The sequence below is a fragment of the Stutzerimonas sp. genome (genome assembly GCF_982611455.1).
The window spans coordinates 1-112,632 of record NZ_CEXBBO010000006.1 but is presented as its reverse complement, the minus strand read 5'-3'; the positions used below and the strand labels follow the sequence as shown (position 1 = coordinate 112,632).

101 protein-coding genes and 1 pseudogene (1 of these 102 only partly in view) are annotated in these 112,632 nt (G+C 61.6%); 53 read left to right on the top strand and 49 right to left on the bottom strand.

Annotated elements, in window-relative coordinates:
• Together AC2LD7_RS05950 and AC2LD7_RS05945 are read right to left on the bottom strand one after the other, a co-directional pair.
• Positions 1-1,643 carry the 5' portion of a putative bifunctional diguanylate cyclase/phosphodiesterase gene (locus tag AC2LD7_RS05950; protein WP_484596904.1) on the bottom strand. Its footprint begins 418 nt before the window's first position, so 1,643 of the gene's 2,061 nt are visible here — the first part of the coding sequence; it begins with the start codon at positions 1,641-1,643; its stop codon lies beyond the left edge, outside the window.
• Between the two features lie 176 nt (positions 1,644-1,819).
• A complete protein-coding gene (locus AC2LD7_RS05945; RefSeq protein WP_484596903.1) occupies positions 1,820-2,443 on the bottom strand; it encodes a TetR family transcriptional regulator C-terminal domain-containing protein in 624 nt (207 codons plus the stop codon).
• 260 nt (positions 2,444-2,703) lie between these two features.
• On the opposite strand from AC2LD7_RS05945, the gene AC2LD7_RS05940 reads away from it, so the two are divergent.
• A complete protein-coding gene (locus AC2LD7_RS05940) occupies positions 2,704-3,522 on the top strand; it encodes a substrate-binding periplasmic protein (protein ID WP_484596902.1) in 819 nt (272 codons plus the stop codon).
• Positions 3,523-3,561: 39 nt separating this feature from the next.
• On the opposite strand, the gene AC2LD7_RS05935 is transcribed toward AC2LD7_RS05940, so the two are convergent.
• The gene (locus AC2LD7_RS05935) at positions 3,562-5,022 is read right to left on the bottom strand and encodes a sensor domain-containing diguanylate cyclase (RefSeq protein ID WP_484596901.1); all 1,461 of its coding nucleotides are present in this window, start codon (positions 5,020-5,022) and stop codon (positions 3,562-3,564) included.
• Between the two features lie 199 nt (positions 5,023-5,221).
• Here AC2LD7_RS05935 and AC2LD7_RS05930 point away from each other — a divergent pair, with 199 nt between their 5' ends.
• Positions 5,222-7,153: a methyl-accepting chemotaxis protein gene (locus AC2LD7_RS05930; protein WP_484596900.1), complete on the top strand. Its 1,932-nt coding sequence runs from the start codon at positions 5,222-5,224 to the stop codon at positions 7,151-7,153.
• 229 nt (positions 7,154-7,382) lie between these two features.
• On the opposite strand, the gene AC2LD7_RS05925 is transcribed toward AC2LD7_RS05930, so the two are convergent.
• The 9 genes from AC2LD7_RS05925 to puuE form a co-directional block, all read right to left on the bottom strand.
• Positions 7,383-8,204 (bottom strand): outer membrane protein OmpK, encoded by an 822-nt coding sequence (locus AC2LD7_RS05925; RefSeq protein WP_484596899.1) that lies wholly within the window; start codon positions 8,202-8,204, stop codon positions 7,383-7,385.
• A gap of 81 nt (positions 8,205-8,285) precedes the next feature.
• The gene (locus tag AC2LD7_RS05920) at positions 8,286-9,785 is read right to left on the bottom strand and encodes a nucleobase:cation symporter-2 family protein (protein ID WP_484596898.1); all 1,500 of its coding nucleotides are present in this window, start codon (positions 9,783-9,785) and stop codon (positions 8,286-8,288) included.
• A gap of 222 nt (positions 9,786-10,007) precedes the next feature.
• A complete protein-coding gene (locus AC2LD7_RS05915; protein ID WP_484596897.1) occupies positions 10,008-11,558 on the bottom strand; it encodes a cation:proton antiporter domain-containing protein in 1,551 nt (516 codons plus the stop codon).
• Between the two features lie 129 nt (positions 11,559-11,687).
• Positions 11,688-13,037 (bottom strand): nucleobase:cation symporter-2 family protein, encoded by a 1,350-nt coding sequence (locus AC2LD7_RS05910; RefSeq protein WP_484596896.1) that lies wholly within the window; start codon positions 13,035-13,037, stop codon positions 11,688-11,690.
• Between the two features lie 208 nt (positions 13,038-13,245).
• Complete coding sequence (locus tag AC2LD7_RS05905; protein WP_484596895.1) at positions 13,246-14,529, bottom strand: urate hydroxylase PuuD; 1,284 nt, start codon at positions 14,527-14,529, stop codon at positions 13,246-13,248.
• An 83-nt stretch (positions 14,530-14,612) separates the two neighbouring features.
• Positions 14,613-15,125, bottom strand: coding sequence for an ureidoglycolate lyase (locus AC2LD7_RS05900; protein WP_484596894.1), 513 nt, complete (start codon positions 15,123-15,125; stop codon positions 14,613-14,615).
• Between the two features lie 246 nt (positions 15,126-15,371).
• Positions 15,372-16,367, bottom strand: coding sequence for an allantoicase (gene alc, locus AC2LD7_RS05895; RefSeq protein ID WP_484596893.1), 996 nt, complete (start codon positions 16,365-16,367; stop codon positions 15,372-15,374).
• Positions 16,368-16,407: 40 nt separating this feature from the next.
• A complete protein-coding gene (gene uraD, locus AC2LD7_RS05890; RefSeq protein WP_484596892.1) occupies positions 16,408-16,923 on the bottom strand; it encodes a 2-oxo-4-hydroxy-4-carboxy-5-ureidoimidazoline decarboxylase in 516 nt (171 codons plus the stop codon).
• Entirely contained in the window at positions 16,920-17,852 is a 933-nt protein-coding gene (puuE, locus tag AC2LD7_RS05885) for an allantoinase PuuE (protein WP_484596891.1), read from the bottom strand. Before puuE ends, uraD begins: the two co-directional genes overlap by 4 nt.
• A 353-nt stretch (positions 17,853-18,205) precedes the next feature.
• On the opposite strand from puuE, the gene uraH reads away from it, so the two are divergent.
• The 4 genes from uraH (at position 18,206) to radC (ending at position 22,041) form a co-directional block, all read left to right on the top strand.
• Positions 18,206-18,559 carry a hydroxyisourate hydrolase gene (uraH, locus tag AC2LD7_RS05880; protein ID WP_484596944.1) on the top strand — a complete coding sequence of 118 codons (354 nt, stop codon included), beginning with the start codon at positions 18,206-18,208 and terminating at the stop codon, positions 18,557-18,559.
• Between the two features lie 275 nt (positions 18,560-18,834).
• Entirely contained in the window at positions 18,835-20,034 is a 1,200-nt protein-coding gene (locus tag AC2LD7_RS05875) for a tyrosine-type recombinase/integrase (RefSeq protein WP_019436914.1), read from the top strand.
• Positions 20,035-20,048: 14 nt separating this feature from the next.
• Positions 20,049-21,197 (top strand): PDDEXK nuclease domain-containing protein, encoded by a 1,149-nt coding sequence (locus AC2LD7_RS05870; RefSeq protein WP_019436913.1) that lies wholly within the window; start codon positions 20,049-20,051, stop codon positions 21,195-21,197.
• 334 nt (positions 21,198-21,531) lie between these two features.
• The gene (gene radC, locus AC2LD7_RS05865) at positions 21,532-22,041 is read left to right on the top strand and encodes a RadC family protein (RefSeq protein WP_019436912.1); all 510 of its coding nucleotides are present in this window, start codon (positions 21,532-21,534) and stop codon (positions 22,039-22,041) included.
• 127 nt (positions 22,042-22,168) lie between these two features.
• On the opposite strand, the gene AC2LD7_RS05860 is transcribed toward radC, so the two are convergent.
• The 4 genes from AC2LD7_RS05860 to AC2LD7_RS05845 all read right to left on the bottom strand — a co-directional run bounded on the left by AC2LD7_RS05860 (position 22,169) and on the right by AC2LD7_RS05845 (position 28,458).
• Positions 22,169-23,431 carry an ATP-binding domain-containing protein gene (locus AC2LD7_RS05860; protein ID WP_023081476.1) on the bottom strand — a complete coding sequence of 421 codons (1,263 nt, stop codon included), beginning with the start codon at positions 23,429-23,431 and terminating at the stop codon, positions 22,169-22,171.
• Complete coding sequence (locus AC2LD7_RS05855) at positions 23,428-25,218, bottom strand: ATP-dependent nuclease (RefSeq protein WP_033946832.1); 1,791 nt, start codon at positions 25,216-25,218, stop codon at positions 23,428-23,430. Before AC2LD7_RS05855 ends, AC2LD7_RS05860 begins: the two co-directional genes overlap by 4 nt.
• A 229-nt stretch (positions 25,219-25,447) precedes the next feature.
• Complete coding sequence (locus AC2LD7_RS05850) at positions 25,448-27,211, bottom strand: coiled-coil domain-containing protein (RefSeq protein ID WP_019436909.1); 1,764 nt, start codon at positions 27,209-27,211, stop codon at positions 25,448-25,450.
• Between the two features lie 53 nt (positions 27,212-27,264).
• Positions 27,265-28,458 (bottom strand): DUF4297 domain-containing protein, encoded by a 1,194-nt coding sequence (locus tag AC2LD7_RS05845; RefSeq protein ID WP_232482158.1) that lies wholly within the window; start codon positions 28,456-28,458, stop codon positions 27,265-27,267.
• Positions 28,459-29,112: 654 nt separating this feature from the next.
• Between AC2LD7_RS05845 and AC2LD7_RS05840 the strand changes: the two genes are divergently transcribed.
• From AC2LD7_RS05840 to AC2LD7_RS05825, 4 genes are all read left to right on the top strand, one after another.
• Positions 29,113-29,943 (top strand): DUF932 domain-containing protein, encoded by an 831-nt coding sequence (locus AC2LD7_RS05840; RefSeq protein ID WP_019436907.1) that lies wholly within the window; start codon positions 29,113-29,115, stop codon positions 29,941-29,943.
• An 81-nt stretch (positions 29,944-30,024) separates the two neighbouring features.
• Positions 30,025-32,109, top strand: a complete 2,085-nt coding sequence (locus AC2LD7_RS05835; protein ID WP_033946834.1) for a ParB/RepB/Spo0J family partition protein — start codon at positions 30,025-30,027, stop codon at positions 32,107-32,109.
• A gap of 61 nt (positions 32,110-32,170) precedes the next feature.
• On the top strand, positions 32,171-32,380 hold the full coding sequence (locus AC2LD7_RS05830) for a hypothetical protein (RefSeq protein WP_023081473.1): 210 nt from the start codon (positions 32,171-32,173) through the stop codon (positions 32,378-32,380).
• 774 nt (positions 32,381-33,154) lie between these two features.
• Positions 33,155-33,469 carry a DUF736 domain-containing protein gene (locus AC2LD7_RS05825; protein ID WP_033946835.1) on the top strand — a complete coding sequence of 105 codons (315 nt, stop codon included), beginning with the start codon at positions 33,155-33,157 and terminating at the stop codon, positions 33,467-33,469.
• A 248-nt stretch (positions 33,470-33,717) separates the two neighbouring features.
• Here the strand turns inward: AC2LD7_RS05825 and AC2LD7_RS05820 are convergent, their stop codons facing one another.
• Positions 33,718-34,758, bottom strand: coding sequence for a DUF4917 family protein (locus AC2LD7_RS05820; RefSeq protein WP_033946837.1), 1,041 nt, complete (start codon positions 34,756-34,758; stop codon positions 33,718-33,720).
• 152 nt (positions 34,759-34,910) lie between these two features.
• Positions 34,911-35,207: a helix-turn-helix domain-containing protein gene (locus AC2LD7_RS05815; RefSeq protein WP_033946838.1), complete on the bottom strand. Its 297-nt coding sequence runs from the start codon at positions 35,205-35,207 to the stop codon at positions 34,911-34,913.
• Positions 35,208-35,470: 263 nt separating this feature from the next.
• Here AC2LD7_RS05815 and AC2LD7_RS05810 point away from each other — a divergent pair, with 263 nt between their 5' ends.
• From AC2LD7_RS05810 to AC2LD7_RS05770, 9 genes are all read left to right on the top strand, one after another.
• Positions 35,471-35,818 (top strand): DUF2958 domain-containing protein, encoded by a 348-nt coding sequence (locus tag AC2LD7_RS05810; RefSeq protein ID WP_033946840.1) that lies wholly within the window; start codon positions 35,471-35,473, stop codon positions 35,816-35,818.
• A 321-nt stretch (positions 35,819-36,139) separates the two neighbouring features.
• A complete protein-coding gene (locus tag AC2LD7_RS05805; RefSeq protein ID WP_033946842.1) occupies positions 36,140-36,946 on the top strand; it encodes a DUF2285 domain-containing protein in 807 nt (268 codons plus the stop codon).
• A gap of 83 nt (positions 36,947-37,029) precedes the next feature.
• A complete protein-coding gene (locus AC2LD7_RS05800) occupies positions 37,030-37,311 on the top strand; it encodes a helix-turn-helix domain-containing protein (protein ID WP_033946844.1) in 282 nt (93 codons plus the stop codon).
• Between the two features lie 26 nt (positions 37,312-37,337).
• Positions 37,338-38,186 (top strand): replication initiator protein A, encoded by an 849-nt coding sequence (locus AC2LD7_RS05795; protein ID WP_202965909.1) that lies wholly within the window; start codon positions 37,338-37,340, stop codon positions 38,184-38,186.
• Between the two features lie 289 nt (positions 38,187-38,475).
• Complete coding sequence (gene parA / locus AC2LD7_RS05790; protein ID WP_033946851.1) at positions 38,476-39,114, top strand: ParA family partition ATPase; 639 nt, start codon at positions 38,476-38,478, stop codon at positions 39,112-39,114.
• Positions 39,111-39,398: a hypothetical protein gene (locus AC2LD7_RS05785; RefSeq protein ID WP_028968586.1), complete on the top strand. Its 288-nt coding sequence runs from the start codon at positions 39,111-39,113 to the stop codon at positions 39,396-39,398. The genes parA and AC2LD7_RS05785 overlap by 4 nt, the downstream gene beginning before the upstream one ends.
• The gene (locus tag AC2LD7_RS05780) at positions 39,395-39,940 is read left to right on the top strand and encodes a DUF2840 domain-containing protein (protein WP_033946853.1); all 546 of its coding nucleotides are present in this window, start codon (positions 39,395-39,397) and stop codon (positions 39,938-39,940) included. The genes AC2LD7_RS05785 and AC2LD7_RS05780 overlap by 4 nt, the downstream gene beginning before the upstream one ends.
• The gene (locus tag AC2LD7_RS05775; RefSeq protein WP_033946855.1) at positions 39,937-40,536 is read left to right on the top strand and encodes a S26 family signal peptidase; all 600 of its coding nucleotides are present in this window, start codon (positions 39,937-39,939) and stop codon (positions 40,534-40,536) included. The genes AC2LD7_RS05780 and AC2LD7_RS05775 overlap by 4 nt, the downstream gene beginning before the upstream one ends.
• 460 nt (positions 40,537-40,996) lie before the next feature.
• On the top strand, positions 40,997-42,991 hold the full coding sequence (locus tag AC2LD7_RS05770; RefSeq protein WP_044316560.1) for a relaxase/mobilization nuclease domain-containing protein: 1,995 nt from the start codon (positions 40,997-40,999) through the stop codon (positions 42,989-42,991).
• Between the two features lie 17 nt (positions 42,992-43,008).
• Here AC2LD7_RS05770 and AC2LD7_RS05765 read toward each other — a convergent pair whose 3' ends face one another.
• Positions 43,009-43,902: a LysR family transcriptional regulator gene (locus AC2LD7_RS05765; protein WP_033938353.1), complete on the bottom strand. Its 894-nt coding sequence runs from the start codon at positions 43,900-43,902 to the stop codon at positions 43,009-43,011.
• A gap of 151 nt (positions 43,903-44,053) precedes the next feature.
• Here AC2LD7_RS05765 and AC2LD7_RS05760 point away from each other — a divergent pair, with 151 nt between their 5' ends.
• The 16 genes from AC2LD7_RS05760 (at position 44,054) to AC2LD7_RS05685 (ending at position 58,714) form a co-directional block, all read left to right on the top strand.
• Positions 44,054-44,812 (top strand): SDR family NAD(P)-dependent oxidoreductase, encoded by a 759-nt coding sequence (locus AC2LD7_RS05760; protein WP_037039090.1) that lies wholly within the window; start codon positions 44,054-44,056, stop codon positions 44,810-44,812.
• A 61-nt stretch (positions 44,813-44,873) separates the two neighbouring features.
• On the top strand, positions 44,874-45,818 hold the full coding sequence (locus AC2LD7_RS05755) for a LysR family transcriptional regulator (RefSeq protein ID WP_044316559.1): 945 nt from the start codon (positions 44,874-44,876) through the stop codon (positions 45,816-45,818).
• Positions 45,815-46,078 (top strand): EexN family lipoprotein, encoded by a 264-nt coding sequence (locus tag AC2LD7_RS05750; RefSeq protein ID WP_044316558.1) that lies wholly within the window; start codon positions 45,815-45,817, stop codon positions 46,076-46,078. The genes AC2LD7_RS05755 and AC2LD7_RS05750 overlap by 4 nt, the downstream gene beginning before the upstream one ends.
• Positions 46,079-46,312: 234 nt before the next feature.
• On the top strand, positions 46,313-48,325 hold the full coding sequence (locus AC2LD7_RS05745) for a conjugal transfer protein TraG (protein WP_104098154.1): 2,013 nt from the start codon (positions 46,313-46,315) through the stop codon (positions 48,323-48,325).
• Entirely contained in the window at positions 48,322-48,798 is a 477-nt protein-coding gene (locus tag AC2LD7_RS05740) for a CopG family transcriptional regulator (protein WP_484596890.1), read from the top strand. The genes AC2LD7_RS05745 and AC2LD7_RS05740 overlap by 4 nt, the downstream gene beginning before the upstream one ends.
• A complete protein-coding gene (gene trbB / locus AC2LD7_RS05735; RefSeq protein ID WP_044316550.1) occupies positions 48,795-49,868 on the top strand; it encodes a P-type conjugative transfer ATPase TrbB in 1,074 nt (357 codons plus the stop codon). The genes AC2LD7_RS05740 and trbB overlap by 4 nt, the downstream gene beginning before the upstream one ends.
• Positions 49,865-50,251 carry a TrbC/VirB2 family type IV secretion system protein gene (locus AC2LD7_RS05730; RefSeq protein ID WP_044316549.1) on the top strand — a complete coding sequence of 129 codons (387 nt, stop codon included), beginning with the start codon at positions 49,865-49,867 and terminating at the stop codon, positions 50,249-50,251. The genes trbB and AC2LD7_RS05730 overlap by 4 nt, the downstream gene beginning before the upstream one ends.
• A complete protein-coding gene (locus AC2LD7_RS05725; protein WP_044316548.1) occupies positions 50,248-50,517 on the top strand; it encodes a VirB3 family type IV secretion system protein in 270 nt (89 codons plus the stop codon). Before AC2LD7_RS05730 ends, AC2LD7_RS05725 begins: the two co-directional genes overlap by 4 nt.
• A gap of 10 nt (positions 50,518-50,527) precedes the next feature.
• On the top strand, positions 50,528-52,975 hold the full coding sequence (gene trbE, locus AC2LD7_RS05720; RefSeq protein WP_484596889.1) for a conjugal transfer protein TrbE: 2,448 nt from the start codon (positions 50,528-50,530) through the stop codon (positions 52,973-52,975).
• A complete protein-coding gene (trbJ, locus tag AC2LD7_RS05715; protein WP_044316546.1) occupies positions 52,972-53,703 on the top strand; it encodes a P-type conjugative transfer protein TrbJ in 732 nt (243 codons plus the stop codon). Before trbE ends, trbJ begins: the two co-directional genes overlap by 4 nt.
• Positions 53,704-53,714: 11 nt before the next feature.
• Positions 53,715-54,041, top strand: coding sequence for a hypothetical protein (locus tag AC2LD7_RS05710; RefSeq protein ID WP_484596888.1), 327 nt, complete (start codon positions 53,715-53,717; stop codon positions 54,039-54,041).
• Positions 54,038-55,432: a P-type conjugative transfer protein TrbL gene (gene trbL / locus AC2LD7_RS05705; protein WP_484596887.1), complete on the top strand. Its 1,395-nt coding sequence runs from the start codon at positions 54,038-54,040 to the stop codon at positions 55,430-55,432. The genes AC2LD7_RS05710 and trbL overlap by 4 nt, the downstream gene beginning before the upstream one ends.
• An 18-nt stretch (positions 55,433-55,450) precedes the next feature.
• The gene (gene trbF / locus AC2LD7_RS05700; protein ID WP_044316453.1) at positions 55,451-56,155 is read left to right on the top strand and encodes a conjugal transfer protein TrbF; all 705 of its coding nucleotides are present in this window, start codon (positions 55,451-55,453) and stop codon (positions 56,153-56,155) included.
• Complete coding sequence (gene trbG / locus AC2LD7_RS05695; protein ID WP_484596886.1) at positions 56,152-57,156, top strand: P-type conjugative transfer protein TrbG; 1,005 nt, start codon at positions 56,152-56,154, stop codon at positions 57,154-57,156. The genes trbF and trbG overlap by 4 nt, the downstream gene beginning before the upstream one ends.
• Positions 57,157-57,158: 2 nt before the next feature.
• Positions 57,159-58,439 carry a TraB/TrbI/VirB10 family type IV secretion system protein gene (locus AC2LD7_RS05690; protein ID WP_484596885.1) on the top strand — a complete coding sequence of 427 codons (1,281 nt, stop codon included), beginning with the start codon at positions 57,159-57,161 and terminating at the stop codon, positions 58,437-58,439.
• Positions 58,436-58,714 (top strand): DUF2274 domain-containing protein, encoded by a 279-nt coding sequence (locus AC2LD7_RS05685; protein ID WP_484596884.1) that lies wholly within the window; start codon positions 58,436-58,438, stop codon positions 58,712-58,714. Before AC2LD7_RS05690 ends, AC2LD7_RS05685 begins: the two co-directional genes overlap by 4 nt.
• Here AC2LD7_RS05685 and AC2LD7_RS05680 read toward each other — a convergent pair.
• Positions 58,689-59,588 carry a LysR substrate-binding domain-containing protein gene (locus AC2LD7_RS05680; RefSeq protein WP_484596883.1) on the bottom strand — a complete coding sequence of 300 codons (900 nt, stop codon included), beginning with the start codon at positions 59,586-59,588 and terminating at the stop codon, positions 58,689-58,691. The genes AC2LD7_RS05685 and AC2LD7_RS05680 overlap by 26 nt on opposite strands.
• A gap of 103 nt (positions 59,589-59,691) precedes the next feature.
• Here AC2LD7_RS05680 and AC2LD7_RS05675 point away from each other — a divergent pair, with 103 nt between their 5' ends.
• On the top strand, positions 59,692-60,582 hold the full coding sequence (locus AC2LD7_RS05675; RefSeq protein WP_044316287.1) for an alpha/beta fold hydrolase: 891 nt from the start codon (positions 59,692-59,694) through the stop codon (positions 60,580-60,582).
• 991 nt (positions 60,583-61,573) lie between these two features.
• On the opposite strand, the gene AC2LD7_RS05670 is transcribed toward AC2LD7_RS05675, so the two are convergent.
• A complete protein-coding gene (locus AC2LD7_RS05670) occupies positions 61,574-62,200 on the bottom strand; it encodes a LysE family translocator (RefSeq protein WP_484596882.1) in 627 nt (208 codons plus the stop codon).
• A 227-nt stretch (positions 62,201-62,427) separates the two neighbouring features.
• On the bottom strand, positions 62,428-63,774 hold the full coding sequence (locus AC2LD7_RS05665; RefSeq protein WP_484596881.1) for an NCS2 family permease: 1,347 nt from the start codon (positions 63,772-63,774) through the stop codon (positions 62,428-62,430).
• A 367-nt stretch (positions 63,775-64,141) separates the two neighbouring features.
• Here AC2LD7_RS05665 and AC2LD7_RS05660 point away from each other — a divergent pair, with 367 nt between their 5' ends.
• Complete coding sequence (locus AC2LD7_RS05660) at positions 64,142-64,897, top strand: GntR family transcriptional regulator (RefSeq protein ID WP_484596880.1); 756 nt, start codon at positions 64,142-64,144, stop codon at positions 64,895-64,897.
• A 287-nt stretch (positions 64,898-65,184) separates the two neighbouring features.
• Here AC2LD7_RS05660 and guaD read toward each other — a convergent pair whose 3' ends face one another.
• From guaD to xdhA, 4 genes are all read right to left on the bottom strand, one after another.
• Positions 65,185-66,489, bottom strand: coding sequence for a guanine deaminase (gene guaD / locus AC2LD7_RS05655; RefSeq protein WP_484596879.1), 1,305 nt, complete (start codon positions 66,487-66,489; stop codon positions 65,185-65,187).
• Between the two features lie 132 nt (positions 66,490-66,621).
• Positions 66,622-67,464, bottom strand: coding sequence for a xanthine dehydrogenase accessory protein XdhC (xdhC, locus tag AC2LD7_RS05650; protein ID WP_484596878.1), 843 nt, complete (start codon positions 67,462-67,464; stop codon positions 66,622-66,624).
• Between the two features lie 245 nt (positions 67,465-67,709).
• Positions 67,710-70,103, bottom strand: a complete 2,394-nt coding sequence (xdhB, locus tag AC2LD7_RS05645; RefSeq protein ID WP_484596877.1) for a xanthine dehydrogenase molybdopterin binding subunit — start codon at positions 70,101-70,103, stop codon at positions 67,710-67,712.
• The gene (xdhA, locus tag AC2LD7_RS05640) at positions 70,096-71,535 is read right to left on the bottom strand and encodes a xanthine dehydrogenase small subunit (RefSeq protein ID WP_484596876.1); all 1,440 of its coding nucleotides are present in this window, start codon (positions 71,533-71,535) and stop codon (positions 70,096-70,098) included. The genes xdhB and xdhA overlap by 8 nt, the downstream gene beginning before the upstream one ends.
• Positions 71,536-71,946: 411 nt before the next feature.
• On the opposite strand from xdhA, the gene AC2LD7_RS05635 reads away from it, so the two are divergent.
• Positions 71,947-73,038: a calcium:cation antiporter gene (locus tag AC2LD7_RS05635; RefSeq protein ID WP_484596875.1), complete on the top strand. Its 1,092-nt coding sequence runs from the start codon at positions 71,947-71,949 to the stop codon at positions 73,036-73,038.
• Between the two features lie 32 nt (positions 73,039-73,070).
• The gene (locus AC2LD7_RS05630; RefSeq protein WP_484596874.1) at positions 73,071-73,583 is read left to right on the top strand and encodes a nucleoside 2-deoxyribosyltransferase; all 513 of its coding nucleotides are present in this window, start codon (positions 73,071-73,073) and stop codon (positions 73,581-73,583) included.
• 1 nt (position 73,584) lies between these two features.
• Here the strand turns inward: AC2LD7_RS05630 and AC2LD7_RS05625 are convergent, their stop codons facing one another.
• The 6 genes from AC2LD7_RS05625 to AC2LD7_RS05600 all read right to left on the bottom strand — a co-directional run bounded on the left by AC2LD7_RS05625 (position 73,585) and on the right by AC2LD7_RS05600 (position 80,194).
• Positions 73,585-74,940 (bottom strand): 8-oxoguanine deaminase, encoded by a 1,356-nt coding sequence (locus AC2LD7_RS05625; protein WP_484596873.1) that lies wholly within the window; start codon positions 74,938-74,940, stop codon positions 73,585-73,587.
• Positions 74,941-75,173: 233 nt separating this feature from the next.
• On the bottom strand, positions 75,174-75,875 hold the full coding sequence (locus AC2LD7_RS05620) for an ABC transporter ATP-binding protein (RefSeq protein ID WP_484596872.1): 702 nt from the start codon (positions 75,873-75,875) through the stop codon (positions 75,174-75,176).
• Positions 75,876-75,877: 2 nt separating this feature from the next.
• Positions 75,878-76,645 carry a high-affinity branched-chain amino acid ABC transporter ATP-binding protein LivG gene (gene livG, locus AC2LD7_RS05615; protein WP_484596871.1) on the bottom strand — a complete coding sequence of 256 codons (768 nt, stop codon included), beginning with the start codon at positions 76,643-76,645 and terminating at the stop codon, positions 75,878-75,880.
• A complete protein-coding gene (locus AC2LD7_RS05610) occupies positions 76,642-77,898 on the bottom strand; it encodes a high-affinity branched-chain amino acid ABC transporter permease LivM (protein ID WP_484596870.1) in 1,257 nt (418 codons plus the stop codon). The genes livG and AC2LD7_RS05610 overlap by 4 nt, the downstream gene beginning before the upstream one ends.
• Positions 77,895-78,818 (bottom strand): high-affinity branched-chain amino acid ABC transporter permease LivH, encoded by a 924-nt coding sequence (gene livH, locus AC2LD7_RS05605; RefSeq protein WP_484596869.1) that lies wholly within the window; start codon positions 78,816-78,818, stop codon positions 77,895-77,897. Before livH ends, AC2LD7_RS05610 begins: the two co-directional genes overlap by 4 nt.
• A 257-nt stretch (positions 78,819-79,075) precedes the next feature.
• The gene (locus AC2LD7_RS05600; RefSeq protein WP_484596868.1) at positions 79,076-80,194 is read right to left on the bottom strand and encodes a branched-chain amino acid ABC transporter substrate-binding protein; all 1,119 of its coding nucleotides are present in this window, start codon (positions 80,192-80,194) and stop codon (positions 79,076-79,078) included.
• 199 nt (positions 80,195-80,393) lie between these two features.
• Between AC2LD7_RS05600 and AC2LD7_RS05595 the strand changes: the two genes are divergently transcribed.
• Positions 80,394-80,711, top strand: a complete 318-nt coding sequence (locus AC2LD7_RS05595) for a DUF2288 domain-containing protein (protein WP_484596867.1) — start codon at positions 80,394-80,396, stop codon at positions 80,709-80,711.
• Between the two features lie 6 nt (positions 80,712-80,717).
• On the opposite strand, the gene phnE (AC2LD7_RS05590) is transcribed toward AC2LD7_RS05595, so the two are convergent.
• The 4 genes from phnE (AC2LD7_RS05590) to AC2LD7_RS05575 form a co-directional block, all read right to left on the bottom strand.
• Complete coding sequence (gene phnE / locus AC2LD7_RS05590; RefSeq protein ID WP_484596866.1) at positions 80,718-81,485, bottom strand: phosphonate ABC transporter, permease protein PhnE; 768 nt, start codon at positions 81,483-81,485, stop codon at positions 80,718-80,720.
• Positions 81,482-82,315: a phosphonate ABC transporter, permease protein PhnE gene (gene phnE / locus AC2LD7_RS05585; protein ID WP_484596865.1), complete on the bottom strand. Its 834-nt coding sequence runs from the start codon at positions 82,313-82,315 to the stop codon at positions 81,482-81,484. Before phnE (AC2LD7_RS05585) ends, phnE (AC2LD7_RS05590) begins: the two co-directional genes overlap by 4 nt.
• Entirely contained in the window at positions 82,309-83,169 is an 861-nt protein-coding gene (locus AC2LD7_RS05580) for a phosphonate ABC transporter ATP-binding protein (RefSeq protein WP_484596864.1), read from the bottom strand. The genes phnE (AC2LD7_RS05585) and AC2LD7_RS05580 overlap by 7 nt, the downstream gene beginning before the upstream one ends.
• Positions 83,170-83,231: 62 nt before the next feature.
• Positions 83,232-84,083: a putative selenate ABC transporter substrate-binding protein gene (locus AC2LD7_RS05575; RefSeq protein WP_484596863.1), complete on the bottom strand. Its 852-nt coding sequence runs from the start codon at positions 84,081-84,083 to the stop codon at positions 83,232-83,234.
• Between the two features lie 273 nt (positions 84,084-84,356).
• Between AC2LD7_RS05575 and AC2LD7_RS05570 the strand changes: the two genes are divergently transcribed.
• From AC2LD7_RS05570 to AC2LD7_RS05560, 3 genes are all read left to right on the top strand, one after another.
• Positions 84,357-84,677 carry a hypothetical protein gene (locus AC2LD7_RS05570; RefSeq protein ID WP_484596862.1) on the top strand — a complete coding sequence of 107 codons (321 nt, stop codon included), beginning with the start codon at positions 84,357-84,359 and terminating at the stop codon, positions 84,675-84,677.
• 171 nt (positions 84,678-84,848) lie between these two features.
• On the top strand, positions 84,849-85,907 hold the full coding sequence (locus AC2LD7_RS05565) for a M4 family metallopeptidase (protein ID WP_484596861.1): 1,059 nt from the start codon (positions 84,849-84,851) through the stop codon (positions 85,905-85,907).
• 9 nt (positions 85,908-85,916) lie between these two features.
• Positions 85,917-86,240, top strand: coding sequence for a protealysin inhibitor emfourin (locus AC2LD7_RS05560; RefSeq protein ID WP_484596860.1), 324 nt, complete (start codon positions 85,917-85,919; stop codon positions 86,238-86,240).
• A gap of 782 nt (positions 86,241-87,022) precedes the next feature.
• Here AC2LD7_RS05560 and AC2LD7_RS05555 read toward each other — a convergent pair.
• From AC2LD7_RS05555 to AC2LD7_RS05545, 3 genes are read right to left on the bottom strand one after another with little or no spacing between them, the layout of a single operon-like run.
• Positions 87,023-87,652, bottom strand: coding sequence for an FMN-dependent NADH-azoreductase (locus AC2LD7_RS05555; RefSeq protein ID WP_484596859.1), 630 nt, complete (start codon positions 87,650-87,652; stop codon positions 87,023-87,025).
• 30 nt (positions 87,653-87,682) lie between these two features.
• Entirely contained in the window at positions 87,683-89,776 is a 2,094-nt protein-coding gene (locus AC2LD7_RS05550; RefSeq protein WP_484596858.1) for a protein-disulfide reductase DsbD family protein, read from the bottom strand.
• A gap of 34 nt (positions 89,777-89,810) precedes the next feature.
• Complete coding sequence (locus AC2LD7_RS05545) at positions 89,811-90,857, bottom strand: TlpA family protein disulfide reductase (protein ID WP_484596857.1); 1,047 nt, start codon at positions 90,855-90,857, stop codon at positions 89,811-89,813.
• Positions 90,858-91,017: 160 nt separating this feature from the next.
• On the opposite strand from AC2LD7_RS05545, the gene pdxR reads away from it, so the two are divergent.
• The 5 genes from pdxR to AC2LD7_RS05520 all read left to right on the top strand — a co-directional run bounded on the left by pdxR (position 91,018) and on the right by AC2LD7_RS05520 (position 97,288).
• The gene (pdxR, locus tag AC2LD7_RS05540; protein WP_484596856.1) at positions 91,018-92,424 is read left to right on the top strand and encodes a MocR-like pyridoxine biosynthesis transcription factor PdxR; all 1,407 of its coding nucleotides are present in this window, start codon (positions 91,018-91,020) and stop codon (positions 92,422-92,424) included.
• 315 nt (positions 92,425-92,739) lie between these two features.
• Positions 92,740-93,627, top strand: a complete 888-nt coding sequence (locus tag AC2LD7_RS05535; RefSeq protein WP_484596855.1) for an NAD(P)-dependent oxidoreductase — start codon at positions 92,740-92,742, stop codon at positions 93,625-93,627.
• Positions 93,624-94,406, top strand: a complete 783-nt coding sequence (locus tag AC2LD7_RS05530) for a hydroxypyruvate isomerase family protein (RefSeq protein ID WP_484596854.1) — start codon at positions 93,624-93,626, stop codon at positions 94,404-94,406. Before AC2LD7_RS05535 ends, AC2LD7_RS05530 begins: the two co-directional genes overlap by 4 nt.
• A 128-nt stretch (positions 94,407-94,534) precedes the next feature.
• Positions 94,535-95,881, top strand: coding sequence for a spinster family MFS transporter (locus tag AC2LD7_RS05525; protein WP_484596853.1), 1,347 nt, complete (start codon positions 94,535-94,537; stop codon positions 95,879-95,881).
• Positions 95,882-96,022: 141 nt separating this feature from the next.
• Complete coding sequence (locus AC2LD7_RS05520) at positions 96,023-97,288, top strand: Hsp70 family protein (RefSeq protein WP_484596852.1); 1,266 nt, start codon at positions 96,023-96,025, stop codon at positions 97,286-97,288.
• A 112-nt stretch (positions 97,289-97,400) separates the two neighbouring features.
• Here the strand turns inward: AC2LD7_RS05520 and AC2LD7_RS05515 are convergent, their stop codons facing one another.
• Both AC2LD7_RS05515 and AC2LD7_RS05510 read right to left on the bottom strand, forming a co-directional pair.
• The gene (locus AC2LD7_RS05515) at positions 97,401-97,814 is read right to left on the bottom strand and encodes a DUF6306 domain-containing protein (RefSeq protein ID WP_484596851.1); all 414 of its coding nucleotides are present in this window, start codon (positions 97,812-97,814) and stop codon (positions 97,401-97,403) included.
• An 83-nt stretch (positions 97,815-97,897) separates the two neighbouring features.
• Positions 97,898-98,449, bottom strand: coding sequence for a peptidylprolyl isomerase (locus AC2LD7_RS05510; protein ID WP_484596850.1), 552 nt, complete (start codon positions 98,447-98,449; stop codon positions 97,898-97,900).
• Between AC2LD7_RS05510 and AC2LD7_RS05505 the strand changes: the two genes are divergently transcribed.
• On the top strand, positions 98,448-98,576 hold the full coding sequence (locus AC2LD7_RS05505; protein ID WP_484596849.1) for a hypothetical protein: 129 nt from the start codon (positions 98,448-98,450) through the stop codon (positions 98,574-98,576). The two genes, AC2LD7_RS05510 and AC2LD7_RS05505, sit on opposite strands and share 2 nt — an antisense overlap.
• On the opposite strand, the gene AC2LD7_RS05500 is transcribed toward AC2LD7_RS05505, so the two are convergent.
• Positions 98,564-99,475 carry a LysR family transcriptional regulator gene (locus AC2LD7_RS05500; protein ID WP_484596848.1) on the bottom strand — a complete coding sequence of 304 codons (912 nt, stop codon included), beginning with the start codon at positions 99,473-99,475 and terminating at the stop codon, positions 98,564-98,566. The two genes, AC2LD7_RS05505 and AC2LD7_RS05500, sit on opposite strands and share 13 nt — an antisense overlap.
• A 67-nt stretch (positions 99,476-99,542) precedes the next feature.
• Here AC2LD7_RS05500 and AC2LD7_RS05495 point away from each other — a divergent pair, with 67 nt between their 5' ends.
• Positions 99,543-99,863, top strand: a complete 321-nt coding sequence (locus tag AC2LD7_RS05495) for a 3-phosphoglycerate kinase (protein ID WP_484596847.1) — start codon at positions 99,543-99,545, stop codon at positions 99,861-99,863.
• 166 nt (positions 99,864-100,029) lie between these two features.
• Entirely contained in the window at positions 100,030-101,370 is a 1,341-nt protein-coding gene (locus AC2LD7_RS05490) for a DEAD/DEAH box helicase (RefSeq protein ID WP_484596846.1), read from the top strand.
• Positions 101,371-101,418: 48 nt separating this feature from the next.
• Here AC2LD7_RS05490 and AC2LD7_RS05485 read toward each other — a convergent pair whose 3' ends face one another.
• Positions 101,419-101,712 (bottom strand): hypothetical protein, encoded by a 294-nt coding sequence (locus AC2LD7_RS05485; RefSeq protein WP_484596845.1) that lies wholly within the window; start codon positions 101,710-101,712, stop codon positions 101,419-101,421.
• 199 nt (positions 101,713-101,911) lie between these two features.
• Between AC2LD7_RS05485 and AC2LD7_RS05480 the strand changes: the two genes are divergently transcribed.
• Positions 101,912-102,289: a transcriptional regulator gene (locus AC2LD7_RS05480; RefSeq protein WP_484596844.1), complete on the top strand. Its 378-nt coding sequence runs from the start codon at positions 101,912-101,914 to the stop codon at positions 102,287-102,289.
• 46 nt (positions 102,290-102,335) lie between these two features.
• Here the strand turns inward: AC2LD7_RS05480 and AC2LD7_RS05475 are convergent, their stop codons facing one another.
• The 6 genes from AC2LD7_RS05475 to AC2LD7_RS05450 all read right to left on the bottom strand — a co-directional run bounded on the left by AC2LD7_RS05475 (position 102,336) and on the right by AC2LD7_RS05450 (position 110,278).
• Complete coding sequence (locus AC2LD7_RS05475) at positions 102,336-104,435, bottom strand: glycoside hydrolase family 5 protein (protein WP_484596843.1); 2,100 nt, start codon at positions 104,433-104,435, stop codon at positions 102,336-102,338.
• Positions 104,436-105,017: 582 nt separating this feature from the next.
• Entirely contained in the window at positions 105,018-106,772 is a 1,755-nt protein-coding gene (locus AC2LD7_RS05470; protein ID WP_484596842.1) for a S8/S53 family peptidase, read from the bottom strand.
• Entirely contained in the window at positions 106,769-107,734 is a 966-nt protein-coding gene (gene egtD / locus AC2LD7_RS05465) for an L-histidine N(alpha)-methyltransferase (RefSeq protein ID WP_484596841.1), read from the bottom strand. Before egtD ends, AC2LD7_RS05470 begins: the two co-directional genes overlap by 4 nt.
• Complete coding sequence (gene egtB / locus AC2LD7_RS05460; RefSeq protein WP_484596840.1) at positions 107,735-109,030, bottom strand: ergothioneine biosynthesis protein EgtB; 1,296 nt, start codon at positions 109,028-109,030, stop codon at positions 107,735-107,737. It lies immediately after the preceding gene.
• A 209-nt stretch (positions 109,031-109,239) separates the two neighbouring features.
• Positions 109,240-109,935, bottom strand: a complete 696-nt coding sequence (locus tag AC2LD7_RS05455; RefSeq protein WP_484596839.1) for an SDR family oxidoreductase — start codon at positions 109,933-109,935, stop codon at positions 109,240-109,242.
• A gap of 31 nt (positions 109,936-109,966) precedes the next feature.
• Positions 109,967-110,278, bottom strand: a complete 312-nt coding sequence (locus AC2LD7_RS05450) for a hypothetical protein (RefSeq protein WP_484596838.1) — start codon at positions 110,276-110,278, stop codon at positions 109,967-109,969.
• A gap of 121 nt (positions 110,279-110,399) precedes the next feature.
• Between AC2LD7_RS05450 and AC2LD7_RS05445 the strand changes: the two are divergent.
• Positions 110,400-112,161 (top strand): annotated as a pseudogene (locus AC2LD7_RS05445) (DEAD/DEAH box helicase); the annotation flags it as partial.
• Positions 112,162-112,632 lie beyond the last annotated feature (471 nt).

Here is a 112,632-nt window from a genome sequence, read left to right as displayed (position 1 = left end):
ACTTCGAGTTCCAGCGTCTCGGGCGGAAGCCGGTGGATGCTGAGCAGGTTGCTGATCATCAAGGGCAGTTCGGCGTGGTGCAGCTGAACCGTGGAGAGATTGACCGCCATGCGCAGCTCGTCGAAGCCTTGCTGATGCCATTCGCTCAACTGTCGACAGGCCTGATCCAATACCCACTCACCAATCGCGATGATGCTGCCGTTCTGCTCGGCGAGGGGGATGAATATATCCGGCGGAACTATCTTGCCGCTCGGGTGGGTCCAGCGCAGCAATGCTTCTACACCGGTGATGCATTTGAGCCGATAGTCGATCTGCGGTTGATAGACGAGATGGAACTCGCTGCGCTGAACGGCTTCTGCCAGATCCTTCTGCAGTTCACGGCGCTCTCTCATTTCGCTGTCGATGCTCGCCACGTAGAACTGATAACGGTTGCGCGAGCGGTTTTTCGCCAGCGTCATGGTCTGTTCGGCTTTTTGCAGCAGTTTTTCCGTGCTATCGCCGTCTTCTGGATAGAGCGTGATGCCGATGGTCGCGCGCAAACGGATGCTTTGTTGGTCGAGGACGATTGGCCGCTCCAGATCGTCCAAGACGTTCTGCGCCAGCTCCGCAGCTTCGTAAGGTTCCTCGAAGCCGGACAGCACCAGTACGAATTGATCGCCACCGAGACGCGCTAAGGCTCCGACACGTCCGCTCAGGCTGCGTAGGCGATCGGCTAGCGCAATCAGCATGCGGTCGCCGTTCTGGTAGCTGAACTGTTCGTTGACGCCCTTGAAGTCGTCCAGCCCGAGGCAGAGTACCGCGACACGGCGTTGCAGCCGTCCGGCCTCGCCGAGGATATTGTCGAGCTGCTGCTGCAGCTGCTGGCGGTTGGGCAGCCCGGTGAGAAAATCGTACTGGGTCATGCGTTGCAAGTTGCTTTCTGCGGCATGGCGCAACTGCATGTTGTGTTCGATAGAGGCGAGCAGGCCGTTGGCGGTATGGACCCAGAGGCCTAGCTCGTTTTTCTCGTGGCCCTTTGGCATCGGCAATGTGTGCTCGCCGGGGCGGCCTGGATTGATGTGTGAAAGGTGCTCGATGAGTTTGGTCAGTGGCCTCGTCAGTAGCCATTCGTAGATCAGATAAAGCAACAGGCCCAGCGCCAGAGCACGAAGAATGCCAATGACGAAGATCACCACCGAGTCCTTGACGAAATCCGCTCCGTAAGGAGCGGTGTCAAGCGTGATACGCAGATCGCCGTAGTATTCGTTGTACGGAGGACGACCAATCAGCGGGATCGAAAACGCCTGATCTCGGCCCAATATCGGGTCCGTCAGCCAGCGCGAAGGCAGCGGCATGAGCGGTCGGGATTTGTAGGCCAGGGCTTCATCGCTTGGATGACCGATCGATGCCTTGCGAATCGATTCGTGTTGAAACAGGCCTTCCATGACCTGTGCACCCATCTCTCGGTCCAGGCTGTAGATCGCCTGGGTGGAAGGGTCGCGGGTCATTCGCAGGATTCGCTGCGCTTCAGCGTCGATCAGCTGGCGAGTCTTGTAGGCGTCGAAAACGATTTGTGCGCAGCTCAGCACCAGTCCTACGGCTAGCGCGGACAACAAGACGATACGTAACAGTTGTCGCGACAGGCTGTTGCGCAGTTCGGTCAAAAGACTTTCCTTTTTCCAGGCCGGTGCTCAGCGCAAGTATTGGTAGTCATGGCTGAAACGTCAAAGGTAGAGCCGCGCCGATAAGGCAAAACGTTATCAGAACGTCTACTGGACTGCAGAACCTTCCGTCAATCATACGCTCGCAACGCGCGTAATATGCCTCGGCGCGGACGATCTCAGATCGCGGCCGACGCTTCCTTTACCTCGCAGCCCTTGATGACCATCCGAATAATCGTTTCGGCGGCGGCTTCATAGTCAGCATCGTCAAGTTTGGCTTTACCCGTAACGGTAGAGATTTGCCAATCGAAATCGGCGTAGGTCTGGGTCGCGGCCCAGATGCTGAACATCAGGTGGTTGGGGTCGACCTTCGCCATCAATCCTTGATCGATCCAGCGCTGAATGCAGGCAACGTTGTGGCTGGCCTGGGCGTTGAGCTGTTCAGCCCGCTCGGCCGGCAGATGGGGAGCGCCATGCATGATCTCGCTGGCGAAAACCTTGGATGCGCAGGCGTGCTCTCTTGATATGCGGATCTTGGTGCGGATATAGGCGCGTAGCACATCGGCTGGTTCGCCGGGCTGGTTGAAGGGCGCGGACGCTTGCAACAGCGGCTCGACGATGCTGTCGAGCACCTCGCGGTAGAGGTTTTCCTTGCTCTTGAAGTAGTAATAAACGTTGGGCTTGGGCAGCCCGGCGCGGTCGGCGATGTCACTGGTCTTGCTGGCGGCGAAGCCTTTTTCGGCGAACTCTTCGCTGGCAGCGCGCAGGATCAGTTCTTTGTTGCGCTCGCGGATACTGGACATAGGGCCTGTTCAATTCACGACCACCAGCCTGGTGGCCCGCCGCGGCATGCTAGCACCGGCCTCCGGACCGCCTCAAGGTGGGCGCTCCGATCTGTTTATTTGTGAACAACTACGTAAAGTTTTGTACACAACTAAGAAAAGACCCTGCTACTGTATTGCCACCAATGCAGCGTGAACGGGCCAACAGGATCGCTTTTCGCGTTTCCTGCCGGCCATCCCAGGCCTGCCGAACGGGTCGTTCACCTATACAAGGAGTTCCCATGAAGATATTTCTTGCGGCCGCCTTGCTGGCGCTCTCAATGCCTGTGACTGCCGAGCAAACCTACGTAATTGGCGTCGAACAGGCGGCTTTCATGCCGCATTACAGCGGCGATGCGCAGGGCAACTATCAAGGCTTCGCCCGCGAACTACTGGATAGTTTCGCTGCGCATAGTGGTATGCGTCTGGTCTACAAGGTGCTGCCCGCGAATGAGCTGTTGCCTGCGCTGTTGGATGGGCGCGTCGATGCCAAGTATCCCGATAATCCCAACTGGTCCGAGCCAACCAAGGCCGGGTATCGGCTGTATTACAGCCAGGCGGTGGTAAATTATATCGACGGCGTAATGGTGGCGCCGCGGCGCGTAGGGCGCGGAATCGATGAGCTCAGGCGGCTGGCGGTAGTCGATGGCTGGACCCCTTGGGGCTACGAGGACCGGATCGCCGCCAACCAGATCTTGCTGGTCAGCAGTGAGAATCTGCCGCGCATGGTGCGCCAGGCATTGCTCAAGGATAGCGATGGGGCCTACTACAACGTGGTGGTGGCGGCGCATTACCTGAACAACGTACGCGCCAAACCGGGAGCGCTGGTGTTCGATGCCGACCTGCCGCACACCCGTAGCACCTTCAACCTGTCCAGCCTCAATCATCCCGAGCTGATCGAGCGTTTCGACCGCTACCTCGAGAACCAACAGCCTGCCGTCGCCGCGCTCAAAGCCAAGCATCAGGTCGAGGCGAACCTGTTCTCTGAGTACGTTGGCATGGAGCAGTGGAAGATCGAGTTTCTGCAGCGACAGAAGGCCAAGGACGCTGCGGGGAGCTAACCCCAGGCGCCCGGCGTTCCGTTCTGCATTAAGGAATGATCAATTGGCTGGTGCGCCCGCTGCGCTGCAGACTCGGTTGCGTCCGCCATTTTTTGCCCGATACAACGCCCGGTCTGCGTCATCCAGCAGAGACTCCAGGTTACCGTCTGATGGCAGTTGAGCCGTGCCTATGCTGACGGTCGCGCGCAATGGCACGCCGTCGAAGTCGAACGTTGCGGCTTCGGTGGCAGCACGGATTTTTTCCGCTAGCGCCAATGCGGTAGCGAGATCGGTGTCCTTGAACATAATGACGAACTCCTCGCCACCCCAGCGCGATATCAGGTCGGACTGGCGTATCTGTCGGGCCAGTAGCCTGGCGAAGCTACGCAACAGAAAATCGCCGCCGAGGTGGCCATAGGTATCGTTAAACGACTTGAAGTGATCGAGGTCCAGAATCAGCACGCAAAGGTCGCTACGCTGGCGTTTTGCTTCGAGCACGGCCTGCTCGGCGACAAGGCTGAAACCGTGGCGATTGAGCAGCTCGGTCAATGCATCATGAGTAGCCATGGCTTCGATGCGCTGTAGGTAGCGGCGGCTGATCGAGCCCACCAGGCCGAGGACGATCGCCATGACGCCGAAGCAGATCAGCAGGTTGATCCAGAGGGTGCGCCGCACCGGCGCCATGACACCGCTCTCGCGCTTGTCGACCATCAAGTACCAGTTCAACTCGGGGATGTAGCGGATATTGATGAAATGCTGTTCGCCCTCGCTCTGGTAAAGAAACGAGCCAGTACGCAGCTCCGGTAATTGCTGGGTAAGGTCGTTCAGCGCTGGAATGTCGTCCAGATGAGTACCGCGCGGCATGGCTACGGCGCTGGCCTCGCTGCCGTCAACGACGATGCGCCGCTGGCTGTCGACGAAGTAAATGGTGCGCTGATAACGCTGCTGATAGTCATCCATCAGGCGACGCATGCGATCCAGACTCAGGCCGACCCCCGCCACGCCGAGAAATGTCCCGTCGGCCGCATTCATCCGGTAGTTGAGAAACATGGTCAGGCGCCGTACATCCACGACAATTTCCCATGGCGTACCCGCGACTTCAAAGTTATAGAACCAGCGATGCGCTGCTTCATCGGGCTGCATGGGCTGTGCGCCATCATCGGTGTAATACATCTGCGATCGACTGGAAGCGAAGAAGGCATTGGATGTGTCGTAGCGCGTCTTGATGGCTTGAAGATACCGGGTAATCAACTGTGTGCTGCGTTCGCCCTGATCGACCCAATCGAGCAGCAAGGGATCTTCAGCCATGGCGGAGGCGACTTGTACCAGCCTTACCAGATCCTTCTGCAGCTCCGATGAAATCACATCAGCGGTCAGCGGGAGTTCCGTCCTGATGATGGTGTTGCGGATGGTTTCGCGCGAAGCGTAATAGCTCGCGAACGTGGCGATCAGAAAACCCAGCCCGATGATCAGGGCAAGCAGCGTCAACAGAGTGGTTTGCTTCAAATTCGATCGATGCATCGTTGACCTCAGACCAAGACACTCTTCGGATGCCGACAAAATGCTCCGCATGAGCGAGGGTGGTTACTGCTGAGCCGCCAGACGGTATCTAAAGACATAACTAGCATGGCCGATAGCCTGTTGGATTCCAATATTTGCTATTTTGTATACAGAATCATCAAGAACCGTGTACGAATTAATCCAACAAGAGATCGTCACTATGACTTTCATGCAACGCAGTATCCAGTGGCAATTGATCGTCAGCATGGGAGCGGCTTTGCTCACTAGCCTTCTGATCGTCATCCTGATTTATTCATCGACGCTCAACGGGTTGGCTGAGCGCTATCTGCTTGGCCAGGCTCTACCGGCCACCATTGCCTCGATTCGGAACGACATCGAGCGCACCCTAATGGCACCAATCACCGCTACTGCCGGGATCGCTGGCAATACGCTGGTGCAGGAGTGGCTGCGTGATGGTGAAAGCGCAGGGCAAGCCGCTGCGATCGCGCGCTACCTGGACGGGGTGAAGGTGCAGCAGAATGCTCTGACTACCTCCGTCGTGGCGCTGGAAAGTGGCAACTATCATTCCGAAAACGGACTCTCACGTACCCTGCAACGCAGTGCGCCGAGCGATGCCTGGTTCTACAGCCTGATCGACGGCGGCATCGAGCGTCGCTTCGAGATCGATATCGACAAGGCTTCTCGTCTGCCCACGCTGTTCATCAACCAGCGCATCAGTGCCGATGGCAAGACGCTAGGCGTTGCCGGTCTGGGCTACAGCTTGAAAAGCATGTCCGAGTTGATCAGTAACTTTAAGTTCGGCGAGCGGGGCGAGGTGTATCTGATCGATGCCGAGGGCCATGTCAAGGTTCATCCGCGTACCGAGCATAACGGCCGCACCGAGCTGAGTGCGTTGACCGGTGACGATGCCGCGCGCCGGCTGCTGGCGGGCGAGCGCGAGACGGTAAGGTTCGAGCGCGATGGCGAAGCCTTCCTGGCGCTGGCGCAACCGCTGGAAAGCCTGAACTGGATTCTGGTCAGCGAAGTCCCTGAGGCCGAGATCTTCGGCGAGGCACGGCGCACTCTGTGGACCATCAGCCTGATTGGCGCCTGTATTGCACTGTTCTTCCTGGGGCTTGTGGTGCTGCTGGCGCGCGGATTGGTCAAACCGATTCGTCAGGTGACCACTGCGCTGGTGGAAATCGGCGGTGGCGGCGGTGATCTGACTCGTCGTCTGGATGAGAGCCGGAGCGACGAGTTGGGCGATCTCGCGCGGGGCTTCAACCGCTTCATTGGCAGCTTGCGAGGGCTGATTGGCGATGTGCTGAATACCAGCCAGCAACTGCGCACCGCAGTGGGCCAAGTGGCGGAAGTGGTCGACAACACCGCAGATCGTGCCGGCCGTCAGAACGAGATGACCGACATGGTCGCAACGGCTGTTCATGAGATGGGATTGACGGTGCAGGAGATCGCGCGCAACGCCAGCAGTGCCGCGCAGGCCTCTCAGGGCGCGAAAGACGAAGCGATGCGGGCTCGCAAGGTAGTGGGCGATTCCATTGCACACATCGAAAAGATGTCAGGCGAGATCGGCCATGCGGCGGAGTCGGTCACCGATCTTGCGCAGCAGGTGGCGTCCATCGACAAGGTGCTGGGCGTGATCCGCAGTATCTCCGAGCAGACCAACCTGCTTGCGCTCAACGCAGCCATCGAGGCCGCACGTGCCGGTGAGATGGGGAGGGGCTTCGCGGTGGTCGCCGATGAAGTGAGGACGCTGGCCAGCCGTACCCAGGCGTCGACCGACGAGATCCAGCAGATGATCCAGGGCCTCAAGAGCGGCGCGGAAAACGCAGTCAGTTCGATGCATGCGGGGCAGGCTGCGACCGGCACCGGCGTCCAGGCCAGCCAGCGCACCGGGCAGTCGCTGGGCGCGATCACCGAGCAGGTCGAAGCGATCAGCGACATGAACGCCCAAGTGGCTGCCGCGACCGAAGAACAGAGCAGTGTCACCGAGGAAATCACTCACAACGTTCAAGGCATCGCCGATCTGGCACAGGCCACCGCCAGCGATGTTCAAGGTTGTCGCGAGGATTGTCAGGCGCTGAGCCGCCTGGCTGATGACCTGAGCCGGCAGATGGGCAGCTTCAAACTTTGAGTGATACACGACGCGAGGGCGAACCTCGCGTCGTGCCGAATGGACTGGCTCCGGCCTGCGGCGCCGTCTGTAGGAGATGGGGTGACGCCTGTCAGTGCGCAGTGGGCGGCGGAGCAACGGATTTGGCTTGGAGTTGTTGATGGGTTGCACCCATCTACGGGTTTGACTTGGGGCGTTTGTAGGATGGGTGACAACCCATCACCGCATCCTACGTATCGCTCTTACGCGATCAGAAGTGCGCTTTCACCAGCAGGCTTGCGGTGTTCTGGTCGGTCCCGCCCACCAAGCCGCTGACGAACCCGCCATCCTCGATGCCGTATTTATCGGACCAGTAATCGTACTCGATACCCACATACAGCTTGCCCGGTTCGCCGTCGAGCGCCTTGCCCAGGTCGTACTTGATCTGCGGGTTGATGTGCAGGTTCTTCGAGACGAAATCACCGCGGCTTTCGGAGCCGGCGTCGTTCACCACCCAGTCGATGAAACCATCGAAAAGGATATCGGACTTGCCGACTGGAATGGTCATGGCCCAGGTAGGCGTGATCTGCCACTGGCCGGACGGCTTGCCAGTGGTGCCGTCGGGCTTGCGGTAGTACAGGTTGATGTTGAACCGGTCGAAACCGGGTACGTCGAGGTCGACCGCCGGGCCGAGGAGGTAGTTCTGGTTCGGTACCCCGTTCGTGCTTTCGCCGCGCTCGTACGTCGCGGCAAGCAATACGTCCGTGATCGGCCCGAACGATAGGTCGTTGCCGCTGAGCTTGCCCAGCGACAGGCGTGGGCTGAACTCACCGTAATACGTATGTCCGTCGTTACCGGAGAGGCCGTTGTACCACTTGTTGTCGACGAACAGGAACATGTCGCCCCAGCTCCAGCCGCTGGCGTGCTCGAAGGTAACGGTCTGCTGGATATCGCCATCGTCGACCTTGAAATTCTGACCATACAGATAGGTCAGGCTATTGTTCTGCCATTGCAGCATGCCGTCGGCGAAGGCTGGCGCGGCGAGCAGACTGCCGGCCAGCGCCAGCGAAAGTGGAGCGAGCTTGAGTTTCATGTCGATACCCTTTGGTTTTGTTGTTGTGATGAATGCGGTGATGCGCCTGGGCACGGTTGTGCCCAAGAGCAGAGGGGCCGATCAGCCCGTCGGTGTCAGGTGCGCTGAGGGGTCATCGCTGGTCGCCTTCGGCGGGACCTTCAGATAGTCCGGGATGTTGACCGCCAGCGTGTTGGTGCCGACCGAATCCTCGATCAGGTTGTCGGGATCGTAATCGTCCAGCTCGCCCGGTTCGCGCGGCAGGAACAGGTTGAGCAGGATCGCGCTGAAGGCGCCGATGGTGATCGGCGAGCCGAAGATGTTCTTCAGCACATCGGGCAGGTTGCTCAACACATCCGGCACTGCAGCCACACCCAGTCCGAGCCCCAGCGAGATGGCGACGATAAGCATGTTGCGGCGGTTCAGACCCGCTTCAGCGAGGATTTTGATCCCTGCAATGGCGACGGTACCGAACATGATCAACGTGGCGCCGCCGAGGACCGGCTTGGGCATCAGCTGCAGCACGCCGCCGACCACCGGGAACAGCGCCAGTAGAATCAGGATCGCGGCGATATACAGGCCCACATGACGGCTGGCGACGCCGGTCAGCTGGATCACACCGTTGTTCTGGCTGAAGGTGGTCATCGGCAGGCTGTTGAAGGTCGCGGCCAGCAGCGAGCTGCAGCCATCACCGAGAATGCCGCCCTTGATCCGCTTCATGTACAGCGGGCCCTTGACCGGCTGACGCGAGATCATAGAGTTGGCCGTCAGGTCGCCAGCGGTTTCCAGTGGAGTGATCAGGAAAATCACCGCGATCGGGACGAAGGCCATCCAATCGAAGGCAAAGCCGAACCTGAATGGCTGCGGCACACTGATCGCCGGCAGCGTGGCGAGGCTGGAAAAGTCCACCATGCCCATGGCCCATGCGGTGAAATAGCCGACCATCAGCGCGACGATGACTGCCGACAATCGCAGCAGCGGGATGCCAAAGCGGTTGAGCAAGATGATTGTGCCGAGCACCAGGCCGGCCAGTGCGAGGTTGGGTAGGGCGCCGGGATTTTCCACCCCGTAGCCGCCAGCGATATCAGTCATCGAGACCTTGATCAGCGACAGGCCCATCAAACAGATGATGGTTCCAGTGACCACCGGCGTGATGACTCTCCGCAGCCGGTCAATGCACCGACTGAAGGCAATCTCGACGAAAGCTGCACAGAAACCGACCCCGAACAGGGTTGCAAGGATGTCCTCCGGGCTGCCGCCGCGGCCCTTGACGATGAAGCCGGCGGCCAGGATCGCGCTGAGAAAGCCGAAGCTGGTGCCCTGCAGGCAAAGCATGCCGGCACCGATCGGGCCGATCCGCTTGGCCTGGATAAAGGTGCCAAGGCCGGAGACGAATAACGCCATGCTCACCAGGTAGGGTACGTAATCACCCAGGCCGAGTACGCTGCCGATTATCAGGGTTGGAGTAATGATGCCGACGAAACTGGCCAGCACATGCTGTATCGCGGCGAAGGTGGCGGGAAGCGGACCCGGACGATCTTCGAGTCGATAGATCAGGTCCTGGTTGGGAGCGTCACCGCTCCTGGATTCGGTTGCGGTCATGGTCAAGCCTGCCATTAGTTATTGTTCGGTCATGGGCTTTAGAGGTTGCACGGACCTCTTTTACTAACCGTCGAAAACCTGTTCGAGCGGTCAGGATGTGCCCGACTATAACAACCTGTGAACATGCTTTTAAACAATTAATTTAAATATTGTGCACAATTATGACGAAGGACAGTCAGCCTGATGCCGCCGTTGTGGCATTGCGCAAGAAGCCGCGGTTGGTCAGCGTTTGGCCAGTAACTCTCGGGCCACGTTTTCAGCGAGTCCGGCACCGGCTTCTGTCATGGTGAGGTAGGTGCGGTCAGCGCCAGCGTCTTCGATCTGCTGGGCGATGTCTTCGTACATCGCATGGGAAACGATCAGGCCGCCGAAGCCTTTACCGCGCAGCTTACGGGTCGAGATGATCTTGGCCTCGGCATCGTTCATCGCCAGGATCACTGCCTCGACTTTGTTCATCTCCAGGCACTCCCAGAACATCTGATCTTCCGCGTCGGCGAACAGGACGTGGCGGCCCTTCTCGCTGCTTTTCTCGACGGTGACGGGGTCGGAGTCGAGGCTGATCAGACGCCAACCCTTGTCCTGCAAATGATCGTAGGCGGCGCGACCGGTGCGGCCCATACCCATGATCAGGATTTGCGCGTCCCCCAGCGATACAGGTTGCTCGTCGGGGTGTCGGGTGTCGCGTTCGAGAGGAATCAGGCGTTTGGCCAGTCGATCATAAAGCGGATGGGAAATGCGGTTGAGCTGCGCCGAGATGACGAAGGACAGTGCCACGGTAATCGCCAGCGGTGTCAGCCACTGCGGCAGCACCACGCTGGCAACGATCAGTCCGAATTCGCTGTAGTTGGTCAAGCTCGACGCACTGAGAAAGGCGCTGCGCGCACGCAGGCGGAACAGCAGAAAGAGGAAGAAGAACAGCGCGCCCTTGAGTGGCAGTAACAGCGCCACGGCACCGGCAAAGAGCATGGCGTCCATATCGGGCAGCCCACCGATGCCGATCTGCAGGAAGAAACCGACCAGGAAGACTTCCTTGATCGCCCACAGCGAATTGGATAGTTCGGTGGCGCGCTTGTGCTTGGCCAGCATGGCGCCGAAAGCCAGCGCGCCCAGTTCCGAGCTGAGTCCCACGTACTCGAAGCCTAGGCCGCCGGCCACCAATGCCAGCATCAATCCCAGCAGCACCATCAGCTCTTCGTGGCCGCTGTGATCGAGCAGGCGAAATAGCAATGGGCGCAGCAATGGCAGGCCGAATACCAGCAGAGCCCAGGCCGAGGGCACCTTGCCGCTGGCAATGCTCATTACGATGAGGGCGATCAGGTCCTGAATGATCAGCACGCCGATGGCGACACGACCATGGAAGGCGCGCAACTCGCGTTTGCCTTCCAGCACCTTGGCGGCCAGTACGGTGCTGGAAAACGACAACGCGATCGCCAACAGTAGGCTCTCGCGCCAGCCGGTATCGAGAAACACCAGGATGGCCGGCAACACCACCAGACTGGAAATGCCGAAGTGCAGCAGGCTACCGCCGATGACTTCGCGGCGTACCAGGTTGCTCAGCTTGAGCTTGAGGCCGACGGTAAACAGTAGAAGCAGCACACCCAGATGCGCCAGGTGCTCGAGGACTTCGCTGTCCTGCGGGCCGACGCCGACGAGGTCGCCGAATCCGGCAAGGGCGAAGCCGGCACCGAGATAGCCGATCAGTGGCGGCAGGCCGATCGAGCGTGAGGCGAGGCCAAGAATAAATGCGAAGGCTATCCAGGTTGCTTCGATCATCTGTCAGTCCTTCTCGGCATCGGGCGGGCGCCGAATTTTAACGGGTGTGTCGTGCTTGTCGACTGTCGGGCGGCGAAAAAAGCAAGCCCGCACATGGCGGGCTTGGCTGGGGTTTCCAGATGGTATCGGTCAGTGCTGCGCGGCGCCGGTCAGCGCGTTGCGTTCCGCTCCGCCGAGCACGTTGAACAGCAGATTCAGGGTCACTGCGCTAATCGTCGCCACGGCAATACCGCTGTGGGTGATCGGCTCCATCCAGTGCGGCAGATGGGCGAAGAACTCCGGTCGCACGACCGGCACCATCCCCAGACCGATGCTCACGGCGACCAATAATTGATTGCGACGATCGCCGATGTCTGCTTCCTGCAGGATCTTGATACCGGTAGCGGCGACCATACCGAACATGGCGATACCGGCGCCGCCAAGCACTGCAGCGGGAATCGAGGCAACCATGAACGCGGCCTTGGGCAACAGGCTCAGGCTGATCAGGAGCAACCCGGCAACAGCCGTGACATACCGGCTGCGCACGCCGGTCATCTGTACAAGGCCGATGTTCTGGGCGAAAGAAGAATGGGTAAAGGTGTTCAGGAAGCCTGCGAAAAAGGTCGCACCGGCGTCACACAACAGGCCGCGACGCAGCTGCTTGGGATCGATTTCCTGACCGGTGACCTTTCCTAGCGCGAGGAACATGCCGGCGGACTCGACGAAAATGATCACCACCACCAGGCACATCGACAGGATCGGCGCGAGTAGGAATTGTGGCGCGCCGAAGTGATTCGGTGTGACCACCTGAAATGCTGGCGCCGCGTTTATACCCGACAGATCGACCATCCCAAGGCTACCGGCCAGTACATAGCCCAGCGCCATGCCGATCAGCACCGAGACATTGACCCAGAAACCGCGCATGAACTGGTTGATCAGCAGGATTACGGCAAGCACCGCCGCTGCCACGCCGAGGTAGGGCAGGGCGCCGAACTGGCCTGTGCCGCTGCCGCCGCCGGCCCAGTTCACCGCTACGGGGAACAGCGAAAGGCCGATTGCGGTGATCACCGTACCGGTCACCAGCGGCGGGAACAGGCGGACAATCTTGCAGACGAAGGGCGCGATCATCAGACCGAAGAAACCGGCGGCAATGGTCGCGCCGAAAATTCCGCTCATGCCCACGCCGGGCATGCCGGCCATTACCACCATGCTGCTGACCGCGGCGAAGCTGGCGCCCATCATCACCGGCATGCGGATGCCAACCGGGCCGATGCCCATGGATTGAACGACGGTGGCGATACCCGCCACCAGCAGATCGGCGTTGATCAGGAAAGCGATCTCTTCGCGCGAAAGCCCGGCCGCCTGGCCGACGATCAGTGGCACGGCAACTGCCCCGCCGTACATCAGCAACACATGTTGGAAACTCACCAGCAGCAACTGCAGCAAGGGCGGCCGTTTCTCGGTAGCTGGCGCGGCTTCCCGCTCGGTCACATCGTTCATGCAAAACACCTCGGACGCTTTTGTTATTGGATGGTCGCGGTGGCCCCGCTGAACGTGCGGGGTCGGGTACTCGGGCTATGGCTCTGGTCTGGGCAGAACCCTGTTAAAGCTGTCGTGGCCGTTCATCGGCTACATAGTGAGTGGATAGGGGTTGCAATGAATTGGGCAAAAAAAAGCCGCGCTCGAAGGCGCGGCCGGTGGGCGGCGATCAGTCGATCGACGCGCCCTTATCGATCCAGGCACCGAGCAGATCGCGCTCTTCCTGGGTCATCTTGGTCATATTGCCCAGCGGCATGATCTGGCTAGCGACGGCCTGTGCATGAATCTTCGCCGCCTGTTGCTGGATCTGTTGCGGGGTGTCGAACATCACGCCTGCCGGCGCAGCACTGAACAGCGGGCTGCTCGGTTGGGCCGAATGGCAAGCTGTGCAGCGCTCGTGGATCACGCTGCTCACCTTGGCGAACTCGCTGTTACCAGCTTGGCCGGCGGGCTCGGCTGAAGCTGTGCCGCCTTGCTCGGCGGGCGCGGCAGCGGCCTGTTGGGCCTCGATGCTCTGCTCGCGAGGGCTGGTCGGTACCGCATTGGGTACGCCGCCCTGGCGGTTGGGCGCGGTGACGAACGCCAGGCAGATCATGCCTACGGCGGCAGCCGGCAGGGCCCAGGCGAAGCGGTTGCTGTCGTGGCGAGTGTTGAAATAGTGACGTACCAGGACTGCCAGCACCGAGATGCCGGCCAGGATCAGCCAGTTGTACTGACTGCCGTAGGTGCTCGGGAAGTGGTTGCTGATCATGATGAACAGCACTGGCAGCGTGAAATAGTTGTTGTGACGCGAGCGCAGCAGGCCCTTGGCCGGCAGCAGCGGATCAGGCGTGCGGTTCTGCTCGATGGCGGCGACCAGTGCACGCTGTGCCGGCATGATGATGCGGAACACGTTGCCGACCATGATGGTGCCGATCAGCGCCCCGGTGTGGATGTACGCGGCGCGGCCGCTGAACACCTGGGAATACGCCCATGCGGCGAATATCACCAGTACGAACAGCACCAGGCCGAGCAGTGCCGGCTTTTTACCCAGTGGCGAGTCGCAGAGCAGGTCATAGACGAACCAGCCGACGATCAGCGAGCCGAAACCGATGGCGATCGCCATGGCTGGCGTCATGTCGCTGCCGGGTGCGATCAGATAGAGCGTGGGGTTGAGGTAGTAGACCACCATCAGCAGGGCCACGCCCGACATCCAGGTCGCATAGGCCTCCCACTTGAACCAGTGCAGGTTGTCCGGCATCTGCGGCGGGGCCAGCTTGTACTTTTCCAGGTGGTAAATACCGCCTCCGTGAATTGCCCAAAGGTCACCCGAGAGGCCGTCGCGGGGGTTGGCACGGTTGAGGTTGTTTTCCAGCCAGACGAAGTAGAACGAGGCACCGATCCAGGCGATGCCGACGATCATGTGAATCCAGCGAATACTCAGGTTCAGCCATTCGGTCAGATGTGCTTCCACGATAATTACCTCTTGCACGGCTGGCGTACCAACCGTTGTTTCTTCTTATTCGACTCGTCGTAAACGTGCAGCGAATGCGGCGTTCATTCGGAGTCCCGGTGGGGGTCGAGGAGAACCAACTCTTCCTCTATGAAAAAATGCTCGTCGCAGTTGTTGCCAGAACCGCTGCGATCGACCACCAGGAATTCATCCCGCTTTTCGATCGTCAGCACCGGGTGGTGCCAGACGCCGCGGTGGTAGTTGACGCCCTGCCTGCCGTTGCTGCGGAAGGCGCGGACGTTACCCGGTACAGGTACATCGCCAAGTGGCGCGACCACGACCAGAAAGGGGTTGCCGGACAGCGGAATGAAAGCCTGGCTGCCCAGCGGATGACGTTCCAGCATGCGAATGACCAGCGGCATTTCCAGCGCTTCGGCGGCGAAGATGCTGATGATGGCCTGGTCGTCCGGCTGCGCGGTCTCCACGGACGCCAGCTTGTGATAGCGGCGAGTGGAGCCGTTGTTGATCATGAAATAGTCGCTGCCTTCGGTTTCGATCACGTCACCGAAAGGGGCGAAGGCTTCCTTGGTCAACGGCTCTATCTTGAGTGTGCGCATGCTGTGCTCGTTTAGGTTGTCGATGCTTGTCTTCGTGCGGATGACACCGCTCAGGTTTGCCGTCAGGCCGTAGGGTGGGCTTCAGCCCACCATGGCTTGGTCACCGTGGCTAACGTGGGCTAAGCCAGCCTACGAGGCTGGTGGGCTAAAGCCCACCCTACGGCTAGGTTGTCGTAGTTGTAGGGTGGGTTGGGCCGCGCAGGTGCAACCCATTGATTCGGCGTTACGCCAAACGGCGCCGCCAGGTTACTTCACCGCCTTGCCGAACAACCGCAGACGGCTGACGCCACCGTCCGGGAATATGTTCAGACGCACATGAGTGATCGGGCCGAGCTTTTTGATCTGCTCGCTGAACTCATGCTCAGCATGCATCTCCAGCTTCTGGCTCGGCAGCAGCTCGCGCCAGAACAGGCTCTGGGTTTCGATCTGGCTGTCGGTGCCGCCTTTCACATAGGCCGCCTGGATGTTGCAGCTGTCCGGGTAGTTACCCTTGAAGTGCAGGGTGTCGACGACGATGCGCTCGATTTCACCCGGCGTGCCCAGCGCGACGATGACCCAGTCGTTGCCCGGCGTGCGGCGGCGTGCGGTTTCCCAACCATCACCCATATTGATGCCGCGGCCTGGGTTGAGGATGTTGCTCATGCGGCCGAAATGCTCGTCGGAGCAGGCCAGCGCACGCCCGCCATTGAGCGCCGAGGCCAGATCCAACTGCTCGTTGTCACCTACCAGTGACCAGTCACGGTACGGGATGCCGTGTACGCGCAGACGGGCCACGCCGCCATCGGGATAGATGTTGAAGCGCAAGTGGCTGAACGGCTGGTCGCCAGCGATCTCGTGATAGTGATGGCTGTTGCCCTTCAGTTCCACGGCCGGAAGGATTTCGGTCCAGACGGTGTTGTCATCCGGGTCACCCTCGGCGAGGAAACAGGCTTCCAGCGAGGCGGACGGCGGGAAGTTACCGGTGAAGAAGCTGGTGTCGATGTCGACGCCCTTGATCGAGCCGGGCACGCCGAGGCGGATGACCGTGTGGTCGTAACCCTCGAAGCGCTTGCGGCGCGACTCCCAGCCGTCCATCCACTTGCCGTTGTCATCGAAAACGCCCTCCTTCCATACGGCCGGCGTCGGCTGGAACAGCCGGTTGACGTCGGCAAACCAGTCGTCAGTGACGGAAATGGCTTTTGTGCCCAGACGGGCGTCGGCCAGGTTGACGTATTTTTCGAAAGGTACGGCGTAGCTCTTCATACGTTGTTCTTCTCTTCGAGTCGTCTGGGTGGTCTCTTGCTTACATCGCCTGCAGACGGAACAGGGCGATCTTGTTGATTTCGGCCAGGGCGCGGGTGAATTCCTGTTCGGGGGAGTTGTGCATGCGCTCCTCGAAAGCCGCCAGGATCTGGTGCCGGTTGCTGCCCTTTACCGCCATGATGAATATGAAACCGAACTTGGCCTTATAGGCCTCGTTGAGCGTGGTGAAGCGGTCGAATTCTTCCGCCGTGCATTGCTGGATGCCGGCGCCGGCCTGCTCGGAGGTGCTCGATGCGGTTAGCTCGCCACGTACCGCGGCCTTGCCGGCAAGATCCGGGTGAGCGTTGATCAGTGCCAGTTGAGTCTCGCGGTCGGCTCCCAGAAGGATGTCGGCCATGCGCTGGTGCAGCCCCTCGATGACATCGAGCGTTTCGTCGACGCCCTGGTCATACGCCTGCTCGGCGACCCATGGCGAGTGCTCATAAATGTCGGCGAAGGCGGCGACGAATGCATCGCGGTCGAGGCTCGATGGGGTCAACGTCTGGAAGCGGCTCATACGGCGGGCTCCTGAGTGAAAGGATGGGTCGCATGCCAGTGGCGAGCGATGTCGACACGGCGGGCAAACCACACCTGCTCATGGCCCTGGGCATAGTCGAGAAAACGCTGCAACGCGGCCAGTCGCGCCGGGCGACCGAGCAGGCGGCAATGCATGCCTATAGACAGCATTTTCGGTGCGCCCGCTGCACCTTCGGCATAGAGCACATCGAAGGCATCTTTGAGGTACTGGTAGAAATCGTCACCCGTGTTGAAGCCCTGCACCTGGGTGAAGCGCATGTCGTTGGTGTCCAGGGTGTAGGGGATCACCAAGTGCGGATGTTCCGGCGTGCTTTCCGAATCCCAGTAGGGCAGGTCGTCATCGTAGGTATCGGAGTCATAGAGGAAGCCACCTTCCTCGCGCACCAGGCGGCGAGTGTTCGGCCCGGTACGACCGGTGTACCAGCCCAGCGGGCGTTCGCCAGTGATATCGGTCAGGATACGGATGGCCTCGAGCATATGCTCGCGTTCCTGCGCCTCGTCCATGTATTGATAGTCGATCCAGCGATAGCCGTGGCTGCAGATCTCGTGGCCGTCGGCAACCATCGCCTTGATCACGTCCGGATGACGTTGCGCGGCCATGGCCACAGCGAAGATAGTCAGCGGAATGTTGTGCTTGCGAAACAGCTTGAGCAGGCGCCAGACGCCGGCCCGGCTGCCGTACTCATAGAGCGACTCCATACTCATGTGGCGCACGCCCTGAAACGGCTGGGCAGAAACCATCTCGGAAAGGAATGCTTCGGACTCCTTGTCGCCGTGCAATACGCAGCGCTCGCCGCCCTCTTCGTAGTTGAGCACGAAGGACAGTGCGATACGGGCATTACCCGGCCATTGCGGATGGGGTGGATTTTCGGCATAGCCGATGAGGTCACGAGGGTAGTCGGCGCTCACGTGTCATTCCTTATTCGATCTCGGGTCGCCGCCGTGGATTACTGAGCGACCGTCATGGGTCAATTGTATACAAAACGTTTGGCGTTTTGTAAATGACATTTCGCGGAAAATCTCTTAAGCGAGTTTTGCTTCCGTGCCATCCTGCCATGACTACTATTCGGTATTAGCAGGTCGACCGCTTAGCCGGGCTGAGGCTAGCAGGGTACGAATCCATAGTCGCTTAGTTGTAATTGTGTACAATTTTATCGGAAACTGTCTTTAATGTTTTGGCTGGCGTGCTATGCTCGCTCCAGGTCCACACCAATCACAAGAGGAGGCAGGCATCGGTGGTGCAAGCCACGATGTCGGAATCTATGGGACGTTTGACTACTCATGTACTGGATGCCGCCCACGGTTGCCCGGGCAGCGATATCCGCATCGAACTCTATCGGGTCGAAGGCGAGCGCCTCGAGTTGATTGCCACGCGCCAGACCAATGCCGATGGTCGTTGCGATGCTCCGCTGCTGGAAGGCGATGACTACCGTTCCGGTGTTTACCAGTTGCAGTTCAGCGCTGGTGGCTACTATCGCGGTCGCGGTCTACAACTGCCCGAGCCGGCATTTCTGGATGTGGTGGTGCTGCGTTTTGGCATCAGCGCTGAGCAGGATCATTACCATGTACCGCTATTGATTTCGCCTTACAGCTACTCGACCTATCGCGGTAGCTGATGGCGCCTGCCGCGTGCAGCGACGCGGCAGATACCTCTCCCATGCGTGAAGCTTTGACTCCCTTGAGTCCCCGACCCGCCTTTGATGGCGGGTTTTTTTGTTTCACGATGACTCCAGCATCGCATTTCGCTGGACTACGCCAAGGCTCGATACAGCAGGTTTATCAATCACTTAGGCGAGTTCAACATATGCCGGTGCTTTCCGAAACTTGACCCGGCTTCCCCTCGCGTGGCTCCCATGCGGCTCTTGGAAACCGGGCTTTCCGAGGAGTCATCATGGCGAAGATCAAGCTCACCAAGTCCGCAGTCGATGCGGCACAACCCCAAGACAAGGCCATCGAACTGCGGGATACCGTGGTGCCTGGCTTCCTGTGCAAGATCACCCCGGCGGGCCGCAAGGTGTTCATGCTCCAGTACCGCACGAATGCCGGCGAGCGCCGCAAGCCAGCGCTGGGCCAGTACGGCGAACTTACGGTCGATCAGGCGCGCACGATGGCGCAGGAATGGCTGGCCGAGGTGCGCAAGGGTGGCGATCCCAGCGCGGCCAAGAACGCTGCCCGCAAGGCACCGACCATGAAGGAGTTTTGCCACACCTTCATGGAGGACTACTCCAAGCAGCGCAACAAGCCCAGCACGCAGCGCGGCTATCAGGGCGTCATTGACCGCTGCATCATCCCGATCATGGGCCGGATGAAGGTGCAGGACGTGAAGCGCCCGGACGTGGCCACGCTGATGAAGAAGCTGGCCTACAAGCAGGCCGAGGCCAACCGCACCTTCGGCGTGCTGCGCAAGATGTTCAACCTGGCCGAAGTGTGGGGGCTGCGCCCTGACGGCACCAATCCGTGCCGCCACGTCCCGATGTACCCACCCGGCAAGGAAACCCGGCTCATCGTCGATGACGAGCTGGTGCGGATCTTCCGTCACCTGGAGCATCTGGAAGCCGAGGGACTGGAGAACTACGTCATCCCGCTGGCGATTCGCCTGCAATTCGAGTTCGCCGCCCGGCGCTCCGAAATCTGCCCGCTCGAATGGGCATGGGTTGATCTGGAAAAGCGCCGCGTCGTCTGGCCTGACAGCAAGACCGGCGGCATTTCCAAGCCCATGAGCGAGGAAGCCTATCGGCTGCTGTCCACCGCGCCACGTCGGGAAGGCTGCCCCTATGTCCTGCCGTCGCCGAACGATCCCACCCGGCACATGACCCACGGTGAGCACTACGGCGGCTGGACGCGCGTGCTCAAGGCCGCTGGCGTGCCCCACGTTGGCACGCATGGCATCCGTCACCGGGCGACGACCGACATTGCCAACTCGGGCGTGCCGACCAAGGTGGGCATGAAGCTCACAGGCCACAAGACCGTGGCGATGTTTATGCACTATGTTCATACCGAGGACAAGCCGGTGCGGGATGCGGCCGAACTGGTGGCGAATCGGCGGCTGGCGATTACCGGAGCATCCCGCTCTATGGAGGTGACAGCATGACAAGGAAGATGCCTGTGGCAACGCGGAAACCCGCTGCCTTACCGGCTGGCTATGCCGGCATCCACGGCGGCATCGTGGAGCTGCTGGATGCCGCGCGTCAGGCAGCGGCGCGCAGCGTCAATTCGCTGATGACGGCCAGCTATTGGGAGATTGGCCGCCGGATCGTCGAAGCCGAGCAGAAAGGCAGGCGGCGAGCTGGTTACGGCGAGCAGTTGATGGCGCGGTTGTCCGCTGACCTGACGGCGCGATTTGGGCGCGGGTTCAGCCCGGACAACCTGGAGAACATGCGACGCTTCTTCGCCGCTTACCCCCTTGAGACAATTTCCGAGACACTGTCTCGGAAATCTGGTGGAGGGCTGCCCATCGAGAATTCCGAGACGGTGTCTCGGAAATTCGACCTCTCCGAACTGGCCCAGGCCTTCGCCTTGCCGTGGTCAGCCTATGTCCGGCTGCTGTCGGTCAAAGATGACCATGCACGCCAGTTCTACGAGACCGAAGCACTGCGCGGTGGCTGGAGCGTGCGCCAGCTCGACCGACAGATCGGCAGCCAGTTCTACGAGCGCACGGCCCTATCCAAAGACAAGGCGGCGATGCTGGTCAAGGGTTCGGTGGCCAAGCCCGAGGATACCGTCACTCCCACTGACGCCATCAAAGACCCGTATGTGCTGGAGTTCCTTGACCTCAAGGACGAGTATTCGGAATCCGACCTGGAAGCGGCATTAATCCAGCGTCTGGAAGACTTCCTGCTGGAACTCGGGGAAGGCTTCACCTTCGTCGGGCGGCAACGTCGCTTGCGCATCGACCAGACCTGGTATCGGGTCGATCTGCTGTTCTTTCATCGCAAGCTGCGCTGCCTGGTCATCATCGACCTCAAGTTGGGCAGCCTGACCCATGCCGATGTGGGGCAGATGCACATGTACTGCAACTATGCCAAGGAGCATTGGGCTTACCCGGATGAGAATCCTCCGGTGGGCCTGATCCTGTGCGCGGACAAGGGTCATGCCCTGGCGCGGTATGCGTTGGATGGCTTGCCAACCAAGGTGATGGCGGCAAACTACCGGACGGTGCTGCCGGATGCCGAGTTGCTGCAAAAAGAGCTGGAGAACACGCGGCGTCTGCTCGAATCTCGCGGAACGCTGTCCCTCAAGGACGAAAAGCAGTAGTTGTGCGTCCCGACGTTCCGCCGCCGGGCTCGCGGGCTGCGCCCCGTATTTCGTGCCAAATCACAGCCATTCGGCGCTGATCCCTGACGCCTCCGGCCTGGATCGTTGATCTGAGCCTGCGCGTGCTGCGCACTTGCCAACGGCGGGTGTGTGGCTGGGAGGGGTGTAGGCGGTCTTGCTGTTCCCTTCACCGTATCACGGCGTTCTCGCCGTCAATGACTGCGCGTGCTTGCACGCTTGCGGCCTGTCGGCCGTCTTCGATCCCTGACTGCTTGCGCTGCGCCGTGCTGGCCACGGTTCCGGGCAATTCCGCCCGAGCAACCGGAGCACGATCATGTCGCAACTGTCCTTTTCCTCGTTCGATGACGCTTTGCTGGTGCGTGACGCCCAAGGGCGCTACTTGCCGGCGTCGGTGGATCAAATTCTTGAAGCGGCACGTCAGGCCATCGAGCTGAAGATGCAGCGTGGTGCTGAGTTCACGTCCCCGGCGCTGGTCAAGGAGTACCTGCGCAACAAGCTGACAGGCTTTGAGCATGAGGTCTTTGCGGTGCTGTTTCTGGATACGCGCCATCGGCTGATCGAGTACCGGGAGATGTTCCACGGCACCATCGACAGTGCATCGGTGTATCCGCGTGAAGTGGTCAAGGAAGCCCTGCGGCTCAATGCGGCGGCTGTCATCCTCTCGCACAACCATCCGAGCGGGAATCCTGAGCCGTCGCAGGCCGATAAGCTGCTGACGCAGCGGCTCAAGGATGCGCTGGGACTGGTGGAGGTGCGCACGCTGGATCATGTCATCGTGGCCGGACAGGCAGCAACTTCATTTGCAGAGCGAGGGCTGATCTGAGTCTAGGGGCTTCGGCCCCTTTTTTTTATTTTAATAAATCCGTTTCACCCAATCCTACCTGTTAACGCCGATGTAAAACTGACCCAGATGCCGAAGTAACTCTGACCCCTTTGGGCAATTCAGCGCTTCATGCGAAAGGAGGCCGGTTCATATGGGCGGATGCCTGCACAAGAACAACACATCGTTCCTTCGCACGCGTCACTGCGTTATAAAGCAAACGTCTCTTCTGGTCGTCGCTACCACCAACCGCCGCTGGCCACAAAACTATGACGTTGTCGAACTCTCGGTTCTTGGCGCCATGAACTGTCATCCCTTTCCACCCACGCACCTCGTTTCTGCGAGATTGGCGGCGCTGGGAAAAGGACTGCTCAATCGACTTCACGATCTCATCCTTTGAGAACTCCAGCTTTGCCCGGGTCCGACGTTGAGTCTCTAGCCATTCGAACACATCCCTGGCTGTTCTGGCGTCACCAGCCGCCGCGAGGACGGCGTTGATGGAGGGAGCGTCGGTCCGGTCCGCAAGTTTGATCGCGGCGAGGTACTCGCTTGCGGCTTTAGCCTCTGACTGCTCCCATGCGACTTCATACGGGCCTGCGCCTTTCTTGGTCTTGTTGGCAGCAGCCCAGGCCAAAGCGCCTTTGGCAAACGTTCCAAGGGTCGGGGTGATAATGGCGACGCTCTTGCCTCCGCCATACCAGTTCAAATTGGAGTTGATCCATGCGCCAGCCAACGGCGCAGTGGAGGTCTGCGCAACGAGGAAGAACTTCTCCGACTTGGGCGCCTCACCGGCGCGAATTGCTCTGGCTGCATTGAGTAGCTCATCAACGTTTGTCCGACGAGGCTGTAAAAGCTCCTGAGGGGCGCATACCTGGGCCAGCCAAGCGCAGGCAGGGTTGGGGCGTAGCTCCTCGCTCAGGCATTGAAACTCGTCGGCAGCAACGAAGACCTCCAACCTGTTGGCCAAGCCTGCCACCATGCCTAGGCGGTGCGCTGTCATGTCCTGAGCCTCATCCAGGACAAGGATAGGAAACGTCGAAGCCACCCAGCCTTGGACATCTCTGACCTGTGCGAGTGCACTCGCGGCCTCGCATATGCGCTCGTACTCACTCGGTTGGATGTTCACAAAACCGAGGGCTGAAGCGAGCGAACGCCAACGTCGGAACAGACGCCATGCGAAGCTGTCGATGGTCGTGCACTCGGTCTTTCCCCTCAGATTCTGAAGCAACCCAAGGCGCTCTTCCAAGCGCCTGCGAGATCCATGCATGAAGGTGAGAGCCAAGACTTTCTGCTCGCTTTGGAGAGGCGCTCCCTCCAGATGCGCTGACAGCGATGCCATGAGCATGTGGGTCTTTCCACAACCAGCACCGCCGGTGAACGCGCGAACCGTCATGGATGAAACACCCACACACCATGGTCTCCGCGAACAAAGCGCTGCGTAGCGTTATCGCCGGCACAGGCACAGGCCAGACCGCTTAAGAGATCTGCGGCCCGCTCCCTGCATGCTGGCGTCGTAGAAATGGCTTCCGCGAGACTTTCATAGGCGATGACGTCCATCTTCTTTGTCTTCAAATAGGCCACGACATCCGCGCTCGAATTTGGAGGCTGAGGGGATATCTCCGCGAGCTTGGCAACCACTGCGTGCTCATCCGCATTGAGAATCCACCCGATGACATCTTCGATCATTGCGCCATCGTTCCAGCGGATGATCGAGCTGGGCGGCTCGGCCTCCAGCCGCAGTTGATCTGCGTATTCCAGACCTGCGGCATCACCATCGACGAGACAACACACACGTTTGTGGATGCGCCTCATCAGCCTGTGGGTCTCAATGACATTTGCGTCTTCCGTTGGGACCACGCCGACTTCGATGCCGAAGGGGCGAGTCATTGTTTCGACCCAGCCTTCAGTCATCGTCAACGGCCGGAGGATGCAACGCATCAACTGAAAATCGGCACGGCCTTCTGGAACGAGGAGTGCCGGCTGCATCAGCGCACTCAATACGTCAATTCTGCTGTGCTGGAAGAACTTGCGCTTCCAGTTTGGCGCCGCGGCAGTAAGTGGGCTCGCTAGGAACGGTTCGGCTGAAAGTACGCCGTCATGCTTCTTCAAGATCAGCACAGAGGTCGGATCGGCCATGCTAGCAACAAGAGGTGAATGGGTCGTGACGAATGTCTGAGTGGAGAGAGCTTGAACCCTCTGAACCAACCGTTGCTGCGCAGATGGCGGTAGATGGACTTCGGGTTCCTCCAATGCCATCAGGAATTCACCACCGCTTGCAGCACGAGCACGACCCAGCTCGAGCAGTAGTAGCAGACCCTGCATGGAAACCAGCCCGCTGCCCTGTCTGCCTGCAGGAATACTGAAGCCATCAGTGCCTGCAAAGTGGGCTGAAACTGCTTCCATCACAGACCGACTGTCTGTGTTAGTAAGCCTCAACTGAACTTTTGGAGCATTTGGGAATGAGAGCGCAAGCTCGGTATTCAAGTTCTGAATCAGCGGTTGAATGCCCGGGTCGGCGTCGATAGGTTGCGCCGGTTCTCGCAGACGGTCCCGCTCGGCCAGCAACGCAGCTGCGGGCTGAGCCGCAGCTGCAAGCACTGTGCGTTTGAAGAGCTCGTTCCCCCACGAGAAGACTTTGTCCCACGTCCGGCTCGCACGTACCAGATAGAAACTCAGTTCTTGAATGAGCTTGCCTGGAACAGGGGCCGGAGCCTCATCAGCAAACGGATCTATAGGTTCATCGTGGTCATAAAAGTAGCGTACAGTCTCCACGGCTAGGGTGTCATGGTCGAAGCGTGCTTGAACGCCGAGCTGACAGCATAGTTTCCATTCCGGGCTGTTGCGCACGGGATGCACTTGGCCTGACGTCTCGTCAAGCCATTTCACTACTGCTCTTTCATCACGAAACCATTGGCTACTCTGTTCTGGGTCGTCGCCGGTAAAACCTGTGACTGTTGCGACGACTTTGATCCTATCGGCTGCTTGTGGATTGGACCCGAAGAAGTCATGCTCGCTCAGCTCGCGAATAAGACGATCCCTGCCAAGCACGAGAGTCAAAGCTTCGATCAGGGTAGTCTTGCCTGAGTTATTGTCTCCGACAAGAACAGGATGTTTTCCAAACTGAATAAAACCGCTTCTTACACCCCTAAAATTCTCGATCCTCAAGTTGGCTATTCGCATCTTCATCATCCTTTTTGAGAGCGCTCAGATCAAGAATTCCGCTGCCAATACCCCATAGAGGCCGTGAATCTTCGAAATGACAAAACAGCGCATCTATGATTACAGTTCACGTTCAGCGCATGCATTCATGAACAGCAGACCGGCTAAAGTTATTTTTTAAAACTTCCACTCTGCAGAATTATTATGCTGCTGCGTCTGGATAAATTTTGTAAATATAAATATGAGTGATTTAACTCGGCAAATTATTCGAAGGCCCTGTGATTGATCCATCAAAGTTAAGCAAAGATCGGCACTCAGTGTAATTCGTCTCTTTGAGGATTTTCTGTTCGTCCAGTTCGATCACATGCGCCTCACGTTTGTAGTCCTTGATTTCGTCGCGATTCATGGCGCATAAAATCAGCTGTGCGTTTGAAGGTACTGCACCCGTCAAGAATTGGAGAATTTTTTCGTAGTTGAAGTCAGCTTGTTCCTGCTGATTCGGAGTGTCGATCACAATAGCCGAAAAAGCCTCATTTTCTGCTTTGTGTGCCTGCCGGATAACGGACATGTAGTAAGCCAAGATGCCACGGGTGCTTTCCGCTGCGCCTCCGCTTCCATGGATTTTCTTGTAATCTAGGGGGGATTCGACAGGTGCCAGATTAACGCCTTGCGCATTCAGCTCCTGTAGGTAAGAGGTCAAAGAGTTTTTGAATGCAGCGTTCAGATCCTCCCGCTGTTCCTTGGTCAGTAGTTTTTTCTGTTCGGCCCTCAAGCTTCTATTCGTAGAATTTATGGAACGTATTAAAGCTGTTTTTGTCTCCATCGTCCGCTGTACATGTTTTTGAACTGCACGAGATGCTATGCTGTCTAGAAATGATGCTTCGGAAGCATTTTCCTGATTTTCAGGCATGCTCGAGGGCTCAAGCGATTTGTATTTGCTGTTTATCTCATCAATTTCGGTGCGCGTACTCTCAAGCCTTTTCTGAGAGTTAGCCAACTCTTTATTCAGCCGCTCGATCTTCCCGTTGATTTGCATTACTTGCCTTTCAGCCTCGTCTTTGTCGGCGAGAATGGAGGCTCGACTCGGTGACGAATTGTCGTGCATGGTTCCACACAACGGGCAAAGAAGAGACTCACCTTCAATACACTCGACAGAGAAGGTGTAATCCTTATCAAGTTCAGAAGATGCAATCGCTGCCAGATCAAGTTGGCCTTGTAAATAGACACGTTCCGTTTGAAGTTCGGCAATCGTCCCAAGCAGATCCTCTTGCTTAGCCTGCAATTTTGCGATGTCGTCAGAGACCTCGGAGGCGAGGATGTCGAACTCACCTTTTGATAGGGTGACCATTTTTCTGGATTGAGGTACGTATGTTTTGACTACATCAATAGCTGTCTCAATCTTTCTAACTTCACCTTCTGCAGTTTTTTTCTCAAGGTTCTGAGCAGCAATCTTCTCTTCGAACGTGAAAAATTCAGGCCGTAAATAGCCTGTGTGGTATTCGATGATGGTCTTCTGCCATTTCGCGTATTGCTCAAGATTGGTAAAGCCGTTCCATGCGTGGGACCAACTGCGCTGCTGATCTACGTAGAAAGGCAGAAAGTAGAAAGCAGGAGGCGGTGTTTCGAGTTTGGTTGAGTCGCTCCGGCTCGGCAATAGAGCCTCGAAGCCTACGATCTCAGCAAAGGCATCCGAGTATGCGCCTGTGATTTTGGGAAATTTTTCCCATTCTCCATTTGGGCGACGAAGGAACATGATGTTCCCGTATCTCCCCGCCTGATAAGTCTGATTGCCGACACTGAAGTCAACCAGGCATCGAACGTCAAACCCCGTCCACGTAACATCTAAGACAGGGTCTCCACCTAGAGCCCAAAAAAGCAACTTCGCTAGAGTCGATTTCCCAACGCTATTGTCGTTCGCCGTTATCAAGTTGAAGCGAGGTTTGAACTCGAACTGATTTCCGGATTTTAGGGTATCGGACGCCACTACTAGTCGTTTGAATACTAAGTTTTCCATGCCGCTTTGTCCTAAGATTTCTGATCAGCAGTTTGAAGTTGTCGATAGTCGGCTCATTTTTCATGACACTTGCTCAATAGTTCGTAAATGATGGCTGCTTGGATTGACTCCAGGTTCACCAGATTCTTTTTGGTTGCCTCTGGCAAAATTTCAAGTGTCAGATTCATAAAATCCATCACGCCTTGTTTTTCGAATACTTCAAAGTTGTGTTCAACCGCATCCTTAACTGCTTGTTGGTTGTCAATGGCAATCAATGAACGCTCCAGGCGCACGGCGTTGTGATAGCGTTCAAACGCTCTGCGTACCTGAATCCGCTTATTCGATTTCAGTTCAAGATCCTTGAGAATATCGTCCAAGTCTTTCTCGAATGCCTCGAGCCCCTTCTTCTCCGTATAAGACGATATAACCCGCTCAACATCGCCATGAGTGGTTCCTTTGTTCTTTATAAGATTTTTCCAATCAGCAAAATCAAAGGCTACAGTTCCCTTGCGATGCAAGTCATCAATTAATACTCGATAAATCGTTGATGAGTCATACATGGCTCCGGGAGCTTTAATGTTGACAAGTTTGGAAATTCGGCCAATAGCTACATCCTGAAATCCGGTGGTGGCTAGATCAGGTGTGATGAACCTTAAGGTTCTGGGAATAGGGTAGGAGCCAAGCTCTTTGTCGATTGCAGCCTGGATGTCTTTCAGACACTCATCATGAAGATCACCGATTGAAATAATTGAGAGCTTCAAGCCATCGGTTTTAGGAGGTAGCTTAAAGCCACAGGTCGCGACCAAATCGAGCGAGTTCAGCTTTTCGAAAAAGGGCTTTTTTCGAATCCCTTGGAGCATTTTTCCAAGAATTGAATTTGAATTTTTTTTGGTAGTGGACTTTGGGATCGAAGTCAATTTCTTCTGATTCCAAGGTGTAGCATTGACGTTTTTGATCTGATTGAATTCAAACCGCGCGAGAGATTCATCGGTCGAAGTCGCCAATACTACGTCCTCATGAAGCTCGATAAAGACAACGTAATCATCCGAGTTTTCATGAGCACCAAGAATTCGGCAGAGAGCCCAGTGGTACTGGTACTCGTACTTTTCGAATGTTTGCGCACCAGCTCTTTCCCTCTGTGCTGCGGCAAGAGGGTTTCTACCTGGCGATCCATTTTCTGTATCCAATTCTTCCCCCAGCATCCCTTGACTTTCTATCATCCTGTCGGTCCGAACTGCTGTTCTTGACTCAATAACATCCTGTTCCACTTGCCAGCCTGATCCTGGCCAGAAACGGAGGCGGATTTGGTCAATGTGCTGACCTGATCAATTTGGCAGCTTCCACGAAAAAAGTTCTTTTGCCATTCGGCTTGCTGGCAGAAGAGCTACTGCTTATGGCCGAAAGAAGTCCATAGCACAAATAGATAATAAACGAAACACATGCTTGCGTCTCCGTTTCACGGACCGCGCTGCTCCAGGTTCGCTGTTCGCTCATCCCTGACGGGACTGGCATTGGCCAGCCTTCCACATCCCTGACGCCTACGGCCCGGCTTCCAGCTTCGGGCCTGCGCGCTTCGCTTGCGTGCGGTTTGCACATCGTGGCGGCCGTTGCCATGTCCAGCCGTCTCTCCTGACTCCATCACCTTGCTCGCGACTGTAGCCCGTGGCCGCGTGCCATCAAGGCGCGTCAGGCCGTGTCCTCGGCTGCGCCTGCGGGCCGCACCTACCTGCCGCTTTTCTCCTTGACGGTCCACGTCCGTGGGCTCCTGACCGTCGCGGGCGATGAACTCAGGAAAGACGGTGGCAACAGGGCCAACCGGGTTCCTCGTGCCAACCGCACCGAACAGCCGAAAGGCTGGGCTCCGAATCTAGGAATCCGGTGTGCGGTTTGAACAGCAAACCCTTTTAGTCAGGAGAAAGATCATGCAACTCGCATCCCGTTTCGCATCACGTTCCCCGGTACTGCGCAGCGATTCCCCGCTGTCCGATGAGCAGATTCACCGCGTGGCCCCATCCATCTTTGCGGAAGCGCCCCACGAAAGCCGTTCCCAGCGTTACGCCTATATCCCCACCGCCACGGTGCTGACCGAACTGCGCAAGGAAGGATTTCAGCCTTTCATGGTGACGCAGACCCGCACCCGCCACGAAGACCGGCGCGACTACACCAAGCACATGATCCGGCTGCGCCATGCCAGCCAGATCAATGCCCGAGGCGAAGCCAACGAAATCATCCTGCTGAACTCGCACGACGGCACCAGCAGCTACCAGATGCTGGCCGGCATGTTCCGTTTCGTGTGTAGCAATGGGCTGGTGTGCGGCGATACCGTGGCCGATGTGCGCGTGCCGCATAAGGGCGACGTGGCCGGACAAGTGATCGAAGGTGCCTATCAGGTGCTGCACGGCTTCGACCGTGCGCTGGAGTCCCGCGAATCCATGCAGGCCATCACGCTGGACGAAGGCGAAGCCGAAGTGTTTGCCCGCGCCGCGCTGTCGCTCAAGTACGACGACCCGGACAAGCCCGCCCCCATCACCGAATCGCAAATCCTGATGCCGCGCAGGTTCGACGACCGCCGCCCGGACTTGTGGAGCGTGTTCAACCGCACCCAAGAGAACCTGACCAAAGGCGGATTGCATGGGCGCAGCGCCAACGGACGCCGCCAGCAGACCCGCCCGGTGCAGGGCATTGATTCCGATATTCGCCTCAATCGCGCCCTGTGGCTGCTGGCCGATGGCCTGCGACAGTTGAAAGCCTGATTTCCCTGCGCGGCAGGGGCAGGCAGCAACCCTTGCCGCGTCATTCGCTGCTGCATTCCATCATCGCAAGGAGTTTTCACCATGAACGCCATCAACCACACCGAAGCCCAAGCCATCCACGCCGCAGCCAGCGCCGCGCCTGCCGTGCTGCTGGAAGCCGCCGACCCGAGCAAGAATCTGATTCTTGTGCCGCTTTCGCGGCTGGTATCGCGCCCCACGGGCCGCAACGTGCGCAAGACCCCGCGCATGTCGATTCTCGAACTCGCCGCCAGCATCCAGCGTGTCGGCCTGCTGCAAAACCTGATCGTGACCGCGACCGCTGACGGCGAGCGTTACGAAGTCGTGGCCGGAGGCCGTCGCCTTGCCGCCCTCAAGCTGCTGGCGAAAAAGCACCGCATCAGCAAGGAATGGGAGGTGCCTTGCCTGCTGGTTGCCGATGGCACCGCCCGCACCGCCAGCCTGACCGAGAACGTGCAGCGCGAAGCCATGCACCCCGCCGACCAGTTCGAGGCATTTGCCGCGCTGGTGGCCGAAGGCCGCCCCATCGAGGACATTGCCGCAGATTTCAGCGTCACGCCGCTGGTGGTGCAGCGCCGCCTGAAACTTGCCAACGTGTCGCCGCGCCTGTTGGCCGACTACCGGGCCGAGGCCGTGAGCCTTGACCAGTTGATGGCCCTTGCCATCACCGACAACCACGCCGCGCAGGAAGCCGCGTTCTACGATGCGCCCACATGGCAGCGCAGCCCGCACAACCTGCGCGACCGCCTGACCGAGCGCGAGATTGATGCCCACCGGCATCCGCTGGTGCGCTTCGTTGGGCTGAATGCTTACGAGGCCGCAGGCGGTGGCACCCGCCGCGATCTGTTCGCGGAAGCCGATAGCGGCGTGTATCTGACCGATGCCACGCTGCTGGAACGGCTGGCGCAGGACAAGCTGGCCAGCCTTGCCGCCGAGGTGAAGGCCGAAGGCTGGGCACGGGTGGATGCCACCCCCGGCACGACCCATGCCGACCTTCAAGCCTTTCAGCGCGCCCCGAGGCAACGCCGCAGCCCGAACAAGCGCGAAGCCCAACGCATCGAGAAGCTGCAAACCAAGATGCAGGCGCTGGCCGAGGCCGTGGATGCCGCCCTGGACGCCGACGATGAAGAAAAGGCCGACGCCTTGCAGGAGGAAGGCGAACACCTGGGCGAACAGTTGCAGGCGCTGGAAGATGGCTTGCAGGACTACGGGGAAGCCGTCAAAGCTGCCGCCGGTGCCATCGTCACCATCGACCGCAACGGCGAGGCCGTGATTCATCGCGGCTTGATGCGCGAAGCCGAAGCCAAGGCGCTGCGCACCTTGGAACGGCTGCGGCAGGGTTTCGGCAGCGAAGGCGAAGCTGGGAACGACGACACAGGCGAGGAAGCCGACGACGCCCCCAAGGCCGCCGCCATGTCCGACCGGCTGGCGCAACGCTTGAGTGCCCACCGTACTGCCGCGCTGCAAATCGAAGTGGCCCGGCATCCGCAGGTGGCGCTGGCCGCACTGGTGCTTGGCATGGTGCAGATTGTCTTGCAAGGCAGCCACTACGGCCATGATCTGCAGCTGGGCGTGAAGCTGACCCAGCAGGATCGGCTGGAAGGCATGGCCCCGGACTGGCCGGAATCACCTGCCGCCGTGGCTCTGCGCGAACTGCAACAGGTAGCGGGTGAAGCCTTGCCGGATGACAGCGCCGAACTGTTCGCCGTGCTGCTGGCGAAGTCGCAGGATGAACTGGTGCGGCTGCTGGCGGTATGCGTGGCATCCACGGTAGATGTGGTGACGCCCCGCGCCACGCAGCACCAGCCCGGCGCGGAACTGGCGCAGGCCGTGGGGCTGAACATGGCGGCATGGTGGCAACCGACCGCAGACGGCTATTTCCAGCATGTGCCGAAGGCCGCGATTCTGGAAGCCGTGGGCGCGTTCGCACCGTCGCACGTCACCCGGCTGGCGAAGTTGAAAAAAGGCGACATTGCCAGCGAAGCCGAACGGCTGGCCGATGGCACCGGCTGGATGCCTGCCATCTTCGCCGCCGAAGCCACGCAGCAGGCCGCGCAGGAGGTGGTGACGGACGAGGCAGCCGAAGCACCGGAGGAAATCACCGCCGTGGCGGATGAGCAGACGCAGGTCGAGGCAATGGCCGCTTGACCCCGCACCACAGATAGCGCCCCGGTTCCGGCCGGGGCGCTTTCATGCCGAGGATTCACCCATGAGCCACGACACCACGAACCGCCCGCGCATGGCCGCGACTTACGCCCCCGGCACGATACGCGCCCGCCGCTGGCATGGCGATAGCGACGTGCGCGGCTACCGTCCGCCTCGCGGCTGGACAGCCCGTGCCGACCTGACCGACCTACACCCCATTACGGGCCGCGCCTTGCCGCGTGCCGTGTGGTGGATCATCGAAACCAAAGAATAGGAAGCTCCCCGCGTCCAAGCCGTTCCGTCTTGGGCGCGGGAAATGCCAATACTCCGCGCGCGGCAGTGGCCGCACCCGGTTTCAAGGCTCAAAGCCAAAACGCCCCTTTGCCGCCTTCGGTCAGGCGGCAAAGGGGCCGCGCACAAGGCGCCTTGTGCGCAAAAGCCATTGAAGCCATGCAAGTGGAGCGGCGCACGCGCCGCCGACATTCCGACAGCACCTCGCCGCAATGGGCGGCGCTTGTGGGGCTACGCCCCGGCTTGCTGCGGCAGGTTGCACGAAAGCGTGCCTTGCTCGACGCTGGCGGTTCGTTGCCTGTAGGTCACGAAAGACGGTTCACCGACACACCACCTGGCCTCGATGTGGAGCTTCCACGCCACGCATTAAGCATGTGGCCGCAAGTTGTGGCAGAAGCGCTCGTACCTTGTTGCTGGGGCATTGACCTGGCCGCGCCAGGGAGCAAGCCGGTGAAGTTGTCATGCGAGGATGCCGAGTCGGCCATGTCTCCATTCGGGAGCGGGCGGCCCGTGCGCCCTTATCTTGTCGTGAATCCTGGCGGTGGCGCGGCTGCGCCTTGGGCTTTATGACCGCAACCTTGCAGCGAAAACAATTTCCCCTGCGCTACGCGCATTCCTCGCGGGGCAAATTCTTTTCGCTTCCAGGCTCTCCACGGTGTTGCGACCGCTGCGCGGTGCGGCCAGCCCATCCCCCGCCGGTCGGATCACAACAAGGACGCACTGGCGCGACCTTGTTCAACCCGAAAGGAGAAACATCATGGCTAACATCGGCACCTTCACCGCAGAGAAAGACGGCTTCACCGGCACGCTTCGCACCCTGACGCTTAACGTCAAGGTCAAGCTGGTTCCCAACGACAAGGGTGGCAACGAGAGCGCACCCGACTACCGCCTGCAAGCGGCTGGCCACGACATCGGCGCAGCCTGGAAGAAGACCAGCGAGGCCGGACGCCCTTATGTGTCCGTGACCCTTGATGATCCATTGTTCCCTGCAACGGTCTATGCCCGCCTGATCGAAGGCGAGGACGGCGCACACGACCTGATCTGGTCGCGCAGCAAGCCCAAAGCGGCGTAACCGCCGCCCGTAGCGCCCCGTGCCACGACGGGGTGCTACGCTGCTAGTTCGTCCCGAATGTGGCAAGGTCAGGCGGTGGCCCATAGTGGGCTGTGTCTTCCTGTTTGGGCACCGAGTGTACGGCTATGGTCAGCGCGTGGCATGTCGGCGCGATGCGCCGCGCACAGCTTGGTGCCCCTCAGTACCGCCGAACCGGCTGCGCCGGATCGGCCCGGCCAGGCACCTACGGCTGAGCATTCAGGATCGCTCTAGTAGTGCCCGAATTGGCCAAGTCCTGGCTGCGGCGCTGCGTGAATCCAGCAACCGGGGCTTTCACTATCGAAAAAATCTACCTGAACAGGTCCGAGATCATCTTGAATGACTTGATACGCGTAATTGCAGTCGACCTGATTACCACGAAAAACAGAGACTGCCACCCGCTGAATTCCGGTCCCACGCATCCGCTGCAGCAGATGCCGGTCTTGCTCTCCAATTCCCCAACCGAACAGCGTCAACGTCAATCGCTGCGACGTGAGCACCTCCCGGTATACCATGGCCAAGTAGTAGCTATTCTGGATCGAGGACACTTTCTGCGGCATCGTTCCCTCGCTGACGAACAGCGGAACGACTTGCTCGCTGCGCCACGCCTGTAGGATTGCCTCCAGTAAGCCCGCTCCAGCGCTATGGACCTTCAGTTCCTGTTCCACAGCGTTGCGGCATAGCGCCAAGTTTCCATGGGGATAGAACACCAATGTGTTGGTTCGCTCCCGATAGGGCTCACGGAATCTCTGCCACGCATCATTGAAGGCACCGTGTGCGCCGTTTCCGAGGAAGCAATCCTTGAACTGATGGCCGTCTTCAATATTCAGACCATAGGTCATCGTCCAGTAGACGAGCAAGTCGTAGTTCAGTGAAATGACTGTGTCGAACCCCTTCAAGAACTGGTACATGCTGGGCAATCGACCGCTCACCAGATCGTATTCAGGATGCACGTTTCGAACGGCTTGAATCAAACACTCTCTGACGTTCAGGTATGCCTGATGCGTGCGATCGTCTGGTATCTCCAGCGACTTGTTGACGTTGGACGCCTGCCAGACCAGTCGAAGGATCAGCTCAAAGTCGAATGTTCCGAAAAAGCGAAAGAGGCGATTTACATCCTCGGCGAGCAATCCCGTTCGCTGGGCATGCTCCAGCAATGAGCCGTAGCCGAAGCTGTCCGAGATAGCCATGCTAGCTCCGTTGCCGAGAAGAATCGTTCCTTGTTGATAGCTGTGAGCAATCTGCGTCCACTGTGAGATGGGGAATGGCATCCTTGGCTCCTCCTTATTGTTCGTTTGCATGGTGATATTGTCGGGCGTAGGCACGGACTCATAACCTGCGCGCTATCTCCGCCGTGCGCAGCTTGGCGCCCCTTGAACTGCACCGAACCGGCTAAGCCGGTCCGGCCACTCCAGCGCATGCGCTATGGAGCGTCACTTTTCTTTGTCACAGTCCCCAGTTGCTGCCGCACTTGCGCCAGCAACTGGTCGGCCTGCTGCAGGTCGTCACCGGCATACGCCAACGTCAGCAGCGTAAGCGGATGAACCTCCATGACTTCGCACAGTTCGGCCAGCTTGTTCAGCGTCGGGCTTTTCAGGTCCCGCTCCAACGAGCTCAGGTAGGTGCGGCTGGACACGTCCGAGAACGCCTCTTGGCTCAGGCCGCGTGCCTTCCTGATCCGCCTCAGAGCATCGGGCAGCGATGGCTTGCGCGTCGTCATTCTGGACTTTCCCTAAAATCCAGAATGACAACTTATTGCGCCCTATAGGACTACAATCTATAGTGTTCATTTTGTTCTTTTGAAAGAATCCGCATCGGCGGCTTTCTTCAAAAGCGGAGAGCCTGATCCGTGTCTTTCCTGACTTCCGTGCATGTGCTTTCGTGCTTCCACGCTTCTGCGGATGCGTGGGCTTGCGCATCCCCGCTTACGAGGGAACGCGGTAAAGCGTCTCTGATGCTTTGTGCATCCGTGGGAGTGAAACCATGACCCCGCTCATCACCGCCGACGAGCGCACGCGCCTGCTGGCCAACGGCCAGGCCCGCGCAGCCGGGCATGACACTGACCCGCTGCCCGTGTTACGCCTGTTCACGCCAGATGCGCATGCCACTTGGCTGCTGGCTTCGCTCGACCCCGCCGATGGCGATACTGCCCACGGCCTGATCGACTTGGGGATTGGCATGCCTGCACTGGGAACGGTGAAGCTGTCCGACCTGGCCGCCATCGTCGGGCCACGCCAGCAGCCCGTGATGCGGGATCGCTACTTCCAGCCGGTGCGGCGGCTGTCGGAATACCTGCGCCTGGCCGAAGACAACGGTTCGATCACCGATTGAGGGCCACCGCGAAGCAGTGGCGCACTGTGTCTATTTCGGTCTGGTCTGTGACCCGTTCGGTCTGAATCGGCAGTGTTGCACCGCAGTGGTGCGTGCCTGATCGAAACGGTCATGATGCCTGGCGCGGGCTGCGGCAAGCTGACCGACGCGGCATGCCATTGGAGTGCGTTGCCGCCGTCGCACTCGGACGATTTCAGCAACGCATCGGAGTTCATCGGTCTTGACACTGCCAGTTTACGCTTCACCCATGACGTTTTGACGATGGCCTCGTAGCACGCCGTTTCGCCGTGGCGACGCCCCCCAGCACAGGGAGGTTGCCGTATGGCTGATCGCAGTGCCGAGCCGTGGTATGCCACGGCGGCCTATCTCTACGTTCTGCATCTGGATGGCCCGGCGCTGGCATGGGAGTATCTACGCCGTCATCCAGACTATCGGCACGACTGGCTGCGCCGTCGTCGCCAACCGGATGCTGCCGGGCATTGGGGGCTGCGCCTGCTGGAAGATCCCGCTCTGGATGCGCGGGACGCGCACCCGGCCTGGTTCCCCGATCACGATGCCGTGGTGCAGCTCTACCCGGATGCCGATCCTCCACCCGACGCCCTGTGCTTTGAGTTCTGGAAGCTACCGGGCCACAAATACCTGATCCATGACGGCAAGCGCTTGGTGCTGATGGCGCGCTGGCCCGGCTGCTGCCTGCGTTTCGTGCTCGCGCCAGGCTTGGCCGATGGCATGGCTTACGCCTATGCCATCCGGGCCTGCGCCGCGCCTTGCGAACGCTATGCGGCCCTGGCGAGCGAATTGAACAAGATCGCCGTAGCAGCCGGTGTCGCACCTGCGGCGACCGTCCGACCACGTCCTCCACTGTCCGCATTGCTGGAACTGCACACGCTTCAGGCGTTGGACGCGACCCTGGCGGGTGCGTCCTTGCGGGAGGTGGCCGAAGGGCTGTTTGGTGTGGATGCCGTTGCCGCCGATTGGCACGCCGACAGCGCTTTGCGCGCCCGCGTGCGGCGGCTGGTGCGCCGGGCCGATGGGCTGATGCGCGGCGGTTACCGCCGTCTGGCGCAACTTCCCCCCGTTCCGCCGCATGAGGGGGGACGTTTCGCATCCCCTGCAGAACGTCCCTGAGCAAGAACCCCAAGTTTCTTGAGACTGCCTCTATCCGGTCGCGCTGTGTGGCCGGGCTTCACCGACCGATGGAGGTACATCCCATGCGACCCGCTCCCTTGCGGCCTGCCGCCGCTCCCGTTGCCACACCCGCACAACCCCAGCGCTATCTCACCAACGATGAAGCTGCCGATTACCTGCGCCTGTCACCGCGTACGCTGGAGAAACAGCGCGTCATCGGTGGTGGCCCGAAGTTTCGCAAGTTCGGTCGCCGCGTCATGTACGCCGTGGTCGACCTCGATGCCTGGGCGGAAACGCGCAGCTTCGAGACCACTTCCGATCCTGAATATGCCGAGCACCACTCGGCTGACAGCCGTGCGCGCTGATCGGCGCATCGCCGGTGGCCATCGCCATGTCCCGCCCACCAGGGCACGCCTTGCAGCAGCGCGAACAGCTCGACCTGTTCCGCGCACTGCCGGGCGAGGACATGGCACCGCGCGATGCCCAGGACTTGATGGCCTATCCGTTCTTCTCGCTGGCGAAGTCGCGGCGCACAGCGCCGATCGACTTCCGCAGCGGCAACATCACCATCCGCGTGGAAGGCACGCAGGAGCATGGTATTGCCACCATCTGGGATGCCGACATCCTGATCTGGGCCGCCAGCCAGATCGTCGAAGCCAAGGACTCGGGCATCCAGCCGTCCCGGCGGATGCAGGCCACGCCCTACGAGATCCTGCGCTTCATCGGACGCGGCAAGTCGCTGCGCGACTACCAGCGTCTCAAGGCCGCGTTGGATCGGCTGCAATCGACCACGGTGGCCACGTCCATCCGCGAAACCACGGGAAGGCGCTTGCACCGCTTTTCGTGGATCAACGAATGGAAGGAACTGGCCGATGCCAACGGCACGCCGCTGGGCATCGAGCTGATCCTGCCGGACTGGTTCTATGCGGGCGTGTTGGACGCCGCCCTGGTGCTGACCATCGACCCGACGTACTTCCGACTCACGGGAGGCATCGAGCGCTGGTTGTACCGCCTGGTGCGCAAGCATGGCGGCAGGCAGGAATACGGCTGGCAGTTCGACTTCCGGCATCTGCACCGCAAGTCGGGCAGCAGCACGCGGTTTTCGGATTTCGCCTACGACCTGCGGGCGCTGGTCGCCCGGCAATCGCTGCCGGGATACGAGCTGGGCATCGTGCGGATTCCCGAGGACGACATGGAATTGCTGACCTTTCGGCCCGTGCCGCAGACGGCACGGGGATAACAGCGGGACAAGCTGTGGATGGGGTCGTGCTATCAGGAGTAAGGGGTGTCGTGCTATCAGGAGTATGCCTATCGTGCTATCAGGAGTACGAAAACGCCGAAAAGCCAGTAACGGCGCGGGTTTGCGATCCCTCTAACATTACTAACTTAAATTCTCTAACTATTGATAGAGAAACAGCATTGCGGTGGATAACTGCCGCAGGCCGAAAAACCAGCCAGGCAAAGCCGCAAAAATCATCCCGTTCGGCACGGCAAAAACCGCCCGGCCTTCTGTGCTGGAGGGGCATGCCATGATCGTCGCCTTGCTCAACCAGAAAGGCGGCGTCGGTAAGACCACGCTCGCCACGCACATCGCTGGCGAACTGGCGCTGCGCGGCCTGCACGTCGTCCTGCTGGATGCCGACCCGCAGGGTTCCTCACTGGACTGGACGCAGCGCAGAAGCCAGCAGGGCTTGCCCCGGCTGTTCAGCGCCGTGGGCCTGGCACGCGAAACACTGCATCAGGAAGCCCCAGAACTCGCCAGGCGGGCCGATCACGTCATCATCGACGGGCCACCCAGGATCGCAGCCTTGGCGCGCTCTGCGCTGCTGGCGGCCGAACGGGTGCTGATCCCGGTACAGCCCAGCCCCTATGACCTGTGGGCCAGCGCCGAGATGGTGGCGCTGATTCGTGAGGCTCAGGTGTTCCGGCCTGCGCTACGCGCGGCCTTCGTCATCAACCGCCGCGTCAGCACCACGGTGATTGGGCGCGAAGCACGGCAAGCCTTGGCCGAACAACCGTTGCCAGCGCTGCGCAGCGAGGTGCGTCAGCGCATCGTCTTTGCCGACAGCGTGGCTGCGGGGCGATTGGCGCGGGAGACAGCCCCCGATAGCGCTGCAGCGCAGGAAATCACCACGCTGGTCGATGAACTGTTGCGGTGGCCGTCATGAGCGACAACAGCAACCCACCCAACAGCAAACGCCCGGCCAAGCGGGTCGGCATCGGCGCGCGTCCGCCCGCCAATCCGCACGCCGAGGCGTGGATTCGCCAAGGCGACGCGGATGCGCTCAACAAGGGCGACCTCTACACCGCTCGCCTGACCCTCGACATCACGCCCGCCATGCGGGCGCGCATCAAGGTGTCGGCCTTCACGCAAGGCGTGACCGTGGCCGACTTGCTGCGCGGTTTGCTGGAGCGCGAGTTTCCAGAACACCGCAGGGAGAACACGCCATGACTACATCCGTATTGTCTGCTGCCGCACCTGCCGCCATCGCGGTCACGGCTGCGCACGCTGCACCTTCCAGACAGGCTAGCAGCGCGCCGTTGACGCGCGTGGCGTTGGCTTACATCGAGCCTCGCTTCAAGCTCTACCTGCGCTTCGGCGAACCAGCGCGCACGCTCCAGCTCGATCGCTGGCGGCGCTGCGCCATGTTCATGCCGAGTGCAATCCTCTGCCGCGTTCGTTGGCAGGCCAACGACTACGGCACGATCCGCTGGCAGCTCATGGTGATGCAGGCTGCTACACCGCTTGATGCCGTGCAGCGCATCCCTGGCGTACAGCCGGGCGCACGCCTGCTGCTGCACGCCGAAGGCGACGTCAATGTGCGCGCCGTGCTGGAACGTATCGACGCCATTGAGGCGCTGGGCATCGCTGCCATTGACGTGTCGCCCGTGTACTGGCGCACGCTTGCCAACCGGCTTGCTGCGCATTCGCCGCTGCCCGGATACACCGCCGACCGGCACGCCGCCTGGCTGGCCGGGAGGACGCTGCCATGACGGCCCATCCCACCGCCGCACGCACACCCAAAGCCGCGCCGCTTCCTCGCTCGCGCCTGCGCGCTCGCCTCGTGCTGGCGGGCTTCGCCGCCGTCGGCCTCGCTGCGCTGGCCTGGGCGGCTTTCGTGCAGCCGTTGCCGCGCTTGATCTACAACCCGTCCGACAGCGTTCCGGTCGGCTGGTATCGCGTCGATCCGCAGCGCCATGGCGCCGACTCGCTGCCACGTCCCTTATCTGTGGGCAGCGTCGTCCTGACCACATTGCCGCCAGATGTTGCCGAGCTCGCTGCGCAGCGCGGCTACCTGCCCGTACACGTTCCGCTGCTCAAACGTGTGGGCGCGGTCGCGCCGCAACACGTCTGCATCGTCGCCGGTCAGGTACGCATCGACAGCGTGCCGATGGCCGCTGCGCTGCCTACCGACCGGCTGGGCCGACCGTTGCCATCCTTGCAGCTTTGCCGTCGCCTTGAGGTGGGTGAACTGTTCCTGTTGAGCGTGACCAATCCGGCATCGTTCGACAGCCGCTATTTCGGCCCGGTCAGCGCATCCGCCGTGATCGGCGTTGCGCATCCAGTATGGCTGGAGACACGCCCATGATGGCCACCGATTCACTGCACGTTGCCGTGCCTCTCATCGTGCCATCAGACGTGTCGTTCCGGCTGTTGCTACCGTGTCGTCGCGCGTGCAGTGCGGATGCATTCGCATCGCACTTCGCGCTGTTTTCGGCGCAGCCGTCCGATGTGCAGGCGTCTTGCCTCGAACGCGCTTGGCCTGCGGCCCCAGGCTTGTCCATCTGCGCGTTCGCCGGTGGGCTGGCTGCGGTTGCAGCAACGCCGCCGGGCCGACGATGCCCGGAGCGGGAGCGAGGGGCAAAGGCGGAAGGCAAGACAAAAGGACGCGGCACCGGGCCGCGTCGAAAGCCTGTCTGCACATGGGGGTGGCGCGGCACGGAGCGGCTGCGCCGCCGTGCCGCGTTCGGCGCAAGGCCCGCGCCAATGCAGGCATGTCCGCGTGCTTCGCACGACAGGACACGCCAGAGCTTGCAGGGAGCGAGGCCATGACCGACCGCCGCGACGACGATTTCCGGGTGCGCCCCAGCGCCCCGAAGAACCGGGGCAAAGGCCAGGGCCAGAGCTTCGTTTCCAAGGTGCTCAAGCAGGCTGGCAAGGCCAGCGGCGGCAAGTCCTCGATGCGCCATTCCGTAGCCGGTGGCAGCGGCGCACGCGCTGGCCAGCGTCCCGGCTCACGGCTTGGGCGCGGCCACACGGCGGCGCGTTTCGCGGGTGCGAAGCTGACGCCCATGTCGCGGCGCGTGACCATCAAGACCCTGCTGGTCAATCAGCGCAACGCCAGCCCACAGTCGCTCGCCAAGCACCTGCGCTACATCGAGCGCGACGGCGCGGGCCGCGATGGCGAACCTGGGCGGGCCTACGGGCTGCAGACCGACGAAACCGACCTTGATGCCTTCAAGGAGCGGGCCGCCGACGACCGGCACCATTTCCGCTTCATCGTCTCCCCGGAAGACGGCGCCGAGCTGGACGACCTGCGCACGTACACCCGGCATCTGGTGAACCGGATGGAAGCCGACCTGGGGACGCGGCTGGATTGGGTGGCGGTCGATCACTGGAACACCGACAACCCGCACACGCATTTGATCGTGCGCGGACGCGACGACACCGGCAAAGACCTCATCATCGCCGGCGACTACATCGCCCATGGCTTCCGCCATCGCGCCGCCGAGCTGGCGACGGAATGGCTGGGGCCGCGTACCGAACTGGAGATCCAGCAGACCTTGCAGCGCGAGGTAGAGCAAGAACGGTGGACGAGCCTCGACCGCACGCTGCAACGCGAGGCCGGCGAGGATGGCCGTGTGCAGATCGAACGCTTCAACGAGCCCCGGCTGCAACGCCAGCGCCTGCTGCTGATCGGCCGCCTGCAACGCTTGCAGCGGCTTGGCCTGGCCGACGAGATGCAGCCCGGCACCTGGGCCGTCCATGCCGATGCAGAGAAGACCTTGCGCGCCCTGGGCGAGCGTGGCGACATCATCCGCACGATGCAGCGGGCCATGAGTGGCCAGCCGCGCGAACTGGAGGTGTTCGAGCCGGGAGACGACGGCCGCACCGTTATCGGCCGCGTGGCCGCCAAGGGGCTGGCCGACGAGCTGCACGACCGGGGATATTTGGTCATCGACGGCGTGGACGGCAAGGCCCACTACGTCGCGCTCAACGCCCGCGACGAGCTGGCGAACTATCCCACCGGCGCGGTGGTGGAGGTGCGCGGTTCCGCCGAGGTGCGGGCGGCCGACAAGAACATCGCCGCGCTGGCGAGCGATGGCCCGTACCGCGCCGATCACCACTTGGCGATCGAGCAAGGCCGGGCCAAGGCCGGACGCGACCCACAGGAAGTCGTTGCGGCCCATGTTCGCCGGCTGGAAGCCCTGCGCCGCGCTGGCATCGTCGAGCGCGTGGCCGATGGTTTATGGAAGGTGCCGGACGACCTGGCCGAGCGTGGCCGCCAGTACGACGCGCAGCGCCTCGGTGGCGTAGCCGTGGAGCTGAAATCGCACCTGCCCATCGAGCGGCAGGCCCGCATGATCGGCGCCACCTGGCTGGATCAGCAGTTGATCGGCGGCGGCAAGGGGCTGGGCGACCTGGGCTTTGGCGGCGAGGCCAAGCAGGCCATGCAGCAGCGCGCCGATTTCCTTGAAGAACAGGGCTTGGCCCAGCGGCGCGGCCAGCGCGTGATCCTCGCCCGCAACCTGCTGGCGACGCTGCACAACCGGGAGCTGGCGCAAGTTGGAAAGGACATTGCCGCCGAAACCGGACTGTCACATCGCCCAGTGGCGGACGGACAGCGCGTAGCCGGCATCTACCGGCGCTCGGTCATGCTCGCCAGCGGGCGGTACGCGATGCTGGACGACGGCATGGGCTTCTCGCTTGTGCCGTGGCGTCCGGTGATTGAACAGCGGCTGGGGCAGCAGCTTGCAGCGACGGTGCGCGGCAGTGGAGTGTCATGGGAAATCGGGCGGCAGCGCAATCTCTCAATAAGCTGAGTTGTTAGGTGCAGGCACTACACGCGGGCCATTGGCGGGAAGTGCTCCATGAGAAACGCCACAAAACTACGTAGCTTGGTCGAATGGTAGCGGTCAGGAAGGTAAACAACGCTCATCGGTCGGCTCGGCAGACCTTGCTCGGGAAACAATTGAATCAAACGGCCAGCTTGAATGTCCTCTTCCAACAGAAGGGTGGATTGCAAGACGATGCCCATGCCATTGAGTGCAGCAATGCGGAGTGCCTGGCCGTTGTTTATCTGCAATCTTCCCGACACTGATCGACGACGCACGTCCTCACCAGTGCCAAGCCAATAGGACAAGGCTGTCGGGCTGAACGATAGGCATTCGTGATGCTGCAGGTCTTCCACTGTTTCCGGTATGCCCTGATGCGCCAAGTATCCCGGGGAAGCGCACATCGTCAGGCTGTATGGAGTAAGCGGCCTTGCGACCAGAGGCGCATTCTCCGGTAACTCTCCAATGCGAATGGCGGCCTCGAACCCCTCTTCGGCTAAATCCACCACGCGATCAGAAAGGACTACATCGAGTGCGATTTCTGGATAACGCGCCATATAGATCGCCAAGGCAGGCATCAATGCGTGTGTCCCGAAGATAACGGGCGCCGTGATGCGCAGCTTGCCAGCAGGTGCTAATTTCTGGTGCTGGGCCTGCGCATCTGTCTCCGCTACCAAGCGCAGAATCTCTTTGCATCTCGTGTAGTAGTCCTCACCGAACGAGGTTAGATGCTGCCGCCGCGTCGTTCGGTTAAGCAACTGCATTCCCAGGCGCGCTTCCAGTGACCGCAGATGCTTGCCTGCCATTGTTGCGGAGACGCCCAACGTAGCGGCAGCCCCGCTCAGACTGCCTTTCTCCACCGTAAGGACGTACACCTTCATGCTGTCCAACAGATCCATTGTGAACCCACGGTTTTAAGTTATGAAACTTAAAGGTAGTTTATCAAGCAATGGTTCTCAATAAAATACATGGAACAGTTTGGCGCGCAGGTTGCAAGGCACACAGCCGCATCCCGTAGGCCGGACTCCTGCCATTTCATAGGAGGACACGGTGGAATTGAACTTAAGAGGACGAACGGCGCTTATCACCGGCGCAAGCAGTGGCATAGGTGCGGGTGTTGCACGCCTGCTCGCCGATGAAGGCACCCGCATAGCCGTCACCGCGCGCAGGGACGATCAGTTGGAACGGGTTGCTTCACAAATCGAAGCCTCCAGTGAGCAAGTTCCCATTGTCGTCAGCGGTGATGTGACAGACGCAGCCGATGTCGCGCGCATTGCCGCCGAAGCGGCGACAGCCCTTGGTCACATCGACATCCTGGTCAACTGCGCTGGCGGTTCACGCCCAACGGAATTGTCAGCATCTGATGAGGACTGGGAAGAAGCGTTTGCGCTCAACTTCACCGCTGCGCGGCGGTTGACCCAAGCCATCCTTCCAACGATGCGTGTACGTCAGTGGGGTCGCATCATCAGTATCAGCGGCTCGATGGAGCCTCGCTCGCTGAATGCTGCCACGGCTGCCAAAGCCGCCCTGCATCTTTGGGCCAAAGGACTTTCCTGCGACGTGGCCGCGCAGGGAGTCACGGTCAATACGATTGCTCCTGGACGGATCAACAGCGCCCAAGTGTTGAGCAGGCTCCATCCAACCGAGGAAAGCAGACGGGACTTCATTACTCGCAATATTCCCATTGGGTATTTCGGTGAACCGGAAGATATAGGCCATTTAGTGGCGTTTCTTGCTTCACCTTTGGCTCGTTACATCACCGGCGCTGTGATTCCCGTCGATGGAGGAATGCACTTTTTCGCTCATTAGGACGCCTTATGGTACGGCTGTCTCGAAACCCTTTCGCTTCCCAGCATAAAGAGGTGGCGTGATGGAATTGCGCCATCTGCGTTGTTTCCTGGCCGTAGCCGAAGAACTCCACTTCGCCCGTGCGGCGGAGCGGCTGCATATCGAGCAGTCGCCGCTGTCACGGGCCATCAAAGAACTGGAAGAAGAACTGGGCGTGGTGCTGTTCGCCCGCACCACGCGCAGCACCCGATTGACCCGTGCGGGCAAGCTGTTCCTGGATCATGTGCCACGCATCTTCTCCGCCTTGCAGCAGGCACGGGACAGCGTGAAGGCGGCCGCCAATGGCTTTCACGGCCAGTTGCGTATCGCTTTGTCCGATGGCATCACGCCTTCGCGGCTACCTGCCTTGCTGGCACTGTGCCGACAGGAGGAACCGGAAGTCGAAATTCGTTTCTTCGAAGTGCCGTTGTCACAGCAGATCAAGGGGCTGCACGACGACCTGTATGACGTAGGGTTCGCCCGTGCCGATGAAGTCGGCGATGGCATCGTCGCCTTGCCCGTCTGGAGCGATCCGCTGATGGTGGCTGTGCCAGCGCGGCATCCCCTGCTGGCCCACAAACGCATTCCTTTGGAAGAACTGCTGCGCTACCCGCTGGTGCTGTGCGATCCGCAGGCGTGCGAGGGGCATGCCCGGCAGGTGGATCGTGTGCTGCGCCGCGTGGACATGGAACCCTTGGTGGCCGAGCGGGTGGCGTCCTGCGACCTGATGATGGCGCTGGTCTCCGCAGGCTTCGCCCTGGGCTTGACTGGCGCCGCGCATATCACCGCCAGCCGGGAGCAAGGCGTGGTGGCACGGCCGCTGGCGGGACGCTCGCCGCTGCTCACGACCTATCTGCTGCGCCTGGATGGCGAACCCTCGAAAACGCTGGCCCGCTTCATCGAGCGCGTGCAGGCCATCGAGTCCCCCGAAGATGCCAGGCCAGCGCCAGGCCATATCCCTGATCCCCCGGAGGAACCCAAGCCATGAAGAAGGCAATGCTGTTTTCGCTGGCCGTGGTGCTGACCGCCTGCGGCCCCGCCGATACGCCAAAGACGGAAAGCGTGCCAACCGTTGAAGAACTGGCATCCGATCCCGTGCGCCTGAAAGAGCTGCGACAGCAGTGCAAGACCGATCGCGCCACGCTCGGCGACGTGTTGTGCAACCGGGTAGCCGAGGCCACGCGCAAGCGGTTTTATGGTGATGGCAACACACCTTATACGCGGCCGGAGAACCCGCCCAAGTTCTGATCGCTGGCGATTCGCCACGAACTTTTCATTTTCTGCCCGACACGCCGCAATGCGCCTTCGCTTGCGGCGTTTTTCCTTGGCCCGATGCGGCCCTAATTCTTTCCAATTACTCGACCTTTCTTCCGATAACGGTCTTTGACCGGCACCGACCCGGCACCGATCCTCACGCCATGCGGCACGTCCTTGTGCCGCGTGTGAGCGAGGAATCAGCGCAGGAGAAATCGGAGGCCAGTCATGCAAGGTCAGGGCGTGCTGTTCGGGCAGATCGCCGCTGTTTTCAGCATCGTGATCGCCGGCGTATGGAGTGCAACGCAATGGACAGCGGCCGCTCTCGGACATCAAGTACGTCTTGGCTCGCCCTGGTTCGACTTCTTTGGTACGCCGGTCTATCACCCGTGGCGACTGTTCGAGTGGTGGTTCTTCTTCGATGCCTATGCGCCGCACATTTTCGACGTAGGCGGTGCGATTGCCGGCGGTAGCGGCCTACTGGCCGTGCTGGTCGCCATCGCCATGTCGGTGTGGCGTTCACGGCAGGCCAAGCTGGTCACGACCTACGGTTCGGCGCGTTGGGCCGATGCCGCCGACATCCGCAAGGCGGGCCTGACGCAGCCGGCCGGTGTGTTCCTCGGCCAGCATGATCGCCAGTACCTGCGGCATGAAGGCCCGGAACACGTCCTGTCCTTCGCACCCACGCGCTCGGGCAAAGGCGTGGGCCTGGTGGTGCCGACGCTGCTGTCGTGGCCTGCCTCGGCCGTCATCCACGACATCAAGGGCGAGAACTGGCAGATTACGGCTGGCTGGCGTTCGCGCTTCTCGCATTGCTTGCTGTTCAACCCCACCGATGCCAAGTCGGCGGCCTACAACCCGCTGCTGGAAGTGCGGCGCGGTGCGCATGAAGTGCGCGACGTGCAGAACATCGCCGACATCCTGGTCGATCCCGAAGGGGCGCTGGAGAAGCGCAACCACTGGGAGAAAACCTCGCATGCGCTGCTGGTGGGCGCCATCCTGCACGTGCTCTATGCGGGCAAGGACAAGACGCTGCGCGGCGTCGCCAACTTCCTGTCCGACCCGGCCAGCCCCTTCGAGCTGACCTTGCACCGGATGATGACCACGCCCCACCTCGGCGATGGCCCGCATCCGGTGGTGGCCTCCGCTGCGCGCGAAGTGCTCAACAAGTCGGACAACGAACGCTCCGGCGTCCTGAGCACCACCATGTCGTTCCTGGGTCTGTACCGCGATCCCACGGTGGCCGAAGTCACCTCGCGCTGCGACTGGCGTATCGCCGATCTGATTGCTTCCGAGCATCCGGTGTCGCTGTATCTGGTGGTGCCGCCTTCGGACATCAGCCGCACCAAGCCGCTGATCCGGCTGATCCTCAACCAGATCGGCCGGCGCCTCACCGAATCGCTCGATGGCAGCGACGGCATCGAGCGCCGCCACAAGCTGCTGCTGATGCTCGATGAATTTCCGGCGCTGGGCCGCTTGGACTTCTTCGAGACGGCGTTGGCCTTCATGGCCGGCTACGGCATCCGCAGCTTCCTCATCGCGCAGTCGCTCAACCAGATCGACAAAGCCTACGGCCAGAACCATTCGATTCTGGACAACTGCCATGTGCGTGTGACCTTCGCCACCAACGACGAACGCACGGCCAAGCGCATTTCCGAAACGCTGGGCACGGCCACCGAGCTGCGCGCGCAGCGCAACTACGCCGGCCATCGGCTTGCGCCGTGGCTCGGGCATCTGATGGTGTCCCGGCAGGAAACCGCACGTCCGCTGCTCACCCCAGGCGAAGTGATGCAGCTTCCGCCAGATGACGCCGTGGTGATGGTGTCCAGCGTCGCGCCTATTCGGGCGAAGAAACTGCGCTACTACGCCGACGCCAATTTCAAGCGCCGCGTGCTGCCGCCGCCCCCGCTGGCGGACGGGCAGTACGCCGACGCGCCGCCATCGCGCCCCGACGACTGGAGCGGCCTGGCGATTCCGGCCGTGCCTGCCGCGCCGGCCGTGGCACCCGCCGATGGCCTGGGCGGCACCGACGACGGTGGCCCGCGCCGGCAGCCGGAGCTATCCGAGGTTGCCGAGTACCACCCCGAACAAGCGCCAGCCGCCAACGACCTGGCGCTGCTCGATGACGACGACGACTTGCCGCTGCCTGCCTTTGCCGCGCCTCCCGGCCAGCTCGATCCGGCCATGCAACGCACGGCCCGGCTGGCTTCCCTCGACCCTAACGACGGAATCAACTTATGAGCCAATACCGCCTCAACCTGTTCATCCAGCACGAGCACGCCAAGCGTCTAGAAGAACTGGCCGCCAAGAAAGGCGTGTCGAAGTCCAGCATCGTTGCCGCTGCCTTGGCGTCCTGGCTGTCTCCCGACGCGGGCGACCAGCGCGAGGCCGCCATCGCCAAGCGGCTGGATCGCCTGTCGCGGCAGGCCGAGCGCCTGGAGCGCGACCAGAACATCCAGATCGAAACGCTGGCGCTGTTCGTCCGCTACTTCCTGACCGTCAGCACGCCGGTTCCCGAGGCCCATCAGGACGCGGCCCGTGCCCAGGGCAAGGCGCGTTTCGAGCAGTTCGTTGAACAGCTTGGCCGCCACCTGCTGCGCGGCCGCAGCCTCGTGCGCGACGTGGTGGAAGAACTGCACCCGGACACCGCACGCATGGATGGCGCGGCGGCGCTGGCCGAAGCCCATGAACGTGCTGCGAAGCGTGCCTCATGAGCGCCGTTCCGCAGTTCCCGCCCGAGCCACGTTCGTCGGCCGCGACTTCGCTGGATCGCCGCATCCAGATGTTGCGCACGGCAATGGGGCCGCTGATCGCCACCGCGCTCGAAGACCCGGACGTGGTGGAAATCATGCTCAATCCCGACCGTACCCTGTGGGTCGATCGCCTGTCGTCGGGTCGCACGCCGCTGGGCGTCGAACTTCCCGAAGCCGATGGCGAACGCATCATTCGTCTGGTCGCAGCGCATGTCGGCGCGGAAGTGCATCGCGGCCAACCGCTCTTGACCGCCGAGCTGCCCGAAACCGGCGAGCGTTTCGAGGGCATCTTGCCGCCGGCCGCACCCGGCCCGGCGTTCGCGCTGCGCAAGCGCGCCGTGAGCATCATCGGCCTGGATCGCTATGTGGCCGACGGCATCCTGACCGCCGGGCAGGCGGACTTCCTGCGCCGCGCTGTGCGCGAGCGGCAGAACGTCCTGATCGCCGGCGGCACCAGTACCGGCAAGACCACGCTCGCCAATGCCTTGCTCGCGGAAATCGCTGCCACGGGCGATCGCGTGCTCGTACTCGAAGACACCATCGAACTGCAATGCGCGGCCCGTGACCATGTACCGCTGCGCACCCGTGCGGGCGTGGTGTCGATGCAGGAGCTGGTGCGCGCCACGATGCGCCTGCGCCCAGACCGGGTGATCGTCGGCGAAGTACGCGGCGGCGAAGCGCTGGATCTCATCAAGGTGTGGGGCACCGGCCACCCTGGCGGCGTCGCCACGATCCACGCCGGCTCCGCGCTGGGCGCGCTGCTGCGGCTGGAGCAACTGATTCTCGAAGTGGCCGTGAACCCGCCTCGTGCGCTGATCGCCGAGGCGGTCAACGTCGTCATCCACATCGCCGGACGTGGCCGCAAGCGCCGCGTTGAAAGCATCGCTCGCCTCAATGGCTTCGACGGCGCGGGCTACCGGCTGGCGGATGCGCTGGAAGTGCCGTTTCCCGAGCTGCCGCCGGTTCTTCATGCAGCCGCCGCCGCTGCGCCTTCCCCGTCCCCTGACCAACCCTCTGGAGAACTGCCATGACGCCCGTTGATGCTTTCCGTCTTTCCGTAAATCCGCTTTCTCGGCTGCCCATGCTGGCACGGTTGCGCTGCCTGGCCCGTCCCGCCGGACAAGGGCTGCTGCTGGCCGCGCTGATGCTCTTGCTGGCGGGCACGGCGCAGGCCGCCGGTTCCTCGATGCCCTGGGAAGGCCCGCTGCAATCCATCCTGGAGTCGATCCAAGGGCCGGTGGCCCGCATCGTCGCGGTCATCATCATCATCGCCACGGGCTTGACGCTGGCCTTTGGCGACACGTCGGGCGGCTTTCGCAAGCTGATCCAGATCGTGTTCGGCTTGTCCATCGCGTTCGCCGCGTCCTCGTTCTTCCTGTCGTTCTTCAGCTTCTCGGGCGGGGCCGTCGTATGAGCACGGCCAACGATCTTCCGGGCTTCGAGGTGCCGCTGCACCGCTCGCTCACCGAGCCGATCCTGCTGGGTGGCGCGCCGCGCACGGTTGCCATTGCGAACGGCACGCTGGCCGCCGCCGTCGGGCTGGGCTTGCAACTGTGGATTCCCGGTGTCGTGCTCTGGATCGTCGGCCATTCGCTGGCCGTCTGGGGCGTGCGCGTCGATCCGCAGTTCATGCAGGTCTTCGCCCGGCACATCAAGCACAAGCCGCTGCTGGACGTATGAGGGGGATGCCATGCTGAACCTTGCCGAATACCGCCAGCGGCCCGCGCTGCTGGCCGACTGGCTGCCCTGGGCCGGGCTGATCGCGCCGGGTGTCGTCTTGAACAAGGATGGCAGTTTCCAGCGCACGGCGCGCTTTCGCGGACCTGATCTGGACAGCGCTACGCAGGGCGAGTTGATCGCCACGTCGGCGCGGCTCAACAACGCGCTGCGCCGCTTGGGGTCGGGCTGGGCCTTGTTCATCGAGGCCGAGCGCCGGCCGGCGGCGGACTATCCGCATTCCGACTTCCCCGAGCCACTGTCCTGGCTGGTCGATGAAGAACGCCGCGCGGCCTTCGAGGAATCGGGGCATCACTTCGAGAGTGGCTATCACCTGACGCTCGCGTACCTGCCGCCCGAGGAATCGCGCGCCCGCGCTGCCAAGCTGCTCTACGAGAACTCGCCCGGCGACGGTGTGGACTGGCGTGGCCGGCTCGATACCTTCATCGCGGAAACCGATCGCGTCTTCGACCTGCTCGATGGCGTGATGCCGGAAATCGCCTGGCTCGATGACGCTGAAACGCTGACCTATCTGCACGCGACCGTCTCGACACGACGCTACCGCGTGGGCGTGCCCGAAGTGCCGTTTCACATCGACGCGCTGCTGGCCGACTCCGCGCTGGTCGGTGGCCTGGCGCCCATGCTGGGCGACCAGCACCTGCGCGTGGTGTCGGTGCGTGGCTTTCCGACTTCGACCTGGCCGGGGATTCTGGACGACCTCAACCGCCTGGGCTTTGGCTACCGCTGGAGCACGCGCTTTGTCTGCATGGACAAGGCCGAGGCGGAAAAGGAACTCGGCCGCCTGCGCCGTCAGTGGTTCGCCAAGCGCAAGAACGTGGTGGCGCTGCTGCGCGAAACCATCTTCCAGCAGGAAAGCCCGCTGGTCGATACCGACGCCAGCAACAAGGCGGCCGACGCCGACGCCGCCTTGCAGGAGCTGGGCAGCGATCAGGTCGCGTTCGGCTATCTCACCGCCACGGTGACGGTGCTCGATGCCGACCCGACCCTGGCCGACGAGAAGCTGCGCATGGTGGAGCGCGTCATCCAGGGCCGGGGCTTCGTCACCATCCCCGAAACCCTCAATGCCGTCGATGCGTGGCTGTCGTCCATTCCCGGCAATGCCTATGCGAACGTGCGCCAGCCCATCGTCTCGACGCTGAATCTGGCGCACATGATGCCGCTGTCGGCGGTGTGGGCCGGGCCGGAGAAGAACGATCACCTCGACGGGCCGCCGATGATCGTGACGCGCACCGATGGCGCGACGCCGTTCCGGCTGGTGACGCACATCGGCGACGTGGGGCATACGCTGGTCGCTGGCCCGACCGGCATGGGCAAGTCGGTCCTGCTCGCCAAGCTGGTCTTGCAGTTCCGCCGCTACTTCGGCTCGCGGGTCTTTGCCTTCGACATGGGCCGCTCGATGCGCGCCACCATCCTCGGCCTGGGCGGCGAACACTACGACCTGGGCGCCGATGGCGGCATTGCCTTCCAGCCGCTCGCGCGCATCGACCATGAGGGCTACCGCACCTGGGCGGCCGAATGGGTGGAAGGCCGCTTGCTGCATGAAGGCGTGACCGTCGGCCCGGACGAGAAAGCGGCGATCTGGTCGGCGCTGGGCAGCCTGGCCGGGGCGCCGGTGGAGCAGCGCACGATGACCGGGCTTTCCGTGCTGCTGCAATCCAACGCGCTGCGACAGGCGCTCGCCCCGTATGTGCTCGGCGGCGCGCACGGCAAGCTGCTGGACGCGGACGCCGACCGTCTTGGCCTCGGCGCCGTGCAGGGCTTCGAGATGGAAGAACTGATGCACAGCCCCGCCGCTGTGCAGGCAGTGCTGCGCTACCTGTTCGCCCGCTTCGATGAGCGTTTCGACGGCGCACCCACGCTGCTGATCCTCGATGAAGCCTGGCTGTTCCTCGATGAGCCGTCTTTCGCCGCCCGCATCCGGCAATGGCTCAAGACGCTGCGCAAGAAGAACGTCAGCGTCATCTTCGCCACGCAATCGCTGGCCGACATCAAGGATTCGACTATCGCGCCAGCCATCATCGAGAGCTGCGCGAGTCGGATTTTCCTGCCGAATCCGCAGGCGACCGAGCCGCAGATTCGCACGATCTACGAAGGCTTCGGGCTCAACAGCCGTCAGATCGAGATCGTCGCCACCGCGCAGCCCAAGCGCGACTACTACTACCAGTCGCGCCTCGGCAACCGCCTGTTCGACCTCGACCTGGGGCCGGTGGCGCTCGCCTTCGCGGGCGCATCCACCCCCCAAGACCAACGCGACATTGACCGCGTGCTTGCACAAGCCGGCGCTCCCGGCTTCGCGGGCGCGTGGCTGCGCCATCGCGGCCTCGACTGGGCCGCCGACCTGCTGCCGTCCGCACCGGCGGCTGCTTCCTTCTTGTCCCAACCATCGGAGAACCAGCCATGAAAAAGCGTCTTCTCGCCGCCACTGTCGCGGCCATGCTCTGCACCGTCTCTACCGTCCAGGCGCAATGGGTCGTGGTCGATCCCACCAACCTCGTCCAGAACACGCTGACGGCGATCCGCGCGATGGAGCAGATCAACAACCAGATCCACCAGCTCCAGAACGAGGCGCAGATGCTGATGAACCAGGCGCGCAACCTGGCGAATCTCGACTTCAACATCGTCAACCGGCTGCGCTCTACGCTGGCCACCACCGAACGCCTGATCGCCGAGGCACAGGGACTGGCCTACGACGTGACGAACATGGATCGGGAGTTCGCCCGCCTTTATCCCGAGCAGTACGCCGCCACCGTCAGCGGCGACCGCATGGCGCAGGACGCCCGCGAGCGTTGGCAGAACACCTTGAACGGCCTGCACACCGCCATGCGGATGCAAGCCCAGGTGTCGCAGAACCTGACCCAAGACGAAAGCGCGCTGGCCGACCTCGTGAGCCAGAGCCAATCGGCCACCGGCGCGCTGCAAGCCATGCAGGCGACCAACCAGCTTCTCGCGCTCCAGGCCAAGCAGTCGATCCAGGCGCAGCAGCTCCAGATCACGCAAGACCGGGCCGCTTCGCTGGAACTCGCGCGGCAGGCGGCGGCCACCGAGCGCGCCCGCGAAGTGCGCAGGCGCTTCCTTGGCACCGGCACGCCGTACACGCCGCAGTCCGTCAATTTCTACCCCAACAACTGACGGAGGCGGCCATGCGATGCGCTTGTGTCCTGCTGGCCGTGCTGCTGACCGCTTGCGGCCAGCAGCCGGCCGAGAACCTGGCCGACGCCTTGGCCGCCGATCCCGTGCGGCTCAAGGCGCTGCGCGGGCAATGCGCGGCTGACCGGCAGGCCGTGGGCGAGGACGCCTGCCGCGCCGCAGCCGAAGCCTTCCGGCAGCGCTTCTTCGCAGGCCATACCGGGCCGGACGAGTACGACTCGCTGGCCGAACTGCCGCCAATCCCGCCGAGCTTCGATACACCCGCCGACGACATGCAAGAAGGCGACACACCGCTCGCCCCACCGGAGGACGCGCCATGAACGACGTGACCATCATCGACCGCTTCCTGGACACGTTCTCGCGCTACATCGACTCGGGGTTCGGCCTGCTGCAAGGCGAAGTGGCGTTCCTGACTGCCACGCTCATCGTCATCGACATGACCATCGCCGGCCTGTATTGGGCCATGAGCCACGCGACCGGCCAGGGCGAGGACGTGATCGCCAAGCTGCTGCGCAAGGTGCTCTACGTCGGTGCGTTCGCCTACATCATCGGCAACTTCAACTGGCTGGCCGGCATCGTGTTCCGCTCGTTCGCCGGCCTGGGCCTGACGGCCACCGGCTCGGCCATCACGATGGAGAACTTCCTGCAACCGGGGCGGCTGGCGAAGACCGGCATCGACGCGGGTGCGCCGATTCTGGAACAGATCGGCGACATGGCTGGCTTCCCCGAAGTGTTCACGAACATCGACCCGATCGTGGTGATGTTCCTCGCGTGGCTAGTGGTGATCCTCTGCTTCTTCGTGCTGGCCGTGCAGCTTTTCATCACGCTGATCGAGTTCAAGCTGACCACGCTCGCCGGCTTCGTGCTGGTGCCGTTCGCGCTCTGGAACAAGACGAGCTTCCTGGCGGAAAAGGTGCTCGGCAACGTGGTGTCGTCTGGCGTCAAGGTACTGGTGCTGGCCGTCATCGTCGGCATCGGTTCGGGCCTGTTCGCCGAATTCCAGACTGTGCCGGATGAGCCTTCCATCGACCATGCCCTGGTGGTGATGCTGGCCTCGCTCGCGCTGCTGGCACTGGGCATCTTCGGCCCCGGCATCGCCACGGGCCTGGTGTCCGGTGCCCCGCAGCTTGGCGCGGGCGCGATGGCCGGTGCCGCTGTCGGCGCTGTCGGCACGGGCGTTGCCATCGGTGCCGCCGCGACCGGCGTAGGTGGTGCCGTAGCAGCCGGGGCGCGCATGGCGCCAGCCGCCGCCAAGTTGGCCGGCGCTGGGGCGCGTGCCGCCACGTCGGCGGCAGGCAGCGCCCGGTCGGCGTTCCAGGCCGGCTCCGCCGCTGCGGGCGGCGGGGCCAAAGGCGCGGCGGCTGGTCTTGGCAACATCGCCAAGACCGGCGCACAGGCCGCTGGCCGCCGTGCCGCGTCGGGCGCGTCGGGCGCGTCCGCCGCCGGGCAGAAGATGACCAGTTCCTTCCGTTCCGGCTGGAACGGATCTTCGGGCGATGACGGCGCAGGGGCCGCGTCCGGCCAATCCGCCGCAGGCGACGGCGCGGACGGCGCCGCCGGCTCGCAGAAGCAAAAGCAGCCCGCCTGGGCCAAGCGGATGCACCGCCGCCAGCAGATCACCCATGCCGCGACCACCGCCGCCCACACGCTTCGCGGTGGCGACGGCGGCGGCTCGGGGCAAGGCCCGAGCCTGCGCGATTCCGATACCTGACCACCAAGGAGAACCCTTATGCGATTCAAGCGACCGCAGGTGCGCTATGCCGATACACCGCAGCCTGCCACCCCGTATCAAGCCGCCGCCCAGGTGTGGGACGAGCGCATCGGCTCGGCCCGCGTGCAGGCGAAGAACTGGCGTTTGATGGCCTTCGGCTGCCTGGTGCTGGCGCTGCTGATGGCCGGCGGCCTGGTCTGGCGCTCGGCGCAGTCCATCGTGACGCCCTACGTCATCGAGGTCGATCAGGCCGGACAAGTGCGTGCGGTCGGCGAGGCCGCCACGCCATACAAGCCGGCTGATGCGCAGATCGCCTACCACTTGGCGCACTTCGTCAGTCTGGTGCGCTCGCTGTCCATCGACCCCATCGTCGTGCGGCAGAACTGGCTCGATGCCTACGACTACACCACCGACCGCGGCGCGGCCGTGCTCAACGATTACGCCAGCAAGAACGATCCGTTCGCCCGCGTCGGCCGCGAATCGGTGACGGTGCAGATCACCAGCGTGGTTCGCGCCAGCGACACATCTTTCAACGTGCGCTGGACGGAACAGCGGTACGTCAATGGCGCACCCGCCGGCACCGAACGCTGGAACGCCGTGCTTTCCACCGTCCTGCAAACCCCGCGCACCGAGCAGCGCCTGCGCAAGAACCCGCTGGGTATCTACGTCAACGGCCTGTCGTGGAGCCGCGAACTGGATTCTTCCGAAGGAGCCAAGCCATGAACCTGCCTTTCCGCTTTTACGCTTTGCCGTTGATCCTGCTGGCCTCGACTGTCCTGTTCTCGGGCTGCGCCACTCAGGGCAAGCCGCCGCCAACCATCTCGCTCGATGAGCCGGTGCAGGCCCAGCCGCTGCCCGAACCGCCCCAGCCGGTGGAGGTTGTTGCCATTCCCGAGCCGCTGGCGCTGCCGGCGCAGTTGAAGCCGCTGCCGGAGGTGGACGAGGCCAAGCCCGCGCCGGAACCGGCCGACGAGACCGTGCGCGTGTCGAAGGCCAATGCAGAGGCGCGCATCGCGCCCACGCGCGAAGGCTACGTCAATGCGACTCAAGTCTGGCCCTTCACCGATGGCGCGCTCTATCAGGTCTATGCCGCGCCGGGGCGTGTGACCGTGGTTTCGCTCCAGCCCGGCGAGGAACTGGTGACGGTCGCGGCCGGCGATACCGTGCGCTGGATCGTGGGCGACACGTCCAGCGGCAGCGGCGACGAGTTGCGCGTCAATGTGCTGGTCAAGCCGATCCGTTCCGGGTTGAAGACGAACCTGGTCATCACCACCAGCCGCCGGACGTACCTGCTGGAACTGACTTCGACGGAAAGGGCGTGGATGGCGTCGGTGTCCTGGGACTACCCGAAAGACCGGATGCTGGCCTTGCAGCGCCAGTCGCAGGCCGCACAGGCGACCGCGCCGGTGGATACCGGCCTGTCGCTGGAGAAGATCCGCTTCCGCTACGCGATCAGTGCCAGCAATCCGCCGTGGAAGCCGCTACGCGCCTTCGATGACGGCGAGAAGGTCTATATCCAGTTCCCGGCGGGCATCGCCCAGGGCGAGCTGCCGCCGCTGTTCGTGATCGGTGCGCAGGGCGACGGGCAACTGGTGAACTACCGTTTCCGCTCGCCGTACTACATCGTGGATCGGCTGTTCGGCGCCGCCGAACTGCGCCTGGGTGGAGACAAAGGCGACGTGGTGCGGATCGAACGCACGGATGGCGTGGCACGGAGGAACTGACCATGACTCAGGACGACACTCCCGACCTCGCCACGCCGCAGGCGGGGAAGATCGCGCCCGAGGCGGTGGCGCTGCGCGCCCAGCCGCGCCCGGTCACGCGCCTGAACCGGCGCACGCTGGCCATCCTCGCCGGCGTCCTGTCGGTCGCCGTGCTCGGCGCGCTGATGTGGTCGCTGCAACCGCAGCGGCGCGGTGCGGGCGAGCAGACCGAGCTTTACAACGTCGATCGCGTCTCGAAGTCGGAAGGGCTGGATGCGCTGCCGACGGACTACTCCAAGCTGCCGCCGGCCTTGCCGCCCACGGTGCCGGAGCTGGGGCCGCCGTTGCCCGGCGATCTTGGCCCGGCCATCGTGAACTCGCAGCAGCCTGTGACGGCCGCCTATGCGGCCCCCAGCCACGACCCCAACGACGCGCTGCGCAAGGAGGCCGAGTCAGCCGCGGCCTCGCCGGTGTTCTTCCGTTCGGGTGCGCAGGACGCCGCGCCGGTGGCGCAGTCGCAGGTCGCCGCCGCGCCGGGCTTCGCCGCCAATGCGGCATTCGACCCGATGGCGGCCGGGCCGGCCTCGACGGCGGCCCAGCCCGCCGACCCGACGGCCATACAGAACAGGCAGGAGCAGAAAGAGGCATTCCTGCAAGGCGCTTCTACGGAAACCCGTAATTCCGGCAATCTGACCCTGCCGGCTTCGCCGTATCAGGTCATGGCCGGGACGGTGATCGCCGGCGCGCTGGTGACGGGCATCAAGTCAGACTTGCCGGGCGACGTGATCGCCACGGTCACAGAGCCGGTCTATGACACGGCCACAGGCAAGTTCCTGCTGATCCCGCAGGGCTCGCGCATCCTCGGCCGCTACAACAGCCAGGTCAGTTACGGGCAGAGCCGCGTTCAAGTCGTCTGGAACCGGATCATTCTGCCCGACACGTCTTCGCTCACGCTCGACAACCTGGCCGGCACCGACCCGGCCGGCTATGCCGGGCTGGAAGACGACGTGGACTACCACTGGGGCCGCATCTTCGCCGGTGCGGCGCTGACCACGCTGCTGGGCGTCGGTGCCGAACTGGCCGCGCCGGAGAACCGTCAGGACGGCGATCGCATCATCATCGCCGGGCGCGACAGCGCGCAGGACAGCATCAATCAGGTCGGCCAGGAGATGACCCGCCGCAACCTCAACATCCAGCCCACCTTGACCGAGCGGCCGGGCCTGCCGGTTCGCATCATCGTCAATCGGGATCTGGTGCTGCGGCCGTACCAGCCGCTGTTCTTCAACAAGGGAACTTCACGATGAGCATAACCAGGAAACTGCGGCTTGGTCCTCTGCCGTCCAACACCAGCATCAAACTGGCATTCACATGCCCGGCCAGTCTGAAAGCCGACCTTGACCGCTATGCCGCGCTCCATGAGCAGACCTATGGCGAGGCGGTCGATGCGGCGACGTTGATCCCGCACATGCTGGAGGCGTTCATGGCGGCAGACAGAGGTTTTCGGCGCGGGGCGGCAGCGCAACAGCGGCCCGCGAAAGCCGCCTCGGCGTCCATCAGTCCCGAAGCCCGCGCGCAGTGAACCGGCTCTGGCCGGCGCGCCGGGCGGCCTCGATCAGTGCCGCGCTGGCCGGGCTGTCCTTGCCGGCGAAAGCGTAGAAGCGCGCCGCCGGCAGTTCGGGCAGGCCGTCGTCGCGGCCCAGCACGCGCAAGCCTTCGCCGCGCTGGCTGTCGGCGATGACGGTGATGGCAAAGCCCGCGCGCGCCGCCGACAGGCATCCGGCCATGCTGCTGCTCTCGAAGACGATGCGCCAGGTGCGATCCGTTTGGCCCAGCGCGGTCACGGCCGACTCGCGGTACACGCACGGCTCGGGGAAGACGGCCAGCGGCAGCGGTTCACCGGCCGCCAGGGGCTGATCCGCCGCATACGCCCAGACCAGGGGTTCTTCCCACAACAACGTGCCGCTGCCCTCGACGCGGCTGCATTGCTTGCCAAAGACGAGATCCAGCCGGCCCCGCTCGTGCTGGCGCAGCAGGTCGGCAGTGATGCCGACCTTCAGTTCGACCGTGGCTTCGGGATGCCACTGCCGGAAGCGTTGCAGCACCTGGGGCAGCCAGGCACCGGCAAAGTCTTCCGAAGCACCGATGCGCAGCCGTCCGCGCAGCGGTGTGCCCCGCAGCTTGGCGCGCGCCTCGCGTTCCAGATCGAGGATGTTGCGGCCATAGGCATACAAGGTGTCGCCGGCCTGGGTCAGTTCCAGGCGGCGCGTGGTGCGCGCCAGCAGGCTGGCGCCGGCGATCTGTTCCAGGCGACGCATGTGCCCGCTGACGGCGGAAGGCGTCAGCGCCAGCCGCTCGGCCGCCGTGGCGAAGCTGCCGCTGTCCACGATTTCGAGGAAGGTGCGCAGGAGCACCGTCTCCAGCGGCGGGCCATCGGCGATGGGAGATGTGTTCATTCGGTAATTCAACGCAAAAAATCATCAATGATGAATGATTATTCTCTAATCGAAGGGAGTCGTCCAGCTACGCTGGCGCATCTTCATGATGAGAGACAAGCCTATGCAGAACTACCACTTCGCTTCGACCGAACGGCTCGACATCGCCTATCTCGAATGGAACCCGCAGGGCAGTAGAACGGCCATCCTGCTGCACGGCTGGCCGGACAGCCCCGAATGCTGGAAGGCCGTGGCGCCTGTTCTGGCCGATGCCGGCTACCGAGTGCTGGCGCCGGCGTTGCGCGGCTTCGCGCCGACCCGGTTCCGTGATGCCGCCACGCCGCGCAGCGGCCAGTTGTCCGCGCTGGGCCGCGACCTGCTCAACTTCATCGATGCCCTTGGGCTGGAGAGCCCGGCGCTGATCGGCCATGACTGGGGCGCACGCGCGGCCGCGAATGCCTGCGGCCTGCGTGACCGCGTGGCCTCGCATCTGGTGATGCTGTCGGTCGGCTATGGCACCAACGATCCGAACCAGCCGCTGACGCTGCCGCAGGCGCGCAACTACTGGTATCACTGGTACATGGCCACGCCGCGCGGTGCCCGCGTCGTACAGGAGGAACGCGAGGCGTTTGCCCGCACGATGTGGGACACCTGGGCACCGGCCGGCTGGTACGACCCAGCCGATTTCGACGAGGCGGTGCGTGCATTCCAGGGGGAGGATTGGGCCGAGATCGTGCTGCACTCCTACCGCCACCGCTGGGGCTTCGCCGAGGGCGACCCGGCCTATGCCGGGGATGAGGCGCGGCTGCACCCGGCCCCGGTGCTGTCGGTGCCGGCGCTGGTGCTGCATGGCGGTGCCGATACCTGCAACCACCCCGACAGTTCCAAAGGCAGGGAGGCATTCTTCAAGGGCAGCTACGAACGGCAAGTGCTCGATGGCGTGGGACACTTCCCGCAGCGCGAAGCGCCGCAGCCCGTGGCCGAGGCCATCCTGCGGTTCTGCCAACTGAAGTAAGTGGCAAGCCCCCTTGAACGCGCAGCCAAACGCTGCGCGTTCTTCGTTCTGGATGAGATGCGAAGGAGTGGGCTATGATGAACAAACAAGCCTGCCAACCCTCGGCAATCGTCACCGCTACAGTGCGATCCGGCTTGCTTTCCCAAGGCTCTTATGTGGCTCCCAGCCCACAACGCCGCCTCCCATGCAGGCGATACGAAACAGAGCTAACCTATTGCCCCGTATATGGTTTCAAGCCCCGCGTGATTTACACGCAAGGCTTGACACAGGCCCTTTTTTGTGTGGGAGCCTGGTTTGTAGGAGCGGAGGGGGGGCACCCAGTTCTTGCTCGCGAAGCTGTATGGCTTTTTGCGGCATAGCCCATTGACGGGGTTTACGAGGCATTGGTTTCGCCCTGCTGGGCGAGTCCCTTTTGGCAGTCGCCCCAAAAGGAACCAAAAAGTCTTGCCCCTGCATCCGGGTCTCGCTGCGCTCGACTTCCCTCATTACACCCGCGTTCCGGGGGACGGCGTACAAGGGCCATCCATGGCCCTTTACGCCTCTCGCGGCATCCATGCCGCTCGCTCCCCTCCACGCGGATTCCATTCGGCCTCCTGAAAGGGGCGTTTGGTGTCGTCTGATGGTTTGTTCGTCAGCAAACGAGCGAAGCGTTTTGCGGCTATCGCTGTTTCGAAACTTGCAGACGACTCGGTCCCGAATCCCCTTCAGGAGGCCGAGCGTAGGCGTTGCGTAGGGGGTCGCGAGGCATGGATGCCGAGCGAGGAGTGATGGGACAGGGATGTCCCTTCGCGACGATCCCCGGAGCAATGCCGAAGTGAGGGGAGTTTTGCGAAGCAAAAACCCGGATGTTGGGGTGGCCTTCTTTTTGGTTACTTTTTCTTGGTCACACAAGAAAAAGTGACGCGCCGTGCAAGGCGCAACCCGCGGGTCGGGGCAAGGAACGCGCGGCGTCGTACGCGAACGCTGGCGCCGGGACCACGCAATCCACCTTTCAACGACTCATCAACGAAGCCGCCCCCGCACCCCCAAACAGCGCAGCGCTGGCCCGGTTGAACCAAACCTGCCCCTTACCCGTGCGCAGATAACGCGCCGCACCATGGGCGCCGAGGCCGTAGGCCAGCTTGCAGCACAGATCCAGCACCGCCCAGGTCAGGATCATCACCAGCAGCTGCGGCATGAAGGGCCGATCCGCGCTGAGGAACTGCGGCAGGAAGGCCGCGAAGAAGAGGATGTCCTTGGGATTGCTGGCGCCCAGGCCGAACGCACGCCAGAACAACTGGCGAAAACGCGGACTCACCTCGGCGGTGGCGACGCTGGCGCCGCTCTGTGGACGACGCGAGTCTTGCCAGCTCTGCCACGCCAGGTAGAACAGATAGAAGGCGCCAACGATCTTCAGCAAGCTGAATACCTGTTCCGATGCCAGCAGCAGCGCGCCAAGCCCGAGTGCGGACGCACTCAGAAGGCAGATCGACGCGCTGACGCCTCCAACGAACGCCGGCCAGGAACGGCGCAGCCCGTAGTTGAGGCTGTTGCTGATCATCAGCAGCGACAGCGGACCGGGGATCAGAATCACCACCAATGCTGCGCTTGCGAACAATAACCAGGTTTCCAGACTCATTTCCGTGCTCCTCACAGTGCTGTGTTTCAGTGTTTCGTACCGGGTTAGGTAGCCCGGCGCTCGTGGTGCCTGCGGAGCGCTCCGTAGGATGAGTGAAACCCATCGCTTTCGCGTCGCTCATCTGTGCCGCGCTCGATGGGTTACGGCGCATTTGCTCGCGGCTTTCTGCCCTATAAACTCAAAAGGCCCCGCCGCAAGAAGCGGCGGGGCCAGACCAGTCGCCTTGCTTAAAGGAAGGCGAACTTGGCGATAAAGATCACGCACAGCACATACAGGCTGACCGATACCTTGTCACGTTGCCCGGTCAGCAACTTCAACGTCGCGTAGGTCAGAAAGCCCAGTGCGATGCCGTTGGCGATAGAGAAGGTCAGCGGCATCATCACCACGGTGACGATAGCCGGGATGGTGTCGGTATGGTCCTTCCAATCGATATGGGCCATGCCGCTCATCATCAGCATCGCTACATAGATCAGCGCGCCGGCAGTGGCGTAAGCGGGAATCATGCCGGCCAGCGGGGCGAAGAACATCGCCGCGAGGAACAACAGACCCACCGTGATGGCCGTCAATCCGGTGCGACCGCCTGCGGCGACGCCTGAGGCGCTTTCTACATAGCTGGTTACGGGCGGACAGCCGACCAGTGCACCGACCACGCTCGAGGTGCTGTCAGCCTTCAATGCACGAGACAGCCCTTGAATCTTTCCATCTTCATCGACCAGGTTGGCCCGATGCGCCACACCCATCAGCGTGCCGGCGGTATCGAACATGTTCACGAAGAGGAACGCCAGAATCACGCTGACCATCGACACATTCAGCGCGCCGGCGATATCCATCGCCAACCAGGTGGGCGCCAGGCTTGGTGGCATCGAAACCAGACCGTTGAATTCCACCAGGCCCAAACCCCAGCCGATGCCGGTGACCGCCAGCATGCTCAGCAGAATCGCGCCGAACACGTTGCGGTGGCTGAGTACCGCGATCATTAGAAAGCAGAGCGCTGCCAGCAGCGCGGTCGGTTCGCTGAACGAGCCCATGGTGATCAGGGTTGCCGGGCTGTCGACGACAATTCCGGCGGTCTTCAGGCCGATCAGGCCGAGGAACAGACCGACGCCCGCACCCATGGCGAAGCGCAGACTCATGGGGATGCTATTCAATAGCCACTCACGGATTCGCGAGAGGCTCATAATCACGAAGAGCACACCGGAGATGAACACAGCACCCAAGGCGATCTGCCAGCTGTAGCCCATCTCGCCGACTACGGTATAGGTGAAGAACGCGTTGAGGCCCATGCCGGGTGCCAGACCTACTGGCCAGTTGGCATACAGGCCCATCAGGAAACAGCCAAGCGCTGCGCCTATGCAGGTTGCGACGAAGGCGGCACCGTGGTCGACACCGGCCTCGGCCATGATGTTCGGGTTGACGAAGATGATGTAGGCCATGGTGACGAAAGTCGTCAGGCCTGCGAGCAGTTCGGTTTTGACGCTGGTGCGGTGAACGCTGAGCTTGAAGAATCGGTCGAGCAAGCCCGCGTTCTCCGGTTGCAGCCCGAGGGTCTGCTGTTCCTGTTTGGTCGTATCCACGAGGTGTTCCTCATCGTTCTTGTTGTCTATCACCCAGAGCGGTGCTCTCGAGGGCAGGTGATGGTGAGGCTCGTCCTGTTCGGTTTGTTGACCGAAGGGTCAGGAAGGCTTGACGCGATTATGCTTTTGTATACAAGAATTGCAACTTGATTTGCATAGATTCAGTCTTTCAGGTGAGTCTTCAGGTGCTTTGGCGATAGCCGGTCCGACGGCGTCGAGGGACAAGCGTATCGGCGACAATCAGCCACAAGCCTGATTGTGCACAATTAATTCCGATTTATTTCGCTATTTCACTAATGGCTACTGCCAGCCAGGCGCTGAAAGGCAGTAAAGTTCGGGTCTGCCGATATTTCCGACGCGAGTCACCATGAACGAACAGTTGCAGCCTCTGAAAAAGCCGACACGAAACGGCAAGGCCCGAACCGGGACCCAGGACGACATCGTTTACGCCCATATTTTCGACGCTATTCTCGAACAGCGATTGGCGCCGGGTACCAAGCTCAGCGAAGAAGCGCTGGGCGAAATATTCGGCGTTAGCCGCACCATCATCCGGCGCGCATTGTCGCGGCTGGCTCACGAAGGCGTCGTGTTGCTGCGCCCCAACCGCGGAGCGGTAGTGGCCAGTCCCAGCGTCGAAGAAGCCCGGCAGATATTCTTCGCGCGACGGCTGGTTGAGCGCGCCATAACCGAACTGGCGGTACAGCATGCCAGCGCCGAGCAACTGGCGGAGCTGCGGCAAATGGTGACGGACGAGCAGGACTGCTTCGCTCGGGGTGACCGCGGTGCCGGTATCCGACTATCCGGAGAATTTCACCTGAAGCTGGCTGAAGCGGCAAAAAATGCACCGCTGGTGAGCTTTCAACGCAGCCTGGTATCCCAAACGTCGCTGATCATCGCCCAGTACGAGAGCGGCAACCGCTCACATTGCTCCTTCGATGAGCATAACGAGCTGATCGATGCCATCGCTGCCCGCGACAGCGCAAAAGCGGTGAGCCTGATGATGCATCACATGGATCACATCGACAGCAAACTCAACCTCGACGAAGACAGCGCCTCGGATGATCTGCACGCCGTTTTCTCGCACCTGGTGCTTGGCAAGAAGAAGCCGCGCGTACTGCGCTGAGGCGGGGGCGGCTTTGGTGGGCTGAAGCCCACCTTACGGGAGGGGGAAGTGCTGGCCTTCGCTGCTGCGCACTGACAGCCCACCGCGTGGGCCTGCTTGATGACGTGGTGGTTGGCGATAATCACAGTGCAAAGTAGGGTGGGCCGGGCGGCGTTCCGCTTCAGCCACCGATTCACCTTTGTACTCCGCCACGGTGGGCTGAAGCCCACCCTACGGGTTGTTCTCCCGCCCTACGGCCGCCGCGGCTTTCTCGTCCAGCTATCCAGCCTCCAGCGCTGTTATCGTCTTTACCCTTTCTTGTGCACCGAAACCCCGGCAGCGTAGGTTTCCTTCACTGCGCGGTCGTCGCCAAGCATCATCAGTGCGAACAGCCGCTCTTCCAGCGTCTTGGCCTGGCGCATGCGGTAGTCGATCAGCGGCGTGGCTTTATAGTCGAGCACCACGAAATCGGCATCCTTGCCCGGCTGCAAGTTGCCGATGCGATCGTCCAGATAAAGCGCCCGAGCGCCGCCCAGCGTCGCGAGGTAGAGCGACTTGAACGGATCCAGCTTCTTACCCTGCAATTGCATCACTTTGTAGGCCTCGTTCAGTGACTGCAATTGGGAAAAACTGGTGCCCGCGCCCACGTCAGTGCCCAGGCCGACGCGCACACCATGGCCTTCCACCTTCTCCAGATCGAACAGACCGCTGCCCAGGAACAGGTTGGAGGTGGGGCAGAAGGCGACCGCCGAGCCGGTTTCGCCCAGACGCTTGCATTCGTCATCGCACAGGTGCACGCCATGAGCAAACACGGAACGCTCGCCGATCAGGCCGTGATGGTCGTAAACGTCCAGGTAGCCATTCTGCTCAGGGAACAGTTCGCGCACCCACTCGATCTCCTTGCGGTTTTCGGATAGGTGGGTGTGCATGTAGAGGTCCGGATATTCCTTGTACAGCTTGCCGGCCAGCGCCAGTTGCTCTGGCGTGCTGGTAGGTGCGAAGCGCGGTGTGACCGCGTAATGCAGGCGGCCCTTGCCGTGCCAGCGTTCGATCAATTCCTTGCTGTCGGCATAGCCGGACTCGGCGGTGTCGGTGAGATAGTCCGGCGCGTTGCGGTCCATCAGCACCTTGCCAGCGATCATTCGCAGGTTGAGCTTTTCGGCCTGCTCGAAGAAGGCGTCCACCGATTCCTTGTGCACGCTGCCGAAGACCAGCGCCGTGGTGGTGCCGTTGCGCAGCAGTTCACCCAAGAAGACCTCGGCCACTTCGCTCGCGTGGGCCTTGTCGGCGAAAGCACGTTCGGTTGGGAAGGTGTAGGTGTTTAGCCAATCCAGCAGTTGCTCGCCATAAGACGCAATCATGCCGGTCTGGGGATAGTGAATATGGGTATCAATGAATCCGGACGTGATCAGCGCATCCGGGTACTCGGTCACCTCGGTGCCGGTCGGCAGCGAGGCCAGCAGCGATTGCGCCGCGCCGAGCTGAGCAACCTTGCCGTCTTCGACCACGAGCACGCCATCTTCGAAGTATTCATAGGATTTCTCCACGCCCACCTCGCGGGGATCGGCGAGGCTGTGGAGGATGGCGGCACGGTAGGCTTTGCGTTGGGACATGGTGGTTCTCGGAATCGTTGTAGATGGGAAGTGTGGAAGGCCCGCCGTCAGGTCGAAGCTTTTTCGCTTAGGGCCGCCCGCGACGTTTTTCGCCGCGGGGCGCGCCTCCCACAAAAGAAGCTCGGTCGTTCATCAGCCGTTCTGTGACCGCCGCGAAGCCGGGACCAGCATCGGCATTGGCTTTTCGCCGTCCTGGGCTTTCTCACCGAAATGGGCGTTATAGGTAGCGATCACTTCGCCGGCGATGGATACCGCGATTTCGATCGGTAATTTGCCTTTCACCTCGGCGATGCCCATCGGGCAACGCATGCGCTGGACGGTTTCCGGCTGGAAGCCACGGTCGCGCAAGCGGTGTTCGAACTTGGCGCGCTTGCTCTTGGAGCCGATCAGTCCGTAATAGGTGAAGTCGTTGCGCTCGAGAATCGCCGCGGTGAGTTCCAGATCGAGCTGATGGTTGTGAGTCATGACGATGAAATAACTGCCGGCTGGCATGTTTCCTATTTCGTCGACCACATCCTCATTGACCACCTTTTCCACGCCGGCTGGAATCTGCTCAGGGAATTCGTTTTCCCGCGAGTCGATCCAGTGCACCTTGCACGGCAGGCTGGCGAGCAGCGGCACCAATGCGCGACCGACGTGACCAGCGCCGAACACGGCGATGTGCGCCTGCGGCTGGCCCATGGGTTCGAACAGCAACACCGTCGCGCCGCCGCAGCATTGGCCCAGACTGGCGCCGAGCGAGAAGCGTTCCAGCCGCGTCTCGAGGACGCGGTTCTCCAGCATTTCATGAGCGATCTGCTGCGCCTTGTATTCCAGATGACCGCCGCCGATGGTGTCGTACAAGCGCTCACGGCTGACCACCATCTTCGAACCGGCATTACGCGGCGTCGAGCCGCGCTCCTCGATAATGGTCACCAGCACGCAAGGCTCGCCTTGTTGCTGCAGGTCGGCGAGGGCGTCGATCCAGGTCTTCATGGTTGTTCTCCGATGCCCGAAGGCATGCGATTGCTCTCTTTGTAGGCGCGAGGGACGGCTTGTCTCTCGCTCGTCGAATGGCTTCGGCGATTGCTTCGGCGTGGTAGCGCAGAAGCTTCGCGAGTAAGCTCGCTCCTACGGGTCAGCCTTCGTAGGGTGGGATTTAGCCCACCATTTGCTTCGCCCGTCTGGTGGGGCTGACGCACAATGCCGCCGGCCTCACCAAAGGGTTCCGCACCTACGGGTCAGGCGATGGTTTCGGTTGCAGTCGCTGGCGCAGCCTTGGCAACCCGCTTCAGCTTGCGCATCTGCTCCACACCCCAAAGTACCCGCTCCGGTGTCGCCGGGGCGTCGATCTTCGGCTGAGCTTTGTAATCGGCAAGACTCGCCACGGCATCCTTGATTGCGCACCAGACCGAGATGCCGAGCATGAACGGCGGCTCGCCGACGGCCTTGGAGTGGAACACCGTGTCTTCCGGGTTCTTGCGGTTCTCGACCAGCTTGACGCGCAGATCCAACGGCATGTCGGCCACCGCCGGGATCTTGTAGCTGGCCGGGCCGGAGGTCATCAGTTTGCCCTTGTCGTTCCAGACCAGCTCTTCCATGGTCAGCCAGCCCATGCCCTGGACAAAGCCGCCTTCCACCTGGCCGATGTCGATAGCCGGGTTCAGCGAGGCGCCGACGTCATGCAGGATGTCGCTGCGCAGCATCTTGTATTCGCCGGTCAGGGTGTCGACGATCACCTCGGAGCACGCCGCGCCATAGGCGAAGTAGTAGAACGGACGGCCACGTGCCTGGCTGCGGTCGTAGTAGATCTTCGGGGTGCGATAGAAGCCGGTGGATGACAGCGACACCTGGCCGAAGTACGCCTGCTGGATCAGCTCGTCGAAGGAAACGTACTGGTCACGGATGCGCACCTGGCCGTTCTTGAACTCGACGTCTTCTTCCGTGACCTGATAATGCCGCGCGGCAAACTCGATCAGGCGCTGCTTGATGGTTTGCGCAGCGTTTTGCGCAGCCTTGCCGTTGAGGTCAGCACCGGAAGATGCCGCCGTCGGCGAGGTGTTCGGCACCTTGTCGGTGTTGGTAGCGGTGATCTGGATACGGTCGACATCGACCTGAAACACCTCGGCCACGACCTGCGCGACTTTGATGTTGAGGCCTTGGCCCATCTCGGTGCCGCCATGGTTCAGGTGGATGCTGCCGTCGGTGTAGACGTGCACCAGCGCGCCGGCCTGGTTGAGGAAGCTGGCGGTGAAGCTGATGCCGAACTTCACCGGCGTCAGCGATAGGCCTTTCTTCAGGATCGGGCTCTTGGCGTTGAATGCACGGATTTCCTCGCGGCGCTTGGCGTATTCGCTGCTGGCCTCGAGCTCGGCGGTCATCTCCTCGAGCATGTTGTGCTCGACGGTCTGGTAGTACGGCGTGACGTTGCGCTCGGTCTTGCCGTAGTAGTTGCGCTTGCGCACGTCGAGCGGATCCTTGCCCAGCTCACGCGCCACCGCGTCCATGATTTCCTCGATGGCGACCATGCCTTGCGGGCCGCCGAAGCCGCGGTAGGCGGTGTTCGAGGCCAGGTTGGTCTTGCAGCGATGACCATTGATGGTGGCATCGCCCAGGTAGTAGGCGTTGTCGGAGTGGAACATGGCGCGGTCGACGATGGAGCCGGACAGGTCTGGCGAGTAACCACAGTTGCCGGCCAGGTCGATCTCGATGCCATGCAGCAGGCCGTCGTCGTCGAAGCCAACGTCATACTCGACATAGAAGGGGTGACGCTTGCCAGTCATGGTCATGTCTTCCATGCGCGGCAGGCGCATCTTGGTCGGGCGGCCGGTGAGATGCGCGATCACCGCGCACATGCACGCAGGCCCCGCGGCCTGGGTTTCCTTACCGCCGAAGCCACCGCCCATGCGGCGCATGTCGATGACGATCTTGTTCATCGATACGCCAAGTACTTCCGAGACCAGCTTCTGCACCTCGGTCGGGTTTTGCGTCGAGGTGTAGACGATCATGCCGCCGTCTTCGGTGGGCATCACCGAGGAGACCTGGGTCTCCAGATAGAAATGTTCCTGACCGCCGATATGCAGGCTGCCTTGCAGGCGGCGCGGCGCAGTGGCCAGCGCGCCAGACGAATCGCCGCGCTTGTGGGTGTGGCTGTCGAGCACGAAGTGCTTCTTGCGCAGCGCATCGACCACGTCGATCACCGGCTCAAGATCTTCGTATTCGATGATCGCGGCCATCGCTGCCTTGCGCGCGGTTTCCAGGCTGTCAGCGGCGACGGCGATTACTGGCTGACCAATGAATTCGACCTTGCCGTCAGCCAGCAACGGATCACCAGGCATAACCGCGCCGATATCCAGCTGGCCGGGCACATCCTTGGCGGTGATGGCAATGGCGACACCAGGCACGTTGTAGCAGGGCGACGTATCGATGCGCACGATGCGGGCATGGGCCCGGTCGCTCATGCGGGCGTAGACGTGCAGCTGATTGGGAAACTCCAGGCGGTCGTCAACGTATACCGCTTCACCGGTGACGTGCTTGGGCGCGCTGTCGTGCTTGACGCTACGGCCGACGCCGGATACCAGGTTCTGCTTGAACAGGGTTGCGATTTCTTCCTGAGTTTTGGTTGGCTTATGCATATGCGGTCACCCTTGTTTCGGCTTCCGGGCTCTGTTGCTCGAGGAAGCATTTGCGCAGGAGGTTCTGTGCGACCAGCAGGCGATATTCGCGGCTGGCACGGAAGTCGGTGAGCGGTGTGAAGTCCTTTTCCAGCGCTTCACAGGCTCGCTCGATAGTTTCGGTATTGAACGGCGCGCCGATCAGGGCGCGCTCGCAGGCTGCGGCGCGTTTCGGAATGGCAGCCATGCCGCCGAAGGCGACGCGGGCATCGTCGATGACGCCGTTCTCGAGCTTCAGATCGAACGCCGCACAGACCGCTGAGATGTCATCGTCCAGGCGCTTGGAGACCTTGTAGGCGCGGAAAGTTCGGTTGGCCTGGGCGCGCGGCACGATGATCTTCTCGATGAATTCGCCTTGCTCGCGAGCCGTGACCTTGTAATCGATGAAGTAGTCTTGCAGCAGCAGGGTGCGGCTGTTGATGCCCTTGCGCAGCACCACCTGAGCGCCCAGAGCGATAAGCAGCGGCGGCGAGTCCCCGATAGGCGAGGCGTTGCCGATATTGCCGCCGAGGGTGCCCTGATTGCGAATCTGCAGCGAGGCAAAGCGATGCAGCAGTTCGCCGAAGTCCGGGTATTCCTTGGCCAGCACTTCGTAGCAATCGGTCAGCGGAGTGGCCGCGCCGATCTCGATGCTGCTGTCGGTGACTTCGACCTTTTTCATTTCGGCGATGTGGCCGACATAGATCATCACCGGCAGTTCGCGATGGAACTGGGTGACTTCCAGCGCCAGGTCGGTGCCGCCAGCAAGCAGGCGGGCATCGGGATTGGCGCCGTAGATATCGGCCAGATCGCCTACAGTCAGTGGTGACAGGCAGCGCTTGTCGCCACTGTTGAGTTCGGCGGTTTCACGAGGCTCGATGGCTTTCAGCTGGGCGATGGTTTCAGCTTCGTTCGCGTCGAACTGGTCCGGCTGCTTGTTGCAGCAGGCCTGCTCAGCGGCTTCGAGAATCGGGCGGTAGCCAGTGCAGCGGCAAAGATTGCCGGCCAGGGCTTCGTGAGTGTCGGCCTTGTCGTAACCATTCGCCGATTTCTGCAACGCAAACAGGCTCATGACGAAACCGGGCGTGCAGAAGCCGCACTGCGAACCGTGGCAGTCGACCATGGCTTGCTGAACGCTGTGCAGTTGACCCTGATGCTTGAGGTCTTCAACGACGATCAGCTGCTTGCCGTGCAGCGCGGAAACGAAGGTCAGGCAGGAATTGAGCGTGCGATAGCGCAGCTTTTCGCCGTCCAACTCGCCGACTACAACAGTGCAAGCGCCACAGTCACCGGAAGCGCAGCCTTCTTTGGTGCCGGACTTGCCGCGATGTTCACGCAGGTAATCCAGCACGGTGGTATTCGGATCGAGTGTCTGCTCACGGCGCAGTTCTCGATTGAGTAGGAACTGGATCAAGGAGGGCCTCCGGGGAGTTTTTGTTCTGGGCTCTGGTGAAGGAAATTAGCCCTATCTGACTTTCTGGTCAACAAATACCTGACTCAAAAGTCAATGTGCTCGACGAATGCATACCAGGGTGATGACCCTCGCCGCTGCGGCTTGGTTGCTGATGGGTTCAGTGTGGCTCAGGTAGACAGGAATTGCCGTGCAGGGCGATAGGCGTGCTCGACGAAGCGTCGGCCTTGAGTAGGCGATCCCAGCGGCAGCGCGGAGACCAATTCATGCGCTGACTCGCAGCGAAACCGCAGGGTAGAAATTCCCTTCCGCTTCCATATGGGACGTCCTCTGCCGATTGTTGGTCTTCTTTTTTGTTGTTTCCATATATGCGCGGCTTGGTGCGTCGGGGCAGTGAACTTCTGGAGATTGATAATGCTGCATGTGCTGAAGGAAGAGATATTTCTCGTCGCCGCGCTGCTCGTTGCGGTCCTTGCTTATACCTTCGAAGGTAGCCTGCTGGATGGCGGACGCATGGTTGCATTGATCGCCGTCGGTGTGCTCGTCGCGACCATCGTGATGGCATCGATCCGTGTCGCGCACCATGCCGAAGTGCTCGCGGAAAAGGTCGGCGATCCCTACGGCACGATGATTCTCACCCTGTCGGCGGTACTGGTTGAGGTCGTCGTGCTGGGCATCATGATGTCCCACGAGCCGTCGCCGACATTGGTGCGTGACACCATCTACGCGGCGGTGATGCTCGATCTTAACGGCATTCTCGGCCTCGCGGCGCTGATGGGTGGCCTGCGCCATGGTGAGCAGTCGTACAACGATGATTCGGCGCGGACCTACAGCGTGATGATCCTGACCGCCATGGGCGTGTCGATGGTCGTGCCCGAGTTCATTCCACGTGAAGACTGGAAACTCTATTCAGCCTTTACCATCGGCGCGATGTTGCTGCTTTATGGCGTCTTCCTGCGCATGCAGGTGGGTGCGCACAGTTATTTCTTCAGCTACAGCTACCCAGAAAAGCGTCGGCGCAAAGGCAGCCCCGACGTCCCGCCTGCTTCGGCGAATCTTCGCCTTGCGATCGGCTCCTTGTGTGCCGGCGTGGTGCTCATCGGTGCGCTTGCCGAGGTAATGGCCAAGGCCCTCGGCGTGGGGCTGGTAGGCAGCGGCGCGCCGCCGATACTGGCGGCGTTGCTGGTGGCGGGGATTTCGGCAAGCCCTGAGATTTTGACCGCGTTGCGTGCGGCGCTGGCCAACCGCATGCAGTCGGTGGTCAATATCGCGCTCGGTGCCTCGCTGTCCACGGTGATTCTTACGGTGCCGGTAATGGAGGCGCTGGCGCTGTACAGTGGTCAACCGTTCCAGATGGCGATGACGCCACTACAGACAATGATGGTCTTCATTACCTTGATCGTCGCCGCGATCAATCTGAACGACGGCGAAACCAATGCGATCGAGGGCATGACCCACTTCGTGCTGTTCGCTACCTTCATCATGCTCTCGCTGATTGGACTGTAACGACCGCAACGATCTATGCATGACAGGAGCTTATGGATTTGCGTATCTACCTGGCCGGTCCCTGCGTGTTCCGCCCCGACGCGCTGGAGCACGGCGAGCGGCTCAAGGCGCTCTGCGCCGAGTTCGGCTTCATCGGCCTGTATCCGCTGGACAAGCAAGTGCCTGCGGATATCACCGACGCGCGCGAGCGGGCCGCCTGGATCTACCGTGCCAATCTCGAATTGCTCGAACAGGCCGATGCCGTGCTGGCCGACCTCAATTTCTTTCGTGGCGGCGAGCCGGACAGCGGTACCTGTTTTGAAGTGGGCTATGCCGTGGCACGAGGTAAACCGGTCTTCGGTTACCTGGAGGGAGCCGGCAGCTACGCTGAACGGCTTCGCCGTCAGCACCCGCAGCTTTGTGGATTGCCCGGCGTCGATTGTGATGGCTTGCAGCTGGAAGCCTTCGACCTGCCGGTCAACCTGATGCTCGGGGTCCCGGTGACGATAGTCACCGGAAGCCCGCAGGAGTGCTTGCAACAGCTGATAGCAGCATTGCGCCGCTGATTCAGCCCGCCAGCAGCTCTCGCGCCGCCTGGCTGTGATCGGCGATCAGGCCGGCGACGTCGAGTCCTTCGATTTCCCCATCAACCACTCGCCATTGCCCGCCGACCATGACTCGATCGGCACGGTCTGCGCCGCACAAGAGCAACGCCGAAATAGGATCATGACTGCCGGAGAAGCGCAGCTCGTCGAGCTTGAACAGCGCGAGATCCGCTTGCTTGCCGACACTCAGCTCGCCGATGTCGTCGCGACCCAGCAGCCGCGCTGAACCCCGCGTCGCCCAGCCCAGCACCCGCTCAGGGGTGATCTGCTCAGCACCATAGCGCAGGCGCTGGATGTAGAGTGCCTGACGTGCTTCGAGAATCATGTTGGAAGCATCATTGGATGCCGAACCGTCCACACCCAGGCCGATGGTTGCGCCAGCGGCTTCCAGTGCCACGGTCGGGCAGATGCCCGAGGCCAGGCGCATATTCGAACTCGGACAATGACAAATACCGGTGCCAGCGGCCCCAAGGCGTTCGATCTCTTCGTCGTTGAAATGAATGCCGTGAGCCAGCCAGGTGCGTTCGGACAGCCAGCCGACACTGTCCAGATAATCCACGGTGCGCAGCCCGAAACGCTGTAGGCAGAACGCCTCTTCGTCCAGCGTTTCGGCCAGATGGGTATGCAAACGCACGTCGTGATGTTCGGCCAGCGCGGCGCTGGCGCGCATGATTTCTGGCGTCACTGAAAACGGCGAGCAGGGCGCCAAGGCAATCTGGATCTGCGCGCCGGCACCGCGTTCGTGATAAGTGCCGATCAGGCGTTCGCTGTCGGCCAGGATCGCTTCTGCAGTCTGCACCGTATGTTGCGGCGGCAGGCCGCCATCGGCTTCGCCCAGGCTCATGGAGCCGCGAGTGAGCATGGCGCGCATGCCCAGCTCGCGGACAGCCTCGATCTGCACGTCGATAGCGTTCTCCAGGCCGCCCGGAAACAGGTAGTGATGATCGGCGGCAGTGGTGCAGCCGGAGAGCAACAGCTCAGCCAGCGCGACCTTGCTGGCCAGCGCGAGCCGGTCCGGTGTCAGGCGGGCCCAGACCGGATAGAGCGTCTTCAGCCAGGGAAACAGTGGCTGGTTCACCACCGGCGCCCAGGCGCGGGTGAGGGTCTGGTAGAAGTGGTGATGGGTATTGATAAGCCCCGGTAGCACGACATGCTTGCGGGCGTCGAACGTGCTCTCGACGGGAGTGGTTGGCGATTGTCCAGCAGCGAGCAATTCGACAATGGCGCCGTTTTCGATCACCAGTCCGCCTGAGGCGTCCTGATCGTTGGCGGTGAAAATGGCGAGGGGATTCTTGATCCAGATACGGCTGGCAGTCATGGCCGGCTTCTCCTGAGTTGAGTTCAGAATTGCCAGCTCAGTTATGCCCTGTCTGCTGATCCAGGGGGCGCCTGGTTGGGCGCCTAGCGGGGAACAATAATGACTTGCGGCTGTGTTGTCACCACCCGCCACTGGCATAGATGAGGAAAGGCGATGGTTTGCACCATCCTACGCTGCGGGTGGTCGGGCATGAAAAAGCCGGGCGTGTGCCCGGCGTTTTCGGTTCCCTTCGATCAGCCGCCCAAATAGGCGTCGCGCACCTTGGGGTCGCTCAGTAGCTCTTCGCCGCTGCCCTGCATGACGATGCGACCATTTTCCAGCACGTACGCGCGATCGGCCAGCTTGAGCGCCTGGTTGGCGTTCTGCTCGACCAGAAAGATAGTCACGCCATCCTCGCGCAGCTGCTCGATGATCTGAAAGATCTGCTGGATGATGATCGGCGCCAGGCCCAACGAAGGTTCGTCGAGCAGCAACAGCTTGGGCTTGCTCATCAATGCCCGGGCGATGGCGAGCATTTGCTGTTCTCCACCGGACATGGTGCCGCCACGCTGTTGGAAGCGCTCTTTGAGCCGCGGAAACAACAGCAGCACCTTGTCGAGTTGCTCCTGAAAGTCCGCCTTGTTGGTATAGAAACCACCCATGGCGAGGTTCTCTTCCACGGTCAGGCGAGCAAAGATGCGGCGCCCCTCCGGCACCACCGCGATGTCCTTGCGCATGATGTCGCAGGTCTGCTGGCCGACCAGTTCGTCGCCTTCGAAGCGGATGCTGCCTGCGGATGCCTGTGGCGCACCGCAAAGTGTCATCAGCAGAGTCGATTTGCCAGCGCCGTTGGCGCCGATCAGGGTGACGATTTCACCCTTGCGGACCTCGACGTCGACGTTGTGCAGTGCCTGGATCTTGCCGTAGAAGGTCGAGACGTTTTCGAAATACAGCATGGTTACGCCTCCCCCAAATAAGCTTTGATCACGTCCGGATTGTCGCGAATCTGCTCCGGCGTGCCGTCAGCCAACGGGCAGCCCTGGTTGATCACGACGATGTGGTCGGAAATGCTCATGACCAGTTTCATGTCGTGCTCGATGAGCAGTACGGTCACGCCGTGCTCGTCGCGAAGCATGCCGATCAGCGCCTTGAGGTCCTCGGTCTCGCGTGGGTTGAGCCCTGCCGCCGGCTCGTCGAGCATGAGAATGCGCGGGCGCGTCATCATGCAACGGGCAATTTCCAGCCGACGTTGCTGGCCATAAGCGAGCGTGCCGGCGGGACGGTTGGCGACATCGGTAAGGTTGACCTGCTCGAGCCAATGCGCGGCGAAGTCCATCGCTTCATGCTCGCTCTGGCGGAAGGCCTTGGTCTTCAACAGTCCGGACAGGAAGTTGGTGTTGAGATGCCGGTGCTGCGCCACCAGCAGGTTCTCCACGGCGGTCATGTCCTTGAACAGGCGAACATTTTGGAAGGTGCGGACCACACCCTTGCGGGCGATCTTGTGGCCCGGCAGGCCTTGGATCGCTTCGCCGTCGAGCAGGATTTCGCCCGAGGTCGGCTGGTAGAAACCGGTCAAGCAGTTGAATACGGTGGTTTTGCCGGCCCCGTTCGGACCGATCATTGAAACCACTTGTTTGTCCTGTACGCTCAGGCCCACCCCGTTGACGGCCAAGAGACCGCCGAAACGCATGGTCAAGCCGCGTACTTCGAGAATCGGGCGGCTCATCGTTTCAGCTCCAGGTGGGGACGTTGCATGGGCAGCAGGCCCTGCGGACGCCAGATCATCATCAGCACCATCAAGGCGCCGAACATCAGCATGCGGTACTCGCTGAACTCACGCATCAGCTCGGGCAGCAGGATCATCACGATGGCGGCGAGTATCACCCCCAATTGCGAGCCCATGCCGCCAAGAACCACGATGGCGAGGATGATGGCCGATTCGATGAAGGTGAACGATTCCGGCGACACCAGGCCCTGTCGCGCGGCGAAGAAGCTGCCGGCGAACCCGGCGAAGCTCGCGCCCAGGGTAAAGGCCGAGAGCTTGATCACGGTGGGGTTCATACCCAGCGCACGGCAGGCGATCTCGTCTTCGCGCAGCGCTTCCCAGGCGCGACCGATGGGCATGCGCAGCAGACGGTTGATCACGAACAGGGTCAGCAACACCAGCAGCAGGGCGATCAGGTAGAGGTAGATGACCTTGTTGATGGAGGCATAATCCATGCCGAAGAACTCATGGAAGGTCTGCATGCCCTCGGCCGCGCGACGATCAAACGAGAGACCGAACAGTGTCGGTTTTTCGATACCGCTGATGCCATTGGGGCCACCGGTCAGATCGGTCATGTTGCGCAGCAGCAGACGAATGATTTCACCGAAACCCAGGGTCACGATCGCCAGATAGTCGCCGCGCAATCTCAGCACCGGAAAGCCCAGCAGGAAACCGAACAGTGCCGCCATCGCGCCAGCGATCGGCAGGGCGGTCCAGAATCCAAAGCCGTAATAGTGCGATAGCAGAGCGTAGGTATAGGCGCCGACGGCGTAGAAGCCGACATAGCCGAGATCGAGCAGGCCGGCCAGACCCACGACAATGTTCAAACCGAGGCCGAGCATCACGTAGATCAGGATCAGCGTGGCGATATCCACCGCGCCTCGTGAGCCGAAGAACGGCCAGGCGAGCGCCACCAGGATCAGCCCGATGATGATGTAGCGCTGGGTCGACGGCAGGGTCAGGAAGCTGCCCGCACCGGCCGGTATCGTCGGCAGCTTGGGGCTGGCGGCCCAACCGGCGGCCGCGTGGTGGCGGAACAGCTGCCAGAAAAACATGGCGACGGCACAGGCGGCGATGATCCAGAAGGTCTTCGCGTCGCTGCCATGGACTTCGAGGCGAATGCCGACAGTGGTGAGTTTCAGTCCGAATACCGGTACCGCCACGGCGAATACCAGAAGCGCGCTGAAAAAGGCGGTGCGCAGATTGCGAGTCATACCTTTTCAACCTCCGGACGGCCGAGAATACCGGTCGGGCGGAACAGCAGAACGAGCACCAGCAGGCTGAAAGCAACCACGTCCTTGTACTGATCGCCGAAGATGTCGGCGCCGAAGGCTTCGGCAACGCCAAGTACCAAGCCGCCGAGCATCGCGCCAGGGATGCTGCCGATGCCGCCCAGTACCGCGGCGGTGAAGGCCTTGATCCCGGCCAGGAAGCCGATGTGCGGGTTGATTACACCGTACTGCATGCTGATCAGCACGGCTGCAATCGCCGCCAGCGCAGCACCGATCATGAACGTCAGAGCGATGATGCTGTTGGTGTTGATGCCCAGCAGGTTTGCCATCTTCAGGTCTTCGGCGCAGGCGCGGCAGGCGCGGCCCAGACGCGAACGGGAGATGAACATGGTCAGGCCCAGCATGGCGAGGATGGTGACCACGAAGATCAGCACCTGCATGTAGGAAATCACCACGCCGTTCATGGCGCTTTCCCCGAATATGAAGTTGCCAGGCAGCGGGTTGGGGATGGCCTTGTCCTTGGAATCCTGGGACAGCAGTACGAGGTTCTGCAGAAAGATCGACATGCCGATCGCGGAGATCAGCGGGATCAACCTGTTGCTTCCGCGCAGTGGCCGGTAGGCGACCCGCTCGATGCTGTAGCCATAGGCGCTGGTCACGATCATGGCAGCTGCGAAGGCACCGATCATGAGAATTGGTAGGGAATCGAGCCCCATCATGGTCAGCCCGACGATGGCAATAAAGGTGACATAAGAGCCGATCATGTACACCTCGCCGTGGGCGAAGTTGATCATGCCGATGATGCCGTAAACCATCGTGTAACCGATGGCTATCAAGGCATAGGTGCTGCCAACGGTCAGACCGTTGATCAGCTGCTGAAAGTAGTGGTAGAGCTCAGGCATTACGTTCTCCTGAACACCCTGCATCCGTGCTCGCCGCCAATGCGGACCTGCTTCGAAAACGCTGCATGGAGAATGCGGCGCCAAGGGTTCGGTGCGGATCGCGCACTTACCTGTTCGAGGCGGGCCAGTTCTGCAGGCCACTCGCTTGGTTGAAGGTGTTGCTGGGGCGGCCCATTGCTTGTGGCCGGGTCAGCCCCGATCAGCTAAAACAAAGCCCACAGCGGGTGCCGTGGGCTTCGGTTGATGGTTGGTTCAGCTTACTTGGCTTCGGTCTTGGTGCCGTCCTGGTGCCATTCGTAAACTACGAAGTTGAAGTCCTTCAGATCACCTTTCTCGTCGAACGACAGGTTGCCGGTCGGGGTGTCGAAAGTGTTGCTGCGCAGTGCTTCGGCCACCTTATCGGTGTCGGTGCTGCCAGCTTTCTCGATGCCTTCGGCAATAACCTGCACGGCGGCGTATGCCGGGAATACGAACGGGCCGCTCGGGTCCTGCTTCTTGGCCTTGAACGCTTCTACCAGCTTCTGGTTGCGTGGGTCCTGGTCGAAGGACTGCGGCAGGGTGACGTACAGACCCTCGGAAGCCGGGCCGGCGATCGCCGAGATTTCTTTGTTGCCAACGCCTTCCGGACCCATGAAGCGCACGTTCAGGCCGCGCTCTTTGGCTTGGCGCAGCAGCAGGCCCAATTCCGGGTGGTAGCCGCCGTAGTAAACGAAGTCGACGCCTTCCTGCTTGAGCTTGGAAATCATCGAGGAGAAGTCTTTGTCACCAGCGTTGATGCCTTCGAACAGACCGACCTTGACGCCTTTTTCTTCAAGCGTCTCCTTCACTGCGGTGGCGATGCCTTCACCGTACTGCTGCTTGTCATGGATGACGGCAACGTTCTTTGGCTTGATGTGGTCGGCGATGAAGTTGCCGGCGGTCGGGCCCTGCAGGCTGTCCAGACCGATGGTGCGGAAAATAAGCTCATAACCGCGCGACGTGATGTCCGGGCTGGTCGACGCCGCGGTAATCATCAGAATGCCTTCGTCTTCGTAAATGTCCGAAGCCGGCTGGGTCGAGCTGGAGCACAGATGGCCGACCACGAAGCTGATTTCGTCGTTGACGATTTTGTTGGCTACCGCCACGGCCTGCTTCGGATCGCAGGCATCGTCGTAGACCACGCCTTCGAGTTGTTGTCCGTTGACACCCCCGTCCTTGTTGATCTGCTCGATGGCCATCTGGGCACCGATGAACTGCATTTCCCCGTACTGCGCAACAGCCCCTGTTACCGGGCCGGCCAAGCCGATCTTGATGGTGTCGGCGGCAAGCGTGTAGCTCGCTGCACCTGTCAACGCGATAGCCATGAAAAGTTTGGAAAGACACTGTTTGGTCTTCATATGCGCTCCACTTGCATCATTATTGTTTGAATCCTGCTGGCTGCAGTGTCGTTAAGGGCCTAACGTCCCCAAACGGTACGGCAACTGTACCGGCACAGTGTAGAAGCGTCAGCACCTGTTTGCACAGTCAGGATTCCATCCATTTTATGAGGCCCGCCCGGACGCTATCATTGCGCTCTTTCGTTAACGAGTGAGCCCCATGAGCGAAGATCCAAGCACTCTCTATGCCAAGCTGCTGGGCGAAACTGCGTCGATTACCTGGCAGGAGCTGCAGCCATTCTTCGCTCGTGGCGCGCTGCTGCGGGTCGCCAGCGACTGCGACTTGATCGAAGCGGCGCAGGCCGTCGCCCAGGACGATCAGGAAAAGGTGGCGGCATGGCTGGCGGACGGCCATATGGGCAAGCTTGAGGCCGAGCAGGCGCAGGACTGGCTGGCGCGTGATCCTTCACTTTGGGCGGTTGTGGTTGCGCCCTGGGTGCTGGTTCAGGAACGGGCTGCGAAGCCCAGCCTGCACTGATTCAAGTCAGCCACGCACCCAGCGCTGGCGCGCCCAGCCACTCAGGGCATCGACGGCCAGCACCATCAGCAGCATGGCGAGGATCACCGTCGAAGCCTGGGCTTCCTGGAACAGGCTGAGGCTCATATAGAGCATCTGCCCCAGACCACCGGCACCGACGAAGCCGAGCACACTGGCCATGCGGATGTTGTTTTCCCAGCGATACAGCGTGTAAGCGATCAGCTGCGGCCACAGCGTCGGCAGGGTGCCATAGCAGAACGCACTGATGCGCCCGCTACCGGATAACCGCAGCGCTTCGCTGGGCGAATTCGGCGTGTTTTCCAGCGCTTCGGCGAATAGCCGCCCGAGCACGCCGGCGGTATGCAATGCCAGCGCCAGCGTGCCGGCATTCGGACCCAGGCCGGCCGCCAGCACCATCAGCGCGGCCCAGACCAATTCCGGGACCGCTCGCAACGCATTCAGCAGCAGACGCGAGGCGCCCTTGGCGAACAGGCCGAAACGCCCCGCGGCCGGTAGCGCCAACAGCAGGCCGAGCAGCGCCGCCAGCAGTGTGCCAATGGCCGACATCGCCAGGGTTTCCACTGCGCCGTAAGCGATAGCGCGAAGATGGCTGGGCGAGAGGTCCGGATTGAGAAAGCCCGACGCATACGCGGCCATCTGGTCAATCCCGTCGGCGCTGAACAGGGCACTCGCTTCGAGTTGCAAAAAAGCGAACGAGCCTATTACTGCCGCCAGAAGCAGTAACGGCGCGGCGTAGCGCGAAAGGGCCCTCACGCGTATCTCCGGCGCAGCAACTGGCTGAGCAGATCCGCCATCAGCACCAGCAATAAGAACGTGAGCAGCATGCTCGCCACTTCACCACCGGCAAACATGCGCATCGACAAATCCATCTGTTGGCCCAGCCCGCCAGCCCCGACGAAGCCCATCACCACCGAAGCGCGAACAGCGCATTCCCAGCGGTAAACGGTATAGGAGAGCATTTCGCCCGTTGCCTGTGGCAGCACGCCATAGGCGAACGCCTGCAGGCGCGAGCCGCCCGCGCCGAGCAGCGCGCGAGTCGGCAGCGGATCGACCGACTCGAAGATTTCCGCATAGACCTTGCCGAGCATGCCGGCATAGGTGATGGCGATCGCCAGCACGCCGGCGGTTGGTCCGAGCCCCACCGCGCGGACGAACAGCAACGCCCAGACGATCTCGGGCACGCTACGCAGCACGATCAAGAGACCTCGCACCGGCCAGCGTAGCGTCTGCGCCCACCAATGAGGTTGGCCGCCGCGGCTGAGCGCGGAAATCGACAAGGCACGGGTTGCCAGCAAGGCGCAGGGCACCGCGACGACTAATGCCAACGCCATGCCTGCTGTGGCGATGGCGAGCGTCTCCAGCGTTGCTCGCCACAACAGTGGAAGGAAATCCTCACCGTGTTCCGGTGGCCAGAATCCAGACAGGAACGCGCTCATGGTGTCGGCATTGCTGCCGTCGAACAGTACGCCGATATCCAATTCGCTCAGCGACAGCCCCGGCCACAGCAGCGCCAACGCCAGTAGGGTCAGCAACAGGCGCGAGCGGGCGGCGGGGTCGCGCTCGGCGAGGGCAGGGTTCAGCATCGTGGAATATGCAGAGCCTGGCCAAGCGCGGGCCGAGCGGTCGCTTCGCTGGTCAATTGCTCGTTGGCGTACAGCGCTTCGAGCTCGGTTGGCGTCACGTCTGTCGAGGCCTTGTCGAACAGGATTCGCCCGTCGCGCACGCCGATCACGCGTGGGAAGTGCTCCAACGCCAACTCCACCGCGTGCAGGCTGGCCAGCAGGGTGGCCTGGCGATGCATGGTTTCTCGGTTGAGTACGCTCAGCGAATAGGCGGCGAGCACCGGGTCCATCGCCGAAACCGGTTCATCGGCGAGGATCAGCTCCGGGCTCTGATAAAGCACACGGGCAATGCCGACTCGCTGCAGCTGGCCGCCGGAGAGCTGATCGCAGCGCTCGTAGAGCTTGTCGGCCAGGTCCAATCCGGCTAGCGCCTGCGCAGCACCCTGCTTGTCCAACGGATAGACCAGGCTGAACAAGCTGCGCCCCAGCGACCACTGGCCCAGACGCCCAGCCAGCACCGAGGTGATTACACGCTGGCGTGGCGGCAGTGGAGGTGACTGATGGATCAGGCCGATTCGGGTCCGAAGTTTCTGGCGGGCCGCAGGCGACAGCGACCAGGGATCGCAGCCGAGCAGATTCAGACGTCCCGTGCCCGGCTGCAGATGCGTGGCCAGCAAGCGCAGCAGTGTGGTCTTGCCCGCACCGGACGGACCGATGATGGCGACCCGCTCACCCTTGGCAATCTGCAGATCGATATTGCGCAGCGCGACGTGGCCGTTGGCGTGGGTATGGCCCACGCCGGTCAGGCTCAAGGCCTGTTCAAATTCGGCCGTCCGGGAATCGAGTGCTCTTGAAGGTGATATCGAGAGGCTCATTTACGTGCACTCGATCATTGCTGTCTGGATTGCTGCGCCAGATGTGGGCAATGATTTTCGGATCACTTCAACAAACCAGCGGCGCGTGCAGCTTCCTCTATGCCTTCGTAGTTTTCCGGACGGGTCTCGATGAAGCGGCTCGCCGCCTGCAAGTCAAGAATCTTCTTGTGCTTGGGGTTGTTCGGATCGAGGGCGAGAAACGCCGTCTTGATCTTCTCGACCAGCGCCGGATCGAGGTTGCCGCGCACGGTCCAGTTGTAATCGTAGTAGGGCGGTGTGGTCGAGATTACCCGAACCTTGTCGGTATCGACTTTGCCGGCGGCAACCAGTTTGTCCCAGACCGAGGCATTGAGCACGCCGGCGTCGGCCTTGCCAGCCTGAACCCAGGCTGCGGTGGCGTCATGCGCGCCGGAATAGGCGATGCGCTTGAAGAACTGCTCGGGATCGATGCCATCCCTGATCAGGAAGTAGCGCGGCATCAGGCTGCCCGAAGTCGATGACACCGAGCCGAAGGCAAAGGTTTTGCCCTTGAGGTCCTGCAGCGTCTTGATCTCGGGATCGGCGGTGATGAATTTGCTGGTGAATTTCTCGTCCTGCTCGCGCTGCACCAATGGGATCGCATCGCCGGTCTTCAAGCGGGTCTGAACGAAGGTGAAGCCTCCCAGCCAGGCCAGGTCGAGGCGGTCCGAAGCGAGAGATTCGACCACGGCGGCGTAATCGGACACCGGCGTGAACTTCACCGGCATGCCCAGTTGTTTTTCGAGGTATTGACCCAGCGGCTCGAACTTTCGGATCAGTTCGGTCGGCGCTTCGTCGGGGATGGCCGACACGCGAAGAACATCGGCGGCATGAGAGGTAGTAAAACTGAGGGATACGGCAAGGCCGACAACGGCTGCCAGGGTGCGCTTTAACATTGTGGTTCTCCGGTTCAAAAGCGGAAAAAGCGCGCGGATTATAGAGGTAGAGAGGGGCGCTCAGGCAAATTGCTTCGCGCTGGCTTGGCAAGCGTCTAAGGGGATTGTGAGAAACCCCACGCCCGTTGGGCTGTATCGAGTCCCTGGCCATGGGGCGGATTGGTGGTATTTGGCCAAAAGGAACAGTGTCGGCGGACTGTCATAAAAATATTTTTGTGATTCAGATCTCGGTTGCATAGAATCGCCGCCTTTCATGGATGATGGCTTATTGCTATGGAACGAAAGCAAGACAAACGGACGCTTCACGCCCTTCGCAGACACATCGACGAGATGCTCGCTGCGGGTGCGCTGATCACCGCGCGCGATCCGGTGACAATACTTACGGACGGCAAAACCCTGAAAATTCAGCACGGCATGCTGGTCGGCTATTCCGGCTTCGTGGATATGGTCGAGCCGATCGTCGATCACGAGTGGCCAGATGCTCTGCGCCAGATGGCAATCGACCTCTGCCTTCAGCAACTGGATCAGGCAATCAGCGCCCTGGAGAACAACCCCGTCTCCACCGAACTGAGCCATGCGGCGAACGACAGCTGAAGCGCCAGAGCCGTTTCAAATCGGGTCGACGGAGTCGTAATGCCCCGCCGGGTTAATCATCTTGCGTCCTTGCTGATGCAAAAGAGTCCCGGACCAGGAAACGCAGCTGGCAGGACTTGATCAGATGAATATGGGTGCAAGCCGCACCCGTGTCGTTTGAAGGGGCTCTCCATGCTTGATCAGGTCATGCGCTACGGCTTCATTCCGCCCTACATCCTCAACCGCATCATCGATAACGGCTCGCAGCGCCAGCGCGAGCGAGCGCTGGGGACTCTGAGCCACGTACGCAATCTGCTGCCCAACCCGGGCCCGCCGAATCGCCAACCGATGGCTAGCGTGTTGCCGGAGCACGGTCAGCCGGGCGAACCGCGGCGCAGCATTCACGATGCCCAGCAGCAGATGGCGTTGCCCGGCGTGTTGGTACGCAGCGAGGGCCAGCCGCCGATAGCCGATGCCGCGGTTGACGAGGCCTACGATGCGCTTGGTACGACCCACGAGTTCTTTTGGAAGGTGTTCGATCGGGATTCGATCGATAACCGCGGTTTTCCGCTGGTCGGCACGGTTCACTACGGTGTGGATTACGAGAACGCGTTCTGGAATGGCGCGCAGATGGTGTTCGGCGATGGCGACGGGGAAATCTTCAATCGTTTTACCTTGTCGCTAGACGTAGTCGCCCACGAACTGGCGCACGGCGTTACCGAAAGCGAGGCCGGACTGGTTTATTTCAATCAATCCGGGGCGTTGAACGAGTCAATGTCAGACGTGTTCGGCGTGCTGGTCCGGCAATTCAGTCTCGGACAAACGGCGGATCAGGCCGACTGGCTGATCGGCGCCGAGCTGTTGACCGACAAGGTGCAGGGCGCCGCACTGCGCTCGATGGCCAATCCCGGCAGCGCCTACGACGACCTCCTGCTGGGCAAGGACCCACAGCCGGGACATATGCGTGACTTCATCGATACCCGCGACGACAACGGTGGTGTGCACTTGAACTCAGGTATTCCCAATCGCGCTTTTTATCTCGTCGCCGTAGCCATGGGTGGCTATGCCTGGGAAAAGGCCGGGCGCATCTGGTATGACACTCTATGTGATCGTCGCCTGGCCAACGATGCTGATTTTGCCGCGTTCGCCCGGCTCACCATTGAAAACGCTGTGACCCGTTTTGGCGCAGGCAGCGGCGAGGTTCAGGGCGTCGAACAGGCCTGGGCGGACGTCGGCGTGATTGCGAACTGAGGAGGCTCCATGAAACAGCTACCGGCACTGGGGAACGACACGACCGTCCGGCTTTCGCGGCAGGGCGGCTTTGCAGCATTGCAGGTGCTCAGCCGTCCGCGCGAGATCGACTTTTCCAACTGCAACGAGCAGCAACGCGGGCAGATCTGTTCCGTGCTGGAGGGTTGCCTGCCATTGGCAACCAGCAGTAGCGGGCAGGGCGATCGACGCTATTACCAGATCGAGTTGCGCTACCGGCAAAATGAGCGCGACGACGAGATGGTCCTGCAGGTCCCGGAAGAGCAGGCGCCCGGTGAGCTGGTGCGGCTTTGGGACAAGGGCGAGGTGATTTGAGTTGCACAAGCTCCGTGTCGCGCGCCCAGTCGACCTCGCGGAAATAGCCGAACCCGCGTTGTTGATCAGGATGTCGATCGGGCCGTTGGCAGTCGCCGCGGCCCACAGCGCGTGTGCGACATCGGGCTGGTCGAGATCGGCGGTGATGATCTCGACGCCTGTCACCGCAGGCTCCACCCAAAATGGCTTAAGGCTCTTGGCCAAGCGGACATACAAACCTATCAGTTGCGCTCGGTCGTCTCAGTCAGACGATCTGGCCGACGTCCTGATGCGCTGCGACTCTAGGTATTGCTCGCCTAGCAAGACAACCAACCCGCTCAGCACGATGATGACGGTGCCGATGCAGCTCCACAGATTCGGCAGCTCGGAAAAAAGCAGGTAGCCCAATAGGGCCGCACCTCTTCCCGTGCCACCAGCATGAGGCGCTCCTGATCAGCTTGTGCTTGTGTTGTTGTCAGCCTTGTTCCGCATCGAAGTCAACAGTCACTTCGCCCGCTCCATCAACGGACTGCCAACGCAGGGTCGATGTTCGGATGAATGTAGGATGGCCAACTGATCGAGGCGTACCGCAGCATACTGTGCATTTTGAAAATCGTTCCTGTCTGTTGCTGCAATTCGGCCGGAGAGCGTGCCCCCTTGATCAGTAGGTGTTCCTGTCTGCAATCCGTCCAGAAGCAGACGCTCGCCACGGCTAGTGATTCCAATAAACAAGGCAATCTGGAGCTGTATTGCACAGCTGATGACGGCGACAGGTTATGGACGCGTCTGTAAAAGCTACGCGCTTAACAAAACAGCGCATCGATATATGAATTAGCTCGTTTGACGGCTTCATCAAATTTGTCGCCGCCGATAGCCGTGTATTCCAGGCTGACCGTCGTTACGTCGTGGATGCCCAGCATGCCCAGTATTTCGGTCAGGTAGGGCTCTTGGAAGTTCATGTGTGCGTAGGCTCCGCCTGCGTCATAACCATGGCCGCCTCGCACAAGCAGCAGATACGCTTTCTTGTCATGCAGCAGGCCGGCATAGGGGCTGCCCGCTGTGCCGGGTACCAGGCGGGTGGTTATTCCCATCCGGATGATTTGGTCGATGTAGGCTTTCAGCGTACTGGGCACCGACAGGTTGTGCATGGGGCAACCGATCACGATCTGTGTGGCTTGCTTCAGCTCGCTCACCAGCTCGTCGCTGAGCGCCAACGCGGCTGTCTGTTCACTGTTTCGCATCTCAGCCGGAGTGAAAGCGGCCTGAACCCAGCGCTCGTCGACGTGTGGAATCGGCTGGTTGCCCAGCTCCCGGTAGACGATTTCGCCGCTCGGGTATCGAAGGTGCCAGAGACGTACGAAGCGTTCCGTCATTTGCCGACTGTACGACGCACTGCTCTGCGGGCTGGCGTTGATGACAAGCAATTGATCCATGATGACCCCTTGGTGTTTCTATGGTCGGAATTACCGTTGCACCAGTTCGAGCAGCGAGCCCGGTCCGAGAATCTGAGGCAGCACCTGTGGTTCGGCTTCACCCGCTCCGTACCACAGGTACAGCGGAACGCCGGAGCGACCGTGGCGTTCGAGGAATGCGGTGATGACAGGATCGCCAGTGGTCCAGTCGCCCCGCATCACTTCAACCCCGGCCGCGGTGAAAGCCTGGGCGGTCGCGTCCCGGTTGATGGCGACTTGCTCGTTCACTTTGCAGGTGATGCACCAGTCGGCTGTGAAGTAGAGAAACACTGGCACCTTGTCAGCGCGTAGTTGGGCTAGCTGCTGCTCGTCGAAGACACGCCGCTGCATGTCCGAAGCCGGCGCGGTCTGCCCTGATACCTGGCTCCAGCCCAGGCCGAGCGCCAGAACCAATGCAAGAGCAGCGGGTAACCAGGCGTTGCGTTTCTGTTTCTGCTGCCGCAGCCCAGTCAGCCAGAGCCCGAGTGCAAGCAGCATGGCGCAGCCCAGGGATACGACCAGCGCATTGGCCGGGACCTGATGGCTGAGTACCCACAGGAGGGCGAGCGCGGTGAGGAACATCGGCACCGCGAGGAGGCGGCGCAAGGTTCCCATCCAGGCGCCGGGTCTAGGCAAGCGCCGTTGTAGGGAGGGTATAAATCCCAGCATCAAGAAGGGTAACGCGATCCCGAGGCCAAGCCCGGCGAATATCAGCATGGCTGCGGCAGTCGGTAAAACCAGCGCAGCGCCCAAGGCTGCTGCCATGAACGGCCCGGAGCAAGGCGTGGCAATGAAAGCCGCGAGTGCGCCGGTCCAGAATGCGCCACCGGCGCCGCTTTGGCTGGTTAGCTTGGCGCCGGCATCGATTGCTGCCAGCTCGAACAACCCAGCTAGATTGAAAGCGATGGCCGTGGTGAGCAACATCAGGGTCAGGATCACTCCGGCATTCTGCAGTTGGAAGGCCCAACCGACTTGGCCACCAGCGGCACGCAGAACGAGCAGAACGGCGCCCAGCAAGACGCACACCAGCACCACACCGCTGGTATACGCCAAGGCGTCGCGACGAGCTATGGCCGGGCTGATGCCAGAGTGCGCCAAGCTCATGGCTTTGAGGCTGAGGATGGGAAAGACGCACGGCATCAGATTCAGCAACAGCCCGCCGGCAATCGCCCCGGCCAGCGCAAGCAGGATGATGCTCAAGCTGCTGTCTGACGTGCTATCGGGCGCGCTTGTCAGGCCGCCGCGTTTCGCGTCTATATCCAGACCCAGGCTATCGCTCAGTTTCAGCGTGGCCTGGAAAGCATCGGCTATTTGATCTCCCACGCGCGTTTCAACAATCAACTCATCGCCGCGTTGCTCGATGCGTTGAGGGGCGGCGTTATCGATCGCACCCTTGGTTGCGGAAAACAGATGGGGGGCTTGGGTCGATACGCTGGCTGGAAGGGGCACGCGAAGGCTTAGGCGATCGCCCTCTACGTCGAAACTGGCCGGCGCGGCCAGCGGCCGGGGCAGCGCCTGGCGCCAACTGGCGAAGCGGCCTGCAATGTCAGGCGTCTGGTGACCGTCACCAACGTGCAAGGTTGTGTTCAGCGAGGCGCGCTCAGGGACGCAGGCGTCATACCGACAGGCTAGATATTGCATATCCACACGGATCGGCAATGCGGTCCCGTCTGGCAAATCGTCGTCGAGGGTCAAGTCTACGAGCAGCGCGTAGGGGTGCTCGTATACATGGTTCATCAAACCTTCGATCAACAGTGTTTGCGGCAACGGATACGCTGGGTCGCTAACCGTTACACCGTCCGGCAGATGCCAGGTGAACTTGGCCGGAAGGCCGACATCGCCTGGTTGCTTCCAGTAGCCATGCCATTCGCCCTGAGGCTCCATGAGGATCGCCAATGTCGTGGTCGATCCAGATGAAGGCGCGTCGGTTGAAGCGATCAGCGACGAGGCGATCAACACCTCGTCAGGACCAGGCATCTCGGCTGCGACGCCAGGCAGGCTGATTGCGCACAGGCAAAAGCAGAGCAGGAGCCTTTTTAGCGAGAGCAGTGGCATGCGGTTCCTGAGGAAGATGTCGAGTAGATAAAGAAGAGGAGGCGTCGTCATGGCGCCTCCTCCCGGAGCCACGGGGCGAAACAGGTCAACGTAGCGCCTTGACGGCCGCTTTGAGATTGCCGTCCTGCGGTTTGATGATAGTGGCGACACGGCCTTGCGCATTCAGGAGCACCACCGTCGGAATGTCCCGAATATCGAAGGCGCGGAACAGCTCGTCTTGCTCGTCGAGCGCTAGCGGCAGGGTGGTGGGCGTGGTGTTCTTGTAGTCTTGCAGATCGCTGGCTGAAACCCACAAGCCTGAGGAAACGCCCAGCCACTCGATATCGCTTTGGCCCATCAAGCTATCCACATCCTTGCGTACGCGTAGGCAGGCCTGGGAGGTCTCGGGGCGGCTTTTCTCGAGATAGGATTCGCACCACGGCGCGAAGAACACCAGGGCGCGCGGCTTATCGGCCTTGCCGAGCTGCACCTGATCGCCGTCCAACGTCTCGATGTTCAGGTCGGTTACGGTGTCGCCGACGGCGAACTGAGGCGTCTCGGGGGCTGCGTTGGCCTGCGAGCGACTGGCGGACGCCGTTTGCTCTGATACGGCACGCTCCAGCGCGGCATGCAGCGCCTGGTCATCAAGGTGACCGATATGGGATATCCGCCCATCTCGGCCGATTACTACGTGTTGAGGTGTGACCCGTAGGTTGAGGTCCGCCGCAAGGCTGCCGTCATCGATCACGATCGGCATGGTCAACTGATGCTCCTTGCGGTATGCGCGGATCGAATCAATGTCGTCGCTGAATCCGGTGTTTACCGCAATGACCTGCACCTTGTCGCCCATCGTCTGTTGCAGCTGCTCGAAGCCGGGCATCTGCTGGCGGCAGGGCACGCACCAGGTGGCCCAGAACTTCAGGTAAACCGGCTTTTTCCCGTACAGCTCAGCCAGATCGATCTTTTTTCCATCGATGGTTTCCAGCACGGCAACCGGCCCAGGCTGTCCGATCAGCGAAGCGCCGGCAGTACGTGCCCGCCGCTCACCTTCATCGTCCAGACTGTCATCGGCGTGAGCCAGGTGGAGTGCGCTACCGAGCACGAGCAGGGCCGCGAATTGCTTGATGAATGAGAGGAGAGACGGTGATGGCAAGGGGGAGCTCCTTGGCCCGGATGGGCATGAATGGGTCGTGCTAGCGCTGCATCATATGGGTTAAAGGTGCAATAAAAAGGCCCATGAATAGCAAATCCGACTGTACCATCGGTGCGCCTGATGTTGATTTCTCCTGTTCATCAATGCCGGTGAAGGCTGCATGAAAGATTTGCGTATTGAACTCAACCGCGAGGCGGGGCTTTCTCTGGTTGAGCAAATCGTTGGAGCCATCGGCAGATCGATCGGTGAGGGGCATCTGTATGCGGGTGCCCGCTTGCCGTCCTGGCGGGACCTCAGCGTTCAGCTGGGCGTTGCTCGCGGCACCGTGCGGGCGGCTTATGAACGACTGATCGACGAACAGCTGATCGTCTCCCGTGGCGCTGCGGGTACTTTTGTCGCGCAGCCGTTGCCTGCGCCCCGACCGACAGACCCCAGCAGTCTGCGCTCGCCATTGCCGGACTTCTACCAGCATCCATTCAGCAATTCACCCATGGTGTTTCAAGCGGGTATTCCCGCGCAGGACGTTTTTCCCTACAAGGTGTGGTCACGCATCGCCGCGGGCGCGGCCCGCCAGGCCGCAATGGCACCGGTAAGCTACCCGGACCCTCGCGGAGAGCCCGGTTTGCGGACCGAGATCGCCGCCTATCTTGCAGTGGCGCGAGGCGTCATCTGTGCGCCAGAGCAGATCGTCATCACCTCGGGCTACTCTGGCGGCCTGGGGCTGATCCTGCATGCGCTCGGTTTGCGGGGAAAGACGGCGTGGATGGAAGAGCCCGGCTATCCAATGACACGAACGGCGCTTTCCATGGCGGGTATCGAATCGATACCGGTCAATGTTGACGAACATGGGCTGGACGTCGAAGAAGGTATCCGGTGTGCGCCGAATGCGGCGTTGGCGGTCGTCACTGCGGGACAGCAGGCACCTCTGGGAGTGACGTTGTCACTGTCGCGGCGCCTTCGCCTTCTGGAGTGGGCGGATGAGAACGGCAGTTGGATCATCGAAGATGACTACCTGAGCGAGCTTCAGCTTGCCGGTCGGGCCGCTCCAGCGCTTGCCTCTCAGGATCGTTCAGGCCGGGTCATTCACATCGGCACTTTCAGCAAGACGATCAATCCTGGCCTGCGTCTTGGATTTGTCGTAACGCCAACATCCTTGGCAAACCGGGTCGCGGATACAGCGGCTGCGCTGGCACCCGCTGCGTCGATCGCCAGCCAATGGGCGCTCGCAGAGTTCATGCGCAAGGGTCACTACCTGCGCCACCTGCGCAGGATGAAGCGCACCTATAACGCCCGGTTGGTTGCTTTACAGCGTGCCTTGAGCGTTCCAGCCACGACCGAGGCGATGGCGGGGCTGGCGTTGCTGCTGCATCTGCCTCAAGGCACCGACGACGTTGCCATCAGCCAGCAGGCATTGGCATTCGGGCTTGCACCCTTACCGTTATCCATCTGGTATGCCGACGCCGCGCAGGCCCGAAGCGGCTTGCTGCTGGGCGTCACCAACGTTCCAGATGAAGGCATCGAGGATTGCTGCAGGCGTCTGGTTCAGCTCACTGAAGCGCTTATATAGGAACGGAAAAAGCCATACCGTAGCGCGCTCGACCTGTACGACCTGCTCCAATGACGGACCGTGCCGGCCCATCGGCAACGAAGGCGAAAAGCAGGTTCGTAGCTAAAAAGTCTCCATGGCTTTGCTGATCGCTTCGATGCCTAAGCGTCTGTTTCAGCGGCCTCGCGGTATCGCTCGTACCCAGAGACTGGAAAAGTTGAACTTGCATTGCACGGACCCCAGCGAGCCTGCTCTATCCGCCGTGACATGGCCGCCAGCAGCGCGATGGCTTTCGCGGCGCTAGAATCGGCTCTCCCTCATTCCAGGAGCCAAACCATGTCCGAACTGCCTTCCATTGCCTTCGCCGGCATCGGCCTGATGGGCCTGCGCATGTGCCGCCGGCTAATTGCCGCGGGCTATCCGCTGACGGTATGGAACCGCTCGCCGGAAAAATGCGTGCCTCTCGTCGAGATCGGCGCGCGGCAGGTGAATAGCCCCGCCGAGCTTTGCGCCGCAGCCGATACCGTCCTGCTGTGCCTGGCCGATACCGCGGTGGTGCGCGAAGTGGTGTTCGGCAGTGATGGCATCATCGAGGGCGCGCGGGCGGGGCAGGTGCTGGTAGAGCATTCTAGTCTGGAGCCAGCCGCCACCCGCGCCATGGCCGCCGAGCTCGAGTCACGCAGCGGCATGCGCTGGGTCGATGCGCCGGTGTCCGGTGGTACGGCGGGTGCGGAGGCAGGCAGCCTGGCGATCATGGCCGGCGGGCGCGGCGAAGACGTGGAGCGGGTCCGTCCGGTCCTGATGCAGCTGGGCCAGCGCCTGACGCACATGGGCGAGATCGGCGCGGGGCAGGTGACCAAAGCCTGCAACCAGATGATCGTGGCTTGCAATGCGCTGGTGATTGCCGAAGTCGTGGCGTTAGCCGAGCGTTCCGGGGTCGATGCCAGCCTGATCGCACCGGCGCTGGCCGGCGGTTTCGCCGACTCCAAGCCACTGCAGATTCTTGCGCCGCAGATGGCCGCCAGCGAGTTCGAGCCGGTCAAATGGCATGTTCGTACCTTGCTCAAGGATCTCGATACCGCCGTGCAGCTATCCCGCGAGGAAGGCAGCGCCACGCCGATGACCGGGCTAGCCGCGCAGCTGATGCGCCTGCATGGCAGTCAAGGTCATCTCGAGCAAGACCCGGCCACGTTGGTGGCCATGTACCGGGAGCAGGACCAATGAAGATTGCCGCCAACCTGTCCATGCTGTTCTGCGAACTTCCTCTGGCAGAGCGCGTCATGGCGGCTCGGATTGCTGGCTTCGATGGCGTGGAAATACAGTTTCCCTATGAACTTCCGGCGATCCGCCTCAAGGAATTACTCGAGCGCGCCGGTTTGCCGCTGGTGCTGATCAACCTGCCAGCGGGAGATTTCGCGCAGGGCGGCCCCGGCCTGGCGGCGGTACCGGCGCGCCAGGCCGAGTTCGACGCCGCGCTGCAGGAGGCGCTTGCCTACGCGGCCATGACCCAGCCAAGTTGCGTCAACGTGCTGCCAGGTCGGCTGGCCGATGGCGTCGATCGCGACGAGGCGCTGGACACCTTGGTCGGCAATTTGCGCAAGAGTGCTGAAGCCTTTGCATTGCTCGGTATCCGGGTCGTGTGCGAGGCGATCAATCCGCTGGATATGCCGGGCTTTCTGATCAACACACCCGAGCATCTGAGCGCGTTGCTGGAGCGCGTCGATCATCCAAATTGCCAGGCTCAGCTGGACCTGTATCACATGGCGCGGCAGGAGCTGGACATCGCCGCCGGCATTCATCTTTTGGGGTCGCGCATCGGACACGTGCAATTCGCCGACTGTCCCGGTCGCGGCGCACCCGGCACCGGCGCGCTGGCGTTCGAGCCACTGATTTCGACATTGCAGGCGGTGGGCTACAGCGGCTGGCTGGCGGCAGAGTATCGGCCCAACGGTCAGGACACCGCAGCGAGCCTGGGTTGGCTGGCGGAATGGCAGCAGCGCTGAGGTCGCCGCATTGTCCGGCATAAGCGGAAATGATGGTGACAGACAGACGCGCAATAGAACTCTAGAGTCAGCGACGAAAATCGGTCGGGGAAACGACCGGTGTATAACAATAAATCGAGAGCGACGTCATGCAGCCATCCACCCAAGCCGCGAACGCCTGGCGCGTCCTGTTCCTGCTATTTCTGGCCAATCTGTTCAATTTCTTCGATCGCACCATTCCGGCGATCATCGCTGAGCCGATCCGCTTGGAGTGGAATCTCAACGACTTCCAGCTGGGCCTGGTTGGCACCGCGTTCACCATCATCTATGCAATCGCCGGGGTGCCGCTGGGGCGAATGGCCGATACCGGCTCGCGCCGCAAGATCATGGGCTGGGGCCTGACCGCTTGGAGCGGGCTGACGGCAGTCAATGGCTTCGCCTGGAACTTCTGGAGCTTTCTGCTGGTGCGCATGGGCATCGGCATCGGCGAGGCCAGTTATGCACCAGCGGCCAATTCACTGATCGGCGATCTGTTCCCAGCGCACAAGCGTGCTCGGGCGATGGGCATTTTCATGTTGGGTCTGCCGCTCGGTCTGTTGCTGGCGTTCTTCACCATCGGGTCGATGGTCGAGCATTTTGGCAGCTGGCGCGCGCCGTTCTTCATCGCGGCGGTTCCAGGATTGGTGCTGGCGTTGTTCATTTTCTTCGTCAAGGAGCCCCAGCGCGGCGCGGCGGAGACGGTAAAGGTCTCTCAGGAGCCCGTGCAGCAGCCGGTGCGCAAGGTGCTGGCGATTCGCACCTTCTGGTGGCTGGTGCTGGCCGGGCTGGCGTTCAACTTCGCGACTTATGCCTGCAACGCGTTCATGGTGCCGCTGCTGATGCGCTATCACGGCGTGCCGCTGGTCGAGGCCTCGGTGGCCACCGGCGTGATCGTCGGGCTCACCGGCCTGATCGGGTTGACCTTCGGCGGCTGGGTTGCTGACAAGATCCATCAGCGTTTCGCCCGCGGCCGGCTGATTTTCGCCGCGGCGAGCATGGTCATCGCCACGGCCGCCACCGGTTATGCGTTGTTGGCAGGGCGCATCGAAGTCGGTGTGTTCGTCGCGGTGTTCAGCATCGGCTGGCTGTTCTCCTACAACTTCTATACCTGCGTCTACACGGCGATTCAGGATGTGGTCGAGCCGCGCCTGCGCGCTACCGCCATGGCGTTGTTCTTCGCCGGCCTGTATCTGCTCGGCGGCGGCATGGGCACCGTGGTGGTGGGGCTGCTGTCGGATCACTTTGCCGAGTCGGCGATGCTCGCGGCCGGTGCCGCCGAAATGACCGAGGCCTTCCGCGCCGAGGGTCTGCACGGGGCGATGTATCTGATCCCGGCGTCCCTGTTGCTGACCATGGTCTTCCTGTTCCAAGCCTCGCGGACCTTTTGCCACGATTCGCAGCGTATGACCGATGGCATGAGCCTATCTGCCAGCGAGGCCGAGGCCGCACTGGCCTGAGTCATTCCAATGCCCGCTACGCGCCGGCCAGGCGTTGCTGCGGGCACTCGGTATCTCTGATTCAGGCAGGCGACGATTGGCCAGCATTTGCCGGCAGGGTCGCATAAACTGCGCGGCCGTTTTTGGCAGTCCGGACCGCACATGCACACTCCGTCACCCGCCCGCGCCTGCGGCATCGATTTCGGTACCTCCAATTCCACCGTTGGCTGGTGGCGTCCCGCCAGCGAACCGCTGCTGGTCCTCGAGGATCAGCAGCACACCCTGCCTTCAGTCGTCTTCTTCAACATCGAAGAGCGCCGCCCGGTGTACGGGCGTTTGGCTCTCGCCGAGTATCTGGAAGGCTACGAGGGGCGGTTGATGCGCTCGCTCAAAAGTCTGCTGGGCTCCAAGCTGCTGAAGAGCGAGACCACGGTGCTGGGCAGCGCCATGCCATTCAAGGACATCCTCGGGCTGTTTCTCGGCACGTTGAAGCAGCGCGCGGAAGAACAGGCCTCGCGCTCGTTCGAAGAAGTGGTGCTGGGCCGTCCGGTGTTCTTCGTCGACGATGATCCACAGGCGGACAAGGAAGCGGCCGACACCCTCGCCGCGGCGGCCAGAAAGATCGGTTTCAAGGACGTCTCGTTCCAATACGAACCCATCGCGGCTGCCTTCGATTACGAGTCGCGCATCGAACGGGAAGAGCGCGTGCTGATCGTCGATATCGGCGGCGGTACTTCGGATTTCTCGCTGGTACGCCTGTCGCCGGAGCGCCGCCGGATCGACGACCGCCAGGAGGACATCCTTGCTACCTCGGGCGTCCACATCGGCGGCACCGACTTCGACAAACAGCTCAGCCTGCAAGGCGTGATGCCGCTGTTCGGCTATGGCAGCCGGATGAAGAGCGATGCGCCGATGCCCACCAGCACGCACCTCAACCTCGCCACCTGGCACACCATCAACGCGGTCTACGCGCCGGCTTCGCTGCGGGCGCTACAGAGCATGCGTTACGACATCGTCGACCCCACCGGAATCGACCGCTTGTTCAGCCTCATCGAGCAACGCGCCGGGCACTGGCTGGCGATACAGGTGGAGCAGGGCAAGATCGAGTTGACCGAGCAGGACCGTCATCTGATCGATTTCGCGCGTATCGAGGCCGGGCTGCAAGCGAACCTGAGCCGCGAAAGTTTCGAAACGGCCATCGAACCGTTGCTCGAACGAATCCGCGTCAACGTCAGTCAATTGCTGGCAAGTGCCGGGCTCAAGTATGAGGACATCGATACGGTGTTCTTCACCGGTGGCTCCAGCGCGATCCCGGCATTGCGCCAGCGTGTTGCAGCGCTGCTGCCGCAGGCGCGCCACGTCGAAGGCAACCGATTCGGCAGCATCGGCAGCGGCTTGGCCATCGAAGCGAAGAAACGTTACGGCTGAAAGCCGTTCAGCGCCGGCCAAGAGGCTGATGGCGCGCTGGCGGTATTGTTGGGGCGAGGCGGCTAATTACATTGCGTCGCCACGTCTTGCCACGAAAAGGGTCAGCCTGGAATCAGGCGGCCTGGCTGTTCACTTCATGAATCTTCAACATTTTTTCCAGCTCGGTGCGGATGAACGCATCCTCGCAGCCCGGCAGGTATTCGCGCAGCTTGCGGATGACCCAGAACTGGCCCTTGTCGACGAAGGGCAGACGCTCGTCCAGTGACTCGATGGCCATGGCCTTGTCATAGAACGCACCGGTTTCACGGTTCGGTTCGATGCCCAGATGAGTAAGGCAATTGAGCACCAGTTTGCAGCTGTCGATCTCGCCTTGGCGAATCTGTTCCAGCAATTTCCGTTGTGCCGGATCGCTGCATTGCTGCAGGCTTTCTCCCGCAACCTTGGCGCCGGCGCGCTCGGCACTCAGCAGATCCTGCAGCAGCTTCGCTTCGCCTTCGGCTGTGTTGAGGTCGTTCTGTTCGTTCATTGGCTGGATATCCTGTTGCAGCGATGACAGCGCACGGAAATGACCATGCGCCTGGGTCCATCAGGTGCGGATGCGACGGGGCATTACAGCTTTTTCGCGGAAACGATCTTCACCGGCGTCAGCGGGACGTTCTGCATCATGCTGCGGTTGCCGGTCGGTACCTGGGCAATTTGGTCGACCACGTCCATGCCGCGGACCACTTTGCCGAACACCGCATAGCCAAAGTCGCGTCCGCCGTGGTCGAGGAAGTCATTGTCGCGATGATTGATGAAGAACTGGCTTGTAGCCGAATTGACGTTTTGCGTGCGGGCCATGGCCAGGGTGCCGCGCACGTTATGCAGACCGTTGTCGGCCTCGTTCTTGATCGGCTCCTGGGTCGGTTTCTGGTCGAAATTCTCGGTGAAGCCACCGCCCTGGACCATGAAGCCGGGAATGACGCGATGGAAGACGGTGCCGTCGTAGAAGCCGCTGTCCACGTAGCTGAGGAAATTCTTGACGCTGATCGGGGCTTTTTCAGCCTCTAGCTCGATTTCAATTTCGCCCATGCTGGTATTGAGCAGCACATGCGGATTTTCCGCGGCGAGCAGGTTGCCGGCCAGCAGCAATGAACAGGCGGCGAGTACGAGTCGTTTCATGAATGTGATCCTGGTTTGGGTGGAAGCCTGGGTCAGCTCGCCGATCCAGGCTGTTGGAAATACTGCGCTCGGCTATGCGGCGTTAAACATGCCTCAACCTTCGCTCGCTACGTTTTACACGGCTTGAATAGCAGACGGCGATAGCGAATCGTACGTCTTGATCAGGTCGATGAGAATCTGTGTCGCCGGGCCGAGCGGCTTGTTCGGGTTAGTGTAGAGATAGAACAGCGGGCGGCGAATGCTCCCTTGGACTAATGGCAGCGGCTTGAGCACGCCTTCTGCCAGCTCGCGGCCGATCATGTGCCGCGGTAGCCAGGCGAAGCCGAGCCCACTGCTGACGAAGCCGACCGAGGTGGCCAGGCTGCCCACGGTCCAGCGCTGCTCGGCGCCCAGCCAGCCGGCGTCTCGCGGCTGACGCTGGCCGGAGTCGCGCACCACCACCTGCATCTGGTTCTGTAGATCTTGCACGCTGAGCTTGCGTTGCAGCTGGTGCAGCGAGTGGTCGGCATGGGCGACGGCAATGAACTCGACGCTACCCAGTTCCGCACCGAGGTAGCCGGTGATGTCCAGACCGGTGATGGCCAGATCGGCGGTGCCATCCTTGAGCACGTCCTCGACGCCGGAAAGTACTTCTTCACGCAGCCGCACCCGGCAGCCGCGACTCTTGGGCATGAACTCGGTCAGCGCGCGAATCAGTTTGGCGTTGGGATAGGCCGCGTCCACCACCAGGCGTACTTCGGCTTCCCAGCCCTGCTCCATGTGGTAGGCCAGGTCTTCCAGCTGGCTGGCCTGAGTCACCAATTGCCGGGAACGGCGCAACAGCACCTCGCCAGCTTCGGTGAGCACCGCCTTGCGACCGTCGATGCGCAACAGCGGCACACCTAGCTGTTCCTGCATGCGCGCGACCGTATAGCTGACCGATGATTGCGAGCGGTGCAGTATTTCTGCCGCTTGGGCAAAACCGCCATGGTCGATCACCGCCTGCAGGGTTCGCCATTGATCGAGGGTCACGCGGGGCACTTTCATTCCATTGTTTTCCTGTTGCGTCTGTCTGGTACGCTGGCATCCGCCTTCACGAGGAGCCCGCACAAAAATGAAAAGAATCTGCTTCGCTGCGCTCGCCATCATCCCACTGAGCGCCCTGGCCGTCAGCTACCCGGTGGAACTGGAACAAGAGCTCAACGGCGCCGAAGTGCTGGCCACCACCGAAACCATCGACAGGGACATGGCCGGCCTCCTGCTGCAGAACTTCGGCGAGCGCCCGGTGGCCTGCACCGCCGTGTTCCGCAACGGGCCGGAAGTACCCCGCACCCGCCGTACTACGCTGGCGTCCGGCGAACGCAAACCGCTGACCGCCAAGTTCAAGCGCGATGTGATCCGCCTGCGCGTCAAGCTGACCTGCGAGCCGGAATAATTCGGCCACGACGGTATATCGCGGCGAATCGAGTCACTGCCGCCCAGCCGCCGGAAACACCTGAACCGTTCCGGCAACAGCCTGTTGCGCCGCATAAAGCCGCCTCGCGATAGGCTGGACGGGTTAATCTATGCGACGTTTTTTCGACTTGCCCGAGGTAACACCCTTGTTTGACCAATTCGCCCTGCACGAACGCCTGCTCAAGGCGGTTGCCGAACTCAAATTCGTCGAGCCGACTCCGGTGCAGGTGGCGGCCATTCCCCCCGCGTTGGAAGGGCGCGACCTGCGGGTAACGGCGCAAACCGGCAGCGGCAAGACGGCTGCTTTCGTGCTGCCGATGCTCAATCGGCTGATCGGCGACGCGGTGGTGCGCACCGACGTGCGCGCGCTGATTCTGTTGCCGACCCGCGAGCTGGCGCAGCAGACCCTCAAAGAAGTCGAGCGTTTCTCGCAGTTCACCTTCATCAAGTCGGCAATGATCACGGGCGGCGAGGATTTCAAGGTCCAGGCAGCGATCCTGCGCAAGGTGCCGGACATTCTCATCGGCACGCCCGGGCGGATGATCGAACATCTCAATGCCGGCACGCTGATTCTCAAAGATGTGGAAATCCTCATCCTCGACGAAGCCGACCGCATGCTCGACATGGGCTTCTCCGAAGACGTACAGCGTCTGGTCGGTGAATGCGCCAAACGTCAGCAGACCTTGCTGTTCTCCGCCACCAGCGGCGGCGCCGCATTGCGCGAAATGGCCGCCAACGTGTTGCGTGAGCCGCTGCACCTGCAGCTCAACCGCGTCAGCGAGCTGAACGAAGGCACCCGCCAGCAAATCATCACCGCCGAAAACACCGAGCATAAGGAAAAGCTGGTGCACTGGCTGCTGGCCAACGAAACCTACAAGAAGGCGGTGATCTTCACTAACACCCGCGTGCAGGCCGACCGTCTTTACGGCCGGCTGGTGGCTGAAGGCGTGAAAGCTTTCGTCCTGCACGGCGACAAGGACCAGAAGGACCGCAAGCTGGCCATCGATAGGGTCAAGGAGGGCGGCGTCAAGGTGCTGGTGGCCACCGATGTGGCGGCTCGCGGGCTGGATATCGAAGGCCTGGATCTGGTGATTAACTTCGATATGCCGCGTTCGGGTGATGAATACGTGCATCGCATCGGCCGTACCGGGCGCGCTGGCGCTGAAGGGTTGGCGATCTCGCTGATCTGCCACAACGACTGGAACCTGATGTCGAGCATCGAGCGCTATCTCAAGCAGCGCTTCGAGCATCGCGTGGTCAAGGGTTTGAAGGGCAGCTACATGGGCCCGAAGAACCTCAAAGCTTCGGGTAAGGCGGCCGGTACCAAGAAGAAAAAGGAAGACAAGAAGAAAACCGGCGACAAGAAGGCCAAGCCAAGCTCAAAACCGACGGCCAAGCGGCCAAAGAACGCGAAACCCGAGGCGTCACAGGTCGTCAGTCAGGACGGCATGGCACCGTTGCGTCGCAAGAAGCCCGCCGCAGAATAAACTCGCAAGCCGGGTGGCGCTGCTGCTGCCCGGCTTTCTAGCAGTAACTCAACGCTTTTTGGCCGGTGCGATATCGGCTTCCTTCTCCGCCTCTTCGACGTGCTGCAGGCGCTTGTCATAGGCCTGGCATTCGTCGCCGAGCTGTTCGGCCGTTTGCTTGACTTCCATCTCGCGTAGCTCTTCGTTGATTTCCGCGGCGCGCTTAGGGTCGTTCTCGGTCAGCTGGTTGACCCGTTCGGCAAGCTGCTTCGCCTTTTCGTTGATCTGGTCGGTCGTGCATTCGGCGAGCGCCGGTTGGCTTGCCAACAAGACGGCAACAAACGGAATCATCAAATATTTCATGGTGCGCTCCTTCTAACGGCTTGTTTGGTGGATCGTCGCCAGAGCGCTTTAGTTCAGCCTTTCCCGCTGCGCTGGATGATCGAACCATGCCGCTGCCGATAGGGTCCCTATAGCAAGAGCCGCCATCCCTCAGGCCGTGTGAAAGCGCAGTAGTCTTTCACACGGCCTGATCCTGAAGCGGTGCAACGGGAGAAAAGACATGAGCTACAACTGGGACCTGATGCTGCGCCTGCTGCATGAAGCACAGAAGCCTGGGCATGAGCCCTTTACGCCGCGCCACTACGCCGACGAACATGCCGTTGCCATGGAGGATGCCGGCCAACCCATGCCGAATATGGACTCGCTCAAGGCCGAGGCGCAGAACTACGAGAGCCTGCTATTTGAAGGCGGATTCCTGGCTTCGCGCCCCGAGGAACAAGGCGGTAATGGCGAAAACTTCATCCTGACCGAGCGTGGTGTGCGATTGCTCGGCATGCTCGAAGGCGCAAACGGCGACACAGCGTACCGCCAGCGTCTGGACGAGAAGGGCGAAGCTGCGCTGGTGCCGGAAGTCTTCGACGGGTTGGCGGCGGGCTAAAGCCCAAGGGAAACGCCCCGCTGGAGCGGGGCATCGGGTTCGATGGTTATCGCAGCGGACCGATGGTTCCACAGGATTTGTTAGTCGCATGCTTCTGCAGTACCGGCAGTTGCGGACGCGGCTTGCCGCTTTTCACGTCCAGTGACAGCGCGTAGTCGCCCCACCATGGGCCGGCTGCCCAGTAGGTGCTCGGGATGCAATGCTGGCCGAGGTACTTCAGCAGGTTGTCCGTTGCGGCGATCGCCGAGGGCGAGAAGTCCGGCGAGCCGTGCTCTCCGATATAGCCACGCAATTTGTGCTTGCTCAGCCATTCGACGAACGGCTTGGCCCGAGTGACACCGATCATGGGGTCATAGACCGCGCGCTTGCTCGCATAGGTGCCCGAGTAGTCCTTGTCGAAGTACAGATGGGCTTCATAAACCAGGTTGTTCTTCGGGTCGCGCATCCAAGGGTTGGTGGTCAGCTGGGTGTTGTATGACGGCCAGTGGAATGCGCTCGACCAGCGATCGCCAGCAATGAATATCCAGCGCTTCTGATCGACGCCGCGAATGGCCTGTGCGGCAGCGAGCGCCGCGGCGGGCCATTTGCCGTTGGTGGAGTGCGGTTCGTTCATCAGTCCGTAACCGTACACCGCCGGATGGCTGGCAACCTTCTGCGCAATGCGGTGCCAGCTGTCGGCAAAAGCACTGATCGGAACTTGGTGCGATGCGATCAGCTTGCCGTGGTAACGGTAGTAGTTATGCATGTCCAGAATGACCTGCATGTTGTGCTTCTTCGCATGATCGAGGGTAGCCATTAGGCGGCCGAGCTCGGCGGCGTTGAGTTCGCCGTTGAGCCTTGGCTGAATGCGTTCCCAGCGAAACGGCAGGCGGACGAGCTTCAGGTTACGGTCGGCGTAGCGCTTGAAGTCGGCTTCGCTCGGATAGATGTAGTGGATCTGATAGCGGCCAGGAAGGCCGACATCCGCGCCGAATTCAGCACCGGCGAGATTGATGCCTACCAGATGAATCGGATTCGCTGGCGCCGCGCCGCTGTTTCCGGCCGGTACCGTGTTGTTGCCTGCGCTCGGCTGGCTGAAGCCGGTGCTGCTCACCGAAACCGTTCGCGGATAACCCACGGCTTTGCCATTGATGGGGCCGCCATCGAGCATCACGGTCATGTTGCCGCCGGAATGGTAGACGAGCTTCACGGTACGGATCTGCCCGTCGGCAAATCTGACTTTCGCACCTTTGTGAAACGCCACCTTGTTGGCAGCGCTTCCCTTGACCGAAATCCCGAGCGCGCGCGTATAAACACCATTGACGAAATCGGCACCGTTGAACGCGTTCAGCGCGGTTACCAAGGGTCCGTTGGCGGCCGGTGTGGTGATTGGCGGCGTTACCTCTGGCTTGCTGGGTGTGGTCGGGGCGCTTGGAACGCTGGGCGCCGCTGAGTTGGTCATGGCGAACAGCTTGTTCGGATGGCCAAGTTTGCCACTGAGGGCGCCGCCCGAAAGCATGACGCTCATGTTCTTGCCGGAACTGTATACGGCGGTGATTTTGCGAGTCTGTCCATCGGCCAATTTGACCGATGCGCCGGGCTTGAATGCCGAGCGGTTGGCTGCGCTTGCAGGTAGCGAGAAGCCGGCCGACTTGCGCCATACGCCGTTCAGCCAATCGCTGTTGGTGTAGTTGTTGATGGCGCTGCTGTGGGCCGTGGCGCTAGGCATGGCAGACGTCTGCGGCTGACTGGTTACGGGCTCCGAGCCCGAACCCAGGGCCGCCACGGTCTTCGGATAGCCGGTGGCCGAGGCGTTGAGCGTCCCGCCCGAGAGCATGACGCTCATATGCGCGCCCGAAAAATAAACGACCTTGACGGTACGCACCTGGCCGTCCGCCAGTCTCACCTGCGCGCCTTTCTTGAAGGCCGCCTTGCTGGCAGCCGTCGCGGGAATGGAAAAACCTGCCGACTTGCGCCAAACGCCTTTGTTCCACTCGGGGCTGGTGAAGTTGTTGATCTGCGACGTAGCGATGGTGCGTACGGTGCTCGCCGTTGAGGCGGTCGTGGCAGCGCTTGCATACTGAACGACCGCGGTGAGCCCGATGGTGGTGAACATGGCTACAGCCAGCATTAGCCGTGGCACACCCGAAATTGCTTTAAGGGACATTGCTATCTCCGGTACTTAATACGACAAAAGGCTGCGAAGAGCCTTTTAAAAAGTGCGGAAGCATTCATAGGGTGATGCAACGAACGAAGCACTGACCAACGACGCCACCAACTGCACGCAACGGAATCAAACGGGCGAGTCCGGATTAATTCGTTCTGCGTGGATAGGCTTTATATAGATTGAATTTTAAGAAATGAAGTTCTTTTGGCGCCGTAAAAACGGCCTAAATCGTCAATTTAATTATTTGGTTCTATATAGCCACTATGTAATAGCTTCGTGATAGCTTTTTGGATTCGATATAAGATATTGATTTAAAAAGATAAATTAATTGAGTGTGCAGAGAGAATGCGCGCGGAGAGTAATTTCCGTTTCGTTTGTTTATTAATAAACGGCGGGGAAACTTAACGCTCGCTTTATTGCAGAGTATTTCAGTCGCGCACAAGCCTGGCCTACTGCGCCGTTAAAGCGAAGCGGGGATTCAGGTTCTAGGTACAGGTTTGCAGGCAGGCGACTGGCGAGGTGACATATTGGCGCGGCGGCTCATTTAATAGTCGGCCCGCAGCCGATGCCGACGTGTCGGAATCAGCGCGTCTGTTTCGCGCTATCGACGGTCAGCTCCAGCGCCTTGCGCATATCCAGACGCGCGGAGCGGCCAATGTCCTGATTATCCAGCTGGTAGCTGCGCTCGGACGGCAAGATCGGTGCGGTCAGATCGTCAGCCTCGATAGGCTCGAAATCCTTGTCGCGACCGATGGTGAGGGCGCTGCGACGCAGCAGTTCACGCACCTGCTCCGGCGCAAGCTGCGGGTTGATCGAAAGCATCGCACCGACCACACCGGTGACCATCGGTGTGGCGTAGGAGGTGCCGCAATGTATGTCGCCACGTTTGCCGGCTTCCAGCGTCGCGGCACGGGTGCAGGCCGAGGCGGTGATGTCGACGCGCATGTCGATATTCGAGGACGGCCGCTTGGTGACATATTCCGGGTGTTCCACAGGCACGTCGCGCTTGTCGTCGCGCTGATGTCCACCGACTACCAGTAACTGTTCAGTGATGAACGAGGAGGGGAGGCGGTAATCGTCCTGGCCGGAATGGGCCGAGCCATTGCCGGCTGAGTTCACGACCAGCACATCGGGATGCTCGCGGCGTAACCAGAGGAAAAACTCTTCAAGCAATTCCTCGTAGCCGCTCATGGCGACACCGGAGCGGATCAGCGAATCAATCTCTTCGCCCTCGACATCCTGAGTGCCGACGCGATGAATGCCCCAGCTCCAATTCAGCACCCGCACGCCATCTTCGACCAGGTTCACCGAGGCGGCGACGTTGGCGGTAATGCCGGCATCGGAGTTGCGCTCGACGATCACCTCGAAGCCGGAGCTGGCCGGCTCTAGCGCACTTAGAAAGCCGCTGTCGCCCGGTTCCGTGCTGCGCGCTGCGAGGATGCCAGTGACGGTGGTGCCGTGTTCGGCCGGCGATTTGGCGTCCCTGGCGTAGACGCAAGTACGCGGCTCTTGCGGATCACAGTCGCCGATGTAGTCGGCGAACTCGGGCGAGTCGAAGTCGACGTTGCGTTCGATGATGCCGATACGTACGGGATGCGTCTTGATCGGCGCTTTCTTGGATGGCATGCGGTGTCGGTAATAGTCCACGGCATCGAGAAATCTATTGGCGACCCATTCGCTGTTGCGCGGCTTCTTACCGTGGTCCTGTTCCACTGGCTCCTCGGCACCCGACTCTTCGACCACCACCGCGTCCACGCTCACTTCGTTGCCCAGGCGCAAGATCATGGCGTCGCGCTCGGTCAGGTTCTTGACCGGCAGGCGTAGCTGATAGGTATTGAGCGGTGCGATCACGCCGACCACTTCGGCACCGTATTTCTTCGCCAGGCGGCGCGATTCGTCCGCGCCGTCGTACTTTTCCTCGATGATCAGGCTGATCAGGTTCAGGTACGTGGTCAGCCCGTCCATGTTCTTCGCCACTTCGTCCGGGCCTGCCGCCAGCACGTGACTGCCATTGAGCGTCAGCCAGACCGGATTGCTGCGGCGCTCGCCTTGCTCGAGTAGGAGCGGCCCGCTTTTATGGTCGGTCTTGCTTAGCGTCAGGCGCAGGAGACCGTTTTTCTGACTGGTGACCTGGAGCGGCTTGCCGCTCAGCATCAGCTTCACATCGCCGCTGCCGAGCCCTTCGCTGCGTAGACAGAAGGTCAATTGGTCAGTCGTGAAGAGATTGCCGCAACGTTGCAAATCCTCGATTCGCAGCGGGGCGTCGTCAGCCATGGCTGGGCCATGGCCCAGCACGAGCAGCAAACCAGCCAGGCGAATGAAAGGCAGTTTCCTCATTGTCGCCGTTGCAAGTAATGCACGCTGAACAGCTCCCCGGAGTCGGTCCACTGACCGCTGCAGTCGAACCCGGCGCTACTGGCCAGATTCGCGAAAGATTCCAGCGTGTACTTGTAGGAGTTTTCCGTATGCAGGCTTTCGCCGGCATTGAAGTGAAAGCGCTGGCCTTCGATGGTCACGTCCTGCGCCTCGCGGCTGATCAGGTGCATCTCGATGCGCGAATCCTGTTCGTTGAAAAAGGCCTTGTGTGCAAAGCGCGAAGGATCGATATCGCTGTGCAGTTCCTGGCGGATGCGCTGCAACAGATTGAGGTTGAAGGCGGCCGTGACATGAGCGCGATCGTTATAGGCCGCTTCGAGCACGCTACGGTCCTTGACCAGATCGACGCCGATCAACACGCCGCCTCCCGGCGGAAGGATCTCGTGCAGATGGCCGAGCAGCTTGCGCGCCTCCAGCGGCGTGAAATTGCCGATGCTCGAACCAGGGAAAAACACGAGGGGGTGATGGAGGGTGAAGTCGTCCGGCAGCTTCAGTTCGTCGGAGAAATCGGCGCAGGCGGCATGGACCTCCAGCCAGGGATAGTCGGCGGCCAGTCGCTGCGTGCTGGTCAGCAGAAAATCTTCGGAAATGTCGATGCCCAGATAGCTGACCGGACGCAAACCCTCGAGCAGCAGCCGCACCTTGCGGCTGGCGCCGCTGCCCAACTCGATCAGGTCGGTTTGCGGGCCGGCAATTTCGAGAATGTCGTTTGCCGCATCTGCGAGGATTTTCTCCTCGGTGCGGGTCACGTAGTACTCGGGCTGCAGGCAGATCTGCTCGAAGAGCTCCGAGCCGCGCCGGTCGTAGAAGAACTTCGGCGAAATGTGCTTGGGCGACGCAGCGAACCCCGCCAGTGCCTCGTCACGTAAGGAGGTGTCGCGGGTCGGCTGCGTCTGGTCATGGAAATGTACGGCTAGTGCCATTTATAGCTCCCTGGCCAGGCGCAGCCCGGCGAATTGCCAGCGCATGGCGGGCTGAAAAAAGTTGCGGTAGGTGGCGCGAATGTGGGCTTCGGGCGTGGCGCAACAACCGCCGCGCAAGACCATCTGGCCAGACATGAACTTGCCGTTGTACTCGCCCAGGCTGCCTTCCAGCGGGCGGAAGCCGGGGTAGGGTCGGTAGGCGCTCGCGGTCCATTCCCAGACGTCGCCGAAGAGCTGCGCCGGTCCTTCGTGAGGAACACTGGCAGAGACAGGTTGCAGGTAATCGCTGTCCAGGAAATTGCCGCGCAGAGGCTGGTCGGTCGCCGCAACCTCCCACTCGGCTTCGCTCGGCAGCCGGGCGCCCGCCCAGCGCGCATAAGCGTCGGCTTCGTAGAAGCTGATGTGGCAGACCGGTGCCTCCAGATCGAGCGGTTGCAGGCCGCCGAGGGTCATCTCGTGCCAGGCGCCGTCGTCGCGTTGCCAGTACAGCGGCGAGTTCCAGCCGCACTCTTGGATCTGCGCCCAGCCGTCCGACAACCACAGCTCGCTGCGCGCGTAGCCACCGTCGGCAATGAACGACAAATATTCGCGGTTGCTGACCAGGCGATCGGCCAGCTGGAAATCTTCGACGAATTGCCGGTGCCGCGGCATCTCGCAGTCGAAGGCGAAGCCCATGCCGGCGTGACCGATATGGCGCACGCCACCGGCGTAATCGTGCCAACGGATGCGGTCGTTGTGCAGCGCCGGCGCTGGCTTGAGGTCAGTGCGGTAGATCGGATGCAACGGGTTTTGCGCCAGGATGTGCTTGATGTCCATGAGCAGCAGCTCCTGATGCTGCTGCTCATGCTGCAGGCCGAGTTCGACCCGGCGCAGGATTTCAGCAGCATGCTGCTGTGGGGGATTAGCGAGCAGCTCGCCCATGGCGCGGTCGACGAAATGGCGGAAGCGGTAGACATCATCCACGCCAGGCCGGGAGATCAGTCCACGCTGGGTCCTTGGAAACGGCGTGCTATGGGTTTCGTAATAGGAGTTGAACAGATGGTCATAGGCCGCATCGAGCGGCTTGTAGCCAGCGAGGTAGGGCTTGAGCAGAAACGCTTCGAAGAACCAGCTGACGTGCGCCAAATGCCATTTCGGCGGGCTGACGTCGGGCATGCTCTGGACGACGTAATCCTCGACCTGCAGCGGTGCGCAGATCGCTTCGCTGGTCGCACGCACCTGTCGGAAGCGCTGCAGCAGATAATCCAGTTCGGCGAGCGCCGGTTGCTGTTTTGGCTGTTCTGCCAGGTTGCCCATGGGCGTCCCCCTTGTTCGATAGCCGAATGTTCGGTGCCAGGAACGGCCGAAAACCGCCTCTATAACGACCCGAAGCGAGGCGCAAAAGTTTCTGCCGAGCGCGGCAGCGCTCCTTTGCATGGGCTCGCTCAGCCTTTGGTGAAAGCAGCACGGGCGGGTTTGCGAAAGGCGTCGCTCGGCCCGACCCATCTTACAAACCGCCGACCAGGTTATTTGCTGTCGATCGGCGGAGTCGGGCGGATGAGTATTTCATTGACATCCACATGCGCCGGCTGCGACAGCGCGTAGATCACCGCCCGGCCAATGTCCTCAGGCTGCATGGCATAAGCGGGAGGCTTGTCGAACAGCGGCGTGTCGACCATGCCGGGCTCGATCAGCGTGACCCGCACGCCGGTGCCGCGTAGCTCTTCGCGCACGCTCAAGCCCATGCCGGTCACCGCCCATTTGCTGGCGCTGTACATCGAACCGGGGATCACGAAGCGGCCGGCAGCGGAGCCGGTCAAGAGCAGATGACCACGACTGGCTTTGAGCGCCTCGATACTGCAGCGCAGCGTCACGCCGACGCCATACACGTTGGTCAGCAACATCTCGCGCCAGACCTCCGGATCAGCGCCGCTGAAGCCCCCTTCGCTTCCGGGTATACCGGCATTGGCGTACACCGCATCGAGCTGGCCGAAATGCGCAAGGACCTGTTGAACCATCGCCTGTTGCTCTGCGTACTCCTTGACGTCACAACGGATCGCCAAAGCGTGCGCGGGCCCGCCGAGGTCTTTCACCAGCTGCGTCAGCTTGTGCACCGATCGTGCGGCCAGCGCGACGCGATAGCCGGCCTCGACCGCGAGCCGGGCGGTGGCGGCGCCGATTCCGGACGAGGCGCCGGTGATCAGTAGAACTGGATCGGTCATGATCGTCCCTCGTTCGGTCGCTGATGGAGCATCAATAGTTCGGCGGGGTTTCCGGGATTCCGGTGTCGTCGGTAATGGCGGGCATGGTCCAGGGCTCAAGCCGCTGATCTTTCTCCTCGACGTCCAGACGCGCCTGCTCGATCACGCCACCGAGGCGCTGCGGGCTGATGTATTCCTCGCGCGATACGCTGGGCACCTGCAACATCTCTGCGCCGCTGCCCGACATGACGGTAAAGCCGAAGCTGTCGTCGTCCGGGTTGGCGCTGGTGACGCAGCCGCACGGCAGAAAGGCTTCGGTGACGAGTTGCATTGCCTCGTCGAGGTTCAATGGTTGGTTGCGCATGGCGTTCTCCATCGTCGGGCTGTCTGAAGTGGACCACCGAGGCGGGCGGCCGTTTCCTTGCAGGCGACGGATTGCGCTCTCGCCCTTGTCGCCGAGCCGTAGCGGCAGCATATTCAGGCGTATGAAACCAACTTCTGTTCACGATGCGCTGGCCGCTTTCCATCCGGCGGTAGCTGACTGGTTCAGCCGCAGCTTTCCGGCGCCGACTCCGGCCCAGGCGCGCGCCTGGCCTTTGATCCGTTCCGGTCAGTCGACACTGGTGGCGGCGCCCACGGGCTCGGGCAAGACGCTGACAGCCTTTCTCGCCGCGATCGATCAGCTTGTGCAGCAGGGCCTTGCCGAGGGTGGCCTGGCGGACGAAACCTCGATCGTCTACGTCTCGCCGCTCAAGGCGTTGTCGAACGATATCCATGTCAATCTGGAGCAGCCGCTGGAAGGCATTCGCGCCGAGCTGCAGCGCCTCGGCCTTCCTGCGCTGGAGATTCGTACGGCGGTGCGTACCGGCGATACGCCGCAGGCCGAACGCGCGGCGATGCGCAAGCGGGTGCCGCACATTCTGGTGACGACGCCGGAGTCGCTTTACGTATTACTCGGATCGGAATCCGGCCGGCAGATGCTCACCGGCGTGCGCAGCGTGATCGTCGACGAGATCCATGCCATCGCGGGCAACAAGCGCGGCAGTCATCTGGCCTTGTCGCTCGAACGGTTGGAATCACTCTGCGCACGGCCGCTGGTGCGGGTTGGGCTATCCGCAACGCAGAAACCCATCGAGGCGGTTGCGCAGTTTCTGGTCGGCGGGCCGGATCGCAGTTGCGCGGTGGTGGATATCGGTCATGGCCGCGCCCGCGACCTTGCGCTCGAGGTGCCGCCGGTTCCGCTGGAAGCGGTGATGAGCAACGACGTCTGGGAGCTGGTCTACGACCGGTTGGCAGCCTTGGCCGGCGAGCACCGGACCACGCTGGTGTTCGTCAATACGCGGCGCATGGCCGAGCGCGCCGCGCGACATCTAAGCGAACGCCTCGGTAACAGCGTGGTGGCAGCCCATCATGGGAGCCTCGCTCGCGAGCAGCGACTGGATGCCGAGCAACGGCTCAAGCGCGGCGATCTGCGCGTGCTGGTGGCTACCGCCTCGCTGGAATTGGGCATTGATATCGGTGATGTGGAACTGGTCTGCCAGTTGGGTTCGCCGCGCTCGATCTCGGCTTTTCTGCAACGCGTCGGCCGTGCCGGACATCAGGTCGGGGGCGTATCCAAGGGGCGGCTGTTTCCCAGCTCGCGCGATGACCTGATCGAATGTGCGGCGCTGCTCGACAGCGTCCGCCGCGGCGAGCTGGATACCTTGGTGATCCCGTCGGCACCGCTGGATGTGCTGGCGCAGCAGATCGTCGCCGAGGTGTCTTGCCGCGAGTGGCAGGAGGATGCGCTATTCACGCTGATCCGCCGGGCCATGCCTTATGCGGCGCTCGGCGAGCAGCAGTATCAGGCGCTCCTGGCGATGCTCGCCGAGGGCTACACCACTCGCCACGGTGCACGAGGGGCCTATTTGCACCGCGATCTGGTCAATCGCAGCCTTCGTGGTCGGCGTGGCGGCCGCCTGACCGCACTGACCTCCGGCGGCACCATTGCCGACAACGCGGATTACGCCGTGCTGCTCGAACCGCAGGGCTTCAACATCGGCACGGTGAATGAAGACTTTGCGGTCGAAAGCCTGGCTGGTGATGTATTTCAGCTGGGCAACACGTCGTACCGCATCATCAGGATCGAGCCTGGCCGAGTGCGGGTCGAGGATGCCCAAGGGCAACCGCCGAACATCCCGTTCTGGCTCGGCGAAGCGCCTGGGCGCAGCGATGAATTGTCGTTTGCAGTGGCGAGGTTGCGGGAGGAGATCAATAGTCGACTGGCCGCCCCAACCCCTCACCCCAGCCCTCTCACCAAAGGCGAGAGGGAGCCGCCCGAGCTGGATGAATTGGATGTGGCTGAGTCGGTAGCTGAATGGGACGAGTCGCGAGCGGGGATCGATAGTCGGCTGGCCGCCCCAACCCCTCACCCCAGCCCTCACCCCAAAGGGGAGAGGGAGCCGTCCGAGTGGGGTGAAGTGGATGTGGCTGAATCGGTAGCTGAATGGGACGGGTCGCGAGCGGGGATTGATAGTCGACTGGCCGCCATAACCCCTCACCCCAGCCGTCTCCCCAAAGGGGAGAGGGAGCCGTCCGAGCTGGGTGAGTCGAATATGGCTGGATTTGCGCCTGTAGCTGCGGTGGAGGAGTCCCCGTCGCGACCGGTGGCCGCAGGCTTGTCCCTGAACCGCCCCGGCTTCCCCGGAGGCTCCAACTCTTGAGAGGATGGAGCCATGA

What these genes read in the sequence shown, in the direction of transcription:
- AC2LD7_RS05945 (WP_484596903.1), bottom strand. Translation starts at nt 2,443, where the DNA reads ATGTCCAGTATCCGCGAGCGCAACAAAGAACTGATCCTGCGCGCTGCC.
- AC2LD7_RS05940 (WP_484596902.1), top strand. Translation starts at nt 2,704, where the DNA reads ATGAAGATATTTCTTGCGGCCGCCTTGCTGGCGCTCTCAATGCCTGTG.
- AC2LD7_RS05935 (WP_484596901.1), bottom strand. Translation starts at nt 5,022, where the DNA reads ATGCATCGATCGAATTTGAAGCAAACCACTCTGTTGACGCTGCTTGCC.
- AC2LD7_RS05930 (WP_484596900.1), top strand. Translation starts at nt 5,222, where the DNA reads ATGACTTTCATGCAACGCAGTATCCAGTGGCAATTGATCGTCAGCATG.
- AC2LD7_RS05925 (WP_484596899.1), bottom strand. Translation starts at nt 8,204, where the DNA reads ATGAAACTCAAGCTCGCTCCACTTTCGCTGGCGCTGGCCGGCAGTCTG.
- AC2LD7_RS05920 (WP_484596898.1), bottom strand. Translation starts at nt 9,785, where the DNA reads ATGACCGCAACCGAATCCAGGAGCGGTGACGCTCCCAACCAGGACCTG.
- AC2LD7_RS05915 (WP_484596897.1), bottom strand. Translation starts at nt 11,558, where the DNA reads ATGATCGAAGCAACCTGGATAGCCTTCGCATTTATTCTTGGCCTCGCC.
- AC2LD7_RS05910 (WP_484596896.1), bottom strand. Translation starts at nt 13,037, where the DNA reads ATGAACGATGTGACCGAGCGGGAAGCCGCGCCAGCTACCGAGAAACGG.
- AC2LD7_RS05900 (WP_484596894.1), bottom strand. Translation starts at nt 15,125, where the DNA reads ATGCGCACACTCAAGATAGAGCCGTTGACCAAGGAAGCCTTCGCCCCT.
- alc (WP_484596893.1), bottom strand. Translation starts at nt 16,367, where the DNA reads ATGAAGAGCTACGCCGTACCTTTCGAAAAATACGTCAACCTGGCCGAC.
- uraD (WP_484596892.1), bottom strand. Translation starts at nt 16,923, where the DNA reads ATGAGCCGCTTCCAGACGTTGACCCCATCGAGCCTCGACCGCGATGCA.
- uraH (WP_484596944.1), top strand. Translation starts at nt 18,206, where the DNA reads ATGGGACGTTTGACTACTCATGTACTGGATGCCGCCCACGGTTGCCCG.
- AC2LD7_RS05875 (WP_019436914.1), top strand. Translation starts at nt 18,835, where the DNA reads ATGGCGAAGATCAAGCTCACCAAGTCCGCAGTCGATGCGGCACAACCC.
- radC (WP_019436912.1), top strand. Translation starts at nt 21,532, where the DNA reads ATGTCGCAACTGTCCTTTTCCTCGTTCGATGACGCTTTGCTGGTGCGT.
- AC2LD7_RS05860 (WP_023081476.1), bottom strand. Translation starts at nt 23,431, where the DNA reads ATGACGGTTCGCGCGTTCACCGGCGGTGCTGGTTGTGGAAAGACCCAC.
- AC2LD7_RS05855 (WP_033946832.1), bottom strand. Translation starts at nt 25,218, where the DNA reads ATGCGAATAGCCAACTTGAGGATCGAGAATTTTAGGGGTGTAAGAAGC.
- AC2LD7_RS05850 (WP_019436909.1), bottom strand. Translation starts at nt 27,211, where the DNA reads ATGGAAAACTTAGTATTCAAACGACTAGTAGTGGCGTCCGATACCCTA.
- AC2LD7_RS05840 (WP_019436907.1), top strand. Translation starts at nt 29,113, where the DNA reads ATGCAACTCGCATCCCGTTTCGCATCACGTTCCCCGGTACTGCGCAGC.
- AC2LD7_RS05835 (WP_033946834.1), top strand. Translation starts at nt 30,025, where the DNA reads ATGAACGCCATCAACCACACCGAAGCCCAAGCCATCCACGCCGCAGCC.
- AC2LD7_RS05830 (WP_023081473.1), top strand. Translation starts at nt 32,171, where the DNA reads ATGAGCCACGACACCACGAACCGCCCGCGCATGGCCGCGACTTACGCC.
- AC2LD7_RS05825 (WP_033946835.1), top strand. Translation starts at nt 33,155, where the DNA reads ATGGCTAACATCGGCACCTTCACCGCAGAGAAAGACGGCTTCACCGGC.
- AC2LD7_RS05820 (WP_033946837.1), bottom strand. Translation starts at nt 34,758, where the DNA reads ATGCCATTCCCCATCTCACAGTGGACGCAGATTGCTCACAGCTATCAA.
- AC2LD7_RS05815 (WP_033946838.1), bottom strand. Translation starts at nt 35,207, where the DNA reads ATGACGACGCGCAAGCCATCGCTGCCCGATGCTCTGAGGCGGATCAGG.
- AC2LD7_RS05810 (WP_033946840.1), top strand. Translation starts at nt 35,471, where the DNA reads ATGACCCCGCTCATCACCGCCGACGAGCGCACGCGCCTGCTGGCCAAC.
- AC2LD7_RS05805 (WP_033946842.1), top strand. Translation starts at nt 36,140, where the DNA reads ATGGCTGATCGCAGTGCCGAGCCGTGGTATGCCACGGCGGCCTATCTC.
- AC2LD7_RS05800 (WP_033946844.1), top strand. Translation starts at nt 37,030, where the DNA reads ATGCGACCCGCTCCCTTGCGGCCTGCCGCCGCTCCCGTTGCCACACCC.
- AC2LD7_RS05795 (WP_202965909.1), top strand. Translation starts at nt 37,338, where the DNA reads ATGTCCCGCCCACCAGGGCACGCCTTGCAGCAGCGCGAACAGCTCGAC.
- parA (WP_033946851.1), top strand. Translation starts at nt 38,476, where the DNA reads ATGATCGTCGCCTTGCTCAACCAGAAAGGCGGCGTCGGTAAGACCACG.
- AC2LD7_RS05785 (WP_028968586.1), top strand. Translation starts at nt 39,111, where the DNA reads ATGAGCGACAACAGCAACCCACCCAACAGCAAACGCCCGGCCAAGCGG.
- AC2LD7_RS05780 (WP_033946853.1), top strand. Translation starts at nt 39,395, where the DNA reads ATGACTACATCCGTATTGTCTGCTGCCGCACCTGCCGCCATCGCGGTC.
- AC2LD7_RS05775 (WP_033946855.1), top strand. Translation starts at nt 39,937, where the DNA reads ATGACGGCCCATCCCACCGCCGCACGCACACCCAAAGCCGCGCCGCTT.
- AC2LD7_RS05770 (WP_044316560.1), top strand. Translation starts at nt 40,997, where the DNA reads ATGACCGACCGCCGCGACGACGATTTCCGGGTGCGCCCCAGCGCCCCG.
- AC2LD7_RS05765 (WP_033938353.1), bottom strand. Translation starts at nt 43,902, where the DNA reads ATGGATCTGTTGGACAGCATGAAGGTGTACGTCCTTACGGTGGAGAAA.
- AC2LD7_RS05755 (WP_044316559.1), top strand. Translation starts at nt 44,874, where the DNA reads ATGGAATTGCGCCATCTGCGTTGTTTCCTGGCCGTAGCCGAAGAACTC.
- AC2LD7_RS05750 (WP_044316558.1), top strand. Translation starts at nt 45,815, where the DNA reads ATGAAGAAGGCAATGCTGTTTTCGCTGGCCGTGGTGCTGACCGCCTGC.
- AC2LD7_RS05745 (WP_104098154.1), top strand. Translation starts at nt 46,313, where the DNA reads ATGCAAGGTCAGGGCGTGCTGTTCGGGCAGATCGCCGCTGTTTTCAGC.
- AC2LD7_RS05740 (WP_484596890.1), top strand. Translation starts at nt 48,322, where the DNA reads ATGAGCCAATACCGCCTCAACCTGTTCATCCAGCACGAGCACGCCAAG.
- trbB (WP_044316550.1), top strand. Translation starts at nt 48,795, where the DNA reads ATGAGCGCCGTTCCGCAGTTCCCGCCCGAGCCACGTTCGTCGGCCGCG.
- AC2LD7_RS05730 (WP_044316549.1), top strand. Translation starts at nt 49,865, where the DNA reads ATGACGCCCGTTGATGCTTTCCGTCTTTCCGTAAATCCGCTTTCTCGG.
- AC2LD7_RS05725 (WP_044316548.1), top strand. Translation starts at nt 50,248, where the DNA reads ATGAGCACGGCCAACGATCTTCCGGGCTTCGAGGTGCCGCTGCACCGC.
- trbE (WP_484596889.1), top strand. Translation starts at nt 50,528, where the DNA reads ATGCTGAACCTTGCCGAATACCGCCAGCGGCCCGCGCTGCTGGCCGAC.
- trbJ (WP_044316546.1), top strand. Translation starts at nt 52,972, where the DNA reads ATGAAAAAGCGTCTTCTCGCCGCCACTGTCGCGGCCATGCTCTGCACC.
- AC2LD7_RS05710 (WP_484596888.1), top strand. Translation starts at nt 53,715, where the DNA reads ATGCGATGCGCTTGTGTCCTGCTGGCCGTGCTGCTGACCGCTTGCGGC.
- trbL (WP_484596887.1), top strand. Translation starts at nt 54,038, where the DNA reads ATGAACGACGTGACCATCATCGACCGCTTCCTGGACACGTTCTCGCGC.
- trbF (WP_044316453.1), top strand. Translation starts at nt 55,451, where the DNA reads ATGCGATTCAAGCGACCGCAGGTGCGCTATGCCGATACACCGCAGCCT.
- trbG (WP_484596886.1), top strand. Translation starts at nt 56,152, where the DNA reads ATGAACCTGCCTTTCCGCTTTTACGCTTTGCCGTTGATCCTGCTGGCC.
- AC2LD7_RS05690 (WP_484596885.1), top strand. Translation starts at nt 57,159, where the DNA reads ATGACTCAGGACGACACTCCCGACCTCGCCACGCCGCAGGCGGGGAAG.
- AC2LD7_RS05685 (WP_484596884.1), top strand. Translation starts at nt 58,436, where the DNA reads ATGAGCATAACCAGGAAACTGCGGCTTGGTCCTCTGCCGTCCAACACC.
- AC2LD7_RS05680 (WP_484596883.1), bottom strand. Translation starts at nt 59,588, where the DNA reads ATGAACACATCTCCCATCGCCGATGGCCCGCCGCTGGAGACGGTGCTC.
- AC2LD7_RS05675 (WP_044316287.1), top strand. Translation starts at nt 59,692, where the DNA reads ATGCAGAACTACCACTTCGCTTCGACCGAACGGCTCGACATCGCCTAT.
- AC2LD7_RS05670 (WP_484596882.1), bottom strand. Translation starts at nt 62,200, where the DNA reads ATGAGTCTGGAAACCTGGTTATTGTTCGCAAGCGCAGCATTGGTGGTG.
- AC2LD7_RS05660 (WP_484596880.1), top strand. Translation starts at nt 64,142, where the DNA reads ATGAACGAACAGTTGCAGCCTCTGAAAAAGCCGACACGAAACGGCAAG.
- guaD (WP_484596879.1), bottom strand. Translation starts at nt 66,489, where the DNA reads ATGTCCCAACGCAAAGCCTACCGTGCCGCCATCCTCCACAGCCTCGCC.
- xdhC (WP_484596878.1), bottom strand. Translation starts at nt 67,464, where the DNA reads ATGAAGACCTGGATCGACGCCCTCGCCGACCTGCAGCAACAAGGCGAG.
- xdhB (WP_484596877.1), bottom strand. Translation starts at nt 70,103, where the DNA reads ATGCATAAGCCAACCAAAACTCAGGAAGAAATCGCAACCCTGTTCAAG.
- AC2LD7_RS05635 (WP_484596875.1), top strand. Translation starts at nt 71,947, where the DNA reads ATGCTGCATGTGCTGAAGGAAGAGATATTTCTCGTCGCCGCGCTGCTC.
- AC2LD7_RS05630 (WP_484596874.1), top strand. Translation starts at nt 73,071, where the DNA reads ATGGATTTGCGTATCTACCTGGCCGGTCCCTGCGTGTTCCGCCCCGAC.
- AC2LD7_RS05625 (WP_484596873.1), bottom strand. Translation starts at nt 74,940, where the DNA reads ATGACTGCCAGCCGTATCTGGATCAAGAATCCCCTCGCCATTTTCACC.
- AC2LD7_RS05620 (WP_484596872.1), bottom strand. Translation starts at nt 75,875, where the DNA reads ATGCTGTATTTCGAAAACGTCTCGACCTTCTACGGCAAGATCCAGGCA.
- livG (WP_484596871.1), bottom strand. Translation starts at nt 76,645, where the DNA reads ATGAGCCGCCCGATTCTCGAAGTACGCGGCTTGACCATGCGTTTCGGC.
- AC2LD7_RS05610 (WP_484596870.1), bottom strand. Translation starts at nt 77,898, where the DNA reads ATGACTCGCAATCTGCGCACCGCCTTTTTCAGCGCGCTTCTGGTATTC.
- livH (WP_484596869.1), bottom strand. Translation starts at nt 78,818, where the DNA reads ATGCCTGAGCTCTACCACTACTTTCAGCAGCTGATCAACGGTCTGACC.
- AC2LD7_RS05600 (WP_484596868.1), bottom strand. Translation starts at nt 80,194, where the DNA reads ATGAAGACCAAACAGTGTCTTTCCAAACTTTTCATGGCTATCGCGTTG.
- AC2LD7_RS05595 (WP_484596867.1), top strand. Translation starts at nt 80,394, where the DNA reads ATGAGCGAAGATCCAAGCACTCTCTATGCCAAGCTGCTGGGCGAAACT.
- phnE (WP_484596865.1), bottom strand. Translation starts at nt 82,315, where the DNA reads ATGCTGAACCCTGCCCTCGCCGAGCGCGACCCCGCCGCCCGCTCGCGC.
- AC2LD7_RS05580 (WP_484596864.1), bottom strand. Translation starts at nt 83,169, where the DNA reads ATGAGCCTCTCGATATCACCTTCAAGAGCACTCGATTCCCGGACGGCC.
- AC2LD7_RS05575 (WP_484596863.1), bottom strand. Translation starts at nt 84,083, where the DNA reads ATGTTAAAGCGCACCCTGGCAGCCGTTGTCGGCCTTGCCGTATCCCTC.
- AC2LD7_RS05570 (WP_484596862.1), top strand. Translation starts at nt 84,357, where the DNA reads ATGGAACGAAAGCAAGACAAACGGACGCTTCACGCCCTTCGCAGACAC.
- AC2LD7_RS05565 (WP_484596861.1), top strand. Translation starts at nt 84,849, where the DNA reads ATGCTTGATCAGGTCATGCGCTACGGCTTCATTCCGCCCTACATCCTC.
- AC2LD7_RS05560 (WP_484596860.1), top strand. Translation starts at nt 85,917, where the DNA reads ATGAAACAGCTACCGGCACTGGGGAACGACACGACCGTCCGGCTTTCG.
- AC2LD7_RS05555 (WP_484596859.1), bottom strand. Translation starts at nt 87,652, where the DNA reads ATGGATCAATTGCTTGTCATCAACGCCAGCCCGCAGAGCAGTGCGTCG.
- AC2LD7_RS05550 (WP_484596858.1), bottom strand. Translation starts at nt 89,776, where the DNA reads ATGACGACGCCTCCTCTTCTTTATCTACTCGACATCTTCCTCAGGAAC.
- pdxR (WP_484596856.1), top strand. Translation starts at nt 91,018, where the DNA reads ATGAAAGATTTGCGTATTGAACTCAACCGCGAGGCGGGGCTTTCTCTG.
- AC2LD7_RS05535 (WP_484596855.1), top strand. Translation starts at nt 92,740, where the DNA reads ATGTCCGAACTGCCTTCCATTGCCTTCGCCGGCATCGGCCTGATGGGC.
- AC2LD7_RS05530 (WP_484596854.1), top strand. Translation starts at nt 93,624, where the DNA reads ATGAAGATTGCCGCCAACCTGTCCATGCTGTTCTGCGAACTTCCTCTG.
- AC2LD7_RS05525 (WP_484596853.1), top strand. Translation starts at nt 94,535, where the DNA reads ATGCAGCCATCCACCCAAGCCGCGAACGCCTGGCGCGTCCTGTTCCTG.
- AC2LD7_RS05520 (WP_484596852.1), top strand. Translation starts at nt 96,023, where the DNA reads ATGCACACTCCGTCACCCGCCCGCGCCTGCGGCATCGATTTCGGTACC.
- AC2LD7_RS05515 (WP_484596851.1), bottom strand. Translation starts at nt 97,814, where the DNA reads ATGAACGAACAGAACGACCTCAACACAGCCGAAGGCGAAGCGAAGCTG.
- AC2LD7_RS05505 (WP_484596849.1), top strand. Translation starts at nt 98,448, where the DNA reads ATGAATGTGATCCTGGTTTGGGTGGAAGCCTGGGTCAGCTCGCCGATC.
- AC2LD7_RS05510 (WP_484596850.1), bottom strand. Translation starts at nt 98,449, where the DNA reads ATGAAACGACTCGTACTCGCCGCCTGTTCATTGCTGCTGGCCGGCAAC.
- AC2LD7_RS05500 (WP_484596848.1), bottom strand. Translation starts at nt 99,475, where the DNA reads ATGAAAGTGCCCCGCGTGACCCTCGATCAATGGCGAACCCTGCAGGCG.
- AC2LD7_RS05495 (WP_484596847.1), top strand. Translation starts at nt 99,543, where the DNA reads ATGAAAAGAATCTGCTTCGCTGCGCTCGCCATCATCCCACTGAGCGCC.
- AC2LD7_RS05485 (WP_484596845.1), bottom strand. Translation starts at nt 101,712, where the DNA reads ATGAAATATTTGATGATTCCGTTTGTTGCCGTCTTGTTGGCAAGCCAA.
- AC2LD7_RS05480 (WP_484596844.1), top strand. Translation starts at nt 101,912, where the DNA reads ATGAGCTACAACTGGGACCTGATGCTGCGCCTGCTGCATGAAGCACAG.
- AC2LD7_RS05475 (WP_484596843.1), bottom strand. Translation starts at nt 104,435, where the DNA reads ATGTCCCTTAAAGCAATTTCGGGTGTGCCACGGCTAATGCTGGCTGTA.
- AC2LD7_RS05470 (WP_484596842.1), bottom strand. Translation starts at nt 106,772, where the DNA reads ATGAGGAAACTGCCTTTCATTCGCCTGGCTGGTTTGCTGCTCGTGCTG.
- egtD (WP_484596841.1), bottom strand. Translation starts at nt 107,734, where the DNA reads ATGGCACTAGCCGTACATTTCCATGACCAGACGCAGCCGACCCGCGAC.
- egtB (WP_484596840.1), bottom strand. Translation starts at nt 109,030, where the DNA reads ATGGGCAACCTGGCAGAACAGCCAAAACAGCAACCGGCGCTCGCCGAA.
- AC2LD7_RS05455 (WP_484596839.1), bottom strand. Translation starts at nt 109,935, where the DNA reads ATGACCGATCCAGTTCTACTGATCACCGGCGCCTCGTCCGGAATCGGC.
- AC2LD7_RS05450 (WP_484596838.1), bottom strand. Translation starts at nt 110,278, where the DNA reads ATGCGCAACCAACCATTGAACCTCGACGAGGCAATGCAACTCGTCACC.